Consider the following 83,842-nt stretch of genomic DNA (forward strand, 5'->3'; position numbering starts at 1 on the left):
GTGTCCGCCCCCGCAAACCACCCGCCACCAGGCCCGACGCCCCCAACCCGACAGACCAGACCTACCGGTCAAACTTCAAACGTGCCGGAGCCTTGGGGGTGCCGGTGACGGTCATAAGAGTGGAACTGGACGGCGGCGAGCTGGGTCCGGTGCCGGTGGAACTGGGGCCGGTGCGGCTGCCTCGTCAGGGCGGGGTGCTGTTGGACGCCTATCCGTGGCCGGATTTCGTGCCTTCGGGCCGGTTCCCGGCGGATGGCGCGGCGCTGCGGCTGGCGGCGAGAGGTGCGGCGCGGGTGGTAGTGGCCTGTCCGCCGCTGGTGTCGCCTGCCTGTTCGGTGTTGGCGCTGGCCGTCGGCCGGCTCCTGGTCGAACAGCGGCTTGCGGTGGGGGCCGGGTCGGTGCCGGTGGCGTTGTGCGCGGTCCGGCCGCGGTGTGCCTGGGAGTCGGGCGGAGTGATCGTGCCGCACCCAGTCACGGTCCATGCCCGCAGTGGTGCCCAGTACCGAGTGGTCTGGGAGATCAGCGAGACGCCTGATGTTGCGGCCTGGCTGACGCGTCTGGGGCCGGTGGTCGGGTGGCCGGTGGCGGTGCCGGCCTGACCACTGGCACGGGTCGGCGGTGAGCCTCGTTAGCTCCGATGTACGGCGATGGACGCATGAGGCGCGGGTCTTTGGTCCTATGCCTTCGTTTTCCTATGTTTGCCTCGGCTACGCGCTGGGTAAGGTTGCTCTTGGTCACTGAGTTCGGTGTCTCCACACTGTTGACTCAAACCACGTATGGACGGGTGTCGCCACTGAGGGAAGTCGGCCATGGGAGCGGACCGCGTGAGCGGTTCGGGTCTGGGGCTTCGGTGCCACCACCTTGGCGTCTGGTGTGACCTCCGCGTGCACGAGCGGTGGGTATCCCGGGCGCGCCCCGCTTCGGCGGGTGGCTTGCAGGTCCCGCCTGCGCCCGTTCTTCTTGCCATGCCTCGTGCCGGGCCGGTTCGCCGGCTGTGGCAGGGGTGGTGGGGTGCGCGGTCGGGCCTGCTTCCCGGGGTGGAGGCACGCTTCCCATGGCGCAGGAACGTCCGCCGGCGGCGGCTGGGTGTAGCCGGCCGGTCCGGCTCGCGGGCCGCTCAGACCACGTAGACCTCGCAACAGGCGATGTCCGCCGGGTGTCAGCGCCGCCGGTGGTGCATGTGCGGTGTAACAACCGGCGGGCGTCGGCCTGCCCGGACTGCTCGAAGCTCTACCAACGCGACGCGCGCCGCATCGTCGTACGCGGCCTGGACAGCGGCAGCGACGGGACCGGTAGCCGGTGCTCCGGCGTGGTTCGTGACCTTGACCGCTCCCTCGTTCGGGCCGGTGCATTCCCGCCGGGCTGGCAATGGTGCCGAGGGTCGGGTGTGTCGGCAGCGCCGGGGAACATGCGAGCACGGCCGGGCGCTGTCCTGCCACCTGCGGCACAGCGCCGATGATCGTCGTCTTGGTGAGCCGCTGTGCCCGGCCTGTTTCGACTACGGCCGGGCTGTGGTCTGGAACGCGATGGTGCCGGCGCTGTGGAAGGCGACCCGTGACCGGCTCGAATCCGCGTGGCCTCGGCCGTCGGGCTGCCCGTCGCTGGACTGCGCCGTCAGGTGCGGGTCAGTTTCGTCAAGGTCGCCGAAATGCAACGTCGGGGCCTGGTCCATCTGCACGTCGTGATCCGGATCGACGGCCGCGACCCGTCCGGAGACCTGGTCGCCCCGCCGGAATGGGCGGGCGGGGATCTGGTCGCGGAGTGCCTGCGGGCGGTGCTGACGTCGGTATCGGTGGCCGCGCCGGACCCGGCGACGGTCGCGCTGCTCGACGCGTCGGGCGCTCTGCCAGCAGCGCCGTTGGCGGACGGGTGGGCGGTGCGCTGGGGTGATCAGGTTGATATCCGCCGGGTCCGGCTCGGGTCCGATACCGATGCGGTGAAGGTCGGGAACTACCTGGCGAAGTACCTCACGAAGTCCGTCACCGATTCCGGGGCGTTGGATGCGCCGGTGCGCTCGCTGCGCAAGCTAGCCCGCCTCGGGTTGCGCGATCACGCGCGGCGGCTCGTCGAGACCTGCTGGCGCCTGGGCGCGGATCGTGCGTTCACGGAAGCGCTCGACGCGGCGGCGGCCCGTCCAGCGGGGCGTACGTCGGGGCTGATCCGCTGGTCGCACAGCTGGGGCTTCGGTGGGCACTGGTTGTCGAAGTCACGGCGATACTCCACGACGTTCGGCGCGGTGCGCTCAGTACGATGCCGGTGGGCGAGGCTGCTGTCCGCCGCGCTGTCAGGCCGTCCCCTCGGCCAGGACGGCGATGACGGGCCGGTGGTGCTTGACGAGTTCGGCCGTCCCGACGGCGACCCCGGGACCCTGATCGTCGGGCAGTGGCGCTACACCGGACGCGGCCGTGATCCGGGTGGAGCTGAGGATGCGTCCGGGGCGGGGCCGTGACCAGGCGGCGCGGATCTGGACCGTTGGCCGGACAGATCGCGCTGCCCTTCGACGACCACGAAGAAACGAGCAGCACAGCGGACCTGGCGGGGCACGTGGCCGTCGAGAGGACGGGTACTGCAGGCTCCGCCTCGTCGTCCTTCCCTGCTGTGGCGGTCGAGGAGGACTGCGCGCGACCGGTGGGGGTGGGCGGGGTGGGACCGCCTCCCGGCAGGATCCGAAACGGGCCGTCAGTACGGTGCGAGCGGCGTAGCGGCGGCGGGGCTCGGTTCCGCGGAACCGGACGGCGTGCAGGTGACGGTTCCGACCTGGGTGCCTGCCTCGGCGCGGGCGGATTATGTGGCGGGCTGGCTGGCGGGGCGTCGGGCTGCGGTTGCGGCGGGGCCGTTGCCGGATGAAGTGGCGCGGATGTGGTCGCGATGATCGACGGTGTTAGTCGGCCGGTCCAAGCTGCGGATGCGGCCTGACAACCACGCGGTCCTCCACCGATGCCTGCTGGTCGGTCAAGGTGTCGATGCGGTCGATCACCCGGGCCAGCAGGCGTCGCCGCTGCGCCAGGGTCATGTCCGGCCACTGGCGTGCAAGGTCGGCATGGGAGGCGACCGGAAGGCCCTCGACAACGGTGGCGGTGTCGAGCTGGCTTCCAGCTTCTCGATACGCTCCTGGACGTCGGCGATCATGCCGAGCAGGACGGCAACCATCTTGCCCTTGTAGATCCCGCTGTCCTGCTGGGCGATCAGGGTGTCGCGTTCGGCGCGGGCCTCGTCCAACTCGGCCAACAGACCGCTGGTGGGGGTGGCGGCCTGGCGGGCGGCCTGCTCCGCACGGACCTTGGCCAACCGGTCGTCGGTCAGGAACGCGAACAGCCAGCCCGTCACGAACGTCTCGGCCTGCTCGGCCTGCACTCGGGACGGCTGTATGCAGGTTCCCGCGCCGTGGCGGCGGTTGGCCTGGCACTGGTAGGCGTACCGGCGGACCACGGTCCCGTCCACCCGCGCGTGCTGCGCCTCGTGCCCGTACAGCCGGCCATTACAGGTGCCGCAGTGGATCAGCCCGGTCAGCAGCCAGCCATGCGCGCCCCAGGGCTGCCGCGTGGTCGTCTTCGTCGTGCTCCGCGCTTCCAGCTCGCGGACCATCCGCAGCCACGTCGGCCGGTCACACACCGGCGGCTGACTGACCACGGGCTCCCCGTTCGCGTCCACCGCGACATAGTCCAACAGGTTGAGCTTCGATCGCCGCCGAACAGCAATGGCCGATGCTTCGCGGGTTGTCGACGGTTGTCGACGGCCCGTGGATCAGGCCGGCGACCCGCGCCGTCAGCTCGCGGTGGTGCCCCCATCCACCAGGTGGACGGTGCGGGACTCGCTGGCCGGCGTCACGCGGGCTGGCCGCCGGGTTCAAGAGTGCTCTGGCTGGCCTGGGGTTGCAACAGCCGGAGGATCATCTCGACGGTGCGCTCGATGGGGCGGCGTCGGGCGGTCACGGTGGCCAGCAGCGTGCGGGTCAGGATGGCGCCGAGGAGCATGTCGAACACGTCGTCCGGGTTCACCGCGGGGTCGACGCTCCCAGGCGGCGCGGCGCACAGGATGTCCTGGAACTGCGGCCGTGCCGAGACCCGCAGGTAGAACTCGGGCGGGCGCTGCCGGCTCACGGTCTGGTGGTGCGCGAGCAGGCCGGCCGCGGCGGCGCGGGCCGCGGGCGCGTCGAACGCGGCCACGTAGGCGCGCACGAAGCGGCGCAGGTCGCGGCGCAGGTCGCCGGTCGGCTGGACGCTGAGCGGGCTGAGGCCGGGGAACGTGGCCTCCTCGATCAGCTCGATCCGCGACCCCCAGCGGCGGTACAGGGCGGAGGCGTGGACGCCGGAGTGCGCGGCGACCGCGTGGATCGTCGTCGCGTCGAAGCCGCGCCGCACGAGCAGCTCGCGCGTGGCCGCGAGTGCCCGTTCATCGATGCTCCTGTCGCGCGGGCGCCCCGGGCGGCGGCGGGGAGGCTCTGCCGGATCAGCGTCTGCCATGTCAGCGATCTTATGGGGCGCCAGCTCCGCAAGGCACCTCCGTCATCGAGTTTCAGGACAAGATCTTCTATAAAGTTTCAGGACAGATACTTCTGTAACTGGCGGGTCGCCGCTACAGTCGCGTGACGGGGATGTGTCCTGGCCGCGAACCCGAGGGAGAGGCCGATGCGAGCCGCTGTGCTGCGAGGCGGAACGGTCGAGGCGCGCGTCATCGACGACCCGGTGCCGGCACGCGGGCAGCTCCTTGTCCGGTCACTGGCGTGCGGGATCTGCGCGTCGGACCTCCACTACATGGATCACCTGGAAGCGGGGGCCGACGACGACAGCGGGATGTCGACCTACGATCCGGATGTCGACATCGTGATGGGCCACGAGTACTGCGCCGAGGTCGTCGACTACGGTCCCGGCACCGAGCGGCGGATCCCTGTCGGGACGCGGGTGAGCTCGCTGCCAGTGCTCTCCACCGCGGCCGGCCGCAAGATCATCGGGCAGAATCCCGAGACGCCCGGCGGGTTCGGCGAGTACCTCCTGCTGGACGAGGCGATCACCCGGGTCGCGGCGTCGGACCTCCCGAGCGAGGTCGTGTGCGTCGCCGACGCGATCTCGGTGGGATGGTCGGCGGCGTCCCGTGCCGCGGTGACGGCGAAGGAGGTGCCGCTCGTCATCGGCTGCGGCGCGATCGCCCTGTCGGCGATCGCGCAGTTGAAGCGGCTGGGGGTGGGCCCGATCATCGCGGTCGACTTCGTGGCGTCGCGGCGGGAGACGGCGCTGGCGATGGGCGCCGACGTGGTCGTCGATCCCGCCGAGATCTCCCCGTTCCAGGCCTGGCGGGACGTGGCCTACGGGTCGGCCGAGTCGATGAAGGAGGTGCTGGCGCTGGCCAGCCTGCCTGGCTGCGTCGTGTTCGAGTGCGTCGGCATCCCCGGAGTTCTCGACTCGATCATCAAGGGCTGCGAGCGTGGCACCCGGATCCTCTCCGTCGGCGGCCCGCCTGAGGGCGACCGCCTGCACACCCTGACCGCCAAGCGGAAGGGCCTGAACATCCAGTTCGGCGGCGGCCCGTCGATGCGGCACTGGGACGAGGCCTTCGAGGCGGTCTGCTCCGGCAGCCTCGACGTCACGCCGATGCTTGGCCGGACCGTCGGGCTCGACGGGGTCGGCGACGCGCTCGCCGCGTCGCGCGACGCCAACGGGCCGGTACGCATCGTCGTAGTCCCCTGAACCAGGCTCTGTCGTCCCCGAACCGAACCGTCGTCCCCGAACCGAACCGTCGTCCCCGAGCTGAGTTCGGCGCACCGGGGCCGGCGGCACCAGCAGCCATCGCGCGACCGAGTTCGCCGCCGCGGCCCGCGCCGGTCGCGGAGCGCGCGTCCAGCGTCCGTCCGGAAAGGGCTACCGCGTATGAGTGAGATCGACGAGCTTCGTGCCGTGGTCGAGAAGCTGGCGGCCAGGGTCCACGCCCTCGAGGACCAGGTCGAGATCATGCAGCTTGTCGCCCAGTACGGGCCCGCCGTCGACAGCGGTTCGGCGCAGGCCACCGCGGCGCTCTGGACGGAGGACGGCACCTTCGACGCCGTCCCCCAGCTGCGGATGCGGGGTCGGGGCGACATCGTCGACATGGTCAACGGCGGCCACCAGAGCCTGATCCGCAACGGCTGCGGCCACGTCCTGACGGTGCCGCACATCGTGGTCGACGGCGACGAGGCGACCGGCCGCAGCTACGCGCTCAACATCCGCTGGGACGCCGACGCCGACCGGTTCTGGGTCGCCCGGGTCTCCGCGAACACCTGGCGCTGGGTGCGCACCGCCCAGGGCTGGCGCATCAGCGAGCGGGTCAACGCCAACCTCGACGGCACCCCCGAACACCGCGAGATGCTGGCGCCACCCGCGCAGCCGGAACCGCCGGCCTCGACCTCGACCGCTGCCGCCGCTGGCCGCGCGTCGGCCTGAGCCGCGGCCGCACGGTGCGGACAGCACGCCGTCTGGAGGATCAATGAAGATCGGTTTCGTCGGGCCGGGCCGCATGGGCCGGCCGATACTCGACCAGCTGAGGGCCGCGGGCCACGACGTCACCGTCCTGGTGCGCCGCCCGGAGGCCAGGGCGGCGGCCGAGGCCGACGGGCTGACCTGGGCCGCGACGGTGCCGGCGACGGTCCGCGACGCCGACGCGGTGTTCGTCGTCGTACTGAAGGACGAGCAGGTCCGTTCGGTGTGCCTCGGCCCTCAGGGCGCCATCGCGGCCATGAAGCCGGGCGCGACGCTCGTCCAGCACACGACGTCCGACCCCGCGACCGCCCGGCTGCTCGCCGAGGCGGGATCCGGCCACGGGGTCGGGGTGCTCGACGCCGCACTCTCGGGCGGCCCGCACGACATCGCCGCGGGCAGGCTCACCCTGTGGGTCGGCGGCGACGAGGCCCTGCTGGACCGGATGCGCCCGGTCCTCGCCGCGTTCGCGTCGCCCGTCATGTTCGTCGGGCAGCTCGGCAACGGCCAGCGGGTCAAGCTCGTGAACAACGCGCTGTTCGTGGCGCAGGTGGGGCTGGCGATCGACGCGGTGCGCCTCGCGGGCTCGCTCGGGATCGAGGAGCAGGCGATCCTCGCGGCCCTGCAGCACGGCAGCGGCGCCAGCCGCGGCCTCGGCGTCGTCGCCAGCGGTGGCTCCGTCGACGCCGTCGCCGGCCGCATCGGCGACCTGATGCTCAAGGACATCACCGTGGTGCGCGAGGTCGCCCGCGGCGCCGGCGCCGACCTCGGAATCATCGGGACGGTCCTGTCGTCGGACGCCGTCGAGAAGAAGGTGCTCCGCCCGCCGAGCGCACCCGGCACCACGCCCTGACCGTGGCCGAGAGGATCCGGGCCGTCCCGGTCCGCGCGACGCGACGTTGAGAGCTACCACGAGGAGGGCATTGTGAAGGTTGGCTTCATTGGGCTCGGCAGCATGGGCCTGCCGATGGCGCAGCGGATCCAGGCCGAGGGCCACGACCTCACCCTCTATGCCCGGCGGCCGGCGTCGCTGGAACCGTTCGCGGGCACCGGCGCCACCATCGCGGCGACACCGGCCGAGATGGGCACGGCGGTCGAGGCCGTCGGCATCTGTGTCTTCGACGCGGCGGGTGTGGAGGAGGTGCTGTTCGGCTCGGACGGCCTGGCGGAAACACTCGAACCCGGATCGGTGGTGCTCGTGCACAGCACGGTGGCGCCCGCGCAGATCCGGAAAATCGCCGAGCGGGCGGCGAAACATGGCCTGCGTGTCCTCGACGCGCCGGTGAGCGGCGGCGCCCCACGGGCTCTGACCGGCGAGCTGACCATCATGGTCGGCGGCGACGCCTCGGCTCTCGCCGACGTCGCCGGCCTGACGTCGACGCTGTCCAACCATGTCGTGCATCTCGGCGGGATCGGGGCCGGATCGCACGCGAAACTCATCAACAACACGATGTTCTCCGCGCAGATCGCCCTCGCGGACGACGCGATGAAGGCGGGGGAATCGCTCGGCGTCGACCCCGCCGGCCTCGCGGCGGTCCTGGCGACGAGCAGCTCGGCGTGCGTGGCCTCCGGAGTGCGGCTGCGCGCCGGCTCCGTCGCGGGCCTCGCGGCCTCGCCCGCCAACCTGACGCTCACCAAGGACGTCACGCTGATGGCGGACGTCCTCGGCAACGCCCCCGGAAAGGAACTCGTCGAGGTGGCGCGGCGCTTCGTCGCCGCGATCCAGTCCAGTTGAAGGGGCACGTGGCCTCCTGGCCCTGGCGTCCGCCGGCCGGGCCGCGGACCACAGACCGGTGCAGACCCATCGGGGCCGCTGGCCCCGAGAGACGAGGAGACACGATGACTGACGCCGCGACGAACAACAAGTACGGGCCCTGGGGCATCGTGGCCGGCGGGTCCGATGGAGTCGGGGCCGCGTTCGCCCACGAGATGGCTGCCAGGGGACTGAACGTCGTGCTGGTGGCGCGGCGGATTCCCGTGTTGGAAGCGTTCGCCGACGAGATCCGCGGCAAGCACGGCGTCGAGGTCCGCACCGTCGCGCTCGATCTCAGCGCCCCGGGCGCGCTGGCGGAGCTCGCGACCGCGACGTCCGACGTCGAGGTGGGGCTGTTCGTCTACAACGCCGGCGGCGACGACTTCAGCATGCCCTTCCTCGACAAGGACCTCGACACCCACCTGAAGCTGATCCACCGCAACTGCGACAGCGTGCTCGAGGCCGCCTACCGCTTCGGCGGGCCGATGGTCACGCGCGGGCGGGGAGGCGTCGTGCTCGTGACCTCGGGCGCGGCCTGGGCCGGCGGCGCCACGCTCGCCACCTATGGAGCCACCAAGGCGTTCGACCTCATCCTGGCCGAGGCTCTGTGGGCGGAATGGCGCTCTGGCGGGGTCGACGTCCTGAGCCTCGTCCTCGGCAGGACCGACACACCGTCGATGCGCCGGGTGTTCGACGCCAAGGGCGAGCCATACGGCGACCTCGCCGACCCCGAGGACGTGGCCCGCCAGGCACTCGACCACCTCCCGGACGGGCCCACCTGGATCTTCGGCGCCCCGGAACCGACCGGCGGTTCGCCCTTCGGCGCGCTGCCTCGCCGCGACGCCGTGCTCGCGATGAGCCGCGGCGCCGCCACCACCCACGCGGACGAGACGAATGCTCCGCCGGCGGCCGACGATGGGCGTGGATGACCCGTACTCGTGTATGACCCGTACTGAGGTGACGGTCGAGAAGGCGCCCCGCGGCCCACGAGGACGAGGCCTGGCCACGGGCGCCGTCAGGCCGCGGCGGTGCCGCCGTCCACCAGGTGGACGGTGCCGGTGACGTAGTCCTGGTCCATGACGTAAAAGTGGCCGTGTTCTCGCCGTCGCCCGCAAGCACCAGCTGGTTCGCGGCACCGGGCCGCGTCGGGCCGGCGCGTGTTGCCCCGCGGCCGGCGGCTCCTGCCGGCCGCGAATGGGCGGTCAAGCGCCCTGAACGCGCGAGGACCGGGATTCAGCGGACGTGTCCCCGGTCGGCCTTCCCCGGTACACCATCATCGAAAGTTCGCACTTGGAACGTCGACAGGCGCGTTCACGGAGGCGGCATCACCCGCCCAGCCCCGGGCCTATGTTCCGGTGACGGCACAACCACCGACAGCAGGTCGCCAGCATCGGCGCGTTGGACCGGGTGGTCATCGTGGCAAAGGGTTCTCCCCGTGTCAAGCCAAAGGCAGTCACTGCTAGATTGTGTTACACGGATCCGCCACAAACAGAGGCACAACCGAGATCAAACGCCACCGGCCGCGACATCTCCATTCGCCCACGTAACCATACACTTACGTCAGTGTCGACCGGCGATATGGACGGCCGGACGCTTAAGGCAACCGGACGTAGGCCAATGACCTGACATCGACGCGGTTGGCAGGCGGCAGAGCCTTTCGTGTTAAATCCGAGATGGACCTGAGCACACGGTCATGGCTCTCATACCGAAGCCCGCCCGGGAGGCGTCATGGCAGCACCGATAGTCCCTGGGCCCATGGACCGGGCTGACGTGTGGAAAGGCCAGGCCACCCGGGCTACGCCGGTGCCGCCACTGCACCCCGACGACCGGTTCGGCAACCTCGTGGACCGGATCCGCACCGTCGCCGCGGTCTGCCCCGACCTGGTTGCCGTTCGCGACGAACACCGCGCCGTCACCTACGCCCAGCTCGTCGCCTGGGCGGACGTCGTCGCCGACCGCGTCCTACGGGAACCCGCCGCGGCCGACCCGGACGCGCCCGTCGCGGTGCTGCTGCCCCACGACGCGAGCGGGATCGCCGCCGTCCTGGGTGTCATCGCGAGCGGCCGGCCCTGCGTGCCCCTCGACAGGATGTATCCCCCGGACCGCCTCGCCCAGGTCGCGGGACTGGCGGGGGCCTCGGTGTGCGTCACCGGGCCGCCTGGCTCCGCCGAGGCGGGCACCGCCGCCGCGCTGACAGGGATCGTGGCCACCGTCGACGTCGGTGACAGGCCCGCCGCCGCCTGGTCCTCGGCGCTCGCCGAGCGGGTCGCGTCGAGGGCGCCGCGCCGGGCCGACACCGATCCGGCGGTGCTCATCTTCACCTCCGGGTCGACCGGAGTGCCGAAGGGCGTCGTGTGGCACCACCGCGCCCTGCTGGGTCAGCACTACGCCATCCAGGTGAAGGGCGTGATGCAGCCGGGTCCGGGCGACCGCCTGCCGCTCTTCCTGCCGTATTCCTTCATCTCGGGCATGAACCGGACGGTCGGCCCCCTCGTCTTCGGCGCCACCATCGAGATGTACGACCCCCGGGTCCGCGGTGTCCGCGACCTGGCCGACTGGCTGCGCGCGATCCGGCCGGCCGGCCTCGTCGCCACCCCGGTACTGATCCGGACCGTGTTCGGCTGCCTCGATCCGGACGAGGTGCTCGACAGCCTTCGGTTCGTCATGTCGGTCGGCGAGCCGATCTACGCCCGCGACATCGAACTGGCCCGCCACCACATACCGACGACCGCGGCGTTCCTGGTCTCCTACGGTGCCTCGGAGCTCGGCACGACGACCTGCGACCCGATCTGGCCGGACGAGGTCCTCCCCGACGGTGTGATGCCGGCCGGGCGGCCGGTGGTCGACGTCCGGGTCCGGGTGGTCTCGCCGGACGGGGCCGAGATGCCGCTGGGCAAGACAGGCGAGATCGTCGTGACGGGCCACTTCATCACGGGCAGTTATTGGCGTGCGCCAGAAGCGATTGCGTCGCGCTTCGATGTCGAGCCGGACGGCACGCCGACCTACCGCACCGGGGACCTCGGACGCGTCGACGCCGGCGGTCAGCTCACGGTTGTCGGCCGCAACGACGCGGCCGTGAAGATCCGCGGCTACCTCGTCGAACCGATCGAGATCGAGTCCGCCCTGCTGGCGAGCCCGGACGTGCTCGAGGCCGTCGTCGTGGCCGACGCCGCCCCGGAACGGACCCGCTTGGTCGCCTACGTCGTTCCCGCGGCCGGCGCCCGGGTCTCACCGGCGTCGATCAGGCGCCTGCTACGGGCCAAGCTGCCCTCCTACATGGTGCCGGCCACCGTCATGCTGGTCGCGGCCCTGCCGAGGACCGACCGCAGCAAGATCGACCGGCTGAAGCTGCCCCCGGCCCCCGCCGGTCCGTGCCCGGGCCAGGACCCGCCCCGCGACCAGTGGGAGGAGGCCGTCGCCAGCGTGTGGGCCGTCGCCCTGCACCTCGACGACGTCGGCGTCCACGACGACTTCGTCGAGCTCGGCGGCGACTCCCTCATCGCCGAGGAGCTCCTCGCCAGGGTCGCCGACGAGCTCGGCGTCAGGCTTCCCACCTCGACCGTCGCCGACGCCCCGACCGTCGCCGAGTTCACCACCCGGCTTCGAAACGCCGGCGCCGACGTCCTACGCCACCCCACCGTCGTCCCACTGCGCACCACCGGCGGCGGCCGGCCGCTGTTCTTCTTCTGCGGCGCCGGCGGCCTCGCCGTCGGAGTGCTTGGCTTCGCCCGCCACTTCGACGGCGACCGCCCCGTCTACGGCGTCCAGGCCCACGGCCTCGAATACCGCGGCCTCCCCGACTGGTCGATCCACACGGCGGCCCGCCGCCACGCCCGCACCCTGCGCCTGGTCCAGCCCGCCGGCCCCTACAACCTCGTGGGCCACTCGTTCGGCGGCCTCGTCGCCTTCGAGACCGCGAGGCTGCTCACCGAGGCCGGCCACCACGTCGGCCTGCTCGTCCTCATCGACAGCTTTCTGCCCGACATGTCCGCGGGCGTCTTCGCCGGCGGAGTGCTGCCCTCCCAGCTTCCGGGCGGCCCGACCACGGGTCCGTATCCGGTCTCCGCGCTGGACCAGGTGGACGGGCTGGCCACGGGCGGCCCGTCGCGTGCCGCGACCATGGCCCGGGTCCTGCTCGGCCGGGCCAGGCAGGCCGCCCAGCTCCCCCTCGCCGGCGTCGTCCAGTTCAAGGGCATGAACCAGTACGACGTCTTCTACAACCAGTCGCGGCTGCTGACCAGGCTGTACCGGCCCAGGCCATGGAACGGGCGGGCGCTCGTCTACACGGCGGCCGCCTCGCCGCCGCGGCGCACGGAGGCCTGGCACCCGCTGCTGACCGGCGAGGCGACGTTCCGCACCGTCGGCGGCGACCACGACACCGTGCTGCGCGAGCCCGTCGTGAGCGAGGTGGCGGCCGACATCCGGGCCGTCCTCGCCGGCCTCGCCACCTCCGACGAGGCGTGACCAGCCGCCAGGGACGCTCCCGGTGTGACGGACAATCCTGGCGACTGGATGAACGCGATCCCGCGACGTGGGCCCAACCGTCACCTGCTCGGCGCCGGCAGGCCGACCCCCGGACCGCGCCAGACCTACGGACCAGGCCTCGACCACAGAGCCTGAAACGCAAGCAACAGCGCAGCGCCGCGAAAGGACCCAGGCTCGTGAGGATGGCGCCGGCAGGCCAACCCCCGGACCACGCCAAACTTACGGACCAGGCCTCGACCACAGAGCCTGAAACGCAAGCCCAGCGCAGCGCCCGCGAACAGCGCGAGGCGCGCACAAGCAACAGCGCAGCGCCAGCGAAGGGATCAAGGCGAGTGAGGATGCAGGACGCAGTCAACGTTGAGGACTTCCGCAGGCTGGCGCGCCGCAGGCTTCCCCGGGCGGTGTTCGACGCCCTGGAGGGCGGGGCCGGCGACGAGGTCTCCCTGCGGCGCAACCGCACCGCGTTCGACCGCATCGAGTTCCGCCCCCGGCCGCTCGCCGACGTCGCCAAGCGGGACCTGTCCACGACCGTGTTCGGCGAGCGGCTGTCGATGCCGATCATGCTGGCGCCCACGGGCGCGAGCCGCCTCGCGCGGTCGGCCGCGGAGATCGCCGTCGCGCGGGCCGCGGCGCGCGCCGACGTGGTGTACATGCAGAGCACCGTCGCGGCCTTCCCGCTCGAGGACGTCGCCGCGAGCTCGACCGGTTCCCTCTGGTACCAGCTCTACCTGCCCCCGGACCGCGCCGAGCTCGGGGACCTCCTCCGGCGGATCGCGGCGGCGGGATACCGGGCCCTGGCCATCACCATCGACACGTCGATCCTGGGCAACCGCGAGCGGGACATACGCAACAGGCTCATGAGCCGGCCGCCGCGACCCAGGATCGTGCTCCAGGGGGCCGGCAAGCCGGCATGGGCGACCGACTTCCTGCGGGGCAAGGCCGACTACCTGCGCGGCCGGCTCGGTGCCGCCCGCCCCGACGCCCCGTCCCAGCTGAGCCTCGACCAGACCCGGGAAACGATCACGGCGGCGTCGGACTGCGTCACCTGGGAGGACGTCGAGCGGATCCGGTCGCTGTGGGACGGCCCGCTGGTCATCAAGGGACTGATGCGCGGGGACGAGTGCGACCGGCTCGTCGAGCTGGGCGTCGACGGTGTCGTGGTGTCAAACCACGGCGGACGGCAGCTGGACGGCGTCCCCGCGACCATCGACGTGCTGCCGGAGGTGGTCGACGCCGCGGCTGGCCGGCTCACGGTCTTCCTCGACGGGGGTATCCGACGCGGCAACGACGCGGCCAAGGCGCTGGCCCTGGGCGCCGCGGCCGTGTTCGTGGGCCGGCCGTACCTGTACGGCCTGGCGGCGGGCGGCGAGGCTGGCGTCCTCCGGATGATCGAGCTGCTGCGGGAGGAGCTCGACCGCGCGATGGCGCTGCTCGGCGCCGCGACCGTCGCGGACCTCGACCGCACCCTCGTCTCGGGCGCCCGCATCCCCGGCGCCTTCCCGCCCCCGCAGCGGTAGGTCGGATCTCGGCGGGGAAATCGAGGCCAGAGCCCGAACGGGCGTGCGGCACTGTCCCGGCCAGCCCGGCACGCCCCCTTCCCAGCTGTCAGTCCGGCGGGCTGGTCGCGGTGGCCTTGAAGAAGGTGTAGCTGAAGGTGCCGTCGGGCTCGGTGGTCCGGTGCAGGGCGCGGATACCGGCGGCCCAGGTGGGCGCGTCGAGCAGCGCCTCGCCGACAGCCTGCTCGCCGACGCCTTCGACCATGGCGGTGAAGGTGCGCCGGGTGAAGCCGTCGACCAGGTGCGGGCGGCTGGCGTCGGCGTAGACGACCCGCGGCGAGACCGCGACGTCGTGATAGCCCGCCTGGACCAGCAGCGGGTAGAGGCGTCGCCCGATCAGCGCGTCCCCGCCGGCGCGGGCCTGCAGGTCGACCAGGCAGCCGATCGCCCGGCGCGCCGCCACGCTGTCGGGATGGAAGTAGGCCGAGCCGTGGTCACCCTCGACCACCGTGATCGAGCCGCCCGGCCGCAGCAGCCCACGCAGCGCCGCGAGCGCCCCGACCGGGTCCACCAGGTGCTCCAGCACGAAGCAGACAAAGACATGGTCGAACGACGCCGCCGGGAACGGCGCCTCGAAGAGATCGGCCCGCAGGAAGCTCACGTTGGTCAACCCGGCCCGCGCGGCCCGCTCGCGGGCGGCGGCGACCGAGTTCGCCGAGATGTCGACGGATGTGACGACGGCGCCCGGGCTGTTCGCCGCGAGGATGACCGTCTGCGCGCCCACTCCGCACCCGGCCTCCAGCACCCGGCTTCCCGCTGGGTAGCGCGTGTCCGCGTGCAGGAGGTCGGTCAACGTCGTGGCCTGGTCGGCCAACCGGACCTGCTCCTGGTCCGAGTAGCCGTGCACGTACTCCATGACCGCACGATACGACGCGCCCGGCGGTCGTCATCCGGGGCGCAGCGGCCGGCCCGTTCCACTCCGCCGCAAGGGCCTCGCGCCGTCCCTCCCCGCTGGCGCCGGGGGCCGGCGGCCCCGCCGGCCAGACCAGTGGCGGGCACCGATTCATCTAGATATCTTTGCTCCGACAGGCGGCGTCAGCGATGGGCTGGCGGGTGGCGGCGGAGGTGCGGCGGGGCATGACCGACAGCGAGTGGTCCTTACCGGCGGTGCTCGACGTCGTCACCGACGCCGCGCCCGACCGGGAGATGCTGGTCTGGAACGACGTCAGGCGCACCTACGCCGAGGTGCGCGACCGCACCCGGCGGCTGGCCGCCTTCTTCCAGAAGCGCGGCCTCGGCGCGCGGCGCGAGCGGTCCGAGCTGGGACGGTGGGAGTGCGGCCAGAGCCCGGTCGCGGTCCTGCTGTCCAACTGCCCCGAGTATCTCGAGGCGATGATCGGGGCGTACCGCGCGCGGGCCGTGCCGTTCAACGTCAACCACCACTACAACGCCCGCGAGGTCGCCGCGCTGCTCGACCAGATCGGCGCGGAGGCGGTCGTCTACCACCGCCGGCTCGCCCCGCTGCTCGCCGCCTCCGGCCTCGGCGGTGGCGCCGGTGATGGCGTGCCGGGTGGCCGGCTGCTCGTCGACGTGGACGACGGCTCGGGGGTCGCGCCGCTGCCCGGGTCCGTCCCGTTCGAGGCGGCCGTCGCCGCGGCGGCCGACGCCGACCTCGACCGGCTGCCCACCCCGTCGCCCGACGACCTCTACCTCGTCTGCACCGGCGGCACCACCGGGCGGCCCAAGGGCGTCCTGTGGCGGCAGGCCGACGTCTATGTCGCAGCGATGGGTGGCTTCGAATCGGCCACCGCCAGCCGGATCGGGGCCATCGCCGTGACCGGCCGGGGCGGCGTCTGGTTCGCGGCGCCGCCGTTGATGCACGGCGCCGCGCAGTGGACCGCGTTCGCCGCGCTCGTCCTCGGCGCGACGCTGGTCCTGCACGACGACAGCGCCCCGTTCGACGCCCGGGCGATCCTCACCGCCGCCGAGCGCGAACGGGTGAGCCTGATGTCGATCGTCGGCGACGCCTACGCACGCCCGCTCGTCGACGAGCTGCGCGCCCGGCCGTACGACCTGTCCGCGTTCGCGCGCCTGGCCACCGGCGGCGCGACGACCAGCGCCGCGCTCAAGCACGCGTTGCTGGACCTGCTCCCCCACCTCACCGTCGTCGACGGCTACGGGGCGTCCGAGACCGGCGGGATGGCCTTCGGCAGCTCGACGAAGGACGCCGAGACCCGTCAGTTCACCCTGTCGGCCGGCGGCGCGGTCCTGTCGGCGGACAGGACCAGTTTCCTCACCCCCCACGAGCCGGACGAGGTTGGGTGGACAGCCCGGGTCGGCCGGGTCCCGCTCGGCTACCTGGGCGACCCCGCCAGGACCGAGGAGACGTTCCCCGTCATCGACGGCGTCCGCGTCACCGTCCCCGGCGACCGGGCGCGCTACGAGCCGGACGGCTCGGGCCGGATCGTCATGCTCGGCCGCGACGCGATGGTCATCAACACCGGCGGCGAGAAGGTGTTCGTCGAGGAGGTGGAGGAGGCGCTGCGCCGCCATCCCGGCATCCTCGACGCCCTGGTCGTCGGCCGGCCGAGCGAGCGGTTCGGCGAGGAGGTGGTCGCGCTCGTCCAGCCCCGCCCCGGCGTGGTCCTCTCCCCCGGCGAGGTCCGCGAGTACGCCGCCCGCTCCGTCGCACGTTTCAAGGCCCCGCGCGCGGTCCTGCTCTGCGACCGCATCGGCCGCCACCCCACCGGCAAGGCCGACTACACCTGGGCCCGCCAGGCCGCCCTCGCCGCCGAACCGGCCACCTGACCTTCCCGCGCTGTCACAGCGCACGGCGAGTCAGGGCAGGGCTGCGGATGGCCCGACGGCTCCTAGGCGAGAAGCGCGGTCAGCGCCCAGAACACGGGCATGCCGGCGAGGATCGCGGCGTAGGGGCGGCCGATGCGCTGGGCAGCCAGGGCCGCGGCGGCGACGGCGGCGAGCGGCGGGAGCAGGCCCGCGAGGTTCGCCTCGACCTGACCGGCGAGGCTCGTCGCGGCGAGCGCCGCGAACGCGACCGGGACGACGAACGGCTTGGAGCGCTCCAGTACCGCCGGGGTCCCGACCCGGCCGAGGAGGACGACCATGCTGATCCGCAGCAGGTAGCTGCCGAGACCGGCGGCCACGATGACAAGCCAGACGATCATCGTGCATCCCCTGACCGGGCGCCTGCCGGCGCGGGAACCGGGTCGGAAACCGGGTCCGAAATGGAGTCAGGAAGCGACTCGGGAACGGCGTCGGAAAGCGGCTCGGGAACGGCGGCAGGAACGGGAACCGGGTCGGCGTCGCCGGAGGCACGGAGGCCGACCGTGACGCCGACGAGGATCGCGAGCATGATGCCGGTCTGCGCCGGTGCCGGCCGGGCGGCGAGCGCGACGGCCGCCGCCGCGAGCGCCGCCCAGCCCGCCGCTCGCACGGACAGCCGCGGCACCAGGTCCCCGACGAGGAACAGTGGGACGACGAACTCCAGGTGCAGCCCGGCCGGTACCCGCGTGCCCACGACCTGCCCCAGGGCGATCGTTGCGAGCCAGCCGGCCCAGAGAACCAGCCCGCCGCCCAGGTAGTAGAGGTGGGCGGGCTGTCGGTCGTCCGGTGCCGAGCGGCGGTAGCGGTCGAGCCCGACCGCGAGCGACGGCTCGACGATGAGGTAGGCGGCCAGCGCCCGCCACCAGCGCGGTGAGCCGCGCCAGTACGGGGCCATCGCCGCCGAGTAGAGCACCAGCCGCGCGTTGATCGCGAGCACGGTCACGACGACGACCGCGCCGGCAGCCCCGGCGCCGAGCAGCGCCAGCGCGGCCACCTGGGCGCTGCCGGCGAAGATGAGCGGCCCGGTGAGCCAGGCCGCGAGCGGCGGGATGCCGGCGCGGGCCGCGCTCACCCCGATGACGAATCCGAACGGCCCGATGCCGGCCAGCCACGGCAGCATCGCGCGCGCACCGGCCCCGGCCTCGGCGCGGGCCTCCCTGCCGCACCAGGCGCTGTTCACGTTCCCGCCCTTTCCTCGTAGGTTCCGGTCTGGCCGCTCGGTTCCTCGTCGGTCCGCTCAGGCGGACACGCCGAGGACGGCGGCTCGCAGGGTCAGCGCGTCCTCGCAGGGGGTGGCGCCGAGCTCGCGGTGCAGCACCGCGGCCAGCCGGTCGAACTGGCGCAGCGCCTCGACCCGCTCGCCGCGGGCCGCGTGCCGCCGCATGATCGCCAGGTGGGCGCGTTCGTCGGCCGGATCCTCGAGCAGCAGCCGCTCCCAGCGCCCGGCCGCCCGCAGCATGCGCAGGTAGAGCTGCCGCAGCTGGTCGCGGTCCGGCTCGGTCCACGGTTCGTGGGCGTCCTCGGGCAGCAGCGGCCCGCGGTAGGCGTCGGCCGCGCGCGCGGCCGACGCCTTGTCGACCCAGCGGTCGAGGCTCACGACCCGGCCGGACATACTGCCCGCCCAGTCCGTGTCTCCGCCCACAGTGGCGGCCGCGCTGGGGCCGCCCACGCCGGGACCGGGGCGGGCGAGGCCGGCGAGCGCGCGCATGCCGGCGCGTCGGAACACCTCGGCGTCCACGGTCACGTCCCAGCCGGGGCACAGGGCGACGACGTTGCCCCGCAGCACGACCGCGCCGGCGCCGCCGAGGGCCCGGCGGGCGTAGTGGGCGCACTTGTGCAGCCGCGGCACCACCTCGGCGAGCGGCAGCTCGGGCCACAGGGCGTCGAGGACCACCTCCCGGTGCAACCGCCGCATCGGCGCGAGCGCCAGCAGCTTCACCAGCGACATCGCGTGCCGCCGGCACCAGGCCGTCTCCGGCACGAGTACGAGACGGCCCCGCCGGGCGGCCTCCTGGGCGGTGACGCCCGGCGCGGCCACGGCCGCCCGTGGCTCGAGCGGCGCCGAGACCACCTCCGACCGCCCGGCGACGGGCGCCGCGGCTACCAGGACGCCGAACTCCCCGAGCAGCCGGATCTCGACGGCCCGCCCAGGGGCCGTCCGTTCCCCGGCCGCCAAGCCCAGGTCGCGCGGGGTCGTCCCCGTCGTCGCCATCGCCCGTCCTCCGCCTCGATGCAGGTCCCCCGCTGGCTCCCGCGCCCGTCGTCCGCCATCCGAGTTCAAGACTCCGGCCAGCCGACGGCCCGCGACCAGTACAGCCCCTGTACCCGCGGTGTCGCATATGCGTCAGTGCGCCGGCCGGCGCGCCCGGCCAGGCCGCCAGCCAGCGCCCGGTCAGCGCGCCGGCGGCGGCGCCCGGTCAGCAGGCGCGGCGCCCGGTCAGCAGGCGTCGAGCGGCCCGGGTGTCAGCGCAGCCGCCAGAGGCGGACGGAGTTGTCGGTTCCGACCGTGGCGAGGAGGTTCCCGTCCGGCGAGAACTTCGCGCCCCACTGGTCCGCCAGGGGCTTACCGAGCGCCGACGGGTGGGCGGGATCGGCGACGTTCCAGAGGTGCACGACGTTGTCCGACCCGTGGCTGGCGAGCACCGTGCCGTCGGGCGAGAACCCGACGGACAGCACGCCGTCGGCGTGGCCGGTGAGCGGCGGGCCGAGTGGCCGCGGGCTGGCGAGGTCGGTGACGTCCCAGAGGCGGATGGTCCGGTCCCCGCCGGCGGTCGCGAGGGTCTTCCCGTCGGGCGCGAACGCGACGCTCCACACCCCGCTCACATGGCCGGTCAGCGGCTGGCCGAGCGCCACCGGGTGGGCGCGGTCGGAGATGTCCCACAGGTGGACCAGACTGTCCGAGTCGGCCACGGCGAGGGTGCGTCCGTTGGGCGAGAAGTCGAGGCCGAGCGCCTTCGCGTCGCCGCCGAATGGTCCCCCGGTGGGCTTCGGGGCGGCGCCGTCGCTGACGTCCCACAGCCGCAGGGTGCCGTCGGGGTCGGCGATCGCGAGGACGTCGCCGTCGGGCGAGAAGCGCGCGAGGTGCCCCAGGCCGGCATGCTGGCCGAACGGCTCGCTGAGGGCGGTCATCCGCGCGGGATCGCGGATGTCCAGGAGGACGGCGTCGGAGCTGCCCACCGCCACCGTCTTCAGGTCGGGGGCGACGGCGATGCCCCACCAGTCGGGGCGGGCGATCGTCGACCGGCCGATCTGGACCGGGGTGGCACCGCCCTTCACCTGCCACTGGCGCAGCGCCGCCTGGCCGATGTAGTCGATTGTCGCCCCGCCGTCGGCGACAGCCAGGCGCCTGCCGTCGGCGGAGAACGCGAGCCCGAACACCGCCCTGGACTTGTCCGGGTCGGCGGGAAGCTGCGCGACCAGGGCCGGCGGGGCGACGATGAGAGCCTGCGCGGTCGTCGGTCCCTTCTTGTCGCGGGTGGCGAGGATGGTGATGCCAGTCGCGGCGGCGCCGAGCAGCACGCACACGGCGAGGACGAGCAGGACGAACCCCCAGCGGCCGAACCCCCAGCGGCCTGACCGTCCCTCGGACGGTCGCGCCGCGGGCTCCCCCGGCGCCGGGGGATATCCAGTAGCCGTCGGATAACCCGGCGCTGTCGGATAGCCCGGCGCCGCGGGATAACCCGGCGCCGGGTACCTGGCGGGGTCGGCCTGGCCCCGCCAGGGCTCGGGACCGGCGCCGGCCCAGCCGTAGGGCGGCGCCGGCTGCGCGGGCGGAAGGAGCGGAGCCGGCGGTGGCGTCGGCGTCGGCGTCGGCGTCGGCGGTGACGCGACCGGCGGCCAGCCGGCGGCGAGGTCATACGGCGTGGTCCACGAGCGGTCCGGCGCCAGGCCGGTCGCCGGCTCCTCGGGTGCGGCGAGCGGACCCGTCGCCCCAGGTCCAGGCTGGACGATCGTCTCGTCCGGACTGATGGTCGCTTCCTCGGACCACGCCGGGTGCGCCGCCGGCGCGCGCTGGATGATCGTCTCGTCCGGGTCGACCGCCGGCTCCTCGGGCGCGGCGGAGGGGCCCGGCGCCCCGGGCGCGGGGTGAACGATCGTCTCGTCCGGGTCGAAGGGCATGTTCGCGGGCACGTCGGCCATCAGCTCTTCTCCCTGATACTGGCCGACCGGCCAGGTGTCCGTCGCGACGCATGGTCATTTCGGTGCGACGGTACCGCATCGCCCTGACGGGCACGACCCGGCCAAGACCGACATATCGGTCAGGTCCGCTGCTGGTGGCCGGTGCTACCGGCCGGCCCCGCGACCGGCCGCCCCGATCCACGACATCGCCGTGGCGACCATCTCGAGGCCGTGTCCCCAGGCGGTCGTCCGGCCGTCGACGAAGATTCCCGACGGCAGCCGGTCGGCGACGAGCCGCGCGGCCGCGGCGGGGTGCAGCCGGTCGCGGGACGCCCCGATCACCAGGCAGGGACAGCGGATCGCCGCCAGCGCGTCCAGGTCGAGCCCCGGGTAGGCCTGCCAGGTGAGCAGCGACTGCCGCAGCTTGCCCGGGTCGGCGGTCCGCAGGACCCGGTAGAACCCGCCCAGCCCGTTCGCCTTGCGACGGCGATGCACGTACCTCGCCCCTGGCAGGAGTACCCAGCGCAGGATCTCCAGCACCGACGGCGGGCATGGCCACAGCACCCGCGCCGCGGACGGGACCGGCGCGGCGACGTGCGGCAGCAGCAGGATGATCCAGGCGGGCGGCGGGTCGAGCAGCGGGTGCGCGTGCAGGGCCAGGACCGCGCCGGTCGAGGCGGCGATGACGCCGTAGCGGCCGGCGGAGGCGACCGTCTGGCGGGCGAGCTCGGCGACGTCCGCGGCCATGTCGGCGACCGTCATCTGGTCACCGGGGCGCAGCCGGGACGACGCCTTCTCCCGGGTCTCGACGTACCACGTGCGGTGGCGCGCCGCGAGCGCCGGCAGGGTTTTCCGCCAGCTGTAGGGCGTCGACGACCAGCCGGGCACGAAAAGGACAGGATCGGCCGCGGCGCTCGACGCCCCGCCGAACAGCAGGGCCCGCAGGAGCGCGTCCGGCGCGCGCACGGCGCGGACCTCGTCGCGCCACGGCAGCAGCGGGTCCGGGATGTCGCGCCGTCCCCACTCGGACTCCCGGACACGCCACCCCCAGGGTAGGTCCCGGCACTGCTCGGCCCACCACGCCGCGTCCACGCCCGAACCGCGCACCAGCCGCTCTCTGGCCTCGTCCCCGCTCATGGCCGCATCTCCTCCCCGACCGCGGTGTCGCCGCGCCGAGACCGCATTCAGCGTCAAGGAGTCCCAGTGTCAGCGGGAAAGAGAAAGAAGCAGGCACCCGTGGAGGTCACCGTCAGGAATACCGGAATGCCAGGAGGAGAAGGCGGTCGGGGTGTGGTGGCAGACCGTAGCCACAGACGGGCACGGACGAGGGCCCGCGCCCGTCAGTCGGGGCGAGGCACTGGGCGTGCTCGCCCCGTGTCGGGCGCTGGGCGCCCTCCCCGCGTGGTTCCGGGCCCTGGCATTTGGCGGTGGTGGGGCCTGGACCGGGCTGACGACGTGGCTGGGTTGGCACTGCGCCGACGCGCTGTCACCAGTTGTGGCTGAGTTTCGCTTACTGGTCGATGGAACGGCGCCGCGGCCCGCCGCGGCTGGACATCCGAGCCCATGGGATGTCGTCGGCTCAGCCGCCGGGGTAGCGGGAGGCCCACTCGGTGGTGGCGCCTCCTCAGGGACCCGGAAACGCCAGCTACGCGCCGGGATAACGCTCCGCCCAGGTTGATGTCACGCCTCCCCAGGGGTCGGCGACCTCGGCGCTGCCGGTGACCTCGCGGACCAGGTCGTCGGCGACCTCGCGAACCAGGCCGTAGCCTTCGAGCTCGTCGAGCCAGCCGACCGGCAGCGCGTCCTCGCCGAGCGCCGCGCCGACGAGGTTGCCGCAGATCGCGCCGGTGGAGTCGCTGTCACCGGAGTGGTTCACGGCGGCGAGCAGCGCGGCGCGCGGGTCGTCCGCCGCGGTGACGGCGCAGAAGACGGCGATGGCCAGCGCCTCCTCGGCGACCCAGCCCGCGCCGAGCGTCTCCACCCGCTCCGCCATGAGGGCCGGCTTGGCGGGCCGGCCCGCGCCCCGGTCGTCGGCCGTGATCTCCCCGGCCGCGCCGAGCGCCGCCCTAAGCGCCCGCGCGACCTCATGGCCCTGTGGCTCGTCCTCGGCCCGGCGCAGCGCCGACATCGCGGCCGCGAGCACCGACGCGCCCTCCAGCACCTCGGCGACGATCCAGGCGAAGGCGCCGGCGGCGAGGTAGCCGGACGGGTGGCCGTGGGTGAGCACCGCGCACTCGACGGCGAGCGACCAGGCGTCCTCCGGCTCGCGGCGCAGCAGGCCGAACGGCGCCGAGCGCATCACGGTGCCGCAGCCCTTGCTGTCCGGGTTGGCCGGGCTCTCGGACGTGCCCATCTTCGGCGCCGCCAGGCCGGACAGGCAGGCGTTGCCCGGCGCGCGGCGGGCGTAGAGCACCGGCTGCGCCGCGAGCCAGCCGCTCACCTCGGCCGGCGGCCCGCTCATCCGCTGCGTCACCAGCCAGCGCTGGTACGCCTGCCACAGCACGGTCGGCGGGTGGCAGATCCCGCGGGACCGGCCGCGCACCGAGGCACGGATGAGGCCCTCGGCGGTGAACAGCGTCATCTGGGTATCGTCGGTGATCGGCGCGAACACGCCGTAGGCCTCGGTCAGCCCGGTGACCCCGTCCGGCCCGTGCGCGCGCCGGATCTCGCCGAGCGACAGGAACTCGATGCCGGCGCCGAGCGCGTCGCCCACCGCGCCGCCGAGCAGGCAGCCCCTCACCCGGTCCCGGTAGGACAACACCGCGATTCCCCCTCCACCACCCCTGCGACCGTGCGCCCGGCTCGGCCGGCCGTGGCCGAGCCCGCGAACGCGCGTGATCCAAGCGTAGGTAGCAACACCGACAATCCAGCGCCCCGGTGGCAGCGAGACCACGCCAAGCTCCCCGTCCCCGCGGTTACCGCGCCTGGCAGTCACGGCGATAACCTCTCCACGGCAAGACAAATCGACCACGGAGCCCAGACGTTGCGAGCCTGCCGATGAGCGCGGCCGAACCCCCCGCCCCGGCTGGCGCGGCGCGGGCGCGGCCACGGGTCGTCCTGGCCGACGACGCCGCCTTCTTCCGCGAGGCGATCGCGGGGCTGCTGCAACGATCCGGCCTCGACGTCGTCGGCGAGGCCGGCGACCCGGTGGCGCTGCGCGCGGCGGTTGCCCGGCTGCGCCCCGACGTCGCCGTCATCGACATCCGGATGCCCCCCACCCGCAGGCTGGAGGGCCTGGAGGCCGCGCTCGCGATCCGCCGCGACCAGCCGGGCGTCGGCGTGCTGCTGCTGTCCCAGTACCTCGAGTCCCACTACCTGCCCACGCTGTTCGGCGCGGCCATCGGGCCGGCCCGGCCGGCGGCCGGGGACGCGAGCCCCCGCGCCCGCGCGCACCCAGCCGGCGTCCGTGCCATCGGCGGCACGGACGCCGGCCAAGGCGGGGTCGGCTACCTGCTCAAGGAACGGGTCGGCGGGGCGTCGGTCTTCGTCGACGCCGTCCGGCGCGTCGCGGCCGGCGGCTGCGTGCTCGACCCGGAGGTCGTGGCCCTGCTGCTCGACGGCCGCCGTCGCCGCGACGTGCTGGCAACGCTGTCCGCCCGCGAGCGCGAGGTGCTCGGCCTGATGGCCGAGGGCCGGTCCAACCGGGCCATCGGCGACAAGCTGGTACTGACCCCGCGCACCGTCGAGTCGCACATCCGCAACATCTTCGGCCGCCTCGGCCTGGAACCCGAGCAGGACGACAACCGCCGAGTCCTCGCCGTCCTCGCCTACCTGCGCGCCGAAGGCCGGTAGAGCCTCTCCCGCGCGGATCCTCCGGGAGCGGATCTCGACGGTCAGCCAGCTGGGTTTCCTCGACACGGTCGCGGACTTCGGGTTCTACACCGAGGTGATCGAGAGCACGCCCGGATTCCTGGCCAACCTGAGCAAACTCGCGCGGGCGTCCGCGGCCTGGGACGCCACCAACCCCCTTCGCCTGCTCGGCCCCGACGGGAGGGCACAGTGATCTCGCGCCCCAGTCGGTCAGCTCGCGGTCGGCCCGATGCCAGTTTCGCGACTGCGACCCGACCTGTCAGTTCGAGACCGTCGTCTATGCCGCGATGTTCCGCGGCAGTCTTGGATCAAGATATGCCTGGCCGGAACGGATCTACGATCCGGCCTCGCCGCTGAGTACGGCCTCGCCGCTGAGTACGCCGCGTCGCTCAAGCTCCTCCACGACACTCCGGCCAGCATCGCGGAAGTCGTCGACTCGGTAGCGGGCCGCTTCCTCCCCGTCGCCGGCGGCGATGGCGCGCACGACGCGGGCGTGTGCGTCGACGGTGTCGTTATGGCTGCGGTCGATGCTGATGCGGAACACCAGCGGCAGGTATCCGGTGAAGGCGCGCAGCTCGGCGCGGAGGCGGCGCGAACCACCGGCACGGTGCTCGGTGGTGAGGATCGTGCGCACGAGCTCGACCACACGGTCCCGATCGTTCGGCGTCGCGGCTCGAAGCTCGTCGACCAGGCCTTCGAGCCGCGCGATCACCTCACGGTCCCGCTCCTCGGCCAGCCGTCGGACGGCAACGCCGCTGAGCAGGCCGATGATCTCAAAATCGTCGGTGATCGACTTGGCGTCGAACGGCTCGACGAAGACCCCCCGATGATACGTCGAGGCAACGATGCCGTCCCGCTCCAACATCACGATAGCTTCGCGGACCGGGAGACGGCTCACGTCGAGTTCCTGGCACACCTCTCCAAGATCGATCCGATCGCCCGACTTGAAGCGTCCCTCGAAGATCTGCTCCAAGACGTAGTCCACGACGGCAGCGCTCGTCTTGTTTCGAGGGACGGGACGGGGCGCCACAGCGGGTGATCCTTATCGGGATCGATGTTTGTACCGAACACAGAGCTTGTTTGCCCAAACGACGCTATCACGGATCTTGAAGTCGGCATGGCTGGCGTCGGGGCGTCTGGGCGTACCCCAACCGGACACAGTTTCGTGTGCATCGCGCCGTAATCGATCACCGGGATCGCAGGCACATCACCAGGCGCTGACCTGCTACGACGCCTACCCGGTGGCTCACTCGGGGAGTACTGGGCCTACTCCGGCGGGCGCGTCCAGGCGCGAACGGCCAGCTTGCCGGTGGTGCCGAGGTCGAGGTAGGGCGCCACGGTCACCGGATCGGCGCCCTGCTGGGCCCGCACCCTGACGTACGGGACATTGAGGGTGGTCCCGGCCGAAGTTCGACCTCGTGATGCAGCTGCTGCGCGCCGGCGGCACCCTCAAGGTCACCTGCCTGCGCCGGCTGGACAGCCCCATTTCGTAGTCCGGAGAATCGGCGTTTGACAGTCTCCGCGGCCGCGTGCATGATCACGCCGTGCACGTCGACGGGGACATCCCCACGGCGGTCGTCCCCGTGCAGCCTGGTGCGCTCCCCGGCCTCCCCGCCGTCCTCCCAGCGCCACGCGCCGACCCGCCCGACAGCGGCGCGGCGCGGACCACCGACATGGGCCATGGCCTGGCGCCAAGGGTCATCGACGCGGATGACCGTCACCCGCTGTCACCCGTCGGCCGGCAGGCCCTCGCGGCGGTGCCGCGGCGCGGGCCCGAACCGGAGTGGCCCTCGACGCTGGTCGTGGTGGCCGGCGTCCTCGTGGGCGCCGTGCTCGGCGTGTGCGCGCTGGTGCTCAAGGCCGAGGACGGCTCGCATCCGCTCCCCCAGACGATTGCCGGGGTCGTGGGCGGCTACCTGTTCCTCGCCGCGGGAGCGGTCGCGCATGCCCGCGACCCCACCAACCGGGTCGGGCTGCTCATGGTGCTCGCCGGAGCCGCCTACTTCGCCGAGGACGTGCAGCTCGCCAAGACCACCTGGATGTTCGGGGTCGGCCTGCTGCTGGCCCAGGCGTCGACCGGGCCGCTCACCCACCTGCTGCTGGCCTTCCCCGACGGGCGCCTCACCTCGCGCGCGCAGCGGGTGCTCGCCGGCGTGACCTACGCGGTCGTCCTGGGGATCGGCCCGCTCTGCGCCCCGTTCAACGACACCAGCGAGCTCCCCGCCGGGCGGGTCAACCCGCTCTACATCTGGGGCTCCCGGTCGATGATCGAGACGTGGAGCCGGATCAACGCGGCGATCGGCGCCGTGGTCGGGGCCGGGGTGCTCGCCGTGCTGACGCACCGCTGGCTGACGGCGAGTGGGCCACGGCGACGGGTGCTCGCGCCGGTGTTCGTCACCGGTCTCGTCGGTGCCGCCGCGACCGTCGCCAGTGGGCTGGGCCCAGGTTCCAGCCCGCTGCGACCCGCGCTGCTGTGGGTGTACCTCGTCGCCTTCGCGCTGCTGCCGTTGGGGTTCCTGGCCGGGATCCCACGGCTGCGGTTCGGCCGCACCCGCTTCGGGACGCTGCTCGCCCAGCTCGCCACCCCGCTGCCGCACGCCGAGTTGCGCGCGCTGCTCGCCAGCGCCCTGGGCGACCCGTCGCTGCGGATCGCCTACTGGCGGCCGGAGACGGCAAGCTTCGTCGACGAGAACGGCCAGCCGCTCGACGTGGAGGCTCCCGGCGAGGACCTGGCCAGGCCGGGCCAGCGCCCGCGGTCTGACCGCCCCACCATGCGGCTCGTCGAGCGGGACGGGCGGCGGGTCGCCGCGCTGCTTCACGACCCCGCGCTGCGCGAGGACCCGCGCCGCCTGGACGCGGTCGTCGCCGCGGCGGGGCTCGCGCTGGACAACCAGCGGCTCGCCGCCGAGGTGCGCGCCCAGCTGGCCGAGGTACGCGCCTCGCGCGGCCGGATCGTCGCCGCGGCCGACGCGGAGCGCCGCCGCATCGAGCGTGACCTGCACGACGGTGCCCAGCAGCGCCTCATCATCGCCCGCCTTGCGGTGCGGATGGCGCAGGACCAGCGCTGCGCCCCTGAGCTCGCCGCGCTGCTCGCGCGCGCCGCCGACGGGCTGGACCTGGCGATCCGGGAGCTGCGCGAGCTTGCCCGCGGCATCCATCCGGAGATCCTGACCGAGGCCGGGCTGGTGGCGGCCGTCGAGGCGCTCGTCGACCGGGTGCCCCTCGACGTCCGGGTCGTCGCGGCGGATGTGCCGCGGCTGCCGGCCGCGGTCGAGGCGACGGCGTACTTCGTCGCCGCCGAGGCGGTCACGAACGTGCTCCACCACGCCGCGGCGACGCGTGTCACGATCGAGATCGGCCACGGCGGCGGGCGGCTGCGCGTCGCCGTCACCGACGACGGCGCCGGCGGGGCCGACCTCGCCGCCGGGACCGGCCTGCTCGGCCTGCGCGACCGTGTGTCCGCGCTGGACGGCACTCTCGTCGTCCACAGCCCGCCCGGCCGCGGCACGACCGTCCGCGCCGACCTGCCGGCCGCCGGCGGCTGAGCGCGGATCCCACCCAGGACGGCGCGCACCGGGGCCGCGGACAGCGCGGCGGGCATGGCGCCGTCGGCGGTTGCCCAGGCTCGGCCATCGCGCCATCGGCCATGGGTGACATGCCGGACAGGTCCTCTGGGCCGCCCACCGTGGAACAACGGAAACGGACTGCCGGGCGCCCCAAGGACCGCGCCCCGTCGGAGCGCCTCCTCCCCCGCCAACTGGTTGACTGTGGGTGTCCGGGGGAGGTCACCGAGTGACCTCGCCAAACCGGAGCGGCGGGCCGACCCGCCCGGGCGAGGCGGCAGAAGCGGCCCGAGGAGAGGTGGTGGCGATGGGTTGGCGCGAGTTCCTGGGACTGCGCGAGCCGCGGCGCCCGCACGAACAGGACTACGACCACGACGACCGCGGGCGGGACCAGTCCCATGACGACCGCGGCTACCCCGAGGACCACATCCCGCGGGAGGAACCCGCTCACGAGTACGAAGGCGGCTCCCAGGAGCGCGGTGTCCGCGCCGAAGACGGCGAATACCAGGACGAACGCGCATACCTCGAACGCGGGTACCAGGACGAGCTGGACTATCCGGCCGAGTTCAGGCATCCGGAGGACCGCGACGTTCCCGACGAGCGAGAGCACCGCGAGGACTACCAGGCCGGGGCGGCGAGCCCGGTGTCTCCCGGAGACGTCGACCGGGGCGATCGTGTCTTCCGATCCGGCGACGTCGACGAATCCCCGGATCTCACCCCGACGAGCCGGGGTTCGCTGAACGAGGCCCGGCCGGCCGCCACGGGCCGCGAGCAGCCCACACCCACGGGCCCGTCCGCTCCCGCCGGGGACCGCGCGGCTCGGGCGGCTGACACCGGAGCCTTCCGGTACGAGCCGTCGCCACCGGTCGGCGAGCGCACTGGCCAGGCGGCCGGCGCGCGGCCCCTCTCGGGTGAGCCGGCCCTGACCGCCGAGGAGCGGGTCGGTTCGGCCTCGGACGTCGAGTCGTTCCTGACCACACCGGCCCCGGCTGCCGGGCAGCGGCCTCCGGCTGGTTTCGAGGTGTTCGAGGCTCCCGTCGAGCGCCTCGGTGACGTCGGTGACGTCGGGGGCGCCGGGCAGGCGGACGACCAGTGGCCCGCCGGTGAGGAGGCGTCCGCCGGCCGGGCCGGCGGCCTGGGGCAGGAGCGCGGCGAGCGGCTCGCGGTCGACCGGGACCGCTACCAGGAGTTCCTGGCGGCCGACGCGGAACGCGAGGAGGCGGCCCGCGCCGAGGCGAACCGTCCCGCCGGCCCCGCCGCGCGGCCGGCCCGCCCCGCACCCGGCGCCAAGCCGGCCGGCAAGCGCCAGGAGACTCGTTCCGCCAGCGGCCAGAGCCCCGCGGAGCGCCGCGGCGCGCGGTCCGCCCAGGACGGCGGCCAGGAGGGTGACGGTCAGGCCCGGTTAGCCGTCGGCGGCGGCGACCCCGGTCACACTGGCTGGGACGACGGCCCCGGCTGGGACGACGGCGACGCCGGTGCGCGCGGGCTGGCTGGCGCGCCTGGCGACCAGGAACCCGAACCGGCGGCTGGACGGACGTTCGACGCGGCCTCCGCCGACTCAGCCTCTACCAGCGCCGCCTCTACCAGCGCCGCCTCTACCAGCGCCGCCTCTGCCGGCGCGGGCTCCTTGGGCGCCATGCCCGTCGGCGCGATGGAGACGGAGCGGGCCGGCGGCGCGCAGGCACCGGCCGAGCCCGAGGCCGAGGCGGACCGGGCACGGAGCGCGCCCGGGACGAAGCCGGGCCAGGAGCTGAGTTGGCGGTTCCCACCCCAGCAGGTGGTCGCGTCCTACCAGACCCATGACCAGGCCGAACGGGCGGTCGACCACCTGGCCGACGCGCGTTTCCCGGTCGAGCGGACGGCCATCGTCGGCCGCGGCCTGACCAGCGTGGAGACGATCGGGCGGATGTCCTGGCGGGACTCGACGCTGCGCGCGGTCGGGGGCTGGGCGGTGGCCGGCGCCCTGGTCGGCCTGGTCTTCGGGCTGCTGGATTGGGTCACGCCGCTGCGGGCGGCCTTCTCACTCGCGCTGTGGGGTCTGCTCTTCGGCGCCCTTCTCGGCCTGTTCGCCGGTCTGCTGACGTGGGTGTTCGCCGGTGGGAGCCACCAGCGTGTTACGCACAGCCATGTCTACCGGGCGCACAGCTACGACCTGCTCGTAGACTCAGAACTCGCCGAACGGGCCAGGAGCACCCTGGTTCTCGGCGGCTTCCCGGTCACCGGTTCGGTCCGCAAGGACGCGATCTCCTTCCGGCACCGCTGACCCCCGCGTCCCGTCGCCGCGGAGCGCCCGCGGTCCCCGCCGGGCCGCCGGGCCGACAGCCCCCGGCCCGTCGGGCCCGTCAGGCCCGCCGGGACATCGGGCCGTCAGGTCCCACGCCACGGGCCGCGCACGAATGCCCGCCGCGGAGCGCCTCCGCCGGCTGTCTGGTAAGCACGTTCTAGCCGGGCGGATGTCAGTGACGCAGCTGAGGTGGTTCTCTGTGGGTGACGTGACGCGGTGGGAGACCCTGGACGTCTCGGTCGACGGGCCCGTCGCCTGGGTGCGGTTCGACCGGCCGGACCGGCGCAACGGCGTCACCACCGAGATGGCGGTCGAGATGTACGGGGCGCTGTCGGAGCTTGCGGCGCTGGACGCGGTCAGCGTGCTGGTGCTCACCGGCAACGGGGACGCGTTCTGCCCCGGCGCAGACCTGCGCGCCGCCGCCGAGGACGGCCAGGCGGCACGGCGGCTGCCCGACCCGGAGACCTACCACTCGGCCCGCCTACTGCACGAGATGCCGGCGCTGACGGTCGCCGCGGTCAACGGTGCCTGCGCGGGCGCCGGGTTCGCCTGGGCGGCGGCCTGCGACGTGCGGGTCGCCTCGGCGTCCGCCCGGTTCGCCACGGCGTTCCTCGCGGTCGGGCTGCCCGGCGAGCTGGGCCTGGCCTGGACGCTGCCGCGCAGCGTCGGCGCGACGCGCGCCCGGGAGCTGCTGTTCCTGGCCCCGAAGATCGACGCGGAGCAGGCCCGCGAGTACGGCTTCGTCAGCCGCGTCTGGCCGGCGGAGTCGTTCCAGCGGGAGCTGGACGGCCTCGTCGCCCAGCTCGCGGGCCGGCGCCTCGAGGCGGTCCGCGAGATGAAGCGCAATCTCGTCGAGGCCGAGCGCCTCCCCCTGGGCGACTACATCACCGGCGAGTCGGCCCGCTACCTGGCCCTCCTCACCGGCGACGGCCCCGACAGCGTCCGCGGCCGTATGGCCCAGCGCCGCGACCAGATCCAGGCCGACCACACCGAGTAGCCGGGCTCAGCCCAGCCACCCAGCCGAGCAGGCGAGCCGCGCGCCGAGGTGGTGCTGACCTCCGACGGCGAGGAGGTCGGCCGGGCCAGGGCGGACCCGTCGATCCCGGGGCCAAGGCCGGGGCCGGGCGCGGTGGCCGGCGGAGCCGCGACCGTCAGGCGATCGAGCCGCCGTCGATGAGGTACTCGCCGCCGGTGATGACGCGGGAGGCGTCGCTGACCAGGAACAGGACGAGATCGGCGACGTCCGTCGCCTCGGCGGCGAAGCCGAGCGGGATGTGGGAGAGCGCCTCCCGCTCGTGGTAGCGCAGCATGTCGGCGGCCATCTCGGTGCGGACCAGGCCGGGGCAGACGCAGTTGACCCGGATCTGGTCCCGCCCGAGCTCCAGCGCGGCGGCCCGCGACAGGCCGCGCAGCCCGAACTTGGAGGCAACGTAGGCCGAGCCCATCGGGATCGCCTTGATTCCCGCGGCGGACGCCGTGTTGACGATCGCGCCGCCGCCGCGAGCCCGCATCGCCGGGACGACGGCGCGGATCCCGAGGAACGCGCCGACGAGGTTCGTGTCCAGCACGTCGCGGAAGGTCGCCTCGTCGGTGTCGACCAGGCCGCGGCTGACCATGACCCCCGCGTTGTTCACCAGGATGTCGAGGCCGCCGAACTCGCCGGTCGCGGTGTCCACGGCCTGTGCCCAGGTCTGCTCGGCGGCGACGTCGCCACACACGAAGCGTGCGGCGGTGCCGAGTCCGCCCGCCGCCGCCTTCCCCTGCTCGCCGAGCCGGTCGACGAGCACGACGCTCGCCCCCTCGGCGACGAACCGTTCCGCCTCCGCGAGCCCCTGCCCCCGCGCCGCCCCCGTGACGATGGCGACCCTGCCGTCCAGTACCCCCACGCCGTCCGCCCTCCTCCGGCACCCTCGCCGGTCACCGGTCCGCCCCGTGCCGGCCGCGCCCGAGCGCGGCGGCCGCCCGGAACGCCCGCGTGACCGTGCCTACCAGACCTCCCGTCCGGCGCGCAGCCTAAAGCCCGCCGCGCGGCCGGCGCCGGGCGAACTGTCACAGGCCCGGCCAGACCAGCGAGCGGCGACCCCCGCGGTCCGCAAACCCGGCGGTCCCCGAGCCCGCCGGTCCCCGAGCCCGCCGCCTCCGGCGGCCTGACTGCGCGCGGACGCGGCGCGGTGTCAGGTGGGCGACGCGGCGGTGGAAGGTTCGGGGAAGGCGCGGTTCCTAGCTTCTCCCTCAGCACCACGAGCACACCGGCCGGACCTGCCCCTCCGGCCGGACCGACCACCGCATCGGCCGCTCCCCAGACCCGGCCGTGCCGCCCTCCCCCGGCGGCACGGCCGTCCTGGCGCCGGCCAGGCCGCCGCATGATGCCGCTCCCCGCCGGGGGCCTGGCCGGCGCTGCCCCGACGCGGCGCCCGCCCGCGGAGGTGGAGAAAGGACATGAGCCCTATGGAGACCATCGACACGGTGGTGATCGGCGCCGGACAGGCCGGTCTCGCCGTCAGCCGCTGCCTGGCCTCCGCCGGGCGGGAGCACGTCGTGCTCGACCGGGGCGCGGTCGGGCAGCGCTGGCGGGACCGCTGGCAGGCCCAGCGGCTGCTCACCCCGAACTGGATGAGCCGGCTGCCGTTCTGGTCCTACCAGGGCGACGACCCCGACGGGTTCCGCGCCTTCCCCGAGCTCGTCGGCTACCTCGAGGACTACGCGTCGTCGTTCGACGCGCCCGTCCAGGCGGACACCACCGTCGAGTCCGTGACCCTCGCGGCCGGCTCGGCCGCCCGCTGCCCGGCCGGCACGACCGGCGCTCACCGCGCGGGCGGCGCTCACCGCGCGGGCGGCGCCGGCGCGGCGCGGCGCGGGCCGGCCGCCCGGTTCGCGGTGTCCACCGACCGGGGTGGCTTCCACACCCGCAACATCGTCGTCGCGGCGGGCGCGTGCGACGAGCCCGCGGTGCCCGCACAGTTCGCCGGCGCGCTCGGCGGCGTCCACCAGCTGCACGCCGCCGACTACCGCGGCGCGAGCGGCCTCCCCGCCGGCGGGGTGCTCGTCGTGGGCGCGTCGTCGTCCGGGCTGCAGGTCGCCGAGGAGGCGGCCCGGGCCGGCCGGCAGGTCACGATCAGCGTCGGCGCGCATCGCCGGCTGCCCCGCGCCTACCGCGGCATGGACATCTGGTGGTGGCTGGACCGGCTCGGCATCCTCGACCGGAGCGTCGAGGACATGCCGCCCGGGCAGCTGGCGCGCCGCGAGCCGTCGCTGCAGCTCGTCGCCGGCCGCGACCTCGACCTGGGCCTGCTCGCCGACGCCGGCGTCCGCCTGGTCGGGCGGCTGCGCGCGGCGAGCGGGCACCGCGTCGAGCTCGCAGACGACCTCGCGGACACGACCGGCGCCGCCGACGCGCGGATGCGCCGGATCCTCGACCAGATCGAGCGGAACATGCGCGGCAGCGGCCTTGCCGCCGAGCTCACCGACCCGGAGCCGTTTCGTCCCGTCGCCGCGGCGCCGGCGCCGGCGCGCCTCGACCTGAAGGCGGCCGGCATCGGCACCGTCGTCTGGGCGACCGGCTACCGCCACCCCTACCCGTGGCTCCAGGTCCCGGACGTGCGCGACGCCGCGGGGCAGATCCGCCAGCGCGGCGGTGTCACGCCCCGGCCGGGGCTCTATGTCATCGGCCTGCCGTTCCTCGCCCGGCGCAACTCGCACTTCCTCGACGGCGTCCGCCACGACGCCCGCACAGTGGTGACCCACCTCTGCCTCGGCCAGATCCCCTGGCCGCGCGTCGGCGGGCGGATGGACGGGGTATCTCGGCGATGACGAAGCCAGTGGCGACGCCGGCGACGGCGGCCGCCGCCACGGCCGCCTACCGGCGAGGGTCCTACCCGGTGGTCAAGCGGCCGTGTGACGTGGTGGTGGTCGGGGCGCGCTGCGCGGGGGCGGCGACAGCGATGCTGCTCGCCCGCGCCGGCCTGCGGGTCGTGGTGCTCGACCGCGCCCCCAAGGGCTCCGACACCGTATCCACACACGCGCTGACGCGCGGCGGCGTGCTGCAGCTGCACCGTTGGGGGCTGCTGGACGCGGTCGTCGCGGCCGGCACCCCGCCGGTACGCACCACCGTCCTCCACTACCCCGACGAGACGGCGCGGGTGGCCGTGCGTCCGACACCCGGTGTGGAGGCGCTGGGCGCGCTCTACGCGCCGCGCCGGACGGTGCTCGACGCGATCCTGGTCGACGCCGCCCGCCGCGCCGGCGCCGAGGTCCACTTCGGGATGTCGGTCACCCGGCTGCTCACCGATGGCGCCGGCCACGTCGTCGGCGTCGCCGCCCGCCCCGTCACAGGCGGCACCGGCACTGGCACCGGCGACGAGGACAGCGACGAGGACAGCGACGAGGACAGCGACGGCGACCGCCACGGCCACGACGGTGACGACGACCGCGACGACCGCGGTCGCGGTCGCGGGGCCGCGCGGGAGATGCTCGTGCGGGCCGCGCTAACGGTCGGCGCGGACGGGATCGGCTCGACGGTGGCCCGGGCGGTCGCCGCGCCGGCCGTTCACGTCGGGCCGTCCGCCGGGTCGTACCTGTACGGCTACTGGCGCGGGCTGCCCACCGACGGCTACGAGTGGTTCTACGGGCCCGGCGCGTCGGCGGGCCTCATCCCGACCAATGACGGCCTGACCTGCGTGTTCGTCGGGCACGCCGCCGGACGGATGCGCGCGGTCCGCGCCGGGACCGGTGACGCCCGCGCCGCGTTCGACGCGGTGCTCGCCGCGGCCGCGCCGGACCTGGCGGATCGGCTCGCCGCCGCCGAGCCGGTCGCTCGCCTGGCCGGGTTCGGCGGGCGCAGCGGCTACCTGCGCGAGGCCTTCGGGCCCGGCTGGGCGCTGGCCGGCGACGCCGGGTTCTTCCGCGACCCGCTGAGCACCCACGGGATCTCCGACGCGCTGCGCGACGCGGAGCTGCTCGCCCGCGCCGTCCTGGACGCGGGCCCGGCGCCCGGGCCGGTCCTCGACGCGGCCCTGGCCCGCTACCAGCAAGCTCGCGACCGCCTGGCGCTCCCGCTCCTGGCCGCGACGGACCGGCTCGCCTCCCACGCCTGGGACGAGGCGTCCCTGCGACCGACGCTGCGCGCCCTCAACGCCGCGATGAACGCCGGGCTCGAGACCCTGCTCGCCCTCCCACCGCTGCCGCTGTCCTCCCCCGCCGCCCACGCGTGGATACCAGGCCAGGCGCCCACCGCGGCACCCGGCCGCTCCCCGGGCGAGACCGCACCTCCCTCATCCCTGGAAGGAAGCTCCCCAAGATGACTGGACTCGCCTCGATCGCCGTCGGGCAGCGAGCCACGCGTACCCGCGCGATCACGGTACGCGACATCGAGCTGTTCACCGAGATGACCGGCGACCGCAACCCGCTGCATTGCGACCCGGACGTGGCCGAGGCGAGCCGGTTCGGCGGGATCATCGTCCAGGGCGGGGTGACCAGCGGCCTGCTCAACGCAGTCGTCGCCGAGGACCTCCCCGGCCCCGGCAGCGTCTTCCTGCACGTCGACTGGAACTTCCGCGCCCCCGTCCGCCCCGGCGACGTCATTACCGCCACCGTCGAGGTCCTCGAGCACCGCGTCGACAAGGCGATCACCCGCCTGCGCACCACCATCACCAACCAGCACGCCGTCACCGTCCTCGACGGCACCGCCCTCGTCTTCCAGGACCCTTCCGTCGCCCGTCCGTCCGGTTGAAGGCAGCAATGCGACCGGTGGGCCGATGGTCAGGTCTTGGGGCGGCCTCGGTGACCTGTTCGGCTACGGCCGTTGGGGACCGACCGTATAGCCAACCCCCGACAGCGTGACGTTGGCGCGGATACGGCAAGCGTTGCCGATCGGTCCCGGGGAAACGGCGATCTTCCCGAGCCGTCTCACGAACGATCGTTTGCGGTCGCTATGTGTTGCTTCGTGGTCCGATGCTGTGCGGGTGCTCAGTGGAGGACGGTGAGCAGGCCCTCGACGCCGCGGTGGAACGCGGCGCCGACGCTGTCGACGCCGTCGAGGTGGGCGCCGGTCATGGCGCCGTCGCGCATCATCACGAAGTGCCGTGCGGCGTGCTGTGGATTGGGGCGCCGCGGTGAGGTCCCGAAGACCTGAGTGAACAGCTCGGCGAGCGTGGTCACATACCAGGCTCGGTGATCGAGGACCACCCTGCGCACCGGGTCGTTGGGGTCCGGGTACTCGGCGGCGGCCTTGAGGAAAGCACACCCGCGGAACTCTGGTCTGGCCAGGTCGTCGGCGACGGCGGTGCCGATCGCGCGCAGCGCGTCGGCCGACGACGGCGCGGTCTCGATGGCCGCTTGCACGTCGGCGCGGATGTGGGCGTCGACGCCGCGCAAGTAGGCAAGTACGAGGTCTTCCTTCGAGGGGAAGTGCCGGTAGAACGTCGCTCGCGTGGCCGGGGCCTCGGCGAGGATCCGCTCGACCCCGACCGCCCGGATTCCGTCGCTGTAGAACAGCCTGCTGGCCGTGGACAACAGTCGTTCCCGGGCCTCGGACCGCCCGTGCCCGCCCGAACTGCTGTTCGGGCTGTCGGGCGCGGAGCGGGTCGGTGTTGCCATGAGCCGACAGTAACAGAAAGAACGGTCGGTCTTGCAGTCGTCGGCTACGTGTGCCAGGCTCTGCACTGCTGCAAGAGAGAACGGTCTTTCTACTTGGAGGCATCATGCCGAGCCGAGACGCGACCAGCTTCCGAGAACTGGCCACCGTCGCCGAGCAGGCCTGCCCGGTCTCCAAGGCCCTGGCCGGCGCTCGCCAGTGATGTGCCCGATCCCCGGCACCCCCGCGCTCGCCACCTCGACCAGAACCTCGCGGCCACCACGCCGCGGTTGACCGGCCAGCAGGTCACCGCGCTCACCGCGGCAGCCAACAGACACACCCCCACCGCTGGCTGCGACCAGCGCACGCCGCACAGAAACCTTCCATCCACCCACGATCACCGGGACGTCGTGCCGACGACGAGTTCGGCTGCTCGCTCCACGCCAGCAGACACCAGATTCAACGGTCTTCTTTGGAATGGAACTGCCATGACCACGACTACGGCCCCTGTCGCTGCCAGTGTCGCGCCGGCGCTTCGTCGGCTCTACTTCGTTCGTTTCGGATTCGCTCTGGTCTGGGCTGTCGTGCTTTTCTCGACCGCGTCGAGCATCGGGCCGGTGAGCGCGACCCTGCTCGTGATCTACCCTCTGTTCGACGCGGGCGCCGCCATCGTCGACGCCCGCTCCTCCCGAGCGAGCCGGTCCGCCCTCGGCCTCCACGTCAACATCGCGATCAGTGCGATCGCCGCCGTCGGACTGGTCTTCGCGGCCGCCTCCGGCATTCCGGCGGTCCTGCGGGTATGGGGGGTCTGGGCCGTCGTAGCGGGCCTAGTCCAGCTCATCGTCGCTCTGCGGCGACGCAAGCTCGGAGGCCAGTGGGCGATGATCGCCAGCGGTACCATCTCCACGCTCGCCGGGATCTCGTTCTTCCTGCAGGCCGCTGCCTCTGACGCCTCGCTGAACAACCTGGCCGGCTACGCTCTGCTCGGCGGCGTCTTCTTCCTCGTCTCTGCGCTGCGCCTCGGGCCGAACGCCAGCCGGAGCACCGGTGGGAGGAACTGACATGACCGACCACACCACCAGGGTCGACAGCGTGTTCGACGTCATCGTCAATTGATCAACAGTTTGTATCTCGCGTTCAACGGCCATGACGATCTCCTCAAGGCCGTGAGCTTCAGCTTTCATTGGTCGTCGGCATCCCCAATCCGAAGTAGAGGTTTGGCAGATACGGCGCCTTCGGACGCTGTCAGTGGTCCGCGATGGTGGGTGCGGCCGGCGGCCAGCAGCCGGGCGCGGACGGTGTCGAGGCCGTTGACGGCCCAGTACACGACCGGGGATCCGCCGCGCGGGTTGCGTTCGCCGTCTGCCTGGTGGAAGCCGAGCGCGACGCCAGCGACGGTCAGCCGGGCGTACACGGACTCGCCGTCAACGTCGAGGTGGACCTCGCCGCCGAGCACGCCGGCCCACCAACGGGCGGATTTCTCCGGGTCACGCGGCACATGCGCCCGGCCCGCGGGCTGGTCCGTCACGGGATGGTCGTCGCCGGGCTGGCGGACTGGCTGACCGGCCACCTCGGATTCGACCCGCTGACCGGCGTCACGACGTTCGACTGGCTGGCCACGCCGACGCAGACTCTGGCCGAGGTCACCGGCGGGGCGGTGTTCCATGACGGGCTCCGCCAGCTGCACCAGGCCCGGCAGGCGCTGGCCTGGTACCCGGACGACGTGTGGCGCTATGTGCTGGCCTGCCAGTGGCGGCGGATCAGCCAGGAGGAGGCGTTCGTCGGCCGCTGCGGCGAGGCGGGCGACGACCTCGGCTCGGCGATTGTCACCGCCCGGCTGACCCGCGACCTGGTCCGCCTGTGCCTGCTGATGAACCGGGTCTACCCCCCATATGGCAAGTGGCTCGGCAGCGCGTTCGCCCGCCTGCCCTGCGCCGGCGTCCTGACCCCGGTGCTGACCGCGGCCCTGGCCGCTACCGGCTGGCACGACCGCGAACGCCATCTCACCCGTGCCTACGGGACCATCGCCGACCTGCACAACGAGCTGGGCCTTACCGACTGGGTCGAGCCAACGGCCCGGCCCTTCCACGACCGGCCGTTCCAGGTCCTCGACGCCGACCGCTTCACCACCGCCCTGACCGACACGATCACCGGCCCCAAGCTCCATGCCCGCCCGCTGACCGGCGCCCTCGACCAGTCCATCGACAACACCGACGCCCTGGGCGACCGCGCCCGCGGCCCGGCACTCGCCAACGCCCTCGACGTCGCCGACCTCCCAGACGCGCCGGGACCGGAATCCGGCCGGGCATAGCGCCAAAGCGCGACCCCGTGGCCATCGATCAGGACGGTACCGACAATCCCACCTGTGATCATGACCCGGCTTCTGATCCGGTGGGATGTTCGGGGCTAGAGCGAGGAAACGAAATACTCAAGGTAGTATGCCCGGGCGTGTGTGACGCTGGTCACTACGACTTGGGGTTATGGGGGTGGGTGTCAGGCGTCAGTTGATCTGGCCCGCCGGGGTGGCGTTGAGCTGAGGCAGGCCCTGTGCGGTGTCGTGCGCGGGGCCAATGGCCGTCATCCGATCTGGTCTGCCGGACTGGCGGAGTCGCGTATTCAACTGTCATGTATTTGCAAGATCTACTTCGCAAGTCGTCACTGTCTGTCGCAACTGTTACGAACGGACCCAGAGGTTGCTGCCCGGGTCTGTCACACCAGCGCCCGGGTACAGCGCCCCCCATCGCGGCTAGCACAGCGAGGGACTGGATCAGCTCCGGTGTGTCGTCCGGCGAGTTGGCGTCCTCCAATGGTGCACACGGGCTCGTCGCACCGGCGGACGTGGGCGAGCATGCCTATACCTTCGACCTGTAGCCGACCACGCGGCGGGCATCCGTCGCCGCCGATCTGGAGCACAACACCGTGTCCAACCCGACCGTCCCCACCCACGTTCCGCCAGCCCCGATGTATTCGGAGCGGCACTTCGAATGCTGGGGGCAGCTCGTCGAGACCTTCCCACGAGGACAGGGTCCCTACGATCCCGTTCTGGGCCACAAGGCGCAGGGATATGGCCTAAACGGCTATACAGGAGAGTTCGAGGCCGACACCCCACGCGCGCTGCAGTGCGCAAATGGTGGCGAGGACGACGACACCTGGCCGCTGCACGACGAGGACGAGTTCATCGCGGCGGTCGAGGAGCGGCGCGAGAGGCTGCTGCGCACCTCCTTCTACCAGCGCCACGACAAACCGGAGATCTTCGCGGCCTACGAACAGGCGGCGCGTGACGGACGAACCGAGCAGTCCCGGCGGGCCACCTACGAGATGTGGCGTCAGGCCCACCGAAGGCGGGCCTACTTCCTCGTCGGCGCCGAGCCGGTGCGGGTGGACCTGGCCGACGACGGCACCCCGGTGACGGCCTGGCGGCTGGACACGACGACCGGCCGCATCGTCTCGACCAGCCGGTCCGACGCGGACGCTGTCCTGCACGGCGCGGGCACGCGCGTCACCGAACGTTCCTGGCTGCTCGCGGTGGAGGACCGACGCGGGCTCGGCGGGGACGGTGCCATCGCCCAGGCCTACGCGAAAGCCGCGGCGGAGCCGGACGAGGTATACCGTCGCCTGATCCTGTTCCGCAGTTTCGATCTTTGGGCGGAGAAGTTCGCCGCCGACGACGGAACCGACCGGTGACGGAGACCTTCACCGTTCAGCGGTTGGGCACGCATCCGCGGCCGGAGAAACGCCGTGACTACTACCGCGAGACCGTCCGATTCATCGTTCCGCTTGCCGAGCGTCACCCGTGGTTCCGTGACTGGTTCGACGCGTGGCGCGCCGAGTTCGGCCACCTCGACGGCACCGCCGCGGTGCGGGGAACACCGGGGAGGCTCGAGGCCGCCCCGGCGTCACCCCTTCGGCGTCACCGCCGCGGTGTCACTGCTTCCCGGAGCCGGCGAGCGACGTGTTGAGGCCGGGGACCGCCCAGGAGCGATCGAGATCCTCCGCGCCCGCGCCGACGCCGGCGACGAGTATGCCGGCGGCCGGCTCGCCGAGCTGCTCGCGAAGGGTGGCGATGACCGGTTGCTACGTTTCGGTTTCAGTGTGGACGGGTCGGTGGCGGGCAGTCGGGACTGGTGAGTCTGATTTTCCGCCGCGTGTTCCGTGGTCGCCGGGGGCGTAGTGGCTCCAGGTGCCGCCGGCGTCGCCGACGAGGCGGGCGGTGTGGCTGTGGTGGAAGCCGAGCGTGCTGGCCACCACCGGCGCCGGGGCTTGCAAGACGAGCTGCCGCAGGGCGGCGGTTCGGCCGAGTCGGGTGGGGATGCCGAGTTCGCGGAGCAGGGTCGCGAGGCCTTCGGGGCGCAGCGGCTGGCCGGAGCGGCGACCGGGGAACAGCCACGGCGAGTTCGGGTTGGTCGCGGTGCGCATGTTGGTGCGACTGTCTCGGAGGGCGAGCAGCAGAGCGGCGAATGGTTCGGGTACCGGCGACGGTGGGTCTCTCAGCCGGATGAGCACCTGGTCGCCGTCGAGAAGGATGTCGGCGGTGGTCAGCCGGACGATTCTGCTCAGCGGTTGGGCGTAGAGCAGGACCAGCACGGCGGCGACCCGGGTCCGCAGCGCCGGTGTGTCGTCGGTGAGCAGCCGGCGCAGCAGGCCGATCCGACGGTGCTGGCTAATGGGGGCCTGCTGGCGAATCTCGTGACGGGGAATGGTGAGCGCAGGCATCTGCTCGGTGTGCATGGCCCAGCGCAGGAACGGCCGCAGACTGTGGTGTTCGTGGTCGCGGTGGGCGACGTGCCAGCGGTCGAGGTCGGCCTGGCCGCATTCCGCCAGGGTGCGGCCCTCTCGCGCGAGCCAGGCGAGGAACTCGGCCGCGCGCCGGACCTGGGCGGCGGCGCTGTTGCGGGTGTGGGTGCCCAGCGGCCGTCCCTCGGCGCGTCGCCGCAGCCAGGGCAGGACCTGCCAGGTGGTGAACTGCCGGAGGATGCGGGCGCGGCTCGGGTCGGGAAGGTCGGGTAGATAGCCGTGTAGCCAGCGCTCGAACAGCAGGATCTGCTTGTCCACCGGTGGTAGTAGGGCGCAGCCCATCAGCAGCTCGCGAAGATGCTCGGCGGCCCGCCAGGGCTCAAGCTCGTCGAACGCCTTGTGCGTCAGCGTGATCTCCCCGGTCCCCAAGCCGCGCAGGAACACCGGCACGTAGGGCTGATAGAGCCAGGTCAGTCCGGACAGTGGGTTGTCCATCGCGACGAGCGCGGCGTGCAGTGGCCGCAGCTCCGGTCGGACCTCGCCGGTGCCGTCGCCAAGCAGTTCGGCGAGCCGGTTGTCCAGGGTGCAGCGGGTGCAGCGCCGCCCGCCGTGCAGCTTGCCTTCACTGCCGCAACGCGAGCAGGTGTAGGACTGGCGGAACCCGGCGCAGCGGGTGCACACGGGCCTGCTCTCGGCCAGCGCGGGCAGGATGCGGTCCTGCCCGCAGCTCGGGCAGTGGCCGCGGAGCCTGAGTGCCCGGTCGTGACAGGTCCGGCAGACGTGGCCGTCGGGCCAATGGGCGGCGAAGTCGCGGTGCCGGCCGCAGCGGGCGCAATCCCGTTTGTACCAGCGTTCGTACTGCTCGGCCGTGGCGTGGGGACGGTCGGTCACTGCGGCCGCAGCCGGGCCCGTTTCGGCCGCAACGCGGCCAGGTCGACCACCGCGTCGTCGGTCGCCGTCTTCCGGACGGCGACGTCGTCCGCCTTGGTGACGATCAGCTCGGCCGGGCTGCACGCGAAGATGTCACACAATGCGGCCAGCACCGGCAGCGACAACCGCTCCGGGACGCCAGTGGCCAGCCGGTGCACCTGGGAGACCGACAGACTGATCCCGCGGTCGGCAAGCAGCGGCACGAGTTCGGTGGTGGAGAAAATCCCATGGGCGGCCATCACCTCCCGCAGCCGCCACTGGTAGCTGACCTGGCGTTTCATCGAGCCTCCTGGGCGGGTCTGAGCGCGGCGGTCATCGTGTCGTCGAGGACGCGGCGCAGCGTGCGGGTGCGGAAGTCCGAGGACACGCAGGTGTAGAGCGACGTCGTGGACGCGTGCTCGTGTCCTACCTGATGTTGGACGAACAGGGCGTCCCGGCCGGCCTCGATCAGATGGGTGACGTAGGAGCGGCGCAGCGAGTGGAAGTCGAGGTTGCGGTCGAGGCCGACCGCGTCCCGACAGGCGGCGAACCGAGCGTCGATCTGGCTCAACGCCACCCGTTCGGCGCGTTCTGACGGCCACAACGCCGCACTGCCTGACACGGCGAGCAGCGGGCGTACCTCGTGGACCCACTGGTCGAGGATCTCCGGAACCCAGTCCCAGACGGTCAGCACGCTGCGGCGCTTCGGCGGCGATCCCTTCATCGCTTTGCCGTGCCGGACGTAGAGCACCCCGTAGTCGCCGAACTCAGGGGCGTGCGGGTTGCGGCCCAGATCGGCCACGTCCAACATCCGGGTCTCGTTACGCCGCAGCCCATAGCCGTAGGCAACCTTGAACAGCGTGGCGTCCCGGAATGCTGACAGCCAGCCCTTCCGACCGGCTGCGCGAACCCGGGCGACCTGACCATCGGCGTGATCGAAGAACCCCTCCAACTCGTCGAGCGTGAACGCCCGCTTGCCCGGGGCGGACTCATTGTCCTGGACATGCACGGCGGTGTTCCAGGCGTGCACGACCTGGACCGGGTGAGTGCCGAACTGCCGCTCGCACTCGGCTGACCAGTCGTAAGCGGGGTCGGTCAAATAGTGGCAGAACGCCCGCACCGCCTCCTGGTAGGACCGCACTGTCGAGTGCCGCAGGTGTCGCACCGCCCGCAGGTCCCCCAGCCAGTCGTCGACCATCGCCGCAGTCCACTGCCACGGGAAAGCATCCGCGTGCCGGGCGAAAGCCTGCACCGCCTTCTCCCGACCGTAGATCGTGGAAAGCGCCAGGTTCCGCGCCAACTGCTGATTGCGCCACCCCTCCACCATCGCGGCGAACACCTGCTCCTCCGGCCGCAGCAGCGGCACCCCACGGGCGAGATGCAACCCGGCGGCGCCAGGTGCGCGCCCCTCATGCCCCACGAACAGTCACCCTCCGTCGATCGCATCAGATGCGGAATCTTCGCATCTGATGCGAAAGGGGCTGCGATCGGGGTGGTCCTGGCCCCCTACCTGGAAGGAAGCGCAGCCGCCGACAGGCACTCAGTCCCCTGTATCCGGCGGAAACCCGCAGCTCAGGCAGCCATCTAGTCGGCCATCGCCCGCCGTATCGCAAACCAACCTGAAATCGCATCCGTTGAAATTCGTGACACTTGTAGCAAGCAGCACAAAACCAACGCCACGGAGTTGGCCTTCGGGGCGAGTCAGCTCAGGTGACGTCGTAGGTCAGGTGCGTCGCGGTCGACGTCGGGGTGACGCTCCGCTGCACCAGCGTGCGGAGCGCTCCGCGGGTGAACAGGGGCGTCCCTGCGCCCAGCATGACGGGCGCGAGGTGCAAGGTCAGCACGTCGACCAGCCCGGCCTCGAGCGCCGAGCCGATCGTGGCGCCGCCGCCCATGAGGACCACGTCAAGCTCCTCGCCTCGGTCGGATGACGCTGCTTCCGCGCGTTCGCGGGCCGCGGTGACGGCGTCGGGCAGGCCGGTGGTGACGAACGTCCAGTCGAGGTCGGTGAGCCGCACCGACTCCGGTGGTGTGCTCGTGACGACGACGAACGCGGGCTTGCCGACCTCGCCAGCGCCGTAGCCGGTCTCGTCGTTCCAGCCGTCCGGCCCGTCGACCAGGTCGAACAGCCGGCGGCCCAGGACGACGGCGCCCGAGCGGGCGGTCGCCTCGCGCAGGACCCGCTGGTCGTCGGGGTCGTCGGAGAACGCCCAGGTGTGCAGGGCCTCGCCGCCGGTGCCCAGACCGTTGTCCGGGCCCGGGTCAGGCCCGGTGACGAAACCGTCGAGGGAGACCGAGATGTCTGCGACGATGCGAGTCATACGGGGCAGACCCGATGCGACGCCCGGACTCATCGGTGTGCGGATCTGGCCCATTTTGAGCGGTGACACCGACGGGCACGCCGTTCACCTCGCTGGCGATTCGGCGGGAAGCCAGATCGGAGGCCCCGCGTCCCGAGGAACCAGTGCCGTGTCAGTCCAAGACGCCGTCAGCGGTCTTCAAGTGCGGCTGTCGGTCGGTGGTGAGATATCCGAGGTCTGCGCAAACGCTTCCGCTACCCAGGTGAGCCACCGGTGGAGGGTGCTGAAGTCGGATCCTGACCAAGATCGGGCTCTCCCGCTACTTCGGCGCAACCCTTTCCTGCGAACCGGACCTGCGATGGAAGGTCGCCTTCCCCCGCCAGAGCAGGTGCGCCCCGGTCGACAGCACCTCGGTGGCGAGCCGGTGGGACAGGAAGTCGCGGTCCGCTAGGGTGATCATCCCGGGGCCGAGATGGGGCAGCAGGTCAAGGGCCAGCGCCGGCTCGCTGGTCGTCCACGGGCCGAACGCGGCCACGAGCAGGGCGTGGGTGCCGGCCTCGGCCGCGATCAGCCAGCGGGCCTTTGGGAGCGACGCAGGCCCGCCCACATACGACGACCCGGAGAAGAAGGCCCGGTTGAGCTTCGTGTCCGGCAGGTCAGAGGTCGACCCGTCGAGCTGGACCAGCCGCACCCCGTGCAGGACAACCCGGCCTGCCCGTCCACCCCGAGCTGGATACGATCAGTGCTCTGGTCGAAGGAGGGTGACGTGACCGACGAGACGGCGGCACCACAATATGACCCGGAGGAACTCACCGTCTATGTCGCTGAGGACGGACTGCTCTGCGTCGGTGACCGCAGCGTCGTCGACACCTACATCGCCGCCCTCCAGCGCAAGGCCGGACGGTCTTTGAGCGACCTCGGCATCGGCAGGCAGTCGCTTCTGGATATCGGTGCTGCAGCCTCAGTGCTCGAAGCCCTCCATGCGACCGGTGGCGAGTACTTCCAGATGCCGCCGAGCAGTCTCGAACTTTTCATGAAACTTGGGGTCGTCCCCGGTGCGGACGGCTGCTTCAAAGGCACTGTTCGGAGTGCCAATGGGCAGTTCTTCGCCAACCTCGACTTCCGGCAAGTATCGCTCGGTCCGACACGGGCCATGTCCATCCAGTTGGCCGTCGCCACAGCAGCACTGCGCGCCGCGATCAAGGACGTTGAGCGGGCAGTCGAGCGTGTCGAAGGCAAGGTCGATGACCTCGCCGCGCGGGCACGCTCAGCCACGCTCGGCGACGTGCTCGGTTCGCACCGGTTACTCAGGCAGCACGTTGCGACCCTCGACGAGAAAGGAGTGCTGCCGGAGACGACCTGGCAGTCCGTTGCCGCGCTTGGCCCACAGCTTGCTGTCGGTATCGAGAGGATCCGCCAGTTCTTGTCGCAGCGTGTGAAGAATCTCGACGTCACCAAGTCTGCCGCTGAAAGAGCCAAGCGGCTTCACGACGCCGTTGACAACAACAACATCGGTGAACTGTTCCAACTGCTGGTCGTGGCCGAAGACTCGCACTACCTCTGGCACCGCCTAAGTATCGAACACGCGCGAACCACCGAGCCACACAACCTCGAGCATGTGATCGCGTCAGCCCGCAAGCTCCTTCGCGACGATGTACAACTCGACCGCGAACTGCTCGATGACCTTCGCCAAGCCATCGATTTCTATGCCGCGCTGCGCCCGCTGGAGAAACACCGTGCGCTCTCGCGCAAGAAGCTTGAAGAGGACGTTGAGGCGCTGCGACGTGGCTTTGACGACTTCGCGGCCGCCCGCCAGATACAGGTGACGCATTGGCAGGCCATCCAGCGGCCCACCTGGGGCGATGTCGGCGCAGAACTTGGCCGACGTGGTACCGCGATCGGCCGCGCTGCTCAGAACGCCAGCGCGAAGGCCATCGCCGCAGCCGACGAGTATGCGAGCCGTGCCGCCGACGCGATCGTGGAGCAGGCCCGCGCCGCAGGCGACGCGATCGACCTTCAGGCACATCGAGTGGCAGACACAGCCAAAGATGCTTGGCGAAAGAAGCCCTCCCGGGACACGAACGACTAAGAGGTCACCACCGGCGGCTACACCTCAGTGCTCGACGAGCTGGCCCGCGCCGCCGCCGAGGAAGCGGCGAGGCTCGTCCCACGACCCCCACCAACGGCTCCCGCGCACACGTCGCGCACACGGGAGATCGACATGACCTCTCAGAGAGAGGGATCAAATGGCAAAACTGCAGGTCAAGTACTGTGCGCTCGGAGGGACTTGAACCCCCAACCTTCTGATCCGTAGACCTCGGCGGGCCGTCCACGAGCGTCCATCGGTGTCCATCGGTGCAGGTGACGGGCTCGGCGTCGTCCACCGTCGTCCACTGACGTCCACCCCGTTGCGGTACAACTGCCGTACTTCTCGACCCCGTGCCTCGGGCTACCTACGGTGACATCCGGAGGGCAGGGATCCGCGCGGCGATCCTTTCTAGGTTCGGATGGGGGAGCCGAAGCGGAGGACGTTCCCTTCAGGGTCGATGACGGCGCCTTCGCGTTGGCCCCAGTCGGTGTCCTCCGGGGAATGGATCTCGACTCCGGCGGAGCGCCACTCGGCGGCCAGGTCGTCGGCGTCGTCGACGATACTGGCCACCAGCGACTTTTCGTCGCCGCACGCGGCCCGGCCAGGCCGACTCTGATCACTACGGGTCAGGGAACGACGGTGACGGGCCACTTGCCGGCACGGACGAGGCGGGTGGCGAGGGAGCCGACGATGCGGTGGCCGGCGCTTTCGGAGGCGCCGACGACGACCATGTCGGCGTGCATCTCGTCGGCGGTGCGGCGCAGCGCGGCTAGCGGGTCGCCGAAGCGGACGACGAACGTGGTCGACAGGCCCAGCTCCTCGGCACGGTGCGCGACGATGTCGCGGATCTCGGCGGCGACGTCGACGGCGGCCTGCTGGATGGCGCCGGCCGCCATCGGGGCCATCGCCTCCCATCCGGGTGTCATGGTGACGTAGACGACGACCAGACGTGCCCGCTGGCGGCGGGCGACCCCGGCCGCGTACGAGGCGGCCCGCAGCGCGGTACGCGACCCGTCGACGCCGACCACGACCGTGCCCGGCCCGTCGGTACCCAGCTCGAACGGACCGGGGTTCCACACCGGCCCGAACCGCTCGACCGACAGAACCCCCGTGCCGTCCGCCATGTCCACGCGTCCAGTCTGCTCCGCCGGGACGGCGAACGGTGGCGCCGGCCAGCCGGCGGACGGCGCGGATTCCCGGCCGCGGATTCGGCCACGAATTCCCGGCCGCGGACGGGCCGTCGGGGCGGCCGCCAGGCGGTGGGCGGTGGGCGGTGGGCGACGGTCAGCTGCCGTCGTCGATGACGTCCGGCCCGAGGCCGGCGGTGAGCCAGTCGTCGTAGCGGAGGCCGGTGACCTCCTCGAGCAGCGCGATGTCGTCGACGAAGTACGGCAACACCGCCTTGCGCTCGGTGGAGGTGAGCGGACGGCGTCCGCCCTTCTGGCGCCGCAGCGCGGTGAGCAGCGGGCCGCGGAACACCTGCCGGACCGGGACGGGGAAATGGTGGCCGATCTGTCCGCCGGTACGCAGCGCCGCCCGCAGTGCGGCGTTCACCGACGTGTCGGCGACGAACGGGGTGACATTCTGCGACGGCACCGCGTCGAGCAACCCGATCCGTACCCCGAGGAACTCGCAGACCCGGTCCAGCGTGGGGGCCGGGTCCTCACGCAGGTCGCGGTAACGCAGCAGCAGGACCTGGTCGCGGGAGAACAGGCCGAGCAGGTGGGCGAGCTGCGCGCCGTAGAGGCCCTGGGAGACGTAGTGCCAGAAATGCGCCCAGCCGGCCTCGCGCCGCGGCTCCTCCAGCGCGCAGGCCCGGACGAAGTCGCGTTCGGGCTCGAGGCCGGCGGCCCACAGATGGGTCCAGTTCGAGTGCGCCCGGTCCACCGGGTTGCGCAGCAGTACGACCAGGCGGGCCTTCGGCAGCAGCCGCTTGATCCGGTTCTGGGCGTCCAGGTCGTACAGGTAGAACGGTGTCGCCTCGCCGAGCAGCGCGTGCGCCGGCGCGGGGGCGAACAGCGCCTCGTAGTCGGCAGGCCGCCACACGTGTTCCTGGTAGGTCTGGGCGTCACCCGGCCCGCCCCGCGCCGGTGGCGGGCCGGCCGAGAGGAAGAACTTCGGCTCTTTCACCGTGGGCAGGAAGAGGTCGGGGTGCCGGGCCAGCGCCGCGTGCAGCGCCGTGGTCCCGGCCTTGGGCACGCCGATCACGAGGAAGTCGGGAAGGGGCATCGTCGGTCTCGCTCCTGACGCAGGGCCGGGCGGCGGCCAGTCGTGGGAGAGCCCGGCCGGCGGATGCGGTGGCGACCGGTGTGCCCGCACCAGGACCGGAGCGGCGGCTGCCGGCGGGACAGATGCGGTGTACCCGCAGGATAACCGCCCATACACATTCCCGACCGGGAAGGTAATAAAGATGTAGCGCGCCGGTAGAGTACGACGGGTGCCGATCACCTCACCGGTTCCCGACCAGACGCCCTCCTCCCTCCCGCTTCCCCGTTGGGAGCCGGCGGTCACCGTGGTGGCCCCCGAGGGGGACGGCCCGGGCAACTGGGTGGGCGCGCCGAGCGCGCTGCTCGTGGACGGCACGTACTACCTGGCCTACCGGCTGCGCCGCCCGGTGGGCGAGGGGCGCGGCTTCGGCGTCGTGATCGCCTCGTCGGCGGACGGCGAGCGGTTCACCGAGATCGCGCGCATCGGCCGCGAGCCGTTCGGCGCCGAGTCGCTGGAGCGCCCCGCGCTCGTCCACACGCCCGAAGGCCGCTGGCGCCTCTACGTCAGCTGCGCCACCCCCGACAGCCCGCACTGGTGGGTCGACCTGCTGGAGGCCGACGACCCGGCCCGCTTCGACCCGGCCGAGCGGCGCACCGCGCTGCCCGGCGACGAGCACACCGCCGTCAAGGACCCGGTGGTGCTCTGGCACGACGGCCGCTGGCATCTGTGGGCCTCCTGCCACCTGCTCGACGACCCGGACGCGACCGACCGGATGGAAAGCCGGTACGCGACCAGCGCGGACGGCGTGACCTGGACCTGGCATGGCGTCGCCCTCGCCCCCCGGCCCGGCCGCTGGGACGCCCGCGGCGTGCGGATCACCGCGGTGCTCCCCGGGCACACCCCGCCCGTCGCCTTCTACGACGGCCGCGCGAGCGCCGCCGAGAACTGGTACGAGCGCACCGGCGTCGCGGCCGCGGCCCCGGCGGAGGCCGGCTTCGCCCGTTTCCACGCGGTCGGGACGGCGGCGCACGCGAGCGCCCCGCACGGCGACGGCGCGCTGCGCTACCTCAGCGTCGTCGACCTGCCCGGCGGCGCCAGCCGGATCTACTACGAGGCGAGCCGACCAGACGGGGCGCACGAGCTGCGCACCGAGCTCCTGGACGCGGCCGGCCCGACGGCGAGTGCTGGCTAGGCCGTCCCCGGCACGTCTCCCATGGATCTCCGCCGCCGAGGCGGAGGCCCCGTCCGCCTACCCGGGCGAGTCCCGCCCCCGCGGTGCCGCGCGAACGACAGCCACACCCATGCGACTCTCCTGTCACAACCAGGCCACATCACGGCCATAAACATCTATCCCCACCGATTTAGTTGAAATTGCTGGTGGCGGCCCTTATCGTCGCCTGCATGCGTGCCTGCCTCCTCCTGCTGGTGAGCCGCGCCCACATCGACCTGCGGCGCGTCGCCAGCGCGCTGTGTCGGCCCGGCCGCTGACGGCCCGGCGCCCCGACCCGCGCGAGTGCCTTCCCGGATTCGCGCAGACCGGCCACGACGGCGAGGAAGGCGCGTCACGCCCCTCCCCCGCGTGTCGGCCCCCGCTGGCCGATCGGCCCGCCTGACCGCGCGACCTACGTGGATCCCCGCGACTCCCGCCGCCCAGGAGGTCCTCCCGTGCCCGCGCATTCCCCTGCCCGCCAGCCCTTGGCGGGCCAGCATCCACCCGATCCCCGCGGCGGGGCCGTCCGGGTCGCCGCGGTGGACGCCACGGCGCTGGCCGAGGCCGACCCGGCGCGTTCCGGCGGTTCGGCGGCGGCCGTGCTGCGCGCCGTCCTCGACCACGGCCCGCTCGCTCGCGCCACCATCGGACAGGCGACCGGGCTCAGCTCGGCGGCCGTGTCCCGACAGACCTCTGACCTGATCTCGCTGGGCCTGCTGCGGGACCTGCCCGGCACCCAGCAGGCCGCGCCCAGGGCCGGACGCCCGCACGTCCCCGTCGACGTCGACACCGCAAGCCACCTCGCCTGCGGCGTGCACATCGCCGTGCCGATGCTGACGTTCGGCCTGGTCGACCTGCGCGGCCGGGTGGTGGCGCAAGAGGAGGTCGACCATGACGGCGACCCGGCTCATGTGCTCGCGCTGATCAGCCGGTACCTGCCGGACTTCGTCCGCCGCCGCCAGGGGGCCTACTCGGATGCGAGCTACCGCGCCAGTGCCACTGCCGGTGGCGGCGGCGCGGCGCGTCCGGGTGGCGGCGGTCTGCTCGGCGTGGGCGTCGTCAGCGGCGGGCTGGTCGACGCACGCGGCGGGGCCATTCTCGAGCACGCGCCGCTCGGCTGGCGCGACGTGCCAATCGCGGCTCCGCTGCGGGCGGCGACCGGCCTGCCGGTGCACGTCGAGGGCCATGCCCGCGCGCTCGCCCAGGCCGAGATCCTCTTCGGCGACCCGCGGGCGCGCCACGGCCTCGTGCACCTGTTCGCGGGCCACGTGGTCGATGCCGCGATCGCTCTCGAGGGCACCGTGCTGCGTGGCCAGCGCTCGGCGGCCGGCGGGGTGGCGCACCTGCGGATCCCCGGCGCCACCGAGCAGTGCGCCTGCGGCGGGAGGGGATGCGCCCAGGCCACGCTGTCCGAGCGGGTGTGGCTGGCGAGGGCGGTCGCCGAAGGCGTGATCCCCCGGCCCGACATCCGCCTGCTGGCCGCCGCCGTCGCCGCGCGGGAGCCGGCCGCCCTGGCGCTGGTACGCGCCCGGCTGCGCCTCATCGGCCGGCTCGCGGCGCTGCTGATCGACATGATCGACCCTGAGGTGCTCGTCGTCACGGAGCTCGCGACGCTCCAGTGGCCGGAACTGATCGCCGACGTGCACGCCGAGGTCGCGGCACACTCGCGAGCCCGCTCGGCGCCGGAGCGGGTGGTGCGGCCGAGCAGCTTCGGGCCGGGCGTCCTCGCCGTCGCCGCGGCCGCCGGCATCCTCGCCGCGGTGCACCGCAGCCCGCGCAGCGTCCGCGCGCCGCTGGCACGAACGCTTCCGTCCCAGGGCACGGGCGCCGGCCCAGGCCGCGCCGTCACCGCCCGACCGTCGCGGGGCACGCTGCCGGCCACCGCGGCCGGCCGGTGACGGAAAAATACGGCGGACGGGCCCGCGGTATTACTTCCATCAAGTCGGAAACCATTGACCCCTCGCACGGCGCGCGGGACGATAAATCCGCCGGCCACCACGGCGACGACACTTCGAACGAAATTCAAGAAAGGCGGTGGATATCATGGTCAGACTCCAGACTGAATCGGTCCACCGCCTGGTGACCGGGCTGCGGGCATGTGGGCCCGCCGCACGGCCGTCGCGATGTCGTCCCAGGCCGTTCGCGGCCTGAGAGAGGCCGGCCGGAACACCACGCCATTTCGGGCCGTGGTGCGCGGCCGTAACCGCCGGCCACGCTGAGGAACGGCGACAGCCAGGCACGCCGGCTCTCCGGGCCCGGGATCTTCCGCGGAACAACGCCGCCATTTTCTCGCCGGGCCCGGACATCCCGGCCCGGCGCCAACGCGCGGATTCTTCTCGTGGCCGTTCCCAGCCGCGGGTCGACGTCCTTTCACCAGTCAGCCGCCCATGTGCCGTCGCGCGCCGTGGCGAGAGGCATGGGCGATGTCTCATGGCCGGAAGAGCTTCCCGCAGGCAAGCCTCCCCACCGGGAGGCTTCCCACCCGCGGGACCTCCCGCCGGCCGTCCTCGGTGCCGCCATCCGGCGGTGCTCAATCCTCCGAAGGGATACACCAGACCATGACAAGCCCGACAACGAGCGCGCCCGCGGACCTGGGCATCGACGTCCGGCCGGTGGCCGGGAACATCGGCGCCGAGATCCACGGTGTCGACCTGCGCGAGGAGCTCGACGACGCCGCAATCGCCGAGATCCGGGCGGCGCTGCACCGCTGGAAGGTGGTCTTCTTCCGCGACCAGCACATCGACCACGCCCAGCAGATCGCGTTCGGCCGGCGGTTCGGCAAGCTCACGCCGGCGCACCCGCACGAGGACGCACCGCCGGAGGGATTCCCGGAGATCCTGCCGATCGACAGCCGCCGCTACAACAAGCTGTTCGGCCAGGCGGAGGCCAAGGACCTCAAGAAGAAGTTCAAGGTCACCTACGACAACGGCTGGCACACCGACGTCACCGCCCTGGTGAACCCGCCGGCCGGCTCCATCCTGCGCGCCGAGATCGTGCCGCCCTACGGCGGCGACACGCAGTGGACCAACCTCGTCGCCGCCTACGAGGGGCTGCCCGAACCGCTCCAGCGCCTCGCCGACGGGCTGCGGGCGAAGCACAGCTTCGGCCAGCCGATCTTCGAGGGCAGCGAGTACGGCAAGAAGATCAGGGCGAACCCGCTGGTGGCGATCCACCCGGTCGTTCGGGTGCACCCGGAGACCGGCGAGCGGGCCCTGTTCATCAGCCCGAGCTTCACCAGCCGCGACAACGAGATCATCGGCTTCGGGCCGCGCCAGAGCCGCGCGATCCTGGACCTGTTCTACGAGCAGATCTCCCGGCCGGAGTACACCGTCCGGTTCCGGTGGAGCCCGGGTGACATCGCATTCTGGGACAACCGGGCGACCGCGCATCTCGGCCCGTCCGACGTGGACATCACCGAGTTCGAGCGGGTGCTCTACCGGGTCACGCTCGAGGGGGACGTCCCGGTGGGCGTCGACGGCCGCTCGTCCGAGCTCGTCGCCGGCCAGCCGTTCCTGGCCGGCTGAGCGGCGCCGGGTAGCACCTTCCCCAAACCGCGATTCTGGAACGGCCGTGGCCCGTTCCGGGAGATGGCGGCGCCGCGCGTGTCCACGCCCCAGAGGCGCGCGGTGCCGCCGCGTGCCGTCTCCCTAATCCGAAGAACGACGCCGGAACGCCGTCGGGTCCGACAGCGTGCGCGCCGTCGGACCCGACGGCGGGCGACGCCTCCGGACGCGCTCGAGGCCCCTTCCCGTTCTCTCGGCGCATTCCTTCTCTCCCGGGGCTCTCTCGTCTTCTCTCGGGCATTTTCCTTGTCTCCGCACCTCGTCCGGCCCCTCTCGGCGCCTTCCTTCGACCGCGTCCGCCCAGCAACCGCGGCTGTGGCCCGCCCGCCGCGGCCGCGTCCCGCTCCCCTGATGCCTGACGGCGTCAGTCGTTCCCTGGATGGAGAATCCGATGCAGCACCGACGGCCGCGTAGACGGCTGTTCTCCCTCGCCGCCGTCGCCGCCCTGCTGGCGGTGGGCGCCGCCGCCTGTGGTGGTGGGGGATCCTCGCCCGATTCTTCGTCCGGCGACAGGACCACGCTGCGGATCGGCGACCAAGGAAAGATCCTGGAACTGCAGCTGACCCTGTCCGGGCAAGGCAAAGGAACTCCGTACGGCCTCGGCTTCAACACCTTCGCCGACGGGCCGCACATGAACGCGGCGTTCAGCGCGAACCGGCTCGACGTCGGCTACATGGGCGACACGCCCGTGCTTTTCGCCAACGCCTCTGCCGCCGGAATCACGGCGGTGGCCGTCGCGAAGTCGACCAAGAACTCGCAGACGATCTACGCGGGCAAGGACTCCGGCATCCAGACGCTGGCCGACCTCAAGGGCAAGAAGGTCGCCGTCACCGTCGGCACGTCGCTGCACGGCTACCTGCTCCAGCAGCTGGACTCGGCCGGGCTCACCGAGAAGGACGTCACACTGGTGAACGTCCCGGCCACGAGCCTCGTCTCGACGTTCACGTCCGGCCAGGTGGACGCCGTCGTCTGGGTCAGCCAGTACGGCGCCGCGCTCACCGGTACCGGCGCCCAGGAGATCAAGACGGCGCCGCTGCCGCAGTACTCCGTCGTCCTCGCCGCGAAGTCGGCGTTGAAGGACCCGACGAAGCGCGCCGCCATCGAGGACTTCCTCGTGCGGCTCTCCCGCGCCTCGACGTGGCCGAAGGCACACCCGGACGCGTGGGTGCAGACGTACTACGTCCAGCTGCTCAAGCAGGACCCGACCACCAGCCGGGCGTTCTTCGACAGCCTGCCGGCCACCCAGTACGCGCCGGTCACCGATGACTTCACACAGTTCCAGCAGAAGCAGGCCGACCTGCTGATCGGTGCCGGCCAGCTGCCGAAGACCCTCAAGGTCAGCGACGAGATCGACGCCGCCTTCAACGCCGAGCTCACCGGAAAGTTCGCCGCCGCGGGGCTGACGACATGACGGCCACGGCCACCAGTCCGGGTCAGGGCCGCAGGCTGGGCGCCCTGCCCGCGGCCGGGCGGCGGGCAGGGCGGCCAGCCGGCCCGAGGAAGCCGAGGAGCGTGCGATGACCGACGTCAGCTACCTGCCTGCGACCGCCCCGCCACCCAAGGCCGGCCCCCACGGCCTTCCCCCGTCCGCGGCCGGGAGCGCCGCGACCAGGAGCGCCGCGGGGGAGACGCGCGCGAACGCCGCGCCGGCGGCGACCACGCCCACCCTCGAGGACCCCACCGGCGGTCGACGCTCCCGCGGGACCCGGCTGTCGGCTCCCGGCTGGATCCGCCGGCTCACGGGCCCGGCGGTGCTGTTCGCGGTCTGGTGGGCAGTCACCGGTACGGGCCTGGTCGGCGGCCGGGTACTCGCCTCGCCGCTTGCCGTCGCCCGTGCCTTCGGGGATCTGGCGGGCGACGGGGAGCTCTGGAACAACCTGTCGGTGTCGCTCGTCCGGGTCGGCTGGGGCGTGCTGTTCGGGGTCGCGGCCGGCCTCGTCCTCGCCGTCCTCGCCGGGTTCTTCCGTGCCGGCGAGCACATCGTCGACTCGTCGATGAACTTCCTGCGGACGATCCCCATCATCGCCCTGCTGCCACTGATCATCGTCTGGATCGGCATCGGCGAGTCGGCCAAGATCTTCCTGATCTCGGCCGGCGTCGTCTTCCCGGTCTACATGAACACGTTCGCGGGCATCCGCGGCGTCGACGTCAAGCTCGTGGAAGCCGGCCGGACGTTCGGGCTGGGCCGGCTCGGGCTCATCCGCCGCGTCATCATCCCCGGCGCGCTGCCGGGATTCCTCATCGGGCTGCGCTGGTCGCTCGGCGTCGCCTGGCTCCTGCTGGTCTTCGCCGAGCAGGTCAACACCGACCGCGGAATCGGCTACCTCCTCACCAGCGCCCAGGGATGGAACCGGACCGACATCATCATCCTCTGCCTGGTGATCTACGGCTTACTCGGACTGCTCTGCGACGGCATCGTCCGCGTCCTCGAAGGGAGTCTGCTGTCATGGCGACGCGGCTTCAGCGGTACCTGAGCCCCCCAGCGCCCACCAGCGCCCAGGACGAAGCCGGCCAGGCCGCCGGTCCGACCGGCCTGGCCAGCCTGACCGGCCACACCGGACCGGCCGGACCAGCCGGGGGCGACACCGACGGCGTGGCGGTGCGGGTGCGCGGCCTGCGCCGGTCCTTCGGCGAGCGGGTCGTGCTCGACGGCCTGGACCTGACGATCGCCGCCGGCGAGTTCGTCGCGCTGCTCGGGCGCAGCGGATCGGGCAAGAGCACGCTGCTGCGCATCCTCGGCGGGTTCGACACCGGCATCGAGGGCGACGTGCTCGCGGCGACCCGGCGATCCGTGGTCTTTCAGGAGGCACGGCTGCTGCCCTGGACCCGGGCACTCGGCAACGTCACGCTCGGCCTGCCCGGCAAGGACGTCGCGGCCCGTGGCCGGGTGGCGCTCGCCGAAGTGGGGCTGGCGGACCGCGAACGGGCCTGGCCGGTGACGCTCTCCGGCGGGGAGGCGCAGCGGGTCGCGCTCGCCAGGGCTCTGGTGCGCGAGCCGGACCTGGTGATGCTCGACGAGCCGTTCGGCGCGCTCGACGCCCTGACCCGCATCCGGATGCACGCCCTGCTGCAGGAGCTGTGCCGCCGCCACCGCCCGGCGGTCCTGTTCGTCACCCACGACGTCGACGAGGCCATCCTGCTGGCTGACCGTGTCCTGGTCCTCGCCGACGGCCGGTTGTCGCTCGACGTACCGGTAGGCGTCGCGTCCCCGCGGCTACGCTCCGATCCCGCGTTCGCCGTGCTGCGCTCCCGCTTGCTCGCCGAGCTCGGCGTCGACGACGTCGCCGAAGGCGCCCGCTGACCGTGCCGAGGCAAGCCCGGCAGCACCTCCCTGGCGGGCTCGCCTCGGCGCCCCGCGGAACCGACGATCACCACGTTCCGCGGAACCGACTCGGGCGCTGAGCGCCCTCGGCGGCCACGGCGACGGCGGCGGCCGTGCTCGAGGGTGGAGGGGCGGCGGGGTCAACAGCGGCCATGGGCCAGTTCGGGCCCGGGCGCGGCGCGGGAGTCCGTCGCGGAAGTGCGAGCGGGGTCGCCAGGAGGAGGAGCCCGGCGGCCGCGATCGCGATCCGGGCGCTGGTGATGCTGGCCAGCAGTCCCCACAGCGCGGTCAGGGTCGCCGTCCCAAGCTTGCTGGTGATCGACCAGGCCGCCAGCGTCCGGGCGACGCGCCGGGGATCGGTGTGGTCGAGCCGGTAGGTGGCGAACAGGGGGGTGAACACTCCCATGCAGGTGACCAGGCCGAGCTGGACGGCGATGACGAGCACGATCCCGGCCGTGCCGGGGCAGACAAAGGCCAGCCCGAGCGACCAGCACGCCCGCGCCGCACCGGCGACGACGAGCACCCGGTGCGGTCCGTATCGCGCGGCCAGCGGTCGCGCCAGGCGAGAACCGACCAGGCCGCCGACGCAGGGCACACCGAACGCGAGGCCGTACTGCCAGGGCTCGAACCCGAGGTGGCCAACCATGAGGACGGCGAGCAGCGGCGACGTCGCCATGATCAGCCCATTGACCATGATCGTGTTGACGAACAGCGGCCGCAGCGCGGGATGGGTCAGGATGTACCGCCATCCTTCGACCAGATCGTGGGCTCGTAGCCCGTGCGAATCGGATCGCGCGGGGTGTGGCTCCCGACCGCCGATGGCACGGATACCCATCGCCGAGAGCAGGTAACTGACGGCGTCGGCCACCACGGTCGTCACCGGCCCGAACAGTCCGATCATGGCTCCGCCGAGTGGCGGTCCGAGCACGGTGGCGGTCCAGGTCGTGGACTCCAGCCGCGCGTTCGCGACGAGCAGGTCCGCTCCCCGCAAGAGGTCCTTCAGGTAGGCGCCACTGGCCGCCGTAAAGGCGATATCGGCGGCGGCGACGATGACCGACACGACCAGGAGCTGGGCGAAGCTGAGCGAGCCCGCCGCGAACGCCACCGGGACGCTCAGGACCGCGACGAACCGAGTCAGGTCCATCGCCACCATCACCGGCCGCTTGCGCCGGAACTCCACCCACGGGCCCAGCGGCACCGCCGCCACCGCCCCTACCGCCAGCCCCGCCGCCGCCAGTTCCGCGACTTCGATCGGCCCCACGTGCAGCACCAGGATCGCGATCAGCGGAAATGCGTCGAACGCGAGCCGCGTGCCCACCGTGCTGACCGTGAACGCCGCCCAGAGCCACCCGAACGGCCGACCCAGCGACCGCCCAGCCCACACACCCAACACACCCTCCAAGGCATTCGCACAACGTGACGTTGACCGCGGACATCAAAGCGGGCATCCAAAAGCCAGATCAAACAACCACCCTGCCGGCGAGCCACAACCGCACGTTGTGCGAATAGTGTCGGCAGGCGTGGATCTCGAGGCCGTGCGCACCTTCATCGCCGCCGCGGACGCGGGCCAGTTCCAGGAGGCCGCCGCGGACCTGTCGGTCACGCAGCAGGCCGTGTCCAAGCGCATCGCCACGCTGGAGAGAGACCTCGGTGTGCGGCTGTTCACCCGCACAGCGCGCGGAGTCCAGCTCACCATCGACGGGCAGGCGTTCCTGCCCCATGCGCGCGGTCTTCTCCGGGCCGAGGAGCGGGCAGCCGCCTCTGTCCGTCCCGGCCGCCGCGCACTGCGCGTCGACGTGATCAGCCGGCGGGTCGCGCCGGCGGCACTGCTGCGCGACTTTCACCGCGCGCACCCCGACACCGAGCTCGACGTCGTGACACTGTTCGACGCCGACGCCGCCTTTGCCGCGGTCCAGTCCGGGATGATCGACGTGTCGTTCCGCGCGGTCACCGTGCCCGCGTCACAGCTCCCCGACGGTGTCCGGACAGCCCGGGTCCTCGACGAGCCCCATCAGCTGCTCACCGGACCGCGCCACGAGCTGGCCGCCGCGCACGCGGTCACGCTCGCCCAGCTCGTCGGGCACCGGATCTGGATACCCGGCATCGCCCCCGGAACCGAGTGGGCCACCTACTACGACGACCTCGCCGCCGCGTTCGGCCTCACCATCGACGCGATCGGCCCCAACTTCGGCACCGACCATCTCCTGGACGTGCTCGCGGACTCCTCGACGCTGGCCAGCCTCATCGGCCAGCAGACCCGGTTCCTCTGGCCCGACTACTACGACCTGCGCCGCGTCCCCCTGCATGACCCGACACCGGTCTACCCGCATTCGCTGATCTGGCATCACGAGAATCCGCACCCCGTGCTTGCCACATTCCGCGACCATTTCCGCTCCCGGTCCACCGGTCTCGAGCGCCCCGACGCCGGAACCTGGTCGCCGAAGTGGGCATCGCGGCAGGCCACGCCGTGACAGGGCCGTGACTCGGCCGGCGTTTACGCCGTTTCCGCGAGGCGACCGGGGCGGCGATCGGTCTCCGTCAGAAGCTGCCCATCAGGCGAAGCCGTCCCGCGGGAAAGCATTTTGGACACCCGATGCGCCCCGTCCGGCCACACTCCAAGTACAGGCCGCCACCACCCGGTGCCTGGGCGCAGGTACCCGAGAGGCGAGGTCATGGCGCTTGGCAACGCGAAACCGACGTTCACCTGCGACAACTGCGGCCGGCGCGGGAGCGGCGCCAGCACGACGTCCGCGACCGGCCGGCGGCTGTGCGTCGAGTGCGCCGACCAACTGACGGGCGCCGCCGCCGGACTCATGGCCAGCCAGGGCGCGGTCGGTGACGCCGTCGCCACCGCCGGCTGGTTCACCGCCCTCCGCGCCCGCCGCCGTTCCCGTCGCTCCCCCGGTGACAGCGCCTAGCGCCGCGCCGACGCCCGGCCCGCGGTTACTGGCTCGCGGCGCGCAGCGGGCCGGCGCACCAGCGGCTGACGGCGGCACGGCTGCGCAGGCGGACGATCGGGAGCCCGGGACGCCGCTCGCGCAGGGCGGCGATCCGTCGCGGGCTCTTGTGATGGGTCGACCAGGCCCAGCGCACGATGTGCTCGCGGTCGGTGAAGATCGTGCGCAGCGGCGGCTCGACGTTGCCGTTCCAGAGGACCTCGCGGCTTAGCCGACGGCGCAGGGTACGGCGAACGACCTGGCGCATGACTGTTCGGCGGGGCAGGTCGAGCCAGACCATCAGGTCTGCGCGGTCGGCGAGCAGGTCCCGCGCGTCCCGGTACTGCCATTCCGTCACCCAGGCGGCCCCCTCGCTGAACGCCTCGACGTCCGCCAAGAACGACTCCCGACGCGTCCAGCCGGGACCGTGGAACAGCCCGTCGATGTCGACATGTGGGATCCCCAGCGCCTCTCCCACCCGCCGGGCCAACGTCGTCTTCCCCGACCCCGACGTCCCCGCCACCACCACCCGCCGCGGCTGCTCCGGCAATGGATCCTCAGGCCCCAACATCACCACCTGACGGACGATAGCGGCCCGACTCCGCCAATCCAGCCACCAGTCCGGCGACATGCACCCCGATGACACGGCAGTAGCCGCCGGTCACGGTTTCGACGCGACTCCTCGTTTCGACCTGTCCAGGGTAGTGACTGGTGTCCGTCCGGTCACATCTGCGCACGCAATCGTCTCGGCGGCCAATTTGCGCTCGAGCACAATATTCTTTGTTTACAGTCGAGATAAACCGCCATAATTTGACGGATCAGCCCCGGGCTCATAACTTCCAACACGACCGCTCTACGTAAGTCCGGTTCCACGGACGGGAGCTATGAGTTTCGAGTTGGTGTTTTGCGACGAACCCGCCACCGGCCGAGCACCTGTGTGCGACTGGCTGGACAGTCTCGACACCGGTCGGCGGAACGCCGCCATGCGCGGGTTGTCCCTGGTACTCGCGGTGGAGGGTCCAGCTGTGTGCAACTCCGAATACGGGAAGGCGCTCGGCGGCGGTCTGTATGAGCTGCGGATCCGCCACGATGCAGCCGAACTGCTGAGGGCCCACAATCCGAGACTCCTTGAGAAGTTCGGCGCCCCGCCAGCCAGCGATGTACTTCTCAGGATCTTCTTCGGCTGCGAACGAGAAAGAGTCATCCTGATCGTCGGAGCCTACGACAAGGGTTCCGATCCATCCCCTCGCAAACAACAGACCGAGATCGACAAGGCGCGGTCCCGTCTTGGCGAATACCGGCGCAGGAGACCAACAACGCCCGTGGCGGGCCAGTCGCACAGCTTCCGCCGGTGGTGGATCTCCCAGGTCCGCCGACGCAGGTGACGAGATGGGCTTCAACCCATATCATGTGTCCACAGGGAGGTGCGCGATGAGCTACCGGTTCGACGACTACGTCGCCAGGGTGGAAGCACAGGCAGATGACGACGAGCGCGAGCTGCTCGACATCTACACCAAGTTCTTCGACGCCGAGCGGCAGCGCGTGTTCGACGTCCCCCGCCAGCTGGCCGCCGCGCGCCAGGCACGCCACCTGACGCAACGGCAGCTCGCGAAAGCCTCCGGCATCCAGCAGTCCGAGATCAGCAGGATCGAGCGTGGACAGATCAGCCCGACACTCGAGACCCTGACCCGACTGACCGCCGCGCTCGGGGCTCGGCTGGAGATCGTCGACACCGAAGGCAATCCGCTGGCCGTCTGATCCCGCGACGCATCCTCGACCGCCGGACGCGACCAGCCAGAAGCGAACGGACTACGACTTGCGGCCTACGCCGCAGTGGCCGTCGACCGGTGCGGGCAGGGCGCCGTCCGGGGTGGGGTCTGGCCGCCAGTGGGTGTGCGGCACGACGCCCGGGTCCACGAGCTCCAATCCCTCGAACCGCTCGGCGAACCGCTCCGGCGTGCGCAGGATGTAGGGAAGCGCGCCCGACTCGTTGTAGTCGTCCTGCGCCTCGTCGAAGCCGCTGTCGCCAGCCGGCTGGGTCCCGTCATAACTGGCCAGGTAGCTGCCCGAAGGCAATGCGTCCAGGTACTGCTTCACGATGGACCGCAGCTCGTTGTCGTCCGCGATGTGCCCGAGGACGCCCATCAGCATGAGAGCTACCGGCCTGGTGAAATCCAGGGTCCCGGACGCGGCGGCGAGGACGCTGCTCGGGTCGCGCAGGTCGGCGTCGATGTAGTCGGTGACGCCCTCGGGGGTGGTCGCCAGCAGCGCGCGGGCGTGTGTCAGCACCAGCGGGTCGTTGTCGACATACACGATCCGGCATTCCGGGGCGACGCGCTGGGCGACCTCGTGCGTGTTGTCGGCGGTGGGCAGGCCGGTGCCGATGTCGAGGAACTGCCGGATCCCGGCCTCTCCGGCCAGGTAACGCACCGAGCGGACGAGGAACCCGCGGGAGGCACGCGCGAGGTCCGCGATGCCAGGGAAAACCTGGAGGTATTCCTCGCCCGCGGCCCGATCGACCGGATAGCAGTCCTTGCCGCCGAGCCAGTAGTTCCAGATTCGCGCCGAATGCGGCACAGACGCGTCGATCGAATCGGACAAGGCAACGGTCTGGCTCGAACCCTGCGGGTTGGCTGCCGGCGGTTCTTCGACCATGCGTGTGGTCTCCGCGTGGTATAGGGCGGACAGTTCGGCCACCCTATCGCGGACCGTGGCGGACCTACCACCCCCCGCAGCCCCGACCTCCCACCCGGCGGAGGGCCTCCGTACTGTCCGCAAGCAAGGAGGCGCCCCGGCGGGCGAGCTGTCAGTCGGGGTCGTAGGCGAGGTTGGGGCGCAGCCAGCGCTCCACGTCGGCGACGTCCTTGCCCTGGCGGGCGGCGTAGTCCTTGACCTGCTCGCGGGAGATGCGGCCGACGGTGAAGTAGCGGGCCTCGGGGTTGGCGAAGATGAGGCCGCTGACGGCGGCCGCCGGGGTCATGGCGTAGGACGACGTCAGTTCCATGCCGAGATTCTCAGCGCCGAGGATGTCGAACAGGGCGCGCTTCTCGGTGTGGTCGGGGCAGGCGGGGTAGCCGAGGGCGGGGCGGATGCCGCGGAAGCGCTCGGCGTGCAGGTCGGCCAGCGCCGGGGCCGCGTCTGGCTCGAACCAGGCGCGGCGGGCCTCGAGGTGGATGTACTCGGCGAACGCCTCGGCGAGGCGGTCGGCGAGCGACTTGGCCATGATCGACCGATAGTCGTCCTGTACGGCCTCGAAGCCGGCGGACAGCTTCTCGGCGCCCTGGATGGAGACGGCGAACGCGCCCATGTGGTCTCCGCCGCCGGCCGGGGCCACGTAGTCAGCCAGGCAGCGGTTCGCCCGGCCGGCCGGCTTCTCGGTCTGCTGGCGCAGCATCGGGAAGCGGACCTCGCCGCCGCGGCCACTCGCGCCGGCACCGTCCTCGTCGGCGCCGGCCACGTCGAAGACGATGTCGTCGACGTCGGCGTGGGCCGGCCAGAAGCCATAGACGCCGTGGGCGGTGAAGGACCCGTCGGCGATGATCTGGTCGAGGAGGGCGTTGGCCTCATCGAACAGCTCGCGCGCCACGGGCTCGTCCAGGATCGCCGGGTAGGTGCCCTTCAGCTCCCAGGCGAGGAAGAAGAACCGCCAGTCGATGAACTCGCGCAGCTGGGCGATGGTGGGCGTCACCGTCCGCGTCCCGGTGAACGCCGGCGTCGGGAGGCCCGCGAAGCTGACCGGCTCGCGGTTGGCCCTGGCCGCCGCGAGCGAGAGCAGCGGACGCTGCTGGCGGTTCTCGTGCTGCTCGCGCAGCGTCGCCTGCTCCTCGCGGTTGCGTGTGTCCAGCGTCGCGGCGCGGTCGGTGTCGAGCAGGTCGGAGACGACCCCGACGACGCGGGACGCGTCGAGCACGTGCACCGTCGTCCCGTTGTACGCGGGGGCGATGCGCACCGCGGTGTGCTGGCGTGACGTCGTCGCGCCGCCGATCAGCAGCGGCAGCTTCAGCCCCCGCCGCTCCATCTCGGCCGCGACGCTGACCATCTCGTCCAGCGACGGGGTGATCAGCCCGGACAGGCCGACCGCGTCGACACCCTCCGCGACCGCCGTGTCGAGGATCTTCGTCGCCGGCACCATCACCCCGAGGTCGATGACCTCGTAGTTGTTGCAGCCGAGCACGACCCCGACGATGTTCTTGCCGATGTCGTGGACGTCGCCCTTGACGGTCGCGAGGACCACCTTGCCTGCGCCGCGGCCCGGCTCGATGCGGCCCTCGGCCAGCGCCTTCTCCTTCTCGGCCTCCATGTACGGCTCGAGGTAGGCGACGGACCGCTTCATCACCCGGGCGGACTTGACGACCTGCGGCAGGAACATCTTGCCCGCGCCGAACAGGTCGCCGACGACCTTCATGCCGTCCATCAGCGGGCCCTCGATGACCTCGAGTGGCCGCGCGACCTGCTGCCGCGCCTCCTCCGTGTCCGCCTCGATGAAGTCCACGATGCCGTGGACGAGAGCGTGCGAGAGCCGCTCGCGCACCGGCGCCTCACGCCAGGACAGGTCGGCGCCGCGGCGCGGCCCGGTGGCGCCACCGCCGGACGCGCGCAGGTCCTCGGCGTACGTGACGAGCCGGTCGGTGGCGTCCTCGCGGCGATCGAACAGCACGTCCTCGACCAGCTCGAGCAGGTCGGCCGGGATGTCCTGGTAGACGGTCAGCTGGCCCGCGTTGACGATGCCCATGTCGAGCCCGGCCTGCACGGCGTAGTACAGGAACGCCGAGTGCATCGCCTCACGGACGACGTCGTTGCCGCGGAACGAGAACGACAGGTTCGAGATGCCGCCGCTGGTCCTGACGCCCGGGCAGCGCTCCTTGATGATCGGCAGGGCGTCGATGAACGCCTTGGCGTAGCCGTTGTGCTCGGCGATGCCGGTCGCGACGGCGAGCACGGCCGGGTCGAAGATGATGTCCTCGGCCGGGAAGCCGACCTCGGGGGCCGTCAGCAGCTTGTAGGCCCGCTCGCAGATCTCGACCTTGCGCTCGGTGCTGTCCGCCTGGCCCCGCTCGTCGAAGGCCATGACGACGACGCCCGCGCCGTAGGAGCGGATCAGTCGGGCGTGCTCCAGGAAGGGCTCCTCGCCCTCCTTGAGGCTGATCGAGTTGACCACGCCCTTGCCCTGCACACAGCGCAGCCCGGCCTCGAGCACGGTCCACTTGGAGCTGTCGATCATGATCGGGATGCGGGCGACCTCGGGCTCGGTCGCGATCAGGTTGAGGAACGTCGTCATGGCCTGCTCGCCGTCGAGCAGGTCGGCGTCCATGTTGACGTCGAGGATGTTCGCCCCGCCGCGGACCTGCTCGAGGGCGACGTCGACGGCGCCCTGCTGGTTGTCGGCCTCGATGAGGCGGCGGAACTTGGCCGAGCCGGTGACGTTCGTCCGCTCACCGATCATGACGAAGCCGGTGTCGGGGCCGATCTCGAACGTCTCCAGGCCGCTGAACCGGGTGCGCTCAGGCGGCGCGGCGACGGGCCGCGGCGCGACGCCGTGGACCGCGGCGGCGACCGCGGCGATGTGCGCGGGGGTGGTGCCGCAGCAACCGCCGACGATGTTGACGAGCCTCGAGGTCACGAACTCGCCGAGCAGGTTCGCCGCCTCGCCGGGGGTCTGGTCGTAGCCGCCGAACGCGTTCGGCAGGCCGGCGTTCGGGTAGCTGGCGACGTACGTGTCGGCGAGGCGGGCGAGCTCGGCGACGTAGGGGCGCATCTCGGCGGCGCCGAGCGAGCAGTTCAGCCCGACGACCAGCGGGTTCGCGTGCGCGACGGACGTCCAGAACGCCTCGACGGTCTGGCCGGACAGCGTCCGCCCGGACATGTCGACGATCGTGACGGAGATCCACAGCGGCAGCTCGGGCGCGGTCTCCTGGGCGGCCGCGATCGCGGCCTTCGCGTTGAGCGTGTCGAAGATCGTCTCGATGAGCAGCAGGTCGACGCCGCCGTCGGCGAGCGCGGCGATCTGCTCGGAGTAGGAGGCCTTGACCTGGTCGAACGTGACGGCCCGGTAGGCGGGCTCGTCGACGCGCGGCGACAGCGACAGGGTGACGTTGAGCGGGCCGATGGAGCCCGCGACGAACCGGGGGCTGCCGGTCTCGGCGGCGACCTCGTCGGCGGCCTCGCGGGCGATCCGCGCGCCGGCCAGGTTCATCTCCCGGACCAGCGACTGCAGGGCGTAGTCGCCCTGGCCGACGCTGGTGGCGGTGAAGGTGTTGGTGGTGACGATGTCCGCGCCCGCCGTCAGGTACTGGCGGTGCACGTCCCGGATGACGTCCGGGCGGGTGAGGTTGAGCAGGTCGGGATCACCGGTGACGTCGCGAGGATGGTCGACGGGGACGAAACCGCCGAGCCGATAGTCGGCCGGGGTAAGGCCCACTCCCTGCAGCATCGTGCCGTAGGCACCGTCCAGGACGACGACCCGCTGGGCGAGCCGGTCCCTCAGCGCCTGGATCCGTCGCGCCCGCTCGTGCTCGCGAACCTCGTTGACGACGGCGACCACCTGACCACCTCCCGCATAAGTTGTGGGAGGCGCCCTTTGGGGATGCGGAACCAGCCGAGCGTGGCGGCCCACCCTGGTACCCGACAGGTAGCCCAGCATCGGTGGCCCGTTGCAGCGCCTCTCGACCTGTCTACGACCTTACTAAAGCCTGTCCGGCGGCTGGCACCGCGGTACGCCCCTCGTGACGCTCCGTCGCAGGTCCCCGGTGGCCGCGAGCACCGGCGCCGGACCGGCCGACGTGCCCGCGCCGCAGCGGGCGCGCGCGTGAACAGGCGGAAAACGTCTCCCGATCGGCGATGAGTGGTTGGCCTCACACCAGTCTTTGCTGGGACTAAATCAGTTGACGGGCGGATTTGTCCTCGATAACGCTCTCTTAAGTCCCCCTTCAGGTGGGAGCTGGCTGCGCCTGCCCGTCGTCGAGCTCCGAGGAGGTCCAGGTGGCCGTCGCGACCAACGACACCCAAGGTTCAGCCCAGCCCAGGCCGCGGCGGGGACGACGCCGGGGGCCGGGTCAGGAGCCGGAGGGACGGCCAGACCCGGAGCCACATGTAAAACCGGCCCGCGCCGTGGCGGCGGGCAACGGCCTGCCGCACTGGTGGCAGGAGGTCATCGGCATCGCGCTCCTCTACGGCGCGTACACGGGCGTGCGGGGCCTCAAGAGCGACGACCTGGCCAGCGCGGACCACCTCGGCCGGGAGCTGCTGCGCCTGGAGAACGTCTGGCACATCAACCCCGAGCACACCCTCAACAACGTGCTGGCGCAGGTGCCCGCGCTGGCGGTGCCCGCCTGCTACTTCTACGCGACGCTGCACTACATCCTCACGCCCGCGGTGCTGATCTGGATGTACCGGCGCAACCCGGGCCACTACCGGGTGGCGCGCAGCACGATCCTGTTGGCGACGGTCATCGGCCTGGTCGGGTTCTGGCTGCTGCCGACCACTCCGCCACGGCTGCTGGCCGGCACCGGGTACCACGACACGATGGCCGACGTCTCGGGCTGGGGCTGGTGGGGCGGCGACGCGAGCGCCCCGCGCGGGCTGGGCGGCCTCACCAACCAGTACGCGGCGATGCCGTCACTGCACTGCGGCTGGGCGCTGTGGTGCGGCTACCTCCTGGCCAGGTTCGCTCGCCATCGGGCCGTGAGGGTGATCGGGGCGTGTTACCCGGTCATGACGACCCTCGTCGTCATGTCGACCGGCAACCACTACTTCCTCGACGCCGTCGGCGGTTTCGTCGACCTTCTGCTCGCCGTCATGATCGTCCTCCTGGTCCGCCGTGCGCTGCCCCGCCGGCCCCGGCTAACCCCCGCGGCGGTGGAGGGCACCGGCCGGCCGCAGGCCACTGGTCAACCGGTGCCCTCCAGCCGCAGGCCACCCGGCGGCGACCGTCCGCCGACTCGCCCGGCCCAGCCGGCCCGCCCGGCTCCCGGGCCGGATCCGGATCCTGGCCCGGCGGCGGTCGCGGGCCCAGAAGCGGGCCCCGGATCCCGAAGGACACCTCGTGAGGACCTGCATGCCGCCAGGCGCGGCGAGACTTCCCCGTCCAGGCGGCGGGACGTCCGTCAGCGGACGGCGGTGAGGAAGGGGCTGGGGGTGCCGCTCCAGGAGACGTAGAGCTGCTCGCGGGCGCGGGTGCAGGCGACGAACAGCGCGCAGCGTTCCTGCAGGAGATCGACGGCGTGTGCGTATGGGTCCTCCTCGGCCGGTGTCACCGGGCTGCGGGCCGGTACGAGCCCGTCGGACACGCCAACCACGGCCAGGCAGCGGAACTCCAGCCCTTTCATCCCGTGCATCGACCCGACGGCGACGGGGCTTGCCGGGGCGACGCCCCGGCGGCCCTTCAGCTTCGGCCTGCTGAGCGCCCTGGCGATGATCCCCGCGTCGGTCAGCGCCGTGACCGCCTCGTCGACGAGGATGTTCTTGCGGGCCGCGACGCCGATCTCGGCCGGCTCGACGCCCGCGTCCAGCCAGCCGCGGACCACCTCGACGAGGCCCTTGAGCTCGTCGGGCGGCGTCAGCGCGCCGACGAGCACCGGCCGGCGGCCGTGCAGCTCGGAGCGGTAGCCCGCGATCCGGTCGAGCCCGCCGTCGAGGTCGTCGATCCGCTCGTCGCGCAGCATGCCGAGGCTCCAGGCGAGGATCTCGGCGGTCGTGCGGTAGTTGATGGTCAGCCGGCTGGCCCGGCCGGCGACGACGATGCCGTGCTCGCGCAGTGTCACCCGGTTGCCGTAGATCCGCTGGTGGGCGTCGCCGGCGAGGAACAGGTCGTTCTGGTCCGGGCCGGCGACGGCGCGCAGCAGCCGCCACTGGACGGGGCTGAGGTCCTGCGCCTCGTCGACGATGACGTGGCGGAACGGCCGGCGCCCGCCGGACGGGACCGGGACGCCCGGCGCATGCGGGCCGAACAGGTCCGCGGGCACGGCGCCGGCCTCGAGCAGCCGGGTCGCCTCGGCGCAGACCATCGCGTAGGTGAGCGCGTCCCGTTCCCGCAGCCGGGCCTGGAACGCCTCGACGGCGGCCCACACCCGGGCGCGCTGCGCGGCGGTCAGCGCCCGGCCGCGCCCGGCGCGGGACGCGGCCTGGTAGCCGGCCAGGTCGGTGATCCCGTGTCCGAGGATGACCTGGCGCCATTCGTCGGCGACGAACCGCTCGCCCAGCGGCAGCCCGTGCTCGGCGACGGTCTCCTGCCAGAGCAGGGCCTCGTCGGCGCCCGCGAGGAGCGGCGGGTTGCCGTGGGCCGTCCGGTAGATCCGGTTCGCGACCTGGTCGACGGTGAGGACCGTGATCCGGTCACGGATCTCGGCCTTCTCCTCCAGCAGGGCCAGGTTCGCCTCGATCGTCGACGTCAGCGCCTTGGTGAACGTGGTCAGCAGGACGGGGCCCTCACCGCCGGCTGCGAGGTGGCGGGCGCGGTGCAGCGCGACGACGGTCTTGCCGGTGCCCGGGCCACCGGTGACCCGCGCCGGCCCGCGGAAATGGCCGAGGGCGACCTTGTTCTGGACGGGGTGTAGAAAGATCCGCCACAGGTCGAACGGGTGGCTCAGCATGTCGAGCAGCGCGGCAGGGCCAGAGACGAGCACCACCCGGTCCTGGCTGCGTTCGACCGCGGCGGTGACATCGTCCGGGTCGAAGCGGGCCTGGTCGGCCGTGACGCCGTCAGCTGGGACTGGCGGCGCCTTGTCACCGGTAAGGCCGGTGACGTCGGCCGCGATGTCCGCCCAGACCTCTTCGGGCGACATCCCGGCGACCAGGCCGTAAAGCACCGACCACTGGCTGTCCGGCAGGAACGCCTTGGCGGTCTCGAGCTGGGCGACGTCGGTGAGCGCGCGGGCGAAGGCGAGCGTCTGGTCGTCGACACCGAGCCGCCGCAACGTCGCGTCGTCCACGTCGGCGAGCAGCCTCCGGTACTCGTCGACGCGGCTCGCCCAACGGGTCATCTCCGGCAGGGTCGCGTCGATGGCGACGCTGTCGCGGATCTCGATCCGGCCGGTGGCGGCGTTCACCGAGACCCGGCGCCGCTGGGCCCAGGTGTAGGCCTCGTCATGCGGCAGGACCTTGAGCAAAGTGAACGAGTCGCCGCTGTCCGGGGCGAGGACGACCCCACGCCAGAACTGGTCGATCCGGATCGTGCGCAGCCGGCCGTCGCGCGCGTTGCTGATCTTCTCGAGGTGCAGGCCGGTGTGGGTGGCGTGCTCGAACTTCGCGAACGTGTCGGTGACCTTCTCCTGGACGGGCTTGTCCAGCCGCGCGAAGTCCCGCAAGAACTCCTTGTCGATACCCAGCCGAGCCACCGGAGCGTCCCCTCCCGTCCCGCACCATGCGCGCCCAGGCATGCACACTCAGGCAGCGGCTCGGCCATGCCGAGACATCGCCCCGTGCGCCAGCCCGGGCGCGCCCCCTGAGACCATACGAGCGGTTCCACCGCTATCCGTAGGCCTCGCTCCATTTCGGTCACATCCAGCGATACGCGCACGATCCGGCATTGGGGCATCAGTCAGCGCCACTCACGCCAGCCCACCCGTACTCGCCCGCTATCAGAGCGTGAGCATAGGTCACCGCGAGCAATTGTTCGAACACTAGTTCGATCGTGTCGCGGTCCACAACCGCGGACTCCTGTAGGTTCCCCCGTCGATCTTCATATTCCCGCCGAGGACTTCATATTCCCCGGGGACACGAAAAGATCCAGGTCGGCGGATCTTCCAGCTGACGCCGGGCGCAAGCGCAGCCAGCATCCTGTGAACGGCGAGTTGCATCAGCGCAGTCGGCGGTCGCGGCGTGAACGTCCCCCGGGAAGTCCCCCACTGTCCGACGAGATTTGGACAGATTTGTCGGTCTTCGGCTGGCCGCCAGCGTCATGATTCGGTGTGGATGTGGTGTGACGGTCCACACCGGTCTGGCAAGCTGTGAGCGTGGTCCCGGGGGAGGAGCCAGCCGGCCTGCCGCCTGCGCGGGTGGATTTTTTCGTGTCCTACACCGGTGCCGACGAGGCGTGGGCGACCTGGGTCGCCGAGGCGCTGGAGAGGACCGGCAAGACCGTCACCGTGCAGGTCTGGGACTCCCCGGCCGGGGCGAACTTCGTCGTCTGGATCAACGATCAGATGGCGGCCGCCGGGCGGACGGTCGCCATCTGCTCGCCCGCCTACTTCGACTCCCACTGGTGCACCCAGGAATGGACCGGGGCGCTGGCCGGCATGAAACTGATCCCGCTGCGGGTCGCCGACTGCCCGATGCCCCCGGTGCTGGCCACCGTCTCCTACCGGGACCTGCACGGCGTCGACGAGGACACCGCCCGGCGGCGGCTGTTGGAGGCCACCGGGCTGGCCAAGACAACCCGAGTCTCCACCGGGTTTCCCGGCGCAGCGCCGACGTCTGGGGGCGGAGCGGGTGGCACACCGTTCCCAGGCCGGCACCCCGCGATCTTCAACGTGCCCCCGCGGCTGAGGTACTTCACCGGCCGCCAGGATCTGCTCGACCGGCTGCGGGCCGGACTCGCGGAGGGCTCACCGGTGGCGATCACCGCTCTGCGCGGCCTCGGCGGCGTCGGCAAGACCCAGCTCGCGATCGAGTACGCCCACCGGCACGCGGCCGCGTTCGACCTGGTCTGGTGGGTCGAGGCCGAGCAGGCCGCCCTGGTCGGCGAGCGTCTCGCCGACCTCGCGGACCGGCTCGACCTGCCTACCACCGGACGGATGCCCGACGACGCGGACGCCGTGCTGGACGCCCTGCGTCGCCGGGAGCGGTGGCTGTTGGTGTTCGACAACGCCGAAGACCCCGACGCACTGCGACCCTGGTTACCCGGCGGCCCCGGCCAGGTCATCGTCACGTCGCGGAACCCGGCATGGGGCGGGCTCGCCGCGCCCCTCGACGTCAACGTGCCGCCCCGCGACGAGGCCGTCGCGCTGCTGGCCCGCCGTGTGCCGGACATCCACCCGGAGGCCGCGGACGCGCTCGCCGCCGAACTCGGTGACCTCCCGCTCGCCCTCGAGCAGGGCGCCGCCTACCTGGAGACCACAGGCGTATCCCCAGCTGACTATCTGACGAAGTTCCGCGCCCGCCGCCCCGAGATGCTCGGCCGGGGCCGTGACCTGGCCTATGGCGGCAACCTCGACACCGTCTGGTCGCTCGCTCTGGACCGACTGCGCACCCAGGCGCCGGCCGCCGTAACGCTGCTGGACATCTGCGCCCACCTCGGACCCGAACCAATCCCCCTGGCCCTGTTCAGGCGACCCGTCAGGCACCAACGGTGGACCAGACGCAAGCCTGCCGCCGCGCCCGAGGATCTCGACGACACCGTCGGCGCGGTGCTGCTCTACTCCCTGGCCCGTCGCTTCGGGGACACCATCGCGCTGCACCGGCTGGTCGCGGCCGTCATTCGTGCCCACCAGCCCCCCGACCGGCACGAGAAGGCCGCCGCGACCGCGCGGGAACTGCTGGTGGCCCACCGGCCCGCCTACTACGTGGTAGACCCGGCCGGCTGGCCAGTCTGGGCCGAGTTGGCGCCCCAGGTTCTCACCGCCCCCGCCCTGCACCCCAACGACGCCGGCGCCGACATCGGCAGCGAGGCCCGCGAGCTGCTGGCCGAGGCCGGCATGTATCTCTATACCCGAGGCGACTTCCGCGCCGCCCACACCCTCACCGCCGCGCTGCACCAGCAGTGGACGACCATCCTCGGTAGTGATCATCCCGACACCCTGACCTCGGCGAGCGCCCTCACCAACGCCCTGCTCCTGCTCGGGGATTACCAGGCCGCCCGGACCCTGGCCGAGGACATCCTGGCGCGGTGCCGCCGGATGGTCGGCGACGATGACCCCGCCACCCTGAGCTCTGCGCACAGCGTCGCCTTCGCCCTGTACCTGCTCGGGGACTACCGTGCCGCCCGGGACCTCGACGAAGACACATTGACGCGCTGGCGCCGCGTCCTCGGCGACGACAACCCCAACACGCTGCTTACGGCGAACAACCTCGCCGCCGACCTATGCGAGCTCGGGGAGCACCAGGCCGCCCGAACCCTCGCCGAGGACACCCTGGCCCGCTACCGCCGGGTCCTCGACGACGACCACCCTCACACCCTGGACTCGGCAATCAACCTCGCCGCCGCCCTGCACCAGCTCGGGGAGTACCAAGCCGCACGCGAACTGAACAAGGACACCCTGGCCCGCCTCCGCCGTCTCCTGGGCAACGACCACTACGACACCCTGCGTACGGCAATCAACCTCGCCGCCGACCTGCGCAAGCTCGGGGAGTACCAAGCCGCCCGCGAACTGAACGAGGACACCCTGGCCCGCTACCGCCGCACCTTCGGCGATGACCACCCCTTCACCCTGCGCTCGGCGAACAACCTCGCCGCCGACCTGCACGCCCTCGGCGACCACCAGGCCGCCCGAACCCTCGACGAAGACACGCTGGCCCGCTACCGCCGGGTCCTCGACGACGACCATCCCCACACCCTGGACTCGATGAACAACCTCGCCGCCGACCTGCGCGAGCTCGGGGAGCACCAGGCCGCCCGAACCCTCGACGAAGACACGTTGACTCGCCGCCGCCGTATCCTCGGCAACGACCATCCCGATACCCTGCGCTCGGCGAACAACCTCGCCAGAGACCTGCGCCTGCTCGGCGACCACCAGGCCGCGCGCGAGTGGGAGGAGTTCGTCCGACGGTGACCTGGTCAACTCACACGTGGTCAGACGCTGCGCACCTCCGCCAGGCAACACGGCGCAGAACTGCCATCAGAACCCGGTAAGTCAGTACTGCGCCTAGTGACATCCAACCTGGGAACCCCTGGCGGCGCGCCACTGACTGGAAGATCAACCGGGGAACCTACACCCACTTGTAGGTTCCCCCGTTGATCTTCGTATTCCCACCGATCTCTACATCTCCCTGGGGAGATGAAGAGATCTAGGCGGGCGGATCTTCGGTTGCCGACGATGCCACCCTCGCGGTCGTGGCGCGCGCGGCCGACGTCGATCAACGGGCCAAGATCGGTCCGATCGCAAGATCAACTTTAGGTTCCGAAGGTTGGTCCAGGGCGTGGCTTGGTGGACGCGCCGGCGCGGTCAGGACGCGGCGGCCGACGGGGGCGGCACGGGCAGTCCGGCCAGGGCCGCGTCGACGACGGCGACGAGTTCAGCCCGGTCCAGCCCAATCCCGATCAGGGAGCCGATGCCTCGGAAGTCGACGACCAGCAACGTCGCCAGCGTGACCGGCTCGGCCGCTGGATCGAGGTCGCCGTTGCGCTGCGCCGCCCGCAGGCAGCCGGCCAGGGCCGCCCGCTGCGCTTCGAAGCCCTGGGACAGCCGTGCTGTGGCGTCCCGGTCGCGCCCGGCCAGCTCGACGGTGAAGCGGCTGGCCATGCAGGCCAGCTGCTCGGGGTCGTTCAGCTGCCGGTCGACGGAGTCGATGAAGTAGGCCCGCAGGCGCTCCATCGCGGTCTCGTCCGGGCCGGCCAACGCGGCCGCGCCGGACGCCTCGTCCTGATCGCAGTAGTCCCCCAGCGCGGCCAGGAACAGCGCGTGCTTGTCGCCGAAGGCGGCGTAGAGGCTGCCGCGGCCGAGCCCCGTCGCGGCCGAGATGTCATCGAGGCTCGTCCCGTCGTAGCCGTTCTTGCGGAACTCGCGCTCGACGGCCGCCAGCACCTCCCGCCGGTCAAAGCCAGGTGGGCGCCCCATCGGGCGATCGTATCCACGGATCTGATTGTTGGCGGAATAGTCCAGAACTCTCAGAGTTCTTTACTGAACAGTCCAGATCGTTGGGCCTCCATGCCGACCGGGCGCCGCGCGCACGCGCCGGGCCCCCGACCGCGAGATGCGAGCCACCTCATGACTCAGCAGGAAGCCCAGCCAGACCGGGCCGGTCCCAATCTCGGCGCCGTCCCGCCCATCCCGAGCCAGCGCCGTGCGGGCGCCGGCGCCCGGCCCGTCTCCCCGGCCCTGCTGCTGGCGATCCTGTCGATCGCGAGCTTCCTGGCCCAGCTCGACGTGTGGGTCACCAACGTCGGCCTGCCCGCCATCGGGCGCGGCACCCACGCCGGTTCCCTGGCCGACCTGAGCTGGGTGCTCAACGGCTACGCGATCGTCTACGCCGCGCTGCTGGTGCCGGCCGGCCGCCTGGTGGACCGGTTCGGCCGCAAGGGTGGCTTCCTGCTTGGCCTGACCGTGTTCGCCGTCGCCAGCATCGGCGCCGGCCTGTCCGGCGACATCTGGGTGCTGGTCGGGTTCCGGGTCCTGCAGGCCGTCGGCGCGGCCCTGCTCACCCCGGCCAGCCTCGGCCTGGTGCTGCTGACCGCGCCGGCGGCGAAGATCGGCACCTACGTGAAGATCTGGTTCACCACCGGCGCGCTGTCGGCCGCCTCCGGCCCGGTGCTGGGCGGCCTGCTCGTGGAGGCGTCCTGGCGGTGGCTGTTCCTGGTGAACATCCCGGTCGCGGTGGCCGCGATCGTGCTGGGCGCCCGCTACCTGCCCAGCAGCCGGGACGCCGGCGACCACCTGCCCGACCTGCGCGGCGGCGGGCTGCTCATCGTCGCGATCGGCGCGCTGGCCCTGGGGCTGGTCAAGGCGCCGGACTGGGGCTGGTCGAGCGTCCGGGTGGTCGTCGCGTTCGTCCTCGCGGCGGTCGCGCTGGCGTCGTTCCTGGCCAGCTCCGCCCGCCACCCGGCGCCGGTCGTCACCCTCTCCCTGTTCCGGGACCGGGTGTTCACCACCGCCAACCTGGTGGCCACCGTCGCCTTCATGGCCTTCGGGATCGAGCTGCTCTCGACGATCCTGTGGCTCCAGGGTCACTGGCACTACTCGGTGATCCGCACCGGGCTGGCCTCCACGCCTGGCCCGGTGATGTTCGCGGTCGGCTCGGCGGTCGCGGAGACCCTCCAGGCGCGTACCCGGCTGCGAGCGGGACGGATCGCGGTCGCGGGCGCGCTGCTGGCCGCCGTCGGTACGATCATGCTGACCCGCCTGGTCACCGACGAGCCCCGGTTCGTGGCCGCGTTCCTGCCGACCTGGGTGGTCCTCGGCCTGGGTTACGGCCTGGCGGTGCCGACCGCGATCACCCGGGCCACGGTCGGCCTGCCACCGAAGGACTCCGCGACCGGCAGCGCGATCGTGACGATGGCCACCCAGCTCGGCTCGGTCATCGGGATCAGCGTCCTGGTGGCGATCCTGGGCCGCGCCTCCGGCGCGGCGAGCCACGCGGTCTTCCAGCACGCCTGGTACGTGTCGGCCGGAGCGCTCGTGGCAGCGGCCCTCGCCTCGTTCGGCCTGGACTCACGAGCCACATCGCCGTCCCGACCCGACCTCCCACCGGCCGCAGCGAGTGCCGCCGACGCCAGCGAACCGGAGGCAGCGGCCCGGGTGTGAGGACGCCGCCGGCTCAGGCCGGCTCGGTGTCCACGGCCGCCGGCGCGGCGGGCGTGGCATCCGGGCCGGCACCGCCGGGCCGCCGGGCCGGTCCGCGCCGGCAACGCGCGGCCAGGCCGCGTCCACCTGCCAGCCGTCGCGTATCAGCATCGTCTCGCGCATCCGGCCCTCGTAACTCATCCCGAGCCGCCGCAGGACAGCGGCCGACGCGACGTTACGCGGGTCGCACGTGGCGAAGACACGATGAAGATTGTGCTCCTCGAATCCGAGCTGGACGAGCTGGCTGGCGGCGGTGGTGGCCAGCCCCTTTCCCCAGTAGTCAGGATGCAGCCCGTAGCTGATTTCCCCCTGATCCCGGCCGCGAAGGTTCAGCTCGCAGTTCCCGACAACGTATCCGTCGAGGGCAACCGCGTAGACGAACCTCGTCCGAGAAGAGGAAGTCCACGCTTTCGCGGCCTCCCATACGAACTCACGTGTCTGCTCCGTCGTGTTGGGACCCCACGCCTGGTAGCGGCAGACCCGCTCCTGGCTCGCCCAGGCATGGACTGCCAGCCAGTCGTCCTCCTCGATCGGCCTGAGCAGCACCTCTCCCGACCTCGGACCCGCCATGTGTGGACTATGCCACCGACCGCACCGGCCCAACTCCCAATCGCCACCGACCGCGACCGTCAACCCTCTCGCATCCGATGCGGGATCCTCAGCGCGACCGCCGCGGACCGAGGGGCACCCCTGACCCCGAACGAACGTCGGGCCAGGTCCCCGTGTCCACGGGGACCTGGCCCTCCTTCCGCGCCTTGGGACGCGGCGTCGCGTCCGGTATTAGGCCCGGCCCTCTCGTGAACCCTGGGCGATCAGGTGGGCTTGCGCCAGGTGACCGCATAGCGAAACAGCGGAAGACGCCGCCACCGCATCCCCGGAAGAACAGCCGAGGCGATCTTGCGCGCTTGGGTATAGGTATGGGGGTAATTCATCTCGACAGGCGCCGAGTGGTGCCACACCCCGCGAGTGCGCGCGAACACCTGGTACTGGACAACACCGACCCCCTCCATCGCAAGGTCAGCCAGATTCCCATTGCGCGCGCAACCGATCACGACCAACACCCCTCCCGGGGCCGTCAACGCGGCCAGCTTCGCCAGTCCGGCGCCCAGGTCGGGCAAATGGTGAACAGCCGCGATCGAAGCGACAACGTCGAAGTGGTTTTCGGGCAGCGGGCAACTCATCACGTCCGCCACAACCCACCGGATGTCGGCGTCGAGCTGGCGCGCCCGCTCCACCACCTCGGAGTTCCGATCGATGCCCGTCACGTCGGGAACAAGCTCGCGAAGGTCAGCCGCCAGCAGGCCATCACCACTACCGACGTCGAGTGCCGTCCTTGCACCTGGCGCAACCTCGTTTAGGACCAACCGGTGATGATGCGTGTTGGGATTCCACCTCTGACGCAGATCAGTGGGCATACCCGATACCCTGCCACGCAGCCCGAGACCGCTCGGCCCCGCCTAGGGTCTGTTTGGGAAGCCTGTCAGGGTAGCCATTCGTTGATCGCGGCGATGGTGACTGTTACTTCGTAGCGGACGGCGAGTTTGTCGTACCGGGTCGCGACGGCCCGGTGGCGTTTCAACCGGTTGATGCCGCACTCCACGGCGTGGCGCTGCTTGTAGGCGTCCTTGCTGAACGACGGTGGCCGCCCACCACGGCTCCCGAGCTTCTTCCGGTTCGCCGCCTGGTCCTTCTTCTCCGGGATGGTGGCGCGGATCCCACGCCGACGCAGGTAAGTCCGGTTCTTCTTCGAGCTGTACGCCTTGTCCGCCAGCACCCGATCCGGACAGGTCCTCGGTCTGCCCCGCCCAGACCGGGGAACCCGGACCCGTTCCAGCACCGCGGTGAACTGCGGACTGTCCCCGCGCTGCCCGGCAGTGACCAGCAACGCCAGCGGCTTCTGCCCCTGTTCGCAGGCCAGATGCAGCTTGGTCGTCAACCCACCCCGGGACCGCCCGATCCCATGATCTTCCGGTTCGGTGTCAACGCCACCCGGGCTGTCCCGCTGAAGATCCCCTTTTTCGACGTCCCTGCCGCATGCTGATGCACCCGCGCCACCGTCGAGTCCACCGACACCTCCCAGGTGATCATCCCGGTGGCGTCCGCCCGGGCCTGCAACCCGCTCAGGACCCGCTTCCACGTCCCATCACGCTGCCAGTCCCGGAACGGCCCGTATATCATCCACTGGCCGTAGTCGGCGGTCATGGCGGTGTCGTCGTCGCAGTCGGCGCCGCCGATGTATCTGTCGTTCTTCGTCTGCCGGAGCTGAGCGCGCGGAGCGGGTGCCTGTCACGATACGTCAGCTTGACTCGATCTTCACGGCTTTCGCCGGTCCAGACCTCTAGGAGGTAGGTCGACTGACATACTTCTTAGAGATCCCCGGTTCCTGCACGCGCGGGGTGCGGTGGTCGGTGACGCCGGGCTGCTCGGCTCTACAGGGCCGAGCTGCCGCCGCGCGGGGTGGTCCATCAGCGAGGAGAGGCTGGCAGCATGGGCGTAACGATTGAAACCATTTCGCCGGGGGACGGTAAGACCTTCCCCAAGAAGGGGGACGAGGTGGCGTTTCACTATGTCGCCACCTTCCTCACCGTCAAGCACGCCGACTGGTTCGGCCTCAACCCCCCGCGCCCCGGCGACATTTTCGCCTCGTCCGGTGATCGACCGCGCGACTGGCCGATGACGCACGTGATCGGTACCGCCCCGTTCCATGGGCTCAGGGGGTGGGATGAGGGGTTCCCCCAGCTGTCGCTCGGCGAAAAGGCGCGGCTCGACATCACATCTGACTACGCGTACGGCCAAGGCATTGCGGGCTACATTCCGCCCGACTCCGACGTCCGCTTCGAAGTGGAACTAATCGATATAAAGTCGGGAGGACGATGGCTGCACGGCCGATAGGATCTCGGCTCCGGCCGCTCATCAGCCCAGAAGAACGTGTACGCGGAGCAAGGCGGGTATGCCGCCAGCCGGACTAGTCGATCATGTGACGCTCCGACGCGCCGAAGGGGCGGCTGGATCGGAGTGCCGGACAGTCAGTCCCTGGTCGCTCCGGCGGGCCATACAACATGGACGGGCTTGGCTTGCTGGATGGCGTAGTACGGCAGCAGCACTTTTGTGATCGTCTTGTGTTCCCGCGAGGACGGCCTGGTCGCGGTGGTGGACGTCAAGCCTCGCCGGCGTCGACCCGTCCGTCGGCAGCATCGGCGACGCCTACGGCAACGCACTCGCCGAGACCACGGCGGAGCCCGGGACCTGACAGGCCAACGTCAGTGGCCGAGTTCTGAAGACCCAGGTCAACACCTGTATCCGAGTTCTGGCGCCCTACAGGCTTCCACGAGGGAGGCGCATCGCGGCGACCCGGGCCTGGCCGCGGGGCGGCGCACGGTGTCGGCGAGGAGGCATTGCACGGCGGGTGGGCGTTGATAATGGTGCTATGACCGATGATGGGTCGGGACCAACCTGGCCGAGGAATGCGGCCGGAGAGACCTACGGATCGGGTGCGGACGGCCTGTCCCGAGGCGACCGGCCGGACCTGATCTCGGCTGGGACCAGAAACGGGAAGCGCGGCTACGTCAGGCGGACCGAACTCGAAGCTGCGATCGGTACCGGTCTGCCGCCCGCCGCATTGGTCGAATGGAACAAGAAGGTCGCGGCACGGGCGGCGGCCGGAGAGCGAACCCTGGTCCCGGTCTACGAGCAGGACGGCGTGACTGTCATCGGCAGCTTCGCAGTCGGTTCCGCCCAGCCCGCCCAGCCCGCCCGACCAGGGCGGCCAGGGCCTGTGCGGCGTGCTGCTGCTCCAGCCAGCGACGCTCCGGTCGAGTGGTACTACGGCAGAGACGGCTCTGACTTCGCGGGTTGAGGACCTGGCCCTTACAGCTGGAGCTGGAGTGATCGCTTCGGTGCGCCGGTGCCTCACTCGTCAGGGCGTGTCCACAGCGTCCCGCCGGCTGGCCCGGGGGGCAGCTCACGAGGCCTCCGCCGCGCGAGACCACCACAGGCCACCACCGGGCTGGGCGAGGTGAGTCCGGCGAGCGTGGCCGCCGTCCAGGTACCGCCGTGCCGAGGCCGGCCGCACGGATCAGCGGCCGGACGCCATGCTTCTCTAGCCAAACGCCCACGTCACCATCAGGGGAAACTCCTCCTGCCAGAAGGTGTCGCCGTGCGACCCGGGCCGCTCGTAGTTCACGACGTCCGCTCCCGCGTCGCGCAGCGCGTCCGCCCACCGCGCCGCGTTCTCGCGGAAAAACGGCTCGCGGCTGCCGGCGACGAGGTACGTACGCGGGACCGGGCTCGGCATCACGCCAGGCGGTCGGTAGCCCCCACCCGGTGACGCGCAGAAGATCGCACCGTAGACATCGGGATGCCGGAGCCCCAGGGCGAGCGCGAGCTCTCCGCTCGCCGAGACACCGGACACCGCGGTGCGGCCGGCGGGCAACTCGACTCCAAAACGCGTCCGCACCCAGCGGCGGACCTGTTCGACGAAGAACCCCTCGTGCGCGGCGAACCGTCCCGGGTCGAAACCCGGCGAGTACTCATGGAGCCGCTGCATCTCATCGACGAGGCGATGCGCACCGACGATCATCGTCGACGGTACGTCAGCCGCCTCCAGAACACCGCCCCACTGCGAGATCAACTGGCCGTCGCCGGCGAACACGACCGCCTCGGGCGGCTTCAACGGGAGATACACCGTGACCTCCCGGCCACCGTCGTACTCCAACGTCTCGGTGACCAGCTCTCCGGTAATGGACATTGCCGATGTCTCCTCGTCAGCAGCAGGAAGAACCGCCGTCTGCCCGGTGAAGATGGTCGTCGCCAATCCAGCCGCCAGCATGTCAGAGCCGTTCGGCACAGCCGCGCGGCCGCGTCCGAAGCGGCGTTCGGCGCCGTGCTCCGTCTCGACGACGACGAGGGCCGTCATCAGAACCGGCGCGACGAGCCGCTGATCGTCGCGGACGGGCTCCCCATCAGCCACCCGGCACCAGCGCCATCAGACCCCGGACCGGACAAGCCGCTCGGGTGCCTCCGCCGCCGCCCGCTCACTGAACTCCCGGTGGACCTGCTCGCCGGAGTACGACGGGCCGATCGGCGCCGGGGACGTCATTCGAAGAGGACACGGCCGGGGCATGCCGATCTCACCGGCCCACCCGCCTCGCGGCGATTCCCATCGCGGCAGGGCACCGAAGCCGAGGGCCCGCCCGCACGCCAGGCGTCGCTGGCTGGCTAGTGCAGCCCCGCGTAAGTCCTGCGGGGGTCGTGACTGCGTCGGTTTCAGGTGGCTTTGAGGAGTTCGCCAGTGTAGGTCCAGCGGTAGGGCTTCGCGTCGCGGTCGCGGACCTCGATGAAGTTGAGGATCTTGCCGGCGAGGTCCTCGCGGGAGGTGAAGCTCCCGCGCCGCAGGAGGCGGCGGGTCAGGGTGGAGAAGAACATCTCGACCATATTCAGCCAGCTGGCGTGCTTCGGGGTGAAGGTGACCGTGAAGCGCGGGTGTGCCGCGAGCCAGGCCCGGGTCTGGCGGGAGGTGTGCGCCGACCCGTTGTCGAGGATCAGGTGGATCTTCAGTGCCGGGTCGATGGCCTGGTCGAGCTGGGTGAGGAACCAGCAGAAGTTCGTCGAGTCGTTCCGGCCGGGGATGATCTCGCCGAGGACCTGGCCGGTCGTCACGTCCATCGCGGCGTAGAGGCTCACGGTGCCGTGCCGGACGTACTCGAACTCGCGGCGTGTCCGCAGGCCGGGCCGTTCGGGCCGGTCGGGGTGGCGCCGCGCGACCGCCTGGACCTGGGTCTTCTCGTCGACCGAGAGCAGCACCGCCCCCGCGGGCGGGTTCAGGTAGAGATCACAGACTGCGCGGGCCCTCACCGCGAAGTCGGGGTCGGCCGGCCGGTTGAGCCAGCCCCGGACCCGGTGCGGCCGCAGGTCCAGGTCCTTGAGGATCCGGCCGATCTGCGCCTCGGAGATCCCGACCGTGTCGGCCAGGTGCTCGGCCAGCAGGCGGTGCGACCAGTGGCTGTCGGCCTCCGGCGACGCCTCGGTCACCGCCGAGACGATCGCGAGCCTGGCGTCGGGGCCGTAACGCGGCGGCCGGCCCGACCGCGGCCGGTCGCCGAGGGCGGCCTCGCCCTCGGCGCGGAACCGGGCACACAGCCGGCGGACGGTGTCGACGTGCACCCGGTTGCGCCGGGCGGTGTCCGGGTGGCGCCGGCCGTGGGCGGCGTCCAGCAGGATCCGGGCCCGGCTCACCCGCCGCCACTCGGCGCGGGCGCAGCGGGCGAGCTTCTTCAGCCGCGCCCGCTGCGACGCGGTCAGTGTTATGTGAGGATCAGCCACCCACCACGATCTGCACCATCAGGCACCGGCCCGACCCGGCGGCGCGCCGCCGGGTCGACCATGGTGCCATGGCGACGATCCCCGACAGTGCCCGCGAGGCCCTCGAGACCGAGCTGGCCGCGCGCCGCGCCGAACGCTGGCCGACGCTGCGAGCGCTCGCGGTCCGCTACCACGGCGCCCACGCCTACATCGACGTCACCCTCCCCGACGACCCACCCGACGCCGAGCCCTACCCGCTGTTCCGGCTGACCCTCACCAGCCAGCCCGGCGCCTGGGAGTACGCCCTCTACAACGACAACCGCAGGCGCTACCAGCCCGCCTGGATGACCGGCGGCGAGCCCACCGGCACCCCCGCCCAAGCCCTCGACGACGCCTGCGAGCTCTACCACGCAGACCTCACCTACACCACCGACTGAACCCCCGCAGGACTTACGCGGGGCCGCACTAGG

Annotated in this window: 69 protein-coding genes and 1 pseudogene; 37 read left to right on the plus strand and 33 right to left on the minus strand. The window is 72.0% G+C overall.

Features of this window, described 5'->3' with window-relative positions:
• Both BCD48_RS53090 and BCD48_RS02150 read left to right on the plus strand, forming a co-directional pair.
• Positions 1-599 (plus strand): hypothetical protein (locus tag BCD48_RS53090; RefSeq protein WP_241841457.1); only part of this gene is annotated, 599 nt, incomplete at its 5' end.
• A 455-nt stretch (positions 600-1,054) separates the two neighbouring features.
• Positions 1,055-2,449 (plus strand): annotated as a pseudogene (locus tag BCD48_RS02150) (replication initiator).
• 432 nt (positions 2,450-2,881) lie between these two features.
• On the opposite strand, the gene BCD48_RS54745 reads toward BCD48_RS02150, so the two are convergent.
• The 3 genes from BCD48_RS54745 to BCD48_RS02160 all read right to left on the minus strand — a co-directional run bounded on the left by BCD48_RS54745 (position 2,882) and on the right by BCD48_RS02160 (position 4,463).
• Complete coding sequence (locus BCD48_RS54745; protein ID WP_274536487.1) at positions 2,882-3,013, minus strand: hypothetical protein; 132 nt, start codon at positions 3,011-3,013, stop codon at positions 2,882-2,884.
• A complete protein-coding gene (locus BCD48_RS02155) occupies positions 3,010-3,666 on the minus strand; it encodes a recombinase zinc ribbon domain-containing protein (RefSeq protein ID WP_071046547.1) in 657 nt (218 codons plus the stop codon). The genes BCD48_RS54745 and BCD48_RS02155 overlap by 4 nt, the downstream gene beginning before the upstream one ends.
• A 158-nt stretch (positions 3,667-3,824) precedes the next feature.
• A complete protein-coding gene (locus tag BCD48_RS02160) occupies positions 3,825-4,463 on the minus strand; it encodes a TetR/AcrR family transcriptional regulator (RefSeq protein ID WP_071046548.1) in 639 nt (212 codons plus the stop codon).
• 165 nt (positions 4,464-4,628) lie between these two features.
• Here BCD48_RS02160 and BCD48_RS02165 point away from each other — a divergent pair, with 165 nt between their 5' ends.
• From BCD48_RS02165 to BCD48_RS02195, 7 genes are all read left to right on the plus strand, one after another.
• Positions 4,629-5,684: a zinc-binding dehydrogenase gene (locus BCD48_RS02165; protein ID WP_071046549.1), complete on the plus strand. Its 1,056-nt coding sequence runs from the start codon at positions 4,629-4,631 to the stop codon at positions 5,682-5,684.
• A 180-nt stretch (positions 5,685-5,864) separates the two neighbouring features.
• Positions 5,865-6,413, plus strand: coding sequence for a nuclear transport factor 2 family protein (locus tag BCD48_RS02170; RefSeq protein WP_071046550.1), 549 nt, complete (start codon positions 5,865-5,867; stop codon positions 6,411-6,413).
• A 43-nt stretch (positions 6,414-6,456) separates the two neighbouring features.
• On the plus strand, positions 6,457-7,299 hold the full coding sequence (locus BCD48_RS02175) for an NAD(P)-dependent oxidoreductase (RefSeq protein WP_071046551.1): 843 nt from the start codon (positions 6,457-6,459) through the stop codon (positions 7,297-7,299).
• A 72-nt stretch (positions 7,300-7,371) separates the two neighbouring features.
• Positions 7,372-8,181 carry an NAD(P)-dependent oxidoreductase gene (locus BCD48_RS02180; protein ID WP_071046552.1) on the plus strand — a complete coding sequence of 270 codons (810 nt, stop codon included), beginning with the start codon at positions 7,372-7,374 and terminating at the stop codon, positions 8,179-8,181.
• 104 nt (positions 8,182-8,285) lie between these two features.
• The gene (locus tag BCD48_RS02185) at positions 8,286-9,128 is read left to right on the plus strand and encodes an SDR family NAD(P)-dependent oxidoreductase (RefSeq protein WP_071046553.1); all 843 of its coding nucleotides are present in this window, start codon (positions 8,286-8,288) and stop codon (positions 9,126-9,128) included.
• 799 nt (positions 9,129-9,927) lie between these two features.
• A complete protein-coding gene (locus tag BCD48_RS02190; protein ID WP_083418057.1) occupies positions 9,928-12,663 on the plus strand; it encodes an AMP-binding protein in 2,736 nt (911 codons plus the stop codon).
• Positions 12,664-13,022: 359 nt separating this feature from the next.
• Entirely contained in the window at positions 13,023-14,201 is a 1,179-nt protein-coding gene (locus BCD48_RS02195; RefSeq protein ID WP_241841458.1) for an alpha-hydroxy acid oxidase, read from the plus strand.
• Positions 14,202-14,289: 88 nt separating this feature from the next.
• On the opposite strand, the gene BCD48_RS02200 is transcribed toward BCD48_RS02195, so the two are convergent.
• Positions 14,290-15,096, minus strand: coding sequence for a methyltransferase domain-containing protein (locus BCD48_RS02200; protein WP_071046556.1), 807 nt, complete (start codon positions 15,094-15,096; stop codon positions 14,290-14,292).
• Positions 15,097-15,317: 221 nt separating this feature from the next.
• On the opposite strand from BCD48_RS02200, the gene BCD48_RS02205 reads away from it, so the two are divergent.
• Positions 15,318-16,988 (plus strand): AMP-binding protein, encoded by a 1,671-nt coding sequence (locus BCD48_RS02205; protein ID WP_071046597.1) that lies wholly within the window; start codon positions 15,318-15,320, stop codon positions 16,986-16,988.
• Positions 16,989-17,050: 62 nt separating this feature from the next.
• Here the strand turns inward: BCD48_RS02205 and BCD48_RS02210 are convergent, their stop codons facing one another.
• The 6 genes from BCD48_RS02210 to BCD48_RS02235 form a co-directional block, all read right to left on the minus strand.
• The gene (locus BCD48_RS02210; protein WP_071046557.1) at positions 17,051-17,365 is read right to left on the minus strand and encodes an AzlD domain-containing protein; all 315 of its coding nucleotides are present in this window, start codon (positions 17,363-17,365) and stop codon (positions 17,051-17,053) included.
• Positions 17,362-18,204, minus strand: coding sequence for an AzlC family ABC transporter permease (locus BCD48_RS02215; protein ID WP_071046558.1), 843 nt, complete (start codon positions 18,202-18,204; stop codon positions 17,362-17,364). Before BCD48_RS02215 ends, BCD48_RS02210 begins: the two co-directional genes overlap by 4 nt.
• 57 nt (positions 18,205-18,261) lie before the next feature.
• Entirely contained in the window at positions 18,262-19,236 is a 975-nt protein-coding gene (locus tag BCD48_RS02220; RefSeq protein WP_071046559.1) for an AfsR/SARP family transcriptional regulator, read from the minus strand.
• 251 nt (positions 19,237-19,487) lie between these two features.
• Complete coding sequence (locus tag BCD48_RS02225; RefSeq protein ID WP_071046560.1) at positions 19,488-21,164, minus strand: WD40 repeat domain-containing protein; 1,677 nt, start codon at positions 21,162-21,164, stop codon at positions 19,488-19,490.
• A gap of 144 nt (positions 21,165-21,308) precedes the next feature.
• Positions 21,309-22,280 (minus strand): alpha/beta fold hydrolase, encoded by a 972-nt coding sequence (locus BCD48_RS02230; protein ID WP_083418058.1) that lies wholly within the window; start codon positions 22,278-22,280, stop codon positions 21,309-21,311.
• A 508-nt stretch (positions 22,281-22,788) separates the two neighbouring features.
• Positions 22,789-23,904: an ADP-ribosylglycohydrolase family protein gene (locus tag BCD48_RS02235; protein ID WP_071046561.1), complete on the minus strand. Its 1,116-nt coding sequence runs from the start codon at positions 23,902-23,904 to the stop codon at positions 22,789-22,791.
• Positions 23,905-24,140: 236 nt separating this feature from the next.
• Here BCD48_RS02235 and BCD48_RS02240 point away from each other — a divergent pair, with 236 nt between their 5' ends.
• On the plus strand, positions 24,141-24,935 hold the full coding sequence (locus BCD48_RS02240) for a response regulator transcription factor (protein WP_071046562.1): 795 nt from the start codon (positions 24,141-24,143) through the stop codon (positions 24,933-24,935).
• A gap of 352 nt (positions 24,936-25,287) precedes the next feature.
• Here BCD48_RS02240 and BCD48_RS02245 read toward each other — a convergent pair whose 3' ends face one another.
• Positions 25,288-25,983 carry a GntR family transcriptional regulator gene (locus BCD48_RS02245; RefSeq protein WP_071046563.1) on the minus strand — a complete coding sequence of 232 codons (696 nt, stop codon included), beginning with the start codon at positions 25,981-25,983 and terminating at the stop codon, positions 25,288-25,290.
• 514 nt (positions 25,984-26,497) lie between these two features.
• On the opposite strand from BCD48_RS02245, the gene BCD48_RS02250 reads away from it, so the two are divergent.
• The 3 genes from BCD48_RS02250 (at position 26,498) to BCD48_RS02260 (ending at position 31,797) form a co-directional block, all read left to right on the plus strand.
• On the plus strand, positions 26,498-28,498 hold the full coding sequence (locus tag BCD48_RS02250) for a sensor histidine kinase (RefSeq protein ID WP_241841460.1): 2,001 nt from the start codon (positions 26,498-26,500) through the stop codon (positions 28,496-28,498).
• 325 nt (positions 28,499-28,823) lie between these two features.
• The gene (locus BCD48_RS45300; RefSeq protein WP_083418059.1) at positions 28,824-30,779 is read left to right on the plus strand and encodes a general stress protein; all 1,956 of its coding nucleotides are present in this window, start codon (positions 28,824-28,826) and stop codon (positions 30,777-30,779) included.
• Between the two features lie 220 nt (positions 30,780-30,999).
• Positions 31,000-31,797: an enoyl-CoA hydratase/isomerase family protein gene (locus BCD48_RS02260; RefSeq protein WP_241841461.1), complete on the plus strand. Its 798-nt coding sequence runs from the start codon at positions 31,000-31,002 to the stop codon at positions 31,795-31,797.
• A gap of 154 nt (positions 31,798-31,951) precedes the next feature.
• On the opposite strand, the gene BCD48_RS02265 is transcribed toward BCD48_RS02260, so the two are convergent.
• On the minus strand, positions 31,952-32,686 hold the full coding sequence (locus BCD48_RS02265) for an SDR family NAD(P)-dependent oxidoreductase (RefSeq protein ID WP_071046564.1): 735 nt from the start codon (positions 32,684-32,686) through the stop codon (positions 31,952-31,954).
• 553 nt (positions 32,687-33,239) lie between these two features.
• On the opposite strand from BCD48_RS02265, the gene BCD48_RS02270 reads away from it, so the two are divergent.
• From BCD48_RS02270 to BCD48_RS02280, 3 genes are read left to right on the plus strand one after another with little or no spacing between them, the layout of a single operon-like run.
• Positions 33,240-34,610, plus strand: coding sequence for a flavin-containing monooxygenase (locus BCD48_RS02270; protein WP_198543041.1), 1,371 nt, complete (start codon positions 33,240-33,242; stop codon positions 34,608-34,610).
• Positions 34,607-36,100 (plus strand): NAD(P)/FAD-dependent oxidoreductase, encoded by a 1,494-nt coding sequence (locus BCD48_RS51915; RefSeq protein ID WP_083418062.1) that lies wholly within the window; start codon positions 34,607-34,609, stop codon positions 36,098-36,100. The genes BCD48_RS02270 and BCD48_RS51915 overlap by 4 nt, the downstream gene beginning before the upstream one ends.
• On the plus strand, positions 36,097-36,528 hold the full coding sequence (locus tag BCD48_RS02280; protein ID WP_071046566.1) for a MaoC family dehydratase: 432 nt from the start codon (positions 36,097-36,099) through the stop codon (positions 36,526-36,528). Before BCD48_RS51915 ends, BCD48_RS02280 begins: the two co-directional genes overlap by 4 nt.
• 236 nt (positions 36,529-36,764) lie before the next feature.
• Here the strand turns inward: BCD48_RS02280 and BCD48_RS02285 are convergent, their stop codons facing one another.
• Positions 36,765-37,394 (minus strand): TetR/AcrR family transcriptional regulator, encoded by a 630-nt coding sequence (locus BCD48_RS02285; protein ID WP_071046567.1) that lies wholly within the window; start codon positions 37,392-37,394, stop codon positions 36,765-36,767.
• Positions 37,395-37,859: 465 nt separating this feature from the next.
• On the opposite strand from BCD48_RS02285, the gene BCD48_RS02290 reads away from it, so the two are divergent.
• The 3 genes from BCD48_RS02290 (at position 37,860) to BCD48_RS02305 (ending at position 41,055) form a co-directional block, all read left to right on the plus strand.
• A complete protein-coding gene (locus BCD48_RS02290; protein WP_071046568.1) occupies positions 37,860-38,432 on the plus strand; it encodes a DUF308 domain-containing protein in 573 nt (190 codons plus the stop codon).
• 197 nt (positions 38,433-38,629) lie between these two features.
• Complete coding sequence (locus BCD48_RS02300; protein ID WP_083418063.1) at positions 38,630-39,682, plus strand: DUF4037 domain-containing protein; 1,053 nt, start codon at positions 38,630-38,632, stop codon at positions 39,680-39,682.
• Positions 39,683-40,290: 608 nt separating this feature from the next.
• Positions 40,291-41,055, plus strand: a complete 765-nt coding sequence (locus BCD48_RS02305; protein ID WP_131803720.1) for a hypothetical protein — start codon at positions 40,291-40,293, stop codon at positions 41,053-41,055.
• A 390-nt stretch (positions 41,056-41,445) separates the two neighbouring features.
• Here BCD48_RS02305 and BCD48_RS02315 read toward each other — a convergent pair whose 3' ends face one another.
• The 5 genes from BCD48_RS02315 to BCD48_RS02335 form a co-directional block, all read right to left on the minus strand.
• A complete protein-coding gene (locus tag BCD48_RS02315) occupies positions 41,446-42,996 on the minus strand; it encodes a hypothetical protein (protein WP_071046573.1) in 1,551 nt (516 codons plus the stop codon).
• Positions 42,993-43,316 carry a helix-turn-helix domain-containing protein gene (locus BCD48_RS02320; protein WP_071046574.1) on the minus strand — a complete coding sequence of 108 codons (324 nt, stop codon included), beginning with the start codon at positions 43,314-43,316 and terminating at the stop codon, positions 42,993-42,995. Before BCD48_RS02320 ends, BCD48_RS02315 begins: the two co-directional genes overlap by 4 nt.
• The gene (locus tag BCD48_RS02325) at positions 43,313-44,434 is read right to left on the minus strand and encodes a tyrosine-type recombinase/integrase (RefSeq protein WP_198543042.1); all 1,122 of its coding nucleotides are present in this window, start codon (positions 44,432-44,434) and stop codon (positions 43,313-43,315) included. Before BCD48_RS02325 ends, BCD48_RS02320 begins: the two co-directional genes overlap by 4 nt.
• A 286-nt stretch (positions 44,435-44,720) precedes the next feature.
• Positions 44,721-45,335, minus strand: coding sequence for a dihydrofolate reductase family protein (locus tag BCD48_RS02330; RefSeq protein ID WP_071046604.1), 615 nt, complete (start codon positions 45,333-45,335; stop codon positions 44,721-44,723).
• Positions 45,336-45,633: 298 nt separating this feature from the next.
• Positions 45,634-46,005 (minus strand): hypothetical protein, encoded by a 372-nt coding sequence (locus BCD48_RS02335; RefSeq protein ID WP_071046575.1) that lies wholly within the window; start codon positions 46,003-46,005, stop codon positions 45,634-45,636.
• Between the two features lie 75 nt (positions 46,006-46,080).
• On the opposite strand from BCD48_RS02335, the gene BCD48_RS02340 reads away from it, so the two are divergent.
• Entirely contained in the window at positions 46,081-47,403 is a 1,323-nt protein-coding gene (locus BCD48_RS02340) for a hypothetical protein (protein ID WP_131803722.1), read from the plus strand.
• A gap of 408 nt (positions 47,404-47,811) precedes the next feature.
• On the opposite strand, the gene BCD48_RS51000 is transcribed toward BCD48_RS02340, so the two are convergent.
• The 3 genes from BCD48_RS51000 to BCD48_RS02350 form a co-directional block, all read right to left on the minus strand.
• The gene (locus BCD48_RS51000) at positions 47,812-47,973 is read right to left on the minus strand and encodes a VOC family protein (RefSeq protein WP_157910417.1); all 162 of its coding nucleotides are present in this window, start codon (positions 47,971-47,973) and stop codon (positions 47,812-47,814) included.
• A 56-nt stretch (positions 47,974-48,029) separates the two neighbouring features.
• Positions 48,030-48,527, minus strand: coding sequence for a universal stress protein (locus tag BCD48_RS02345; RefSeq protein WP_071046605.1), 498 nt, complete (start codon positions 48,525-48,527; stop codon positions 48,030-48,032).
• Positions 48,528-48,687: 160 nt separating this feature from the next.
• Entirely contained in the window at positions 48,688-49,632 is a 945-nt protein-coding gene (locus BCD48_RS02350; protein ID WP_071046577.1) for a sulfotransferase family protein, read from the minus strand.
• Positions 49,633-49,840: 208 nt separating this feature from the next.
• Here BCD48_RS02350 and BCD48_RS02355 point away from each other — a divergent pair, with 208 nt between their 5' ends.
• From BCD48_RS02355 to BCD48_RS02380, 7 genes are all read left to right on the plus strand, one after another.
• Complete coding sequence (locus tag BCD48_RS02355) at positions 49,841-50,803, plus strand: glycoside hydrolase family protein (RefSeq protein ID WP_071046578.1); 963 nt, start codon at positions 49,841-49,843, stop codon at positions 50,801-50,803.
• A 185-nt stretch (positions 50,804-50,988) separates the two neighbouring features.
• Entirely contained in the window at positions 50,989-51,099 is a 111-nt protein-coding gene (locus BCD48_RS55370; RefSeq protein ID WP_312623788.1) for a putative leader peptide, read from the plus strand.
• A gap of 177 nt (positions 51,100-51,276) precedes the next feature.
• Positions 51,277-52,719 carry an ROK family transcriptional regulator gene (locus BCD48_RS02360; RefSeq protein WP_083418064.1) on the plus strand — a complete coding sequence of 481 codons (1,443 nt, stop codon included), beginning with the start codon at positions 51,277-51,279 and terminating at the stop codon, positions 52,717-52,719.
• Between the two features lie 660 nt (positions 52,720-53,379).
• Complete coding sequence (locus BCD48_RS02365) at positions 53,380-54,345, plus strand: TauD/TfdA dioxygenase family protein (protein WP_071046579.1); 966 nt, start codon at positions 53,380-53,382, stop codon at positions 54,343-54,345.
• 430 nt (positions 54,346-54,775) lie between these two features.
• Entirely contained in the window at positions 54,776-55,795 is a 1,020-nt protein-coding gene (locus BCD48_RS02370; protein WP_071046580.1) for an ABC transporter substrate-binding protein, read from the plus strand.
• A 106-nt stretch (positions 55,796-55,901) separates the two neighbouring features.
• Positions 55,902-56,858, plus strand: a complete 957-nt coding sequence (locus tag BCD48_RS02375; RefSeq protein WP_071046581.1) for an ABC transporter permease — start codon at positions 55,902-55,904, stop codon at positions 56,856-56,858.
• Positions 56,831-57,685 carry an ABC transporter ATP-binding protein gene (locus BCD48_RS02380; protein WP_083418065.1) on the plus strand — a complete coding sequence of 285 codons (855 nt, stop codon included), beginning with the start codon at positions 56,831-56,833 and terminating at the stop codon, positions 57,683-57,685. Before BCD48_RS02375 ends, BCD48_RS02380 begins: the two co-directional genes overlap by 28 nt.
• Positions 57,686-57,752: 67 nt before the next feature.
• Here BCD48_RS02380 and BCD48_RS02385 read toward each other — a convergent pair whose 3' ends face one another.
• Positions 57,753-59,090 carry an MFS transporter gene (locus tag BCD48_RS02385; RefSeq protein WP_083418066.1) on the minus strand — a complete coding sequence of 446 codons (1,338 nt, stop codon included), beginning with the start codon at positions 59,088-59,090 and terminating at the stop codon, positions 57,753-57,755.
• 136 nt (positions 59,091-59,226) lie between these two features.
• Between BCD48_RS02385 and BCD48_RS02390 the strand changes: the two genes are divergently transcribed.
• Both BCD48_RS02390 and BCD48_RS02395 read left to right on the plus strand, forming a co-directional pair.
• Positions 59,227-60,177, plus strand: a complete 951-nt coding sequence (locus tag BCD48_RS02390) for a LysR family transcriptional regulator (protein ID WP_071046582.1) — start codon at positions 59,227-59,229, stop codon at positions 60,175-60,177.
• Between the two features lie 201 nt (positions 60,178-60,378).
• Positions 60,379-60,624 (plus strand): hypothetical protein, encoded by a 246-nt coding sequence (locus BCD48_RS02395; RefSeq protein WP_071046583.1) that lies wholly within the window; start codon positions 60,379-60,381, stop codon positions 60,622-60,624.
• 25 nt (positions 60,625-60,649) lie between these two features.
• On the opposite strand, the gene BCD48_RS02400 is transcribed toward BCD48_RS02395, so the two are convergent.
• On the minus strand, positions 60,650-61,192 hold the full coding sequence (locus BCD48_RS02400) for a P-loop NTPase family protein (protein ID WP_241841462.1): 543 nt from the start codon (positions 61,190-61,192) through the stop codon (positions 60,650-60,652).
• A 334-nt stretch (positions 61,193-61,526) separates the two neighbouring features.
• Between BCD48_RS02400 and BCD48_RS02405 the strand changes: the two genes are divergently transcribed.
• Positions 61,527-62,027: a type II toxin-antitoxin system RelE/ParE family toxin gene (locus BCD48_RS02405; RefSeq protein ID WP_131803725.1), complete on the plus strand. Its 501-nt coding sequence runs from the start codon at positions 61,527-61,529 to the stop codon at positions 62,025-62,027.
• A 46-nt stretch (positions 62,028-62,073) separates the two neighbouring features.
• Positions 62,074-62,400 (plus strand): helix-turn-helix domain-containing protein, encoded by a 327-nt coding sequence (locus BCD48_RS02410; RefSeq protein WP_071046585.1) that lies wholly within the window; start codon positions 62,074-62,076, stop codon positions 62,398-62,400.
• Between the two features lie 51 nt (positions 62,401-62,451).
• Here BCD48_RS02410 and BCD48_RS02415 read toward each other — a convergent pair whose 3' ends face one another.
• The gene (locus tag BCD48_RS02415; RefSeq protein ID WP_116271398.1) at positions 62,452-63,297 is read right to left on the minus strand and encodes an SAM-dependent methyltransferase; all 846 of its coding nucleotides are present in this window, start codon (positions 63,295-63,297) and stop codon (positions 62,452-62,454) included.
• A gap of 151 nt (positions 63,298-63,448) precedes the next feature.
• Positions 63,449-67,183: a methionine synthase gene (gene metH, locus BCD48_RS02420; RefSeq protein ID WP_071046586.1), complete on the minus strand. Its 3,735-nt coding sequence runs from the start codon at positions 67,181-67,183 to the stop codon at positions 63,449-63,451.
• A 566-nt stretch (positions 67,184-67,749) separates the two neighbouring features.
• Between metH and BCD48_RS02425 the strand changes: the two genes are divergently transcribed.
• On the plus strand, positions 67,750-68,796 hold the full coding sequence (locus tag BCD48_RS02425; protein ID WP_071046587.1) for a phosphatase PAP2 family protein: 1,047 nt from the start codon (positions 67,750-67,752) through the stop codon (positions 68,794-68,796).
• Here BCD48_RS02425 and BCD48_RS02430 read toward each other — a convergent pair.
• Positions 68,745-70,973 carry a UvrD-helicase domain-containing protein gene (locus BCD48_RS02430; protein WP_071046588.1) on the minus strand — a complete coding sequence of 743 codons (2,229 nt, stop codon included), beginning with the start codon at positions 70,971-70,973 and terminating at the stop codon, positions 68,745-68,747. The two genes, BCD48_RS02425 and BCD48_RS02430, sit on opposite strands and share 52 nt — an antisense overlap.
• 672 nt (positions 70,974-71,645) lie before the next feature.
• On the opposite strand from BCD48_RS02430, the gene fxsT reads away from it, so the two are divergent.
• Entirely contained in the window at positions 71,646-74,345 is a 2,700-nt protein-coding gene (fxsT, locus tag BCD48_RS02435; protein WP_157910419.1) for an FxSxx-COOH system tetratricopeptide repeat protein, read from the plus strand.
• A 393-nt stretch (positions 74,346-74,738) separates the two neighbouring features.
• On the opposite strand, the gene BCD48_RS02440 is transcribed toward fxsT, so the two are convergent.
• Positions 74,739-75,350, minus strand: coding sequence for a TetR/AcrR family transcriptional regulator (locus tag BCD48_RS02440; protein WP_071046590.1), 612 nt, complete (start codon positions 75,348-75,350; stop codon positions 74,739-74,741).
• 150 nt (positions 75,351-75,500) lie between these two features.
• Here BCD48_RS02440 and BCD48_RS02445 point away from each other — a divergent pair, with 150 nt between their 5' ends.
• Positions 75,501-77,033, plus strand: coding sequence for an MFS transporter (locus BCD48_RS02445; RefSeq protein WP_071046591.1), 1,533 nt, complete (start codon positions 75,501-75,503; stop codon positions 77,031-77,033).
• Here BCD48_RS02445 and BCD48_RS45305 read toward each other — a convergent pair.
• The 4 genes from BCD48_RS45305 to BCD48_RS56345 form a co-directional block, all read right to left on the minus strand.
• Positions 76,941-77,618 carry a GNAT family N-acetyltransferase gene (locus BCD48_RS45305; protein WP_198543044.1) on the minus strand — a complete coding sequence of 226 codons (678 nt, stop codon included), beginning with the start codon at positions 77,616-77,618 and terminating at the stop codon, positions 76,941-76,943. The two genes, BCD48_RS02445 and BCD48_RS45305, sit on opposite strands and share 93 nt — an antisense overlap.
• A gap of 266 nt (positions 77,619-77,884) precedes the next feature.
• Positions 77,885-78,487 carry a class I SAM-dependent methyltransferase gene (locus BCD48_RS02450; protein WP_071046592.1) on the minus strand — a complete coding sequence of 201 codons (603 nt, stop codon included), beginning with the start codon at positions 78,485-78,487 and terminating at the stop codon, positions 77,885-77,887.
• A 65-nt stretch (positions 78,488-78,552) separates the two neighbouring features.
• Positions 78,553-79,008 (minus strand): IS5 family transposase, encoded by a 456-nt coding sequence (locus BCD48_RS56340; RefSeq protein WP_071046593.1) that lies wholly within the window; start codon positions 79,006-79,008, stop codon positions 78,553-78,555.
• Positions 79,005-79,274 carry a hypothetical protein gene (locus tag BCD48_RS56345; protein ID WP_241841463.1) on the minus strand — a complete coding sequence of 90 codons (270 nt, stop codon included), beginning with the start codon at positions 79,272-79,274 and terminating at the stop codon, positions 79,005-79,007. Before BCD48_RS56345 ends, BCD48_RS56340 begins: the two co-directional genes overlap by 4 nt.
• Before the next feature lie 285 nt (positions 79,275-79,559).
• Here BCD48_RS56345 and BCD48_RS02465 point away from each other — a divergent pair, with 285 nt between their 5' ends.
• On the plus strand, positions 79,560-79,964 hold the full coding sequence (locus BCD48_RS02465; protein WP_071046594.1) for an FKBP-type peptidyl-prolyl cis-trans isomerase: 405 nt from the start codon (positions 79,560-79,562) through the stop codon (positions 79,962-79,964).
• A 1,207-nt stretch (positions 79,965-81,171) separates the two neighbouring features.
• Here the strand turns inward: BCD48_RS02465 and BCD48_RS02475 are convergent.
• The gene (locus tag BCD48_RS02475; RefSeq protein WP_198543046.1) at positions 81,172-82,041 is read right to left on the minus strand and encodes an alpha/beta hydrolase; all 870 of its coding nucleotides are present in this window, start codon (positions 82,039-82,041) and stop codon (positions 81,172-81,174) included.
• Positions 82,042-82,337: 296 nt separating this feature from the next.
• The gene (locus tag BCD48_RS02480) at positions 82,338-83,393 is read right to left on the minus strand and encodes an IS630 family transposase (protein ID WP_071046595.1); all 1,056 of its coding nucleotides are present in this window, start codon (positions 83,391-83,393) and stop codon (positions 82,338-82,340) included.
• Between the two features lie 68 nt (positions 83,394-83,461).
• On the opposite strand from BCD48_RS02480, the gene BCD48_RS02485 reads away from it, so the two are divergent.
• The gene (locus BCD48_RS02485) at positions 83,462-83,809 is read left to right on the plus strand and encodes a hypothetical protein (protein ID WP_071046596.1); all 348 of its coding nucleotides are present in this window, start codon (positions 83,462-83,464) and stop codon (positions 83,807-83,809) included.
• The last annotated feature ends 33 nt before the right edge of the window (positions 83,810-83,842 follow it).

Source organism: Pseudofrankia coriaricola (genome assembly GCF_001854805.1).
Lineage (GTDB): Bacteria > Actinomycetota > Actinomycetes > Frankiales > Frankiaceae > Pseudofrankia.

Coding starts and splice junctions, on each gene's coding strand:
- BCD48_RS54745 (WP_274536487.1), bottom strand. CDS start 3,013: ATGACCCTGGCGCAGCGGCGACGCCTGCTGGCCCGGGTGATCGACCGC.
- BCD48_RS02160 (WP_071046548.1), bottom strand. CDS start 4,463: ATGGCAGACGCTGATCCGGCAGAGCCTCCCCGCCGCCGCCCGGGGCGC.
- BCD48_RS02165 (WP_071046549.1), top strand. CDS start 4,629: ATGCGAGCCGCTGTGCTGCGAGGCGGAACGGTCGAGGCGCGCGTCATC.
- BCD48_RS02170 (WP_071046550.1), top strand. CDS start 5,865: ATGAGTGAGATCGACGAGCTTCGTGCCGTGGTCGAGAAGCTGGCGGCC.
- BCD48_RS02175 (WP_071046551.1), top strand. CDS start 6,457: ATGAAGATCGGTTTCGTCGGGCCGGGCCGCATGGGCCGGCCGATACTC.
- BCD48_RS02185 (WP_071046553.1), top strand. CDS start 8,286: ATGACTGACGCCGCGACGAACAACAAGTACGGGCCCTGGGGCATCGTG.
- BCD48_RS02190 (WP_083418057.1), top strand. CDS start 9,928: ATGGCAGCACCGATAGTCCCTGGGCCCATGGACCGGGCTGACGTGTGG.
- BCD48_RS02195 (WP_241841458.1), top strand. CDS start 13,023: ATGCAGGACGCAGTCAACGTTGAGGACTTCCGCAGGCTGGCGCGCCGC.
- BCD48_RS02200 (WP_071046556.1), bottom strand. CDS start 15,096: ATGGAGTACGTGCACGGCTACTCGGACCAGGAGCAGGTCCGGTTGGCC.
- BCD48_RS02205 (WP_071046597.1), top strand. CDS start 15,318: ATGACCGACAGCGAGTGGTCCTTACCGGCGGTGCTCGACGTCGTCACC.
- BCD48_RS02210 (WP_071046557.1), bottom strand. CDS start 17,365: ATGATCGTCTGGCTTGTCATCGTGGCCGCCGGTCTCGGCAGCTACCTG.
- BCD48_RS02220 (WP_071046559.1), bottom strand. CDS start 19,236: ATGGCGACGACGGGGACGACCCCGCGCGACCTGGGCTTGGCGGCCGGG.
- BCD48_RS02225 (WP_071046560.1), bottom strand. CDS start 21,164: ATGGCCGACGTGCCCGCGAACATGCCCTTCGACCCGGACGAGACGATC.
- BCD48_RS02230 (WP_083418058.1), bottom strand. CDS start 22,280: ATGAGCGGGGACGAGGCCAGAGAGCGGCTGGTGCGCGGTTCGGGCGTG.
- BCD48_RS02240 (WP_071046562.1), top strand. CDS start 24,141: ATGAGCGCGGCCGAACCCCCCGCCCCGGCTGGCGCGGCGCGGGCGCGG.
- BCD48_RS45300 (WP_083418059.1), top strand. CDS start 28,824: ATGGGTTGGCGCGAGTTCCTGGGACTGCGCGAGCCGCGGCGCCCGCAC.
- BCD48_RS02270 (WP_198543041.1), top strand. CDS start 33,240: ATGAGCCCTATGGAGACCATCGACACGGTGGTGATCGGCGCCGGACAG.
- BCD48_RS51915 (WP_083418062.1), top strand. CDS start 34,607: ATGACGAAGCCAGTGGCGACGCCGGCGACGGCGGCCGCCGCCACGGCC.
- BCD48_RS02280 (WP_071046566.1), top strand. CDS start 36,097: ATGACTGGACTCGCCTCGATCGCCGTCGGGCAGCGAGCCACGCGTACC.
- BCD48_RS02285 (WP_071046567.1), bottom strand. CDS start 37,394: ATGGCAACACCGACCCGCTCCGCGCCCGACAGCCCGAACAGCAGTTCG.
- BCD48_RS02290 (WP_071046568.1), top strand. CDS start 37,860: ATGACCACGACTACGGCCCCTGTCGCTGCCAGTGTCGCGCCGGCGCTT.
- BCD48_RS02300 (WP_083418063.1), top strand. CDS start 38,630: ATGGTGGGTGCGGCCGGCGGCCAGCAGCCGGGCGCGGACGGTGTCGAG.
- BCD48_RS02320 (WP_071046574.1), bottom strand. CDS start 43,316: ATGAAACGCCAGGTCAGCTACCAGTGGCGGCTGCGGGAGGTGATGGCC.
- BCD48_RS02330 (WP_071046604.1), bottom strand. CDS start 45,335: ATGACTCGCATCGTCGCAGACATCTCGGTCTCCCTCGACGGTTTCGTC.
- BCD48_RS02345 (WP_071046605.1), bottom strand. CDS start 48,527: ATGGCGGACGGCACGGGGGTTCTGTCGGTCGAGCGGTTCGGGCCGGTG.
- BCD48_RS02350 (WP_071046577.1), bottom strand. CDS start 49,632: ATGCCCCTTCCCGACTTCCTCGTGATCGGCGTGCCCAAGGCCGGGACC.
- BCD48_RS02365 (WP_071046579.1), top strand. CDS start 53,380: ATGACAAGCCCGACAACGAGCGCGCCCGCGGACCTGGGCATCGACGTC.
- BCD48_RS02370 (WP_071046580.1), top strand. CDS start 54,776: ATGCAGCACCGACGGCCGCGTAGACGGCTGTTCTCCCTCGCCGCCGTC.
- BCD48_RS02375 (WP_071046581.1), top strand. CDS start 55,902: ATGACCGACGTCAGCTACCTGCCTGCGACCGCCCCGCCACCCAAGGCC.
- BCD48_RS02380 (WP_083418065.1), top strand. CDS start 56,831: ATGGCGACGCGGCTTCAGCGGTACCTGAGCCCCCCAGCGCCCACCAGC.
- BCD48_RS02395 (WP_071046583.1), top strand. CDS start 60,379: ATGGCGCTTGGCAACGCGAAACCGACGTTCACCTGCGACAACTGCGGC.
- BCD48_RS02405 (WP_131803725.1), top strand. CDS start 61,527: ATGAGTTTCGAGTTGGTGTTTTGCGACGAACCCGCCACCGGCCGAGCA.
- BCD48_RS02410 (WP_071046585.1), top strand. CDS start 62,074: ATGAGCTACCGGTTCGACGACTACGTCGCCAGGGTGGAAGCACAGGCA.
- BCD48_RS02415 (WP_116271398.1), bottom strand. CDS start 63,297: ATGGTCGAAGAACCGCCGGCAGCCAACCCGCAGGGTTCGAGCCAGACC.
- BCD48_RS02440 (WP_071046590.1), bottom strand. CDS start 75,350: ATGGGGCGCCCACCTGGCTTTGACCGGCGGGAGGTGCTGGCGGCCGTC.
- BCD48_RS02445 (WP_071046591.1), top strand. CDS start 75,501: ATGACTCAGCAGGAAGCCCAGCCAGACCGGGCCGGTCCCAATCTCGGC.
- BCD48_RS02450 (WP_071046592.1), bottom strand. CDS start 78,487: ATGCCCACTGATCTGCGTCAGAGGTGGAATCCCAACACGCATCATCAC.
- BCD48_RS56345 (WP_241841463.1), bottom strand. CDS start 79,274: ATGACCGCCGACTACGGCCAGTGGATGATATACGGGCCGTTCCGGGAC.
- BCD48_RS02465 (WP_071046594.1), top strand. CDS start 79,560: ATGGGCGTAACGATTGAAACCATTTCGCCGGGGGACGGTAAGACCTTC.
- BCD48_RS02485 (WP_071046596.1), top strand. CDS start 83,462: ATGGCGACGATCCCCGACAGTGCCCGCGAGGCCCTCGAGACCGAGCTG.